At 72.0% G+C, this 114146-nt stretch carries 98 protein-coding genes, 1 pseudogene and 2 riboswitches (1 of these 101 running past the window's edge); of the genes and pseudogenes, 35 read left to right on the plus strand and 64 right to left on the minus strand.

Features of this window, described 5'->3' with window-relative positions:
• Positions 1–89: 89 nt before the first annotated feature.
• Genes AB0D44_RS04010 through ureA form a run of 4 tightly spaced genes read right to left on the minus strand, consistent with a single transcriptional unit; the run spans position 90 to position 4359 of the window.
• Positions 90–710, minus strand: a complete 621-nt coding sequence (locus AB0D44_RS04010) for a TetR/AcrR family transcriptional regulator (RefSeq protein ID WP_362583976.1) — start codon at positions 708–710, stop codon at positions 90–92.
• A 44-nt stretch (positions 711–754) separates the two neighbouring features.
• Positions 755–1792: an agmatine deiminase family protein gene (locus AB0D44_RS04015; protein WP_362583979.1), complete on the minus strand. Its 1038-nt coding sequence runs from the start codon at positions 1790–1792 to the stop codon at positions 755–757.
• 18 nt (positions 1793–1810) lie between these two features.
• On the minus strand, positions 1811–3493 hold the full coding sequence (locus tag AB0D44_RS04020) for an urease subunit alpha (RefSeq protein WP_362584428.1): 1683 nt from the start codon (positions 3491–3493) through the stop codon (positions 1811–1813).
• Positions 3494–3549: 56 nt separating this feature from the next.
• Positions 3550–4359, minus strand: coding sequence for an urease subunit gamma (gene ureA / locus AB0D44_RS04025; protein ID WP_362583981.1), 810 nt, complete (start codon positions 4357–4359; stop codon positions 3550–3552).
• A 156-nt stretch (positions 4360–4515) separates the two neighbouring features.
• Here ureA and AB0D44_RS04030 point away from each other — a divergent pair, with 156 nt between their 5' ends.
• A complete protein-coding gene (locus AB0D44_RS04030) occupies positions 4516–5943 on the plus strand; it encodes a cytosine permease (RefSeq protein ID WP_362583984.1) in 1428 nt (475 codons plus the stop codon).
• A 22-nt stretch (positions 5944–5965) separates the two neighbouring features.
• Here the strand turns inward: AB0D44_RS04030 and AB0D44_RS04035 are convergent, their stop codons facing one another.
• Complete coding sequence (locus AB0D44_RS04035; protein ID WP_362583987.1) at positions 5966–6280, minus strand: antibiotic biosynthesis monooxygenase family protein; 315 nt, start codon at positions 6278–6280, stop codon at positions 5966–5968.
• A 142-nt stretch (positions 6281–6422) separates the two neighbouring features.
• Here AB0D44_RS04035 and AB0D44_RS04040 point away from each other — a divergent pair, with 142 nt between their 5' ends.
• A complete protein-coding gene (locus AB0D44_RS04040) occupies positions 6423–6575 on the plus strand; it encodes a hypothetical protein (protein WP_362583990.1) in 153 nt (50 codons plus the stop codon).
• A gap of 94 nt (positions 6576–6669) precedes the next feature.
• Here AB0D44_RS04040 and AB0D44_RS04045 read toward each other — a convergent pair whose 3' ends face one another.
• From AB0D44_RS04045 to AB0D44_RS04060, 4 genes are all read right to left on the minus strand, one after another.
• Complete coding sequence (locus AB0D44_RS04045) at positions 6670–7755, minus strand: branched-chain amino acid aminotransferase (protein ID WP_362583993.1); 1086 nt, start codon at positions 7753–7755, stop codon at positions 6670–6672.
• 226 nt (positions 7756–7981) lie between these two features.
• Positions 7982–9022, minus strand: coding sequence for a 3-isopropylmalate dehydrogenase (locus tag AB0D44_RS04050; RefSeq protein WP_362583996.1), 1041 nt, complete (start codon positions 9020–9022; stop codon positions 7982–7984).
• Between the two features lie 114 nt (positions 9023–9136).
• Complete coding sequence (locus AB0D44_RS04055; RefSeq protein WP_362583999.1) at positions 9137–9268, minus strand: hypothetical protein; 132 nt, start codon at positions 9266–9268, stop codon at positions 9137–9139.
• Between the two features lie 260 nt (positions 9269–9528).
• The gene (locus AB0D44_RS04060) at positions 9529–10413 is read right to left on the minus strand and encodes a LysR family transcriptional regulator (RefSeq protein WP_362584002.1); all 885 of its coding nucleotides are present in this window, start codon (positions 10411–10413) and stop codon (positions 9529–9531) included.
• Between the two features lie 99 nt (positions 10414–10512).
• Here AB0D44_RS04060 and AB0D44_RS04065 point away from each other — a divergent pair, with 99 nt between their 5' ends.
• Complete coding sequence (locus AB0D44_RS04065; RefSeq protein ID WP_362584004.1) at positions 10513–11526, plus strand: NADP-dependent oxidoreductase; 1014 nt, start codon at positions 10513–10515, stop codon at positions 11524–11526.
• A gap of 119 nt (positions 11527–11645) precedes the next feature.
• A complete protein-coding gene (locus tag AB0D44_RS04070; protein WP_362584007.1) occupies positions 11646–13676 on the plus strand; it encodes a phosphocholine-specific phospholipase C in 2031 nt (676 codons plus the stop codon).
• A 10-nt stretch (positions 13677–13686) separates the two neighbouring features.
• Here the strand turns inward: AB0D44_RS04070 and AB0D44_RS04075 are convergent, their stop codons facing one another.
• Positions 13687–14232: a GNAT family N-acetyltransferase gene (locus AB0D44_RS04075; RefSeq protein ID WP_362584010.1), complete on the minus strand. Its 546-nt coding sequence runs from the start codon at positions 14230–14232 to the stop codon at positions 13687–13689.
• Positions 14233–14308: 76 nt separating this feature from the next.
• Between AB0D44_RS04075 and AB0D44_RS04080 the strand changes: the two genes are divergently transcribed.
• Positions 14309–15010: a nitroreductase family protein gene (locus AB0D44_RS04080; RefSeq protein ID WP_362584013.1), complete on the plus strand. Its 702-nt coding sequence runs from the start codon at positions 14309–14311 to the stop codon at positions 15008–15010.
• Positions 15011–15095: 85 nt separating this feature from the next.
• Here the strand turns inward: AB0D44_RS04080 and pruA are convergent, their stop codons facing one another.
• Both pruA and AB0D44_RS04090 read right to left on the minus strand, forming a co-directional pair.
• Positions 15096–16727 carry an L-glutamate gamma-semialdehyde dehydrogenase gene (gene pruA, locus AB0D44_RS04085; protein ID WP_362584016.1) on the minus strand — a complete coding sequence of 544 codons (1632 nt, stop codon included), beginning with the start codon at positions 16725–16727 and terminating at the stop codon, positions 15096–15098.
• A gap of 31 nt (positions 16728–16758) precedes the next feature.
• Positions 16759–17685, minus strand: coding sequence for a proline dehydrogenase family protein (locus tag AB0D44_RS04090; protein ID WP_362584019.1), 927 nt, complete (start codon positions 17683–17685; stop codon positions 16759–16761).
• A gap of 160 nt (positions 17686–17845) precedes the next feature.
• Here AB0D44_RS04090 and AB0D44_RS04095 point away from each other — a divergent pair, with 160 nt between their 5' ends.
• Positions 17846–19054, plus strand: a complete 1209-nt coding sequence (locus AB0D44_RS04095) for a helix-turn-helix domain-containing protein (RefSeq protein WP_362584022.1) — start codon at positions 17846–17848, stop codon at positions 19052–19054.
• Between the two features lie 152 nt (positions 19055–19206).
• Here the strand turns inward: AB0D44_RS04095 and AB0D44_RS04100 are convergent, their stop codons facing one another.
• A complete protein-coding gene (locus AB0D44_RS04100; RefSeq protein ID WP_362584025.1) occupies positions 19207–19794 on the minus strand; it encodes a TetR/AcrR family transcriptional regulator in 588 nt (195 codons plus the stop codon).
• Positions 19795–19896: 102 nt separating this feature from the next.
• On the opposite strand from AB0D44_RS04100, the gene AB0D44_RS04105 reads away from it, so the two are divergent.
• Complete coding sequence (locus AB0D44_RS04105; protein WP_362584027.1) at positions 19897–21453, plus strand: MFS transporter; 1557 nt, start codon at positions 19897–19899, stop codon at positions 21451–21453.
• A gap of 73 nt (positions 21454–21526) precedes the next feature.
• Here the strand turns inward: AB0D44_RS04105 and serA are convergent, their stop codons facing one another.
• The 6 genes from serA to AB0D44_RS04135 all read right to left on the minus strand — a co-directional run bounded on the left by serA (position 21527) and on the right by AB0D44_RS04135 (position 31331).
• Positions 21527–23116: a phosphoglycerate dehydrogenase gene (gene serA, locus AB0D44_RS04110; protein ID WP_362584030.1), complete on the minus strand. Its 1590-nt coding sequence runs from the start codon at positions 23114–23116 to the stop codon at positions 21527–21529.
• Between the two features lie 263 nt (positions 23117–23379).
• The gene (ilvC, locus tag AB0D44_RS04115; protein WP_362584033.1) at positions 23380–24381 is read right to left on the minus strand and encodes a ketol-acid reductoisomerase; all 1002 of its coding nucleotides are present in this window, start codon (positions 24379–24381) and stop codon (positions 23380–23382) included.
• Between the two features lie 172 nt (positions 24382–24553).
• Positions 24554–25078, minus strand: a complete 525-nt coding sequence (ilvN, locus tag AB0D44_RS04120; RefSeq protein ID WP_030027475.1) for an acetolactate synthase small subunit — start codon at positions 25076–25078, stop codon at positions 24554–24556.
• A 31-nt stretch (positions 25079–25109) separates the two neighbouring features.
• Positions 25110–26996, minus strand: a complete 1887-nt coding sequence (locus AB0D44_RS04125) for an acetolactate synthase large subunit (RefSeq protein ID WP_362584036.1) — start codon at positions 26994–26996, stop codon at positions 25110–25112.
• A gap of 204 nt (positions 26997–27200) precedes the next feature.
• A complete protein-coding gene (locus AB0D44_RS04130; protein ID WP_362584431.1) occupies positions 27201–30035 on the minus strand; it encodes an EAL domain-containing protein in 2835 nt (944 codons plus the stop codon).
• A gap of 348 nt (positions 30036–30383) precedes the next feature.
• On the minus strand, positions 30384–31331 hold the full coding sequence (locus AB0D44_RS04135; RefSeq protein WP_362584039.1) for a 2-hydroxyacid dehydrogenase: 948 nt from the start codon (positions 31329–31331) through the stop codon (positions 30384–30386).
• Between the two features lie 76 nt (positions 31332–31407).
• On the opposite strand from AB0D44_RS04135, the gene AB0D44_RS04140 reads away from it, so the two are divergent.
• From AB0D44_RS04140 to AB0D44_RS04150, 3 genes are all read left to right on the plus strand, one after another.
• Positions 31408–32415 carry an aldo/keto reductase gene (locus AB0D44_RS04140; protein WP_362584433.1) on the plus strand — a complete coding sequence of 336 codons (1008 nt, stop codon included), beginning with the start codon at positions 31408–31410 and terminating at the stop codon, positions 32413–32415.
• Between the two features lie 117 nt (positions 32416–32532).
• Positions 32533–33780, plus strand: a complete 1248-nt coding sequence (locus AB0D44_RS04145) for a PQQ-dependent sugar dehydrogenase (protein ID WP_362584042.1) — start codon at positions 32533–32535, stop codon at positions 33778–33780.
• A gap of 42 nt (positions 33781–33822) precedes the next feature.
• Complete coding sequence (locus AB0D44_RS04150; protein WP_362584436.1) at positions 33823–34002, plus strand: DUF6191 domain-containing protein; 180 nt, start codon at positions 33823–33825, stop codon at positions 34000–34002.
• Here AB0D44_RS04150 and AB0D44_RS04155 read toward each other — a convergent pair.
• The 6 genes and pseudogenes from AB0D44_RS04155 to AB0D44_RS04180 all read right to left on the minus strand — a co-directional run bounded on the left by AB0D44_RS04155 (position 33965) and on the right by AB0D44_RS04180 (position 41538).
• Positions 33965–37014, minus strand: a pseudogene (locus tag AB0D44_RS04155) (AAA family ATPase). The gene AB0D44_RS04150 and the pseudogene AB0D44_RS04155 sit on opposite strands and share 38 nt — an antisense overlap.
• A gap of 80 nt (positions 37015–37094) precedes the next feature.
• Entirely contained in the window at positions 37095–37262 is a 168-nt protein-coding gene (locus tag AB0D44_RS04160) for a hypothetical protein (protein WP_362584045.1), read from the minus strand.
• A 175-nt stretch (positions 37263–37437) separates the two neighbouring features.
• Complete coding sequence (locus AB0D44_RS04165) at positions 37438–38007, minus strand: hypothetical protein (RefSeq protein WP_362584048.1); 570 nt, start codon at positions 38005–38007, stop codon at positions 37438–37440.
• 79 nt (positions 38008–38086) lie between these two features.
• On the minus strand, positions 38087–38641 hold the full coding sequence (locus AB0D44_RS04170) for a GNAT family protein (protein ID WP_362584051.1): 555 nt from the start codon (positions 38639–38641) through the stop codon (positions 38087–38089).
• Positions 38642–38662: 21 nt separating this feature from the next.
• Positions 38663–40903: an MMPL family transporter gene (locus AB0D44_RS04175; RefSeq protein WP_362584055.1), complete on the minus strand. Its 2241-nt coding sequence runs from the start codon at positions 40901–40903 to the stop codon at positions 38663–38665.
• Positions 40904–41109: 206 nt separating this feature from the next.
• A complete protein-coding gene (locus AB0D44_RS04180; RefSeq protein ID WP_362584058.1) occupies positions 41110–41538 on the minus strand; it encodes a signal peptidase I in 429 nt (142 codons plus the stop codon).
• A 61-nt stretch (positions 41539–41599) separates the two neighbouring features.
• Between AB0D44_RS04180 and AB0D44_RS04185 the strand changes: the two genes are divergently transcribed.
• From AB0D44_RS04185 to AB0D44_RS04200, 4 genes are all read left to right on the plus strand, one after another.
• Positions 41600–42394: a GNAT family N-acetyltransferase gene (locus tag AB0D44_RS04185; RefSeq protein ID WP_362584439.1), complete on the plus strand. Its 795-nt coding sequence runs from the start codon at positions 41600–41602 to the stop codon at positions 42392–42394.
• 45 nt (positions 42395–42439) lie between these two features.
• Positions 42440–43066 carry a DinB family protein gene (locus AB0D44_RS04190; protein ID WP_362584061.1) on the plus strand — a complete coding sequence of 209 codons (627 nt, stop codon included), beginning with the start codon at positions 42440–42442 and terminating at the stop codon, positions 43064–43066.
• Between the two features lie 61 nt (positions 43067–43127).
• Complete coding sequence (locus tag AB0D44_RS04195) at positions 43128–45278, plus strand: penicillin acylase family protein (RefSeq protein WP_362584063.1); 2151 nt, start codon at positions 43128–43130, stop codon at positions 45276–45278.
• The gene (locus tag AB0D44_RS04200) at positions 45275–45877 is read left to right on the plus strand and encodes a GNAT family N-acetyltransferase (RefSeq protein ID WP_362584066.1); all 603 of its coding nucleotides are present in this window, start codon (positions 45275–45277) and stop codon (positions 45875–45877) included. Before AB0D44_RS04195 ends, AB0D44_RS04200 begins: the two co-directional genes overlap by 4 nt.
• A gap of 131 nt (positions 45878–46008) precedes the next feature.
• Here AB0D44_RS04200 and gatB read toward each other — a convergent pair whose 3' ends face one another.
• From gatB to AB0D44_RS04245, 9 genes are all read right to left on the minus strand, one after another.
• Positions 46009–47520 carry an Asp-tRNA(Asn)/Glu-tRNA(Gln) amidotransferase subunit GatB gene (gatB, locus tag AB0D44_RS04205; RefSeq protein WP_362584067.1) on the minus strand — a complete coding sequence of 504 codons (1512 nt, stop codon included), beginning with the start codon at positions 47518–47520 and terminating at the stop codon, positions 46009–46011.
• A 16-nt stretch (positions 47521–47536) separates the two neighbouring features.
• The gene (locus tag AB0D44_RS04210) at positions 47537–47782 is read right to left on the minus strand and encodes a hypothetical protein (protein ID WP_362584070.1); all 246 of its coding nucleotides are present in this window, start codon (positions 47780–47782) and stop codon (positions 47537–47539) included.
• A complete protein-coding gene (gene gatA / locus AB0D44_RS04215; RefSeq protein ID WP_362584072.1) occupies positions 47779–49272 on the minus strand; it encodes an Asp-tRNA(Asn)/Glu-tRNA(Gln) amidotransferase subunit GatA in 1494 nt (497 codons plus the stop codon). Before gatA ends, AB0D44_RS04210 begins: the two co-directional genes overlap by 4 nt.
• A 5-nt stretch (positions 49273–49277) precedes the next feature.
• Positions 49278–49574: an Asp-tRNA(Asn)/Glu-tRNA(Gln) amidotransferase subunit GatC gene (gatC, locus tag AB0D44_RS04220; RefSeq protein WP_030010586.1), complete on the minus strand. Its 297-nt coding sequence runs from the start codon at positions 49572–49574 to the stop codon at positions 49278–49280.
• A gap of 278 nt (positions 49575–49852) precedes the next feature.
• Entirely contained in the window at positions 49853–52033 is a 2181-nt protein-coding gene (locus AB0D44_RS04225) for a bifunctional diguanylate cyclase/phosphodiesterase (RefSeq protein ID WP_362584075.1), read from the minus strand.
• 408 nt (positions 52034–52441) lie between these two features.
• The gene (gene ligA, locus AB0D44_RS04230) at positions 52442–54643 is read right to left on the minus strand and encodes an NAD-dependent DNA ligase LigA (RefSeq protein WP_362584078.1); all 2202 of its coding nucleotides are present in this window, start codon (positions 54641–54643) and stop codon (positions 52442–52444) included.
• A gap of 32 nt (positions 54644–54675) precedes the next feature.
• On the minus strand, positions 54676–55659 hold the full coding sequence (locus tag AB0D44_RS04235; protein ID WP_362584081.1) for a methionine synthase: 984 nt from the start codon (positions 55657–55659) through the stop codon (positions 54676–54678).
• Positions 55656–56345 (minus strand): SDR family oxidoreductase, encoded by a 690-nt coding sequence (locus AB0D44_RS04240; RefSeq protein ID WP_362584084.1) that lies wholly within the window; start codon positions 56343–56345, stop codon positions 55656–55658. Before AB0D44_RS04240 ends, AB0D44_RS04235 begins: the two co-directional genes overlap by 4 nt.
• A 59-nt stretch (positions 56346–56404) precedes the next feature.
• The gene (locus tag AB0D44_RS04245) at positions 56405–57430 is read right to left on the minus strand and encodes a helix-turn-helix domain-containing protein (RefSeq protein WP_362584087.1); all 1026 of its coding nucleotides are present in this window, start codon (positions 57428–57430) and stop codon (positions 56405–56407) included.
• Between the two features lie 129 nt (positions 57431–57559).
• Here AB0D44_RS04245 and AB0D44_RS04250 point away from each other — a divergent pair, with 129 nt between their 5' ends.
• Complete coding sequence (locus AB0D44_RS04250) at positions 57560–58492, plus strand: NADP-dependent oxidoreductase (protein WP_362584442.1); 933 nt, start codon at positions 57560–57562, stop codon at positions 58490–58492.
• 27 nt (positions 58493–58519) lie between these two features.
• On the opposite strand, the gene mnmA is transcribed toward AB0D44_RS04250, so the two are convergent.
• A complete protein-coding gene (gene mnmA / locus AB0D44_RS04255; RefSeq protein ID WP_362584090.1) occupies positions 58520–59650 on the minus strand; it encodes a tRNA 2-thiouridine(34) synthase MnmA in 1131 nt (376 codons plus the stop codon).
• A gap of 69 nt (positions 59651–59719) precedes the next feature.
• Here mnmA and AB0D44_RS04260 point away from each other — a divergent pair, with 69 nt between their 5' ends.
• The gene (locus AB0D44_RS04260) at positions 59720–60379 is read left to right on the plus strand and encodes an N-acetylmuramoyl-L-alanine amidase (protein WP_362584093.1); all 660 of its coding nucleotides are present in this window, start codon (positions 59720–59722) and stop codon (positions 60377–60379) included.
• On the opposite strand, the gene AB0D44_RS04265 is transcribed toward AB0D44_RS04260, so the two are convergent.
• The 11 genes from AB0D44_RS04265 to AB0D44_RS04315 all read right to left on the minus strand — a co-directional run bounded on the left by AB0D44_RS04265 (position 60376) and on the right by AB0D44_RS04315 (position 72391).
• On the minus strand, positions 60376–61539 hold the full coding sequence (locus AB0D44_RS04265; RefSeq protein ID WP_362584096.1) for a cysteine desulfurase family protein: 1164 nt from the start codon (positions 61537–61539) through the stop codon (positions 60376–60378). The genes AB0D44_RS04260 and AB0D44_RS04265 overlap by 4 nt on opposite strands.
• 147 nt (positions 61540–61686) lie before the next feature.
• Positions 61687–62547 (minus strand): thioesterase family protein, encoded by an 861-nt coding sequence (locus AB0D44_RS04270; protein ID WP_362584099.1) that lies wholly within the window; start codon positions 62545–62547, stop codon positions 61687–61689.
• A 47-nt stretch (positions 62548–62594) separates the two neighbouring features.
• Positions 62595–63251, minus strand: a complete 657-nt coding sequence (locus AB0D44_RS04275) for a trimeric intracellular cation channel family protein (protein WP_362584102.1) — start codon at positions 63249–63251, stop codon at positions 62595–62597.
• 255 nt (positions 63252–63506) lie between these two features.
• Positions 63507–64547: a dipeptide ABC transporter ATP-binding protein gene (locus AB0D44_RS04280; protein WP_362584445.1), complete on the minus strand. Its 1041-nt coding sequence runs from the start codon at positions 64545–64547 to the stop codon at positions 63507–63509.
• A 92-nt stretch (positions 64548–64639) separates the two neighbouring features.
• Positions 64640–65737 carry an ABC transporter ATP-binding protein gene (locus AB0D44_RS04285; protein ID WP_362584104.1) on the minus strand — a complete coding sequence of 366 codons (1098 nt, stop codon included), beginning with the start codon at positions 65735–65737 and terminating at the stop codon, positions 64640–64642.
• Positions 65734–66732, minus strand: a complete 999-nt coding sequence (locus AB0D44_RS04290; RefSeq protein ID WP_362584107.1) for an ABC transporter permease — start codon at positions 66730–66732, stop codon at positions 65734–65736. Before AB0D44_RS04290 ends, AB0D44_RS04285 begins: the two co-directional genes overlap by 4 nt.
• A gap of 152 nt (positions 66733–66884) precedes the next feature.
• Positions 66885–68660, minus strand: a complete 1776-nt coding sequence (locus AB0D44_RS04295; RefSeq protein ID WP_362584110.1) for an ABC transporter substrate-binding protein — start codon at positions 68658–68660, stop codon at positions 66885–66887.
• A gap of 74 nt (positions 68661–68734) precedes the next feature.
• Positions 68735–69730 carry an ABC transporter permease gene (locus AB0D44_RS04300; RefSeq protein WP_362584113.1) on the minus strand — a complete coding sequence of 332 codons (996 nt, stop codon included), beginning with the start codon at positions 69728–69730 and terminating at the stop codon, positions 68735–68737.
• Between the two features lie 451 nt (positions 69731–70181).
• A complete protein-coding gene (locus AB0D44_RS04305; RefSeq protein ID WP_362584116.1) occupies positions 70182–70922 on the minus strand; it encodes an enhanced serine sensitivity protein SseB C-terminal domain-containing protein in 741 nt (246 codons plus the stop codon).
• A 54-nt stretch (positions 70923–70976) separates the two neighbouring features.
• Complete coding sequence (locus tag AB0D44_RS04310; RefSeq protein ID WP_362584119.1) at positions 70977–71720, minus strand: enhanced serine sensitivity protein SseB; 744 nt, start codon at positions 71718–71720, stop codon at positions 70977–70979.
• Positions 71721–71800: 80 nt separating this feature from the next.
• Complete coding sequence (locus tag AB0D44_RS04315; protein WP_362584448.1) at positions 71801–72391, minus strand: AAA family ATPase; 591 nt, start codon at positions 72389–72391, stop codon at positions 71801–71803.
• A 355-nt stretch (positions 72392–72746) separates the two neighbouring features.
• Positions 72747–72850: riboswitch (glycine riboswitch) on the plus strand.
• Between the two features lie 161 nt (positions 72851–73011).
• On the opposite strand from AB0D44_RS04315, the gene gcvT reads away from it, so the two are divergent.
• The 4 genes from gcvT to AB0D44_RS04335 all read left to right on the plus strand — a co-directional run bounded on the left by gcvT (position 73012) and on the right by AB0D44_RS04335 (position 77510).
• Complete coding sequence (gene gcvT / locus AB0D44_RS04320) at positions 73012–74127, plus strand: glycine cleavage system aminomethyltransferase GcvT (RefSeq protein ID WP_362584120.1); 1116 nt, start codon at positions 73012–73014, stop codon at positions 74125–74127.
• An 88-nt stretch (positions 74128–74215) separates the two neighbouring features.
• Positions 74216–74596, plus strand: coding sequence for a glycine cleavage system protein GcvH (gcvH, locus tag AB0D44_RS04325; protein ID WP_362584123.1), 381 nt, complete (start codon positions 74216–74218; stop codon positions 74594–74596).
• 14 nt (positions 74597–74610) lie between these two features.
• Positions 74611–75867 carry a serine hydroxymethyltransferase gene (gene glyA, locus AB0D44_RS04330; protein ID WP_362584125.1) on the plus strand — a complete coding sequence of 419 codons (1257 nt, stop codon included), beginning with the start codon at positions 74611–74613 and terminating at the stop codon, positions 75865–75867.
• Positions 75868–76127: 260 nt separating this feature from the next.
• Positions 76128–77510 carry an L-serine ammonia-lyase gene (locus tag AB0D44_RS04335; RefSeq protein ID WP_362584128.1) on the plus strand — a complete coding sequence of 461 codons (1383 nt, stop codon included), beginning with the start codon at positions 76128–76130 and terminating at the stop codon, positions 77508–77510.
• 146 nt (positions 77511–77656) lie between these two features.
• Here AB0D44_RS04335 and AB0D44_RS04340 read toward each other — a convergent pair whose 3' ends face one another.
• Positions 77657–78370, minus strand: a complete 714-nt coding sequence (locus AB0D44_RS04340) for a flavodoxin family protein (RefSeq protein ID WP_362584130.1) — start codon at positions 78368–78370, stop codon at positions 77657–77659.
• 219 nt (positions 78371–78589) lie between these two features.
• Positions 78590–78818, plus strand: a riboswitch (cobalamin riboswitch).
• A gap of 28 nt (positions 78819–78846) precedes the next feature.
• Here AB0D44_RS04340 and AB0D44_RS04345 point away from each other — a divergent pair.
• From AB0D44_RS04345 to AB0D44_RS04365, 5 genes are read left to right on the plus strand one after another with little or no spacing between them, the layout of a single operon-like run.
• Positions 78847–79542 (plus strand): energy-coupling factor ABC transporter permease, encoded by a 696-nt coding sequence (locus tag AB0D44_RS04345; RefSeq protein WP_362584133.1) that lies wholly within the window; start codon positions 78847–78849, stop codon positions 79540–79542.
• Complete coding sequence (locus AB0D44_RS04350; protein ID WP_362584135.1) at positions 79542–79898, plus strand: energy-coupling factor ABC transporter substrate-binding protein; 357 nt, start codon at positions 79542–79544, stop codon at positions 79896–79898. The genes AB0D44_RS04345 and AB0D44_RS04350 overlap by 1 nt, the downstream gene beginning before the upstream one ends.
• Before the next feature lie 3 nt (positions 79899–79901).
• Positions 79902–80651, plus strand: coding sequence for a cobalt ECF transporter T component CbiQ (cbiQ, locus tag AB0D44_RS04355; protein ID WP_362584138.1), 750 nt, complete (start codon positions 79902–79904; stop codon positions 80649–80651).
• Positions 80648–81469 carry an ATP-binding cassette domain-containing protein gene (locus tag AB0D44_RS04360; protein ID WP_362584141.1) on the plus strand — a complete coding sequence of 274 codons (822 nt, stop codon included), beginning with the start codon at positions 80648–80650 and terminating at the stop codon, positions 81467–81469. The genes cbiQ and AB0D44_RS04360 overlap by 4 nt, the downstream gene beginning before the upstream one ends.
• A 38-nt stretch (positions 81470–81507) precedes the next feature.
• Complete coding sequence (locus tag AB0D44_RS04365; protein WP_362584144.1) at positions 81508–82104, plus strand: PadR family transcriptional regulator; 597 nt, start codon at positions 81508–81510, stop codon at positions 82102–82104.
• A gap of 46 nt (positions 82105–82150) precedes the next feature.
• Here AB0D44_RS04365 and AB0D44_RS04370 read toward each other — a convergent pair whose 3' ends face one another.
• From AB0D44_RS04370 to AB0D44_RS04400, 7 genes are all read right to left on the minus strand, one after another.
• Complete coding sequence (locus AB0D44_RS04370; protein WP_362584147.1) at positions 82151–82363, minus strand: EF-hand domain-containing protein; 213 nt, start codon at positions 82361–82363, stop codon at positions 82151–82153.
• A 226-nt stretch (positions 82364–82589) separates the two neighbouring features.
• Positions 82590–83777, minus strand: coding sequence for a YncE family protein (locus AB0D44_RS04375; RefSeq protein WP_362584150.1), 1188 nt, complete (start codon positions 83775–83777; stop codon positions 82590–82592).
• Positions 83774–84571: a polysaccharide deacetylase family protein gene (locus AB0D44_RS04380; protein ID WP_362584153.1), complete on the minus strand. Its 798-nt coding sequence runs from the start codon at positions 84569–84571 to the stop codon at positions 83774–83776. The genes AB0D44_RS04375 and AB0D44_RS04380 overlap by 4 nt, the downstream gene beginning before the upstream one ends.
• 363 nt (positions 84572–84934) lie before the next feature.
• Positions 84935–85447 (minus strand): ATP-binding protein, encoded by a 513-nt coding sequence (locus AB0D44_RS04385; protein WP_362584156.1) that lies wholly within the window; start codon positions 85445–85447, stop codon positions 84935–84937.
• Positions 85448–85672: 225 nt separating this feature from the next.
• Positions 85673–86440, minus strand: coding sequence for an enoyl-CoA hydratase-related protein (locus tag AB0D44_RS04390; RefSeq protein WP_362584159.1), 768 nt, complete (start codon positions 86438–86440; stop codon positions 85673–85675).
• An 85-nt stretch (positions 86441–86525) separates the two neighbouring features.
• The gene (locus AB0D44_RS04395; protein ID WP_362584451.1) at positions 86526–87749 is read right to left on the minus strand and encodes an Ig-like domain-containing protein; all 1224 of its coding nucleotides are present in this window, start codon (positions 87747–87749) and stop codon (positions 86526–86528) included.
• Positions 87750–87873: 124 nt separating this feature from the next.
• Positions 87874–89094: an Ig-like domain-containing protein gene (locus tag AB0D44_RS04400; RefSeq protein ID WP_362584454.1), complete on the minus strand. Its 1221-nt coding sequence runs from the start codon at positions 89092–89094 to the stop codon at positions 87874–87876.
• 354 nt (positions 89095–89448) lie between these two features.
• Here AB0D44_RS04400 and glgX point away from each other — a divergent pair, with 354 nt between their 5' ends.
• Positions 89449–91629 (plus strand): glycogen debranching protein GlgX, encoded by a 2181-nt coding sequence (glgX, locus tag AB0D44_RS04405; RefSeq protein ID WP_362584457.1) that lies wholly within the window; start codon positions 89449–89451, stop codon positions 91627–91629.
• Here glgX and AB0D44_RS04410 read toward each other — a convergent pair.
• Entirely contained in the window at positions 91626–92135 is a 510-nt protein-coding gene (locus tag AB0D44_RS04410; RefSeq protein ID WP_362584162.1) for a MarR family transcriptional regulator, read from the minus strand. The two genes, glgX and AB0D44_RS04410, sit on opposite strands and share 4 nt — an antisense overlap.
• Positions 92136–92206: 71 nt before the next feature.
• On the opposite strand from AB0D44_RS04410, the gene AB0D44_RS04415 reads away from it, so the two are divergent.
• Entirely contained in the window at positions 92207–93406 is a 1200-nt protein-coding gene (locus tag AB0D44_RS04415; protein WP_362584164.1) for an MFS transporter, read from the plus strand.
• Positions 93407–93439: 33 nt separating this feature from the next.
• A complete protein-coding gene (locus AB0D44_RS04420; RefSeq protein WP_362584167.1) occupies positions 93440–94162 on the plus strand; it encodes a CDP-alcohol phosphatidyltransferase family protein in 723 nt (240 codons plus the stop codon).
• Here AB0D44_RS04420 and AB0D44_RS04425 read toward each other — a convergent pair.
• On the minus strand, positions 94143–94631 hold the full coding sequence (locus AB0D44_RS04425; protein ID WP_362584170.1) for an adenylyltransferase/cytidyltransferase family protein: 489 nt from the start codon (positions 94629–94631) through the stop codon (positions 94143–94145). The two genes, AB0D44_RS04420 and AB0D44_RS04425, sit on opposite strands and share 20 nt — an antisense overlap.
• 172 nt (positions 94632–94803) lie before the next feature.
• On the opposite strand from AB0D44_RS04425, the gene AB0D44_RS04430 reads away from it, so the two are divergent.
• Genes AB0D44_RS04430 through AB0D44_RS04440 form a run of 3 tightly spaced genes read left to right on the plus strand, consistent with a single transcriptional unit; the run spans position 94804 to position 98974 of the window.
• Positions 94804–96012 carry a glycosyltransferase family 4 protein gene (locus AB0D44_RS04430; protein ID WP_362584459.1) on the plus strand — a complete coding sequence of 403 codons (1209 nt, stop codon included), beginning with the start codon at positions 94804–94806 and terminating at the stop codon, positions 96010–96012.
• Entirely contained in the window at positions 96009–97748 is a 1740-nt protein-coding gene (locus AB0D44_RS04435; RefSeq protein ID WP_362584172.1) for a lipopolysaccharide biosynthesis protein, read from the plus strand. Before AB0D44_RS04430 ends, AB0D44_RS04435 begins: the two co-directional genes overlap by 4 nt.
• Complete coding sequence (locus AB0D44_RS04440; RefSeq protein WP_362584175.1) at positions 97745–98974, plus strand: hypothetical protein; 1230 nt, start codon at positions 97745–97747, stop codon at positions 98972–98974. Before AB0D44_RS04435 ends, AB0D44_RS04440 begins: the two co-directional genes overlap by 4 nt.
• A 111-nt stretch (positions 98975–99085) precedes the next feature.
• Here the strand turns inward: AB0D44_RS04440 and AB0D44_RS04445 are convergent, their stop codons facing one another.
• The gene (locus tag AB0D44_RS04445; RefSeq protein WP_362584177.1) at positions 99086–100597 is read right to left on the minus strand and encodes a hypothetical protein; all 1512 of its coding nucleotides are present in this window, start codon (positions 100595–100597) and stop codon (positions 99086–99088) included.
• 96 nt (positions 100598–100693) lie between these two features.
• Between AB0D44_RS04445 and AB0D44_RS04450 the strand changes: the two genes are divergently transcribed.
• A complete protein-coding gene (locus AB0D44_RS04450) occupies positions 100694–101233 on the plus strand; it encodes a WcaF family extracellular polysaccharide biosynthesis acetyltransferase (protein WP_362584179.1) in 540 nt (179 codons plus the stop codon).
• Positions 101230–102351 carry a glycosyltransferase gene (locus tag AB0D44_RS04455; RefSeq protein ID WP_362584181.1) on the plus strand — a complete coding sequence of 374 codons (1122 nt, stop codon included), beginning with the start codon at positions 101230–101232 and terminating at the stop codon, positions 102349–102351. The genes AB0D44_RS04450 and AB0D44_RS04455 overlap by 4 nt, the downstream gene beginning before the upstream one ends.
• Positions 102352–102380: 29 nt before the next feature.
• On the opposite strand, the gene AB0D44_RS04460 is transcribed toward AB0D44_RS04455, so the two are convergent.
• The 4 genes from AB0D44_RS04460 to gmd all read right to left on the minus strand — a co-directional run bounded on the left by AB0D44_RS04460 (position 102381) and on the right by gmd (position 107524).
• Positions 102381–102593: a hypothetical protein gene (locus tag AB0D44_RS04460; protein WP_362584183.1), complete on the minus strand. Its 213-nt coding sequence runs from the start codon at positions 102591–102593 to the stop codon at positions 102381–102383.
• A 131-nt stretch (positions 102594–102724) separates the two neighbouring features.
• The gene (locus AB0D44_RS04465) at positions 102725–103405 is read right to left on the minus strand and encodes a hypothetical protein (protein WP_362584185.1); all 681 of its coding nucleotides are present in this window, start codon (positions 103403–103405) and stop codon (positions 102725–102727) included.
• Between the two features lie 86 nt (positions 103406–103491).
• The gene (locus tag AB0D44_RS04470; RefSeq protein WP_362584187.1) at positions 103492–106266 is read right to left on the minus strand and encodes a LamG-like jellyroll fold domain-containing protein; all 2775 of its coding nucleotides are present in this window, start codon (positions 106264–106266) and stop codon (positions 103492–103494) included.
• Positions 106267–106510: 244 nt separating this feature from the next.
• Positions 106511–107524 (minus strand): GDP-mannose 4,6-dehydratase, encoded by a 1014-nt coding sequence (gene gmd, locus AB0D44_RS04475; RefSeq protein ID WP_362584190.1) that lies wholly within the window; start codon positions 107522–107524, stop codon positions 106511–106513.
• A gap of 191 nt (positions 107525–107715) precedes the next feature.
• Here gmd and AB0D44_RS04480 point away from each other — a divergent pair, with 191 nt between their 5' ends.
• The gene (locus tag AB0D44_RS04480; protein WP_362584193.1) at positions 107716–108669 is read left to right on the plus strand and encodes a GDP-L-fucose synthase; all 954 of its coding nucleotides are present in this window, start codon (positions 107716–107718) and stop codon (positions 108667–108669) included.
• A 16-nt stretch (positions 108670–108685) separates the two neighbouring features.
• Here the strand turns inward: AB0D44_RS04480 and AB0D44_RS04485 are convergent, their stop codons facing one another.
• Positions 108686–110161: a sugar transferase gene (locus AB0D44_RS04485; RefSeq protein ID WP_362584196.1), complete on the minus strand. Its 1476-nt coding sequence runs from the start codon at positions 110159–110161 to the stop codon at positions 108686–108688.
• A 381-nt stretch (positions 110162–110542) separates the two neighbouring features.
• On the opposite strand from AB0D44_RS04485, the gene AB0D44_RS04490 reads away from it, so the two are divergent.
• Positions 110543–112810, plus strand: a complete 2268-nt coding sequence (locus AB0D44_RS04490; RefSeq protein WP_362584199.1) for a M4 family metallopeptidase — start codon at positions 110543–110545, stop codon at positions 112808–112810.
• 245 nt (positions 112811–113055) lie between these two features.
• On the opposite strand, the gene AB0D44_RS04495 is transcribed toward AB0D44_RS04490, so the two are convergent.
• A complete protein-coding gene (locus AB0D44_RS04495; protein WP_362584202.1) occupies positions 113056–113799 on the minus strand; it encodes a hypothetical protein in 744 nt (247 codons plus the stop codon).
• Positions 113800–113999: 200 nt separating this feature from the next.
• A protein-coding gene (glgP, locus tag AB0D44_RS04500) for an alpha-glucan family phosphorylase (protein ID WP_362584205.1) crosses the window boundary here: on the minus strand, positions 114000–114146 show its 3' portion. 2490 nt of this gene lie beyond the right edge of the window; the window shows 147 of its 2637 coding nt (coding positions 2491–2637); its start codon lies beyond the right edge, outside the window — the gene reads right to left on this strand; it ends in the stop codon at positions 114000–114002.

The following is a 114146-nucleotide window of genomic DNA, read 5'->3' on the forward strand; positions in this document are numbered from 1 at the left end:
CCCCGTACTGGACGTACTTGGGCTTTCGGCCGGTGCGGCGAGAGTGCGTGCCGGGCACCGCGACGCCGCGGACCTCCGTCAGACACCCCCTAGGCGTCCGGGGTGAGGGCCTCCGCGAGGAACTCCCGGACGTGGTCCAGGATCTCCTCCCGGTCCACCGTCGGCAGACCGACCGCCAGCTGGATGCTGAATCCGTCCAGCAGGGCCCGGATGCGGGCCGCCACGCGGTCGGGGTCCACCCGGCGGAACTCGCCGCGCGAGATGCCCTCCGCGAGCAGCGCCACCAGGTCGCGGTGCCAGGCCCCCTCGATGGCGGCCTGGCGGTCGCGTTCCTGGGGGCCGGCGTTCTGGGAGCGGTTCCAGACCTCCAGCCACAGCGTCCAGTGGGGGTCGCGGGCCTGGGTGGGCACGTAGAGGTCGACGTACGCCCGCAGGCGGTCGGCCACCGGGCCGCGGCGCGAGAGCAGCGCCCGCCGCGCGGTGCCCAGTTCCGCCTCGCTCCACTCCAGGGTCTGCAGCAGGAGCTCGTCCTTGCTGCGGAAGTAGTAGAGGAGGTGGCCGCTGCTCATGCCGACCTCGCGGCCCAGTCCGGCCATGGTCAGGCCCTCGAGGCCGCGCTCGGCGATCGTGGCCATGGCGGCGACGAGTACGTCCTCGCGCGGGGGCGCGTTCTTGCGCGCCGCCCGTACCGGTACTCCACCCGCCGTCATGGCCCGCTCCTTTTCGCTCCGCTGCCGGTCCCGGTCGCCGGACCTCAGACCTTCGGCTGCTGCTGGGTGATGCAGTGGATTCCGCCACCCCCGGCGAAAATCGTACGTGCGTCAACGAGCGTCACGGTCCGCTCGGGGAACAGTCCGCGGAAGATCTCCGCGGCCTCCTCGTCGCGCGGGTCGTCGAAGGAGCACAGCACGACACCGCCGTTGCACAGGTAGTGGTTGATGTAGGAGTAGTCCACCCACTCCCCGTCCTCCTCCAGCACGGTCGGCGCCGGGACCTCCACGACCTGGAGCCGTCGGCCCTGCGCGTCGGTCGACGCCCGCAGGATGGCGGCGATGGTCTTGCAGCGCTCGTGGTCCGGGTGGGCCGGGTCGGGCTGGGTGTGCACCATGACCACGCCGGGGCGCGCGAAGGCGGCGACGATGTCCACGTGGCCCTGGGTGCCGTAGGTGCCGTAGTCGCCGGCCAGACCGTACGGGAGCCAGATCGCCTTGGTGGTGCCCAGGTGGGCGTGGACCTCGGCCTCGACCTGCTGGCGGGACCAGCCGGGGTTGCGGCCCTCGCCGAGCTGCACGGTGTCGGTGAGGAGCACGGTGCCCTCGCCGTCGACGTGGATGGCGCCGCCCTCGTTGACGAGCGGGGTGCTGTACGTACGGGTGCCGACCACGTCCGAGACGTGCCGGGCGATCTTCGCGTCGTGCTCCCAGCGGGCCCATTCCTGGGCGCCCCAGCCGTTGAAGGTCCAGTCGACGGCAGCCAGCTCGCCGGCGTCGCTGACGACGAAGGTCGGGCCGATGTCGCGCATCCAGGCGTCGTCGAGCTCGCGCTCGACCAGCTCGATGTCGTCCCCGACGATGGCGCGGGCGCCCTCGGCATCACCGGGCGAGACCACGAGGGTCACGGGCTCGTACGTGCGCACCGCGCGGGCGACGGCGCCCCAGGCCTGGCGGGCCTCGGCGAGCTCCTGCTCGTTGGTGAAGGTCGGGTTGGGGCTGGGCCAGGCCATCCAGGTGCGCTCGTGGGGCGTCCACTCGGCGGGCATCCGGAATCCGTCGTTCACGGGCTGTGCAGTCATAACAGGGTCCTTACGGGCTTACAGGAAGTACAGGCGGTTGAGGGAGACCGAGTCGGCCGCTTCGGAGCGCAGCGGCTCCCCGTCGAGGGACACGAGGCCGCTGCGCGCGTCGACATCGACCGCGCCCACCCGGGAGTTCAGGAGCAGGTCCGCCGGACCGATGCCGCGGGTGCCGCGGACGGCGACCCTGCGCCGGCGGGTCGGCATGGCGTCGCTGCCGAGGGCCGCCGCTGCCGCCGAGACGAAGGCGACGGAGATGTCGGCGGCCGTGGCTCCGTACGAACCGAACTGCGGGCCGAGGACCAGCGGTTCGCAGGTGTCGGTGGCCGCGTTGGGGTCGCCGGTGACCCCGTACGCCGGGAAGCCGGACTTGAGCACCAGCTGCGGCTTGGCCCCGAAGAACTGCGGGCGCCACAGCACGATGTCGGCGAGCTTGCCGACCTCGATGGAGCCGATCTCGTGGGCCAGGCCGTGGGCGATGGCGGGGTTGATGGTGAGCTTGGCCATGTAGCGCAGGACGCGGGCGTTGTCGTCGCCCTCGCCGTCGCCGGCCAGCGGCCCCAGTTCGCCCTTCATCTTGGCGGCCATGGCGAAGGTGCGGCGGATGGTCTCGCCGGCCCGGCCCATGCCCTGGGCGTCGGAGGAGGTGATGCCGATCGCGCCCAGGTCGTGCAGGACGTCCTCGGCCCCCATGGTGCCCGCGCGGATCCGGTCGCGGGCCATGGCGGCGTCGCCCGGCAGGTCCGGCTTGAGGTCGTGGACGGAGACGATCATCCCGTAGTGCTCGGCGACCGCGTCCCGGCCGAAGGGCAGGGTGGGGTTGGTGGAGGAACCGATGACGTTCGGCACGCCCGCCATCTTGAGCACGTTGGGGACGTGTCCGCCGCCGCAGCCCTCGATGTGGAAGGCGTGGATGGTCCGGCCGTCCAGCACCCGCAGGGTGTCCTCGACGGAGAGGCACTCGTTGAGGCCGTCGCTGTGCAGGGCGACCTGTACGTCGTGCTCCTCAGCGACCCGCAGGGCGGTGTCCAGGGCGCGGGTGTGGGCGCCCATGTCCTCGTGGACCTTGAAGCCGGAGGCGCCGCCCTCGGCCAGGGCCTCGACCAGCGGCGCGGAGTCCGAGGAGGAGCCGCGGGCGAGGAAGCCGATGTTGACGGGCCAGGCGTCGAAGGCGTTGAAGGCGTGCTTCAGCGCCCACGGCGAGTTGACGCCGACGCCCCAGACCGGGCCGAACTCCTGGCCGATGACCGTGGTGACGCCCGCGGCGAGCGACGCTTCCATGATCCGCGGGGAGAGCAGGTGGACGTGGGTGTCGACGGCTCCGGCAGTGGCGATCAAGCCCTCGCCGGAGACGATCGAGGTACCCGTGCCGACGACCACGTCGACCCCGTCGAGCGTGTCGGGGTTGCCGGCCCGGCCGATCGCGTGGATGCGGCCCTCGCGGATGCCGATGGAGACCTTGCGGATGCCGAGGACGGCGTCGATCACCAGGACGTTGCTGATCACGACGTCGCAGGTGTCGCGGACGGCGGCGGCCTTCAGGTGCAGGCCGTCGCGGGCGGTCTTGCCGAAGCCCGCCAGGAACTCGTCCCCGGGCTTCTGGGCGTCGGACTCGACGCGGACGGTGAGCCCGGAGTCGCCGAGCCGCACCCGGTCCCCGGCGCGGGGACCGAAGACGGAGGCGTACTCGTGGGGGTCGATGTGCCGGCTGCCCGGCGCGCAGTGTGCGCTGTGGTCGCTGTGCGGGGTCTGCCTGCTCACGCCTGCTCTCCGTCTGCCGGCTCGGTGCCGTCGGCCGGTGCGGCCGGTGCGGCGTGGGGGGTGGGGGAAGCCGGGTCCGTGCCCGGGGCGGGCGCGTCCTCGGCGGAGACGGCCGGGCTCTCGGCGGACGCACCCAGGTAGCCGCACGCCTCGGCCCGGGCCAGCGCGAGCGCCTTGGCGCCGGGGGCGTCGAGCGGGCCGTCGACCAGGCCCGCGAAGCCGACGGCGATGCGGTCGCCGCCGATCGGGACGAGTCCGACCTCGCCCTCGCCGTAGGGGTCGAACCGTACGGACGAGCCCGCCGGCACGCACAGGCGCATCCCGTAGGCCGCGGCACGGTCGAAGTCGAGGCGGGGGTTGGCCTCGAAGAAGTGGAAGTGGGAGGTGACGCTCACCGGCACGGCGGCGGTGTTGCGCACCCGCAGGTGCAGCACCGGCTCGGGCTGGGGGGCGCCGGGGCCGGGGACGACGGCTCCGGGGGCGTCGTCCCCGAGCGGCACCGCGCCCCGGATGGGGGACGAGACCACCGCGAGCCGGGATCCGTCGTCGAAGACGGCCTCCACGTGCACCTCGGTGACCACGTCGGCCACGCCCGGCAGGACGTCGTCGGGGCCCAGCACGCCGGCGGCCTCCTCGATGGCCTCCGCGAGCCGCTTGCCGTCGCGCGCGGCCTCGCAGACCGTGTCCGCGATCAGCGCGGTGGCCTCCGGGACGTTGAGTTTGAGACCGCGGGCCCGTCGGGCCCTGGCCAGTTCCGCAGCGCTGCGGAGCAGCAGCCGGTCGCGCTCCGTAGGGGTCAGCCGCACGCCGATCCACCACCTCTTGAGTCGATGGGTTAGAGCATCACTCTAACTCTTCATTTCCCATCCACGAAGCATTGACCTGAGACCAGGCCTTAGGTCACATTGAGTGTCGCTCAAAGAAAAGCGGCACCACCCCCCGCCCTGCCTAGGGAGTCCCCCATGCCCATCGAACAGCGCGGAGTCGACACCATCCCCGAGGAGGAGCGGACGAGCGGTCCACGTGACCTGATCTCGATCCTGCTCGGCTCCAACCTCTGCCTCGGCGTGATCGTGTTCGGCTGGCTTCCCCCGTCCTTCGGGCTGGGCCTGTGGCCCTCCGTCACCGCCATCGTGACCGGCACCCTGGTCGGCATCGCCTTCACCGCGCCGCTGGCTCTGGTCTCCCTGCGGACCGCCACCAACCTGTCGACGTCCAGCGGAGCCCAGTTCGGCGTCCGCGGCCGGCTCGTCGGGTCGGTGGTCGGCCTGCTGCTCTCGCTCGGGTACACCGCGCTCACGCTGTGGATCGGCGGCGACGTGATGGTCGGCGTGCTGGCGCGGCTCACCGGTCTGCCGGACACCGGTGCCTCGCGGGCCGTGATGTACGGCGTACTGGCCGCCTGTACCGTCGTCGCCGCCGTCTTCGGCTACCGGCTGCTGCTGCGGATGAGCAAGCTCCTGTCCATCGGCATGGTGCTCCTGCTGGCCGTCGGCGTCGTCGCCTACGCCCCGGAATTCACCACCCTCGCGCCCCCGGACACCGCCTACCTGCTGGGTTCGTTCTGGCCGACCTGGCTGCTCGCCGCCGTCGCGGCCGGGCTCAGCGGTCCCGTCGCCTTCATCACCCTCCTGGGCGACTACACGCGCTACATCTCCCCGCGCAGGCACGGCTCCCGCAAGGTCCTGTGGGCCACCGGCCTCGGCCTGCTCGTCGGCCTGCTGGTCCCGCAGCTCTTCGGCACCTACACCGCGCTCGCCGCCCGGGCGGGAGCCGACTACGCCGGGCCGCTGGTCGAGGCGGCGCCGTTCTGGTACCTGGTCCCGCTGCTCGCCGCGGCTGCCGCCGGTTCGGTGGGCAACGCCGGGCTGATGCTCTACTCCATGGGCCTGGACCTCGACGCGATCGTCCCCAGGGCCACCCGCACCACCGCCACCGTGATCGCCGCGGCCGTCGCCACCGCCTTCGTCTTCGTCGGCTCCTTCGAATGGGACGTGCAGGCGGCGATGACCTCCTTCGTCCTGCTGCTGACCGCGATCGGCACGCCGTGGGCCGTGATCACCCTCATCGGCTACGTGCGCTGCCGGGGCCGGTACGACGCCGACGCCCTCCAGGTGTTCAACCGCCGCTCGGTGGGCGGGATCTACTGGTACCGCGGCGGCTGGAACGTGGCCGCCACCGCCTCCTGGGCCGTCGGCGCGGGTGTCGGGCTGCTCGCCGTGACCACCCCCTTCTACGAGGGCCCGCTGCTCGCCCTCACCGGCGGCGTGGACTGCTCCTTCGTCCTCTCCGGCCTGGCCGGCGGCGTCCTCTACACGGCGCTGACCGCGCGCACCGCCCCGGCCTCCGTCGCCGCGGAGGAGCCGGAGCCCGCGACTGCGGCAGCCTGAGCGGGGCCTTCGTACGTACGACCTACGCGTCCACCGCCCGCGCCAGCGCGAAGCCGCCGCCCTGCATGTCCTCGCACAGGGCGCGGCAGCCGCCGAAGTACTCCTCGAACTCGGGCCTGTCCTGCCAGGCCTTCATCGCGTCCACGTCACGCCAGGAGGCGAAGGACACGTAGTGGCCCGGGTTGCCCAGATCGCGGATCAGGCGGGCGAAGAGGAAGCCCTCGTTCGCTTCCTTGGTCCACGTCAGGAAGGCCGTCCAGCGATCGACGAACTCGTCCTCCTTGCCCTCGGAGACCTTCCAGTTTCCGGAAGCCCAGTAGTTGCTCGCCTCGGACATCGCACACCACCTCGGTACGGCTCCCCCACTCCAGGTTCCCCGGCTCGACCTCGGCGTTCAACCTTCGGGCCCGCGGCGGCGTCTACCGGTACGGCGGCGGCCGAACAGGACAGGGCCGCCACGAACGACACGGGGAGACGTCGTGGAAGAACTGGCATACGTGGCGGGCAAGATCGTCAAGGGCGTCGCGGGCGTGGCCTACGCCTTCGGCGACGTCCTGGTGGGCCTCGGCCCGGACGGGACGGAGCAGGAGCGCAAGAAGAAGCGCGAGGGCGAGGCGGACGAGGAGCGCTGACCAAGCCCCTTCCCTGCGGCCCGCCCTCCGCCCCTGACGACCGAAGGCCCCCCGTGCGTCGCGCGGGGGGCCTTCGGGCCGGTTCGGGGCGGGACTAGCCCAGCGGGTGCATCCAGCCGTGGGTGTCGGCCGCGTGGCCGGTCTGGAGTTCCAGGAGGGCCTTGCGCAGGCGCATGGTGACGGGGCCGGGCTGTCCGTCGCCCTGGGTCCAGTCCGCGCGCTCGGACTTGACCGAGCCGACCGGGGTGATGACGGCGGCGGTGCCGCAGGCGAACACCTCCGTGAGGGTGCCGTTGGCGTTGTCGCGCTGCCAGTCCTCGGTGGTGATCCGGCCCTCCTCGGCGGTGTAGCCGAGGTCGCGGGCGATGGTGAGGAGGGAGTCGCGGGTGATGCCGGGCAGGAGGGAGCCCGTCAGCTCGGGGGTGACGATGCGGTCGCCGTACACGAAGTACAGGTTCATCCCGCCCATCTCCTCGATCCAGCGGTGCTCGACGGCGTCGAGCCAGACCACCTGGTCGCAGCCGTGCGAGGCGGCCTGGGCCTGGGCGACGAGCGAAGCCGCGTAGTTTCCGCCGGTCTTGGCCGCGCCCGTGCCGCCCTTGACGGCGCGGACGTACTCCTCGGAGAGCCAGACGGAGACGGGCTTGACGCCGCCGGGGAAGTACGCGCCGGCCGGCGAGGCGATGACGATGAACAGGAACTCGTTCGCCGGGCGGACGCCCAGGCCGACCTCGGAGGCGAACATGAACGGCCGCAGGTACAGGGAGGCCTCGCCGGAGTCCGGAACCCAGGCGCGGTCCTGCTGGATCAGGGCGTCGCAGGCCTCGATGAACAGTTCGGTCGGCAGTTCCGGCATGGCCATGCGGCGGGCGGAGGACTGGAAGCGCTCGGCGTTGGCCTGCGGGCGGAAGGTGGCGACGGTGCCGTCGGGCTGGCGGTAGGCCTTGAGGCCCTCGAAGATCGTCTGCGCGTAGTGCAGCGTCATGTTCGCCGGGTCGATCGACAGGGGCGCGTACGGGACCAGCTCGGCGTCGTGCCAGCCGCGGCCCTCGGTCCACTTGATCGTCACCATGTGGTCGGTGAAGTGGCGGCCGAAGCCGGGGCTGGCCAGGATCGCCTCGCGCTCCGCGTCGGACAGCGGGTTCGAGGAGGGCTTGAGCTCGATCGTGGGCGTCGTCATGAGTGCTTGTCCTTCACCGGTTGTGTATGGCGGACCGCGCTCACGGCGTACTAGGACGTCCGAGCTTCCCCGCATTCCGCGGCCTCGCGTTCGATTATCGCGCGCACGAGGACTTCGGAGAAGCGGGGGTAGCGGCCCAGGGGAGATGGTGGCACCCGGGGCCGCACAGGAAAAGCCGCCGGGTCCCCTATATGACCCGACGGCTTCCTGGAGTGGTGCTGCCGGGTCAGCCGGCTACGCGCGCGGCCAGGGCGTCGCCGATCGCGTCGGTGGAGCGGAAGGTGCCGTCGCGCTCCGCGAGGTCGGCGGAGACCGCGTCCTCGATCCGGAGGGCCTGGGCCTCGTAGCCCAGGTGGCGCAGCAGGAGGGCGACCGAGAGGATCGTCGCGGTCGGGTCGGCCTTGCCGGTGCCGGCGATGTCCGGGGCCGAGCCGTGGACGGGCTCGAACATGGACGGGAAGGCGCCGGTCGGGTTGATGTTCCCGGAGGCGGCCAGGCCGATCCCGCCGGTCACGGCGGCGGCCAGGTCGGTGAGGATGTCACCGAAGAGGTTGTCCGTGACGATGACGTCGAAGCGCTCGGGCTGTGTGACGAAGAAGATCGTCGCGGCGTCGACGTGCAGGTAGTCGGTGGTGACCTCGGGGTACTCCTGGCCGACCTTGTCGAAGATGTTCTTCCACATGTGGCCCGCGTACACGAGGACGTTGTTCTTGTGCACCAGCGTCAGCTTCTTGCGGGGGCGGGCGTTGGCCCGCTCGTACGCGTCGCGGACGACGCGCTCCACGCCGTACGCGGTGTTGATGCTGACCTCGGTGGCCACCTCGGCGGGGGTACCGGTGCGCAGGCTGCCGCCGTTGCCGGTGTACGGGCCTTCGGTGCCCTCGCGGACCACGACGAAGTCGATCTCCGGACGGCCGGCCAGCGGGGTGGCGGTGTTCGGGAACAGCTTCGACGGCCGCAGGTTGATGAAGTGGTCGAAGGCGAAGCGGAGCTTGAGGAGCAGCCCGCGCTCGAGTACGCCGGACGGGACCGAGGGGTCGCCGATGGCGCCCAGCAGGATCGCGTCGTGGTGCCTCAGGGCCTCGAGCTCCGCGTCCGGGAGGGTCTCACCGGTGCGGTGCCAGCGCTGGGCGCCGAGGTCGTATTGCTTGGTCTCCAGCTTCACATCCTGGGGCAGGACCGCGGTAAGGACCTTGAGGCCCTGAGCCACGACTTCCTGGCCGATGCCATCACCGGGGATCACTGCGAGATTGATGCTGGTCGACATGGCGAAACCGTACTCCGTGTCCCAGCCCTCAGACATATTGCGTCCAGCATCTGGACTAATGGGGACGCAACATGTCCGGGGCCCGTGCGGGCCGGACGGGTGTCCGGCCGTACGTCAGTGGCCGGTCGAGCCGCCGTTGTCCCGGCGGTCGAGGGCCCGCTGGAGCGCTGCGGCGGCGTTGCGGCGGTCGGCGTCGGCGGTGGAGGAGTGGCGGACGCGGCGGACCGCGGCGGTGGTGGGGGTCATGTGGATCGACTCCTTGAGATCACGGCGTGGCGAGGCCACGGATGAGGGGTTCCTTCAAGGCGCCGGAAGAGGCGGGGAGCAGTGCGCCGCAGGGGTTGCCTGCCGGGGGCGCGCGCTCTCGACCACCATTCGCCTGATCGGCGAGACGTTCGGCTCCTACAAAGCTAGGGCAGGTCCCGCTGTATGTCTCCGCAATTACTCGGACTTCCTACTATCTGAGACGCGGAACCCCTCGGAAGGACCCTTTCCGGGGCTCCGGTTCAGCCCTTCTCGGAGCGAAGTTCCCTGATCAGAGCCCGGACGGTGAGAGTGGCAGCGGCTTCCGGCGTGGTGACGTATCCCACCTGCCTCACGGGCCCCCGGGGCCCCAAATCGGTGATCTGCACCGTCTCGCCGGCCTCGCGGAGCGACAGCTCCGGCAGGATCGCCATGCCGAGCCCCCGGCCGACCATCGTCAGCACCATCCCGTCGTCCTCCGCCTTGACGGTGGCCCGCGGGATCCAGTCCTGCTCCCGCCACCAGGCCCGGGTGTAGGAGCCGCAGTTCTCGTCCCAGTCGAGCAGGGGCAGCGTCTTGGGGTCCGGGTGTCCGGCCGGGTGGACGAGCGCGTACGTCTCCTGCGCGAGCACCCCGCTCAGCAGCCCGGGCGGCATCCCGTCCGAGCCGCCCAGGGTGGCGATCCCCAGGTCGGCGCGCCCCGCGGCCACCTCCCCGGCCGTGCCCGCGCCCAGTTCGCGCACCACCCGGACCTCGGGGCGGATCCCGGGATGCCGGGCCGTCAGCCGCTCCAGGGCGGGTGGCAGCAGGTGCAGGGCCGCGCTGCGGAACGCGGCGATCCGCAGCACGCCCGAGAGTCCGCCGCCGTCCGGCCCCGCCCGGCCCGCGTCGCGCACCTCCGCGCCCATGACCTCGTACAGCCGCAGGATCCGGCGCGCGTGGCCGACGGCCCGCTCTCCCGCCGGGGTGGGCGAGGCCCCGCTCCGGCCGCGCTCGAAGAGCACCGCGCCGATCTTGGCCTCGCTGCCGCGCACGGAGTGCGATACCGCCGACTGGGTGAGTCCGAGCGCGGCGGCCGCGGCCGAGAACCCGCCGGACTCGGCGACGGCGACCAGGACCCGCAGTTCCTGCGGGAGGAGCTCGGACACCGGCCCCCACCTCGTTCCATGAGCGTCATTCATGCATGTGCGTCTTCCATGAGCCCAACCCCCTGCCCGCCCGCGGGATTCCTTCCTAGCGTCGACGCCATGACCACGAACACCGCTTGGGCCGTCCACCAGATCGCCCGCCCCACCGGCTTTCCCACCGCAGCCGATTTCACCTACGCCGCCTCCCCCGTCCCGCAACCGCAGCCCGGGACCGCCCTGGTGGAGAACCTCCTGCTCTCGGTGGACCCGTACCACCGCGGGCTGATGGACGGCGGCGCGGACGGCTTCGAGCTGAACGCCCCTCTCGAGGGCCGCTCGGTCGGCCGCGTGATCGCCTCCCGCGACCCGGGCCTGGCCGAGGGCGACCTGGTCTTCCACCGCGAGGGCTGGCGCACGCACGCCCTCGTCACCCTGGGCGCGGCCGGAACCCGCAAGCTGCGGGGCCACGAGGGGATCCCGCTCGAGGCGTACCTGTCCATCCTCGGCGGCACCGGCCTCACCGCGTACGCCGCCCTGACCCGCACCGCCGCCCTGCGGGAGGGCGAGGACCTGTTCGTCTCCGCCGCGGCGGGCGGGGTCGGCACCGCCACCGGCCGCATCGCCCGGCTGCTCGGCGCCCGCCGGATCATCGGCAGCGCCGGCTCGGCGGCCAAGGTCCGCCACCTCACCGGCCATCTCGGCTTCGACGCGGCCTTCGACTACCACGACGGCCCGGTCGGCGAGCAGCTCGCGAAGGCGGCGCCCGGCGGTATCGACGTGTACGTGGACAACGTGGGCGGCGGCCATCTGGAGGGCGCCCTCGACGTGCTGCGCGAGTACGGCCGGATCGCCTGGGTCGGAGCCATCTCGACGTACAACGGCGACCGCTCCCCCGCCGCGCCCCGCAACCTCTTCGAGGTCGTCCACAAATCGCTGCGCCTGGAAGGGGTATTGGTTCGCAACCACACCAATCTGCAGGAAGAGCTGGAGGACTTCCTCGTCCCGCATCTGCGCAGTGGCGGGATCGGTACCGATACCACCGTTGTGCAGGGGTTCGACCGCACGGTGGAGGCTTTCCTGGGCATGCTTCGCGGGGACAACCTGGGCAAGATGCTCGTCCGCCTCGACGGCTGATTCCAGCCACCCGGATGTTCACCGATTTCTTACTGCACGGACGTGGACCTTTGGGCCGCGGCCCGTCACCCTTGCCGTCAATGTGCCAGCGGGGCACTGGAGTTGGAGGCGAGCAGGCAGTGACACCGATCAGCCGCAGAGGGTTCGTGGGAATCGGCGCCGGGCTGATGGCCGGTGCCGCCCTGCCGGCGCTCGCGCCGACATCGGCGGCCGCGGCCGCCGCGAACGGCACGATCACCGATGTGAAGCACGTGGTGATCCTGATGCAGGAGAACCGCAGCTTCGACCACTACTTCGGAAGGCTGAAGGGCGTGCGCGGCTTCGGCGACCGCGCCGCCGGAAACATCCCGGGCGGCTGGGGCACGTTCAACCAGCCGAACTGGGGCGGCCGCCAGTACCCGTGGAAGCTGAGCGCGACCCCGCCCGCCGGCGGGGTCGACGGCGAGACGCTGGCCCAGTGCAACGGCGACCTGCCGCACAGCTGGACCTCGCAGCACGCCGCCTGGAACAAGGGCCGGATGGACAACTGGGTCACGGGCGTCGGCAACACCCGTACCCTCGGCTATCTGGACCGGGGCGACATCCCCTTCCACTACGGTCTCGCCGACCACTACACGGTCTGCGACGCGTACTTCTGCTCCACGCTCAGCGCGACCGGCCCCAACCGCACCTTCCTGTGGAGCGGCAGGATCGACGCCTCCAGCAAGGACGGCGGCGACGAGTCCGGGCTGACCTGGGAGACGTACGCGGAGGCCCTCCAGCGCGCCGGCATGAGCTGGAAGGTCTACCAGAACGCCCAGGACAACTACGGCGACAACGGGCTCGCCTACTTCAAGAAGTTCACCGACGCCCGGCCCGGCGACCCGCTGTGGGACCGGGGCATGGGCTCGGTCCCGAAGGTCACCGGATCCACCCCCGACGACATCGCGGCCGCCATCCGCGCCGACGTCGTCGCGGGCACCCTCCCCCAGGTCTCCTGGGTCGTGGCGAACGAGGCCTTCTCCGAACACCCCTACGCCCCGCCGGGCGACGGCGCGCACTTCGTCGACCTCGTCTACCGGGCGCTCGCCGCGAACCCCGAGGTCTTCGACTCCACCGTCCTCTTCCTCAACTACGACGAGAACGACGGCTTCTTCGACCACGTACCGCCGCCGATCGCCCCGCCCGGCACCCCCGGCGAGTACCTGGACGGCGTACCGATCGGGCTGGGCTTCCGCGTCCCGATGATCGTGATGTCCCCGTGGACGCGGGGCGGCTGGGTGAGCTCCGAGGTCTTCGACCACACCTCGGTGCTGCGGTTCATGGAGACGTGGACGGCCGCCCTGGGGACCCCCGCCGCCTGCCCGAACATCAGCGCCTGGCGCCGCAAGGTGACCGGTGACCTGACCGGCGTCTTCGACTTCGCGCACCCGGTCTACGGGGTCCCCGCGGGCCTGCCCTCCACCGCCAAGGTGATCGGCCAGGCAACCTGCGCCCCGCTGCCCAACCCGGTGCCGCAGGACAACGCCCTGCCGCCGCAGGAGCCCGGGACGCGCCCGGCGCGGGCGCTCCCGTACCAGGTCAACGGCAACCTGGACCGGTTCGAGTTCGGCGCGGCCGGCAAGATCCTGGCCTGGTTCTCGATGACCAACCAGGGCGCGGAGGCGCAGCGGGCGGCGCACTTCTCGATCCACCCGCACCAGTACCGGGACACGGCCGCCTGGCAGTACACGGTGGACGCGGGCGGCTCGGCATCCGACTACTTCAACATCGGCCTCGGGCACGGCTCGGGCAAGTACGACATCTCGATGTACGGCCCGAACCGCTTCCTGCGGCGCTTCCTCGGCGACGCCACGAAGCCCGGCAAGGACCTGGAGGTGGCGGCGCGGTTCGCGGTCGAACCGGGCACGGGCAAGACCGCGATCCACTTCAAGATGACCAACGCGTCGGCCGCCGCGGTCACCTTCACCATCCGCTCCAACGCCTACCGCACGGACGGCCCGTGGACGTACACGGTCCCGGCCCGCTCCTCGCGCGAGGACTACTTCAACGCGGTGGCGTACCACAACGGCTGGTACGACTTCACGGTCCTGACCGCCTCCGACGGCACCTGGTCGCGCCGCTACACGGGCCACATCGAGTCGGGCGCCCCGAGCATCTCGGGCTCCTGACCCCCGGCCCCTACAGCACGTCCCCGTCCCGCCAGTCGAAGTCGAGCCGCCCGGCGGGGTCCAGCGCGGCCCCGCCGGGCGGCACCCACACGTAGGTGGACCCCTCCTCGTCGGGCAGGCGGACGGGCCCGTCGGGCGAGAGCGCCCCGACCCGCCCGGGCCACACCGACCAGCCGCGGGTCCCGTAGAGGGCGGCCCCTGCGTCGGACGCGGAGAGCGCCCCGAGCACGTACGCGCGCCCGATCACGGCCTCCAGCCCGGCCATCACGGCAGCGCCGAACCCGCACCGCCTGCGGTCGGCCCGTACGGCGACGGCCTCCACGTACCCGGTGCGCAGGGCCGCACCCCCGTGCACGACCCGGCGCTGCACGACGCTGCCGTGCGCGACGAGTTCCCCGCCCTCGTGGACCAGGACGTGCATCCCGCCGAGCGCGTGCTCGAAGTCCGCGTCGCAGAAGTCCCCCTCGAAGGCGGCGTCGAGCAGCGCCCTGACCTTCCCGAGTTCACCGGCGCCGAGCTGGGAGGTGTGCGCGAGGCGTGTCCGCGTATCGGTCATGGAACCAGTGTCTCCCGCCACGGAACGACCGGCGGGGTCCTATCGGTCTGGACCATTGGCCCGGCAGACTCCCCGCATGTCGCCCGATACCCAGCAGTGGACCCCGATCCACGGCCAGCCGTACCGTCCCGCCCCCTACCGGCCCGAGCGGATGCCGAGAGGGGAATCCCTCGCGCGGGCCGCCGAGTTGCGCGTGCGGATGGACGAGCGGCGGACCGTGCGCCACTTCTCCCCCGACCCCGTGCCCGAGCAGGTCGTCCGGGACGCCATCGCGTGCGCCGCGACCGCCCCCTCCGGGGCGCACCAGCAGCCCTGGACCTTCGTCCTCGTCAAGGACCCGGCGGTGCGGCGGCAGATCCGGGCCGCCGCCGAGCAGGAGGAGGAGCTCTCGTACGACGGCCGGCTGGGCGACGAGTGGCTCGCGGCCCTGCGCCCCCTCGGCACGGATGCGGTCAAGACCCATCTCACGGACGCCCCGGTTCTGATCGTGGTCTTCCAGCAGCGCTACTGGCTCGGCCCGGACGGCACGAAGCGCAAGCACTACTACGTCGACGAGTCGGTCGGCATCGCGGTCGGCATGCTCCTGTCCGCGCTCCACCTGTCCGGCCTGGCGGCCCTGGTCCACACGCCGAGCCCGATGCGCTTCCTCTCGCACGTCCTGGACCGCCCGGAGAACGAGAAGGCCTTCGCGGTCATCCCCGTCGGCTACCCGGCGGACGACTGCGAGGTCCCGGACCTGGTCCGCAAGTCCCTCGACCAGGTCGTCGTCGAGGTCTAGCCGGGTCCGGCCCGCGAACTGGGACCGCCCCCGCTCCGGACTTGGGGGTACCGGAGCGGGGGCGGGGTTCAGCGGGGCGGGGAGGTCAGCCCATGTGGGGGTAGCCGTACTCGGTCGGCGCGACCAGGGTCTCCTTGATGGACCGGGTCGAGGTCCAGCGCTGCAGGTTGGTCGCGGCGCCCGCCTTGTCGTTCGTGCCCGAGGCGCGGCCGCCGCCGAAGGGCTGCTGGCCGACGACGGCGCCGGTGGACTTGTCGTTGATGTAGAAGTTGCCCGCCGCGAAGCGGAGCTTCTCCATCGCGTCCGCCGCCGCGTAGCGGTCCGCCGCGATGATCGAGCCGGTCAGGGCGTACGCCGAGACGGACTCCATCTGGGCCAGCATCGCGTCGTAGTCCGCGTCGTCGTAGACGTGGACCGCGAGGATCGGGCCGAAGTACTCGGTCGTGAAGACCTCGTTCTCCGGGTCGGTGCAGGCGATGACGGTCGGGCGGACGAAGTAGCCCTCCGAGTCGTCGTACGTGCCGCCCGCGACGATCTCGCAGGTCGGGTCGGCGATGGCACGGTCGATCGCGGCCTTGTTCTTGGCGAAGGACCGCGCGTCGATGACGGCGCCGATGAAGTTGGTCAGGTCGCGGACGTCACCCATGGCGATGCCGTCGACCTCGGCCGCGAAGGCCTCCTTGAAGCCGTCGTTCCAGATCGAGGCCGGGACGTAGGCGCGCGAGGACGCCGAGCACTTCTGGCCCTGGAACTCGAAGGAGCCGCGGGTCAGCGCGGTCTTCAGGACGGCACGGTCCGCGGAGGGGTGCGCGACCACGAAGTCCTTGCCGCCGGTCTCGCCGACCAGGCGCGGGTAGGACTTGTACTTCTCGATGTTGTTGCCGACCGTCTTCCACAGGTACTGGAAGGTCTTGGTCGAGCCGGTGAAGTGGATGCCGGCCAGCTCGGGGTGGTTCAGGGCCACCTCGGACACGGCGATGCCGTCGCCCGTCACCAGGTTGATGACGCCCTTGGGCAGGCCGGCCTCCTCCAGCAGCTCCATGAGGAGGACCGCGGAGTGGGTCTGCGTGGGGGACGGCTTCCACAGGACCACGTTGCCCATCAGGGCGGGGGCGGTCGGCAGGTTGCCCGCGATGGCCGTGAAGTTGAACGGCGTGATCGCGTACACGAAGCCCTCGAGCGGGCGGTGGTCGCTGCGGTTCCACACGCCGGCGGAGTTCGCGACCGGCTGCTCGGCCAGGATCTGGCGGGCGAAGTGGACGTTGAAGCGCCAGAAGTCGACGAGCTCGCACGGGGTGTCGATCTCGGCCTGCTGGGCGGTCTTCGACTGGCCCAGCATGGTCGAGGCGGCGAGCTTCTCGCGCCACGGGCCGGACAGCAGCTCGGCGGCGCGCAGGATGATCGCGGCGCGGTCGTCGAAGGACATCGAGCGCCAGGCCGGGGCGGCGGCGAGGGCGGCGTCGATGGCCTCCTGCGCGTCGGCCTGCGTGGCGTTGGCGTAGGTGCCGAGCACCGACTTGTGGTCGTGCGGCTGGACCACGTCGAAGCGCTCGCCGCCGCCCATCCGCTTGACGCCGTTGATCGTCATCGGGAGGTCGATCGGGTTCTCGGACAGCTGCTTGAGCTGCTCTTCGAGCCGCGTGCGCTCCGGGGTGCCGGGGGCGTACGAGTGGACCGGCTCGTTGACCGGAGCGGGGACCTGGGTCACAGCATCCATGGGGCTGGTAACTCCTTGACCTAGTTCTTGGCTAGTTCTTGGTGATCATCGAGCGGAGGAAGAACAGCAGGTTGGCCGGCTTCTCCGCGAGGCGGCGCATGAAGTAGCCGTACCAGTCCGTGCCGTATGCGGTGTAGACCCGCATCCGGTGGCCTTCGGCGGCGAGCCGCAGGTGCTCTTCGCTGCGGATGCCGTAGAGCATCTGGAACTCGTACTCGTCCAGTTTGCGCCCGGCCTGGCGGGCGAGCTCCTGCCCGATGGCGATGAGCCGCGGGTCGTGGGACCCGATCATCGGGTAGCCCTCGCCCTCCATCAGGATCTTCATGATCCGGACGTACGCCTTGTCGATCTCCGCCTTGTCCTGGTAGGCGACCTCGGCGGGCTCCTTGTAGGCGCCCTTCACGATCCGGACGCGGCTGCCGGCGGCGGCCAGGCGGCGGGCGTCGGCCTCCGTGCGGAAGAGGTAGGCCTGGATGACGCAGCCGGTCTGCGGGAAGTCCTTCCGCAGCTCCTCGTGGATGGCGAACATCGAGTCGAGGGTGGTGTGGTCCTCGGCGTCGAGCGTCACGGTGGTGCCGATGGCTGCGGCGGCCTCGACGACCGGGCGGACGTTGGCCAGCGCGAGCTCGTGGCCGCCCTCGAGGGCCTGGCCGAACATCGACAGCTTGACGGACATCTCGACGGTCTCGCCGAGGCCGAGCTCGGCGAGGCGCTCGATGAGCTGGAGGTAGGCGTCGCGGGCGGCGTGCGACTGCGCCACCTCGGTGATGTCCTCGCCGACGACGTCGAGGGTGACCTCCAGGCCCTTGTGCGTGAGGTCCTCGACGATCGGGATCACCTGGTCGACCGTCTCACCGGGGATGAAGCGGTTCACCACGGGCTTGGTCACCGGGGCGGCGGAGACGATACGACGCATTTTTTCGCTGCGCGAAGCGGCGAGGATCACGGGACCCAGCACGGGTGCACCTCCAACGGGTGGCAGAAGAAAAGCGCAAGTAAAACCACCGTGAAACCTAAGGACCGGTTTGATCCTCTGCCATCGACAGACGTCACGCATCCGTGTCCCCGATCTCATACATCTGTCTGAAGCGAGGGGGGCGGGGTGGGAGAATGTCCGGGTGAAGGGCGATTACCAGGACCTGGTGGACGAGATCTCGGCGCTGCTGGGCGCGCCCGCGACGCTGGAGAACCGGGATTTCCGGCTGATCGCCTTCGGCGCGCACGACAGCGACGACGACCAGGCCATGGACCCGGTCCGCACCCGCTCGATCCTGACCCGGCAGTCGACGGCGGCCGTCCGCTCCTGGTTCGAGGGCTTCGGCATCGCCCGCGCCACCGGGCCGGTGCACATCCCGGCGGCGCCCGAGGCCGGGGTCTTCCGCGGGCGGATCTGCCTGCCGGTGCGGTGCCGTGGCATCGTCCAGGGCTACGTGTGGCTCCTCGACCAGGACCCCGGCCCGGGTCCGGCGGAGCTGGCCGCGGCCATGGAGGTGGCCCAGCGCATCGGGATCCTGCTCGACCAGGAGGCGAAGGCGGGGGCGGACCTGTCGCGGGAGTTCCTGGCGGTGCTCACCGCCGGACGGGGCTGGCAGCAGGACATGGCGGTGGCCGCGCTCCGGGTGGCCCTGGGAGCGGCCGGGGAGGGCCTGCACGCGGCGGTGTGCGTGACGCCGTGGACCGGGGAGGCACCGGCCTCGGTGCCGGGCGCGGCGGCGGTGTGCGTGGTCCCGGGCGGGACCGGGCCGGACGGCGCGGACCGCTCCGGCGGTGCGGGCGGCGACCGTACGCCGTCCGGCCGGGCCCCGGCCCTGGCCGTCCTGCTGAGGCTCCGCTCGACCGACGCCGCCGCCGCGGCCGTGACCGCGGTGGAGCGGCTGCTCCCGCGGGCCGGCGCGCAGGGCGCGGGCCCGCGGCCGGTGACGGCCGGAGTGGCCGACCCGGTCCGGGCGCTCGCGGAGCTGCCCGCGGCCTGGGGGCAGGCCGTCGCCGCGGCCCGGGCGGCCGTCGCGCAGCCCCGCCTCGGCCCCGTCGCGCTCTGGTCGGCGATCGGGGCGTACCGGCTGCTGGCGGCCGTGGCCGCCGAGCCGGTGGACGACCCGGCGACGCGCGCCCTGCTGGGCCCGGCCCACCGCGAACTCGCCCGCACTGCCGAGGTGTTCCTGGACTGCGCCGGGCAGGCGGGCCGGGCGGCGGCGGCCCTGGGCATCCACCGGCAGACGCTGTACTACCGGCTCGCCAGGGTGGAGGAGCTGACCGGGCTCGACCTGGACGAGGGCGAGGACCGGCTGCTGCTGCACATGGCACTCAAGGCCGCCCGCCTGGGCTGACGCCCCTGCGCCAGGCCCGTTGCCCCTGGCGCGCGCGAAGGCCGTCGCCGGGTGTGACGGCCGGCCCGCCGCCCGCCCGCCCGTCCCCCGGCTTCGCTCGCGGAGCCCGCGGCCTGCTCCGACTGCGGCTACGGCTGCGGCTCTGGCTACGGCTACGGCTGCGCCTGGGGGCGGCCCAGCGCCGCCGCGGCGGCCGTCCGCATGCCCTCGGTGAGCTCCTCCGCGCTCGCCGCCGACTTCGGGTCGAACAGCCACTGGATCATCAGGCCGTTCAGCAGCGCCTGGTAGAAGGCGCCCAGCGTCCGCTCCTCCCGTTCGGTGATCTCCTCCTCCGGGGTCCCGGTGAGCATCGCGATCAGGCCGCGCCGCCCCTCGGCCTGCGAGGCCGCGAGCATCGCCCGCAGATCGGGCATCCGGTCGCGGGCCAGGGCGACCTCCAGGCTGGCCGCCCAGACCGGACCCGCGTCGTCCCGGTGGGCGAGGAACCCCTCCCAGACCGCGCGGAACCGTTCCAGCGAGCCCCCCTCGCCCTCCACTCCGTCCTGGAATACCGCGCCCAGCTCCTGCATCAGGGCGATGAACGCCTCGGTCAGCAGGGCGTCCTTCGAGCCGTAGTGGTAGCCGATGGAGGCCAGGTTCGCGCCCGAGGCCTTCACGACGTCTCGCGCCGTCGTGCGCACGAAACCCTTCTCGACCAGGCACTTCTTGGCACCTTCGAGCAGATCTTCACGATGTCCCATGCCGTCACGGTAGCAAGACGACCGTCACAGACGGAAGTTCCAGACGCATGTTCCATACGTTCGTCATAGACAAACGTTTATGACGTCTGTACATTGCTTCTCATGACGAACCCCGCTGCCACAGCGCGCCTCGCCGGCCGCCGCGAATGGACCGCCTTCACCGTCCTCGTGCTGCCGCTGCTCCTGGTCTCGATGGACGTTTCCGTCCTCTACTTCGCCATCCCCGCCATCACCCGCGAGCTGGACCCCAGCGCCACCCAGCAGCTCTGGATCTTCGACAGTTACGCCTTCGCCCTCTCCGGGCTGCTGATGACGATGGGTTCGCTGGGCGACCGCATCGGCCGCCGCCGGCTGCTCCTGATCGGCGCGACCGCCTTCGGCCTCGCCTCGGTCACCGCCGCCTACGCCACCAGCGCGGAGATGCTCATCGCGGCCCGGGTCCTGCTCGGCATCGGCGGGGCCACCCTGATGCCCTCCACGCTGGCGCTCGTACGCAACCTCTTCCAGGACGCCAAGCAGCGCGGCCAGGCCATCGCGATCTGGTCCGGGGTCATGACCGGCGGCATCGCGCTGGGTTCGGTCCTCAGCGGTGTGATGCTGAACCACTTCTGGTGGGGTTCGATCTTCCTGATCAACGTCCCGGCGATGGTGCTCCTGCTGGTCCTGGTCCCGGTGCTGGTCCCGGAGTTCAAGGACCCGGCCCCCGGCCGCTTCGACCTGCCGAGCGTGCCGCTGTCCATGGCGGCGGTGCTGCCCGTCGTCTACGGGCTGAAGGAGATCGCCGCCGAGGGCTTCGAGCCGCTCTACCTGGGCAGCGTGGCCGTGGGCCTGGCCTTCGGGTACGTCTTCGTCCGCCGTCAGCGCACCCGTGACGACGCGATGGTCAGCCGTGCGCTGTTCCAGGGCCGCGGCTTCGGGGCGGGCGTCGCTCTCAACACCATCGCCGCCTTCGCCATGATGGGCTCGGCCTACTTCACCACCCAGTACCTCCAGTCGGTGCTGGGCATGGGCACCCTCGAGGCCGCCCTGTGGAGCCTCGCCCCCTCGGTCGTCATCGGCGCCGCCGCCCCGGTCTCCGCGGCCCTGGCCCAGAAGACGGATCCGGCCTACGTCATCGCCGGCGGATTCGTCCTCGCCGCGGCCGGATTCGCCCTGATCGGCCTGGTCGGCCAGGACTCGCTGTGGCTGCTGCTGGCGGGCGCCGGGGTCCTCGCCTCCGGCCTCGTCACCGTGATGTCGCTGGTCTCGGCCATGGCGCTGGGTTCCGCCCCCGCCGAGAAGGCCGGCTCCGCCGCCTCGCTGCTGGAGACCGGCCAGGAGTTCGGCGGCGCCCTCGGCATGGCCCTCCTGGGCAGCTTGGCCACCGCGGTCTACCGCAGCGACCTCGTGGACTCCGAGCCCGCCGTCCGCGAGACCCTGGGCGGCGCGGTGGCCACCGCCCAGCAGCTCGGCGGCGCCGCGGGCGAGCAGGTGCTGGACCTGGCCCGCGGGGCCTTCGTCCACGGCATGCAGTACGCGGCCTGGGGCGGTACGGCGCTGCTGCTCGCGGCGGCGCTGCTCGCCGCGGCTGTGATGCGCGGGATCGCAGCCCCCGCCCCGGCCGCGGCGGAGCAGGCCGCGGCTGCCGGAGACGGCGTGCAGGAGCCGACGTACCACTGATCGGGCGCGGGAGCCGTACGACGCGAAAGGGCCCGGGGGATGCCCCCGGGCCCTTCCTCGCGGTTCCTGCCGGTCAGCCGAGGCTGACCGTGCGCGCCGAGACGGCGCCGATCTCGGCGGCGATGTCGGCGAGGACGTTCGCCGGGACCTCCGCGTCGACGGTCAGCACGGCCAGGGCCTCTCCGTGCTCCTCCGCGCGGGCGACCTGCATGCCCGCGATGTTCAGACCGGCCTCGCCGAGCACGCGGCCGACGGTGCCGACCACGCCCGGGCGGTCGGTGTAGCGCAGCACGACCATGTAGTCGGCGAGCGCCAGGTCCACGTCGTACTCGCCGATGCCGACGATCTTCTGCAGGTGCTTCGGGCCCGCGAGCGTGCCGGAGACCGAGACCTCCTGGCCGTCGGAGAGGGTGCCGCGGACGGTCACCACGTTGCGGTGGTCCGGGGACTCCGAGCTGGTGGTCAGGCGCACTTCGACACCGCGCTCCTGCGCGAACAGCGGGGCGTTGACGTAGGAGACCGTCTCGTCGACGACGTCCTCGAAGACACCCTTGAGCGCGGAGAGTTCGAGCACCTTGACGTCGTGCTGGGTGATCTCGCCGCAGACCTCGACGTCGAGGCGGACCGCGACCTCGCCCGCGAGGGCGGTGAAGATACGGCCGAGCTTCTCGGCGAGCGGCAGGCCCGGACGGACGTCCTCGGCGATGACGCCGCCCTGGACGTTGACCGCGTCCGGCACGAGCTCGCCGGCGAGGGCCAGGCGCACCGACCTGGCGACCGCGATACCGGCCTTCTCCTGGGCCTCGTCCGTGGAAGCGCCGAGGTGCGGGGTGCAGACGACCTGGTCGAGCTCGAAGAGCGGGGAGTCCGTGCAGGGCTCCTTCGCGTACACGTCGAGGCCGGCGCCGGCGACGCGGCCCTCCTTGATGGCCGAGTACAGCGCGGCCTCGTCCACGATCCCGCCGCGGGCGGCGTTGACGATGCGGACGGACGGCTTCACCTTGTGCAGGGCCTCGTTCCCGATGAGACCGAGGGTCTCGGGGGTCTTGGGCAGGTGCACGGTGATGAAGTCCGCGACCTCGAGGAGCTCGTCCAGCGTCAGCATCTTGACGCCCATCTGGGCGGCGCGCGCGGGCTGGACGTAGGGGTCGTAGGCGACGATCTTCATCCCGAAGGCGGACATGCGCTGCGCGACCAGGACGCCGATGCGGCCGAGGCCGACGACGCCGAGGGTCTTCTCGCTGAGCTCGACACCCGTGTACTTGTTCCGCTTCCACTCGCCGTTCTTCAGGGCGGTGTTGGCCTGCGGAATGTTTCGGGCGGTGGCGACGAGCAGGCCGCAGGCGAGCTCGGCGGCGGTCACGATGTTGGAGGTCGGCGCGTTGACGACCATCACGCCGGCCTTGGTGGCGGCGGAGACGTCGACGTTGTCCAGACCCACGCCGGCGCGGGCGACGACCCGCAGCTTCTTGGCGGCGGCGATGGCCTCGGCGTCGACCTTGGTCGCGGAGCGGACGAGGATCGCGTCGACGTCGACGATCGCGGGCAGCAGCTCGGCGCGGTCGGCGCCGTTGCAGTGCCGGATCTCGAAGTCCGGGCCGAGCGCCTCCACGGTGGCGGGCGACAGCTCTTCGGCGATGAGTACGACAGGTTTCGAGCTCACGTGGGTCCTCACAGGTCCAGTGCGGACGGCCGTCCCGACGGCCGCAGGCGGTGGAGGGGGTAGCCGCGTGGAAGACGCACGACACTGTGGGCCTGACGCGTTGTGTTGAGCAGTGTAGTGGCGGTGGCGGGCCGGATTTCCGCCTGTACGGAAGGATCACCCGTCCGTGGTTGGCCGCCTTGGACAAGCCGGGGTGTCCCGCGGCCGTCCGGCCGAGCTCGGCGGGGCCGGGACGCACCGTCCCGGCCCTGCCGTTCACACGATCAGCTCTCGCTGCTGTCGACCCAGCTCATCAGCTTGCGCAGCTTCTTGCCGGTGGTCTCGAGCAGGTGCGCCTCGTCGGCCTTCTTGTACTCGTTGTACTTCGGCAGACCGGCCTTGTACTCGGCCATCCAGGTGTTGGCGAACTCGCCGCTCTGGATCTCCGCCAGAACCTTCTTCATCTCGGCCTTGGTGGCGTCGGTGATGATCCGCGGGCCGGTGATGTAGTCGCCCCACTCGGCGGTCTCGGAGACCGACCAGCGCATCTTCTCCAGGCCGCCCTCGTACATGAGGTCCACGATGAGCTTCAGCTCGTGCAGGCACTCGAAGTACGCGATCTCCGGCTGGTAGCCGGCCTCGGTCAGGGTCTCGAAACCGGCCTTGACCAGCGCGGAGGCACCACCGCAGAGGACGGCCTGCTCACCGAACAGGTCGGTCTCGGTCTCCTCGGTGAAGGTGGTCTTGATGACGCCGGCGCGGGTGCCGCCGATGCCGGCCGCGTAGGAGAGCGCGAGGGCGAAGGCGTTGCCCGAGTGGTCCTGCTCGACGGCCGCGATGCACGGAACGCCGCGGCCCTCCTCGTACTGCCGGCGGACGAGGTGGCCCGGGCCCTTCGGCGCGACCAGGGCGACGTCCACGTTGGCCGGGGGCTTGATGAACCCGTAGCGGACGTTGAAGCCGTGGCCGAAGAAGAGCGCGTCGCCCTCCTTGAGGTGGTCCTTGACGGACTCCTCGTAGATCTCGGCCTGGAGCGGGTCCGGCGTCAGGATCATGATGACGTTCGCCCACTCGGCGGCCTCGGCCACCGGGAGGACCTTCAGACCCTGCTCCTCGGCCTTGGCCTTGGACTTCGAGCCCTCCTTCAGGCCGACGACGACGTCGACGCCGGAGTCACGGAGCGACAGCGCGTGGGCGTGGCCCTGGCTGCCGTAACCGATGACCGCGACCTTGCGGCCCTGGATGATGGACAGGTCGGCGTCGTTCTCGTAGAACAGCTCGGCCACTGGGATATCTCCTTGGTGCGCTGGTGTTGCTCCCACCGTACGGCGGGGAACGGAATCTGAGTTTCTCGGTCTCGCTATGCGAACGTGAGCGTGTCCGACGCGTCTTGCGTGTCCGTTGTACCGGCCGCGTCGCGGACGCGGGGCACGTCGGGCGCCCCGGGCACTCGGCCCGTCAGGCGCTGCGGTCGAGCGCGCGCAGGCTGCGGTCCGTGATGGACCGTCCGCCACGCCCTATGGCGATGGTGCCGGACTGCACGAGCTCCTTGATGCCGAAGGGCTCCAGCATCTTGAGCATCGCGCCGAGCTTGTCGCTGCCGCCGGTGGCCTCGATGGTGACGGCCTCCGGGGAGACGTCGACGGTCTTGGCGCGGAACAGCTGGACGATCTCGACGATCTGCGAGCGGGTCTCGTTGTCGGCGCGGACCTTCACCAGGACGAGTTCGCGCTCGATCGCGTTGTGCGGCTCCAGCTCGACGATCTTGAGCACGTTGACCAGCTTGTTGAGCTGCTTGGTCACCTGCTCGAGCGGGAGGTCCTCGACGTTCACGACGATGGTGATGCGGGAGATGTCGGGGTGCTCGGTGACACCGACCGCGAGGGAGTCGATGTTGAACCCGCGGCGGGAGAACAGCGCGGCGATCCGGGCGAGGATGCCGGGCGTGTTCTCGACCAGGACGGAGAGCGTGTGCTTGGACATGTGAGGCGTTCTCTCTCTCGGCTCTCTCGGCTCAGTCGTCTTCGTTGTCGCCGAAGTCGGGACGGACGCCCCGGGCTGCCATGACCTCGTCGTTGGAGGTGCCGGCGGCGACCATCGGCCACACCATGGCGTCCTCGTGGACGATGAAGTCGATGACGACCGTACGGTCGTTGATCGCATTGGCCTCGGCGATGACCTTGTCGAGGTCGGCCGGGTCCTCGCAGCGCAGCGCGACGCAGCCCATGGCCTCGGACAGCTTGACGAAGTCCGGGACGCGGGTGCCCTTGCGGGGGGCGATCGACTCGCCGAGCTGGGAGCCGACGGTGTCGTGGCCGGTCTCGTCGGCGTGGAGCACGGTGTTCGAGTAGCGCTGGTTGTAGAACAGCGTCTGCCACTGGCGGACCATGCCCAGCGCACCGTTGTTGATGATCGCGACCTTGATCGGGATGTTGTTCAGCGCGCAGGTGACCAGTTCCTGATTGGTCATCTGGAAGCAGCCGTCGCCGTCGATCGCCCAGACCGTGCGCTCGGGCATGCCGACCTTGGCGCCCATCGCGGCCGGGACCGCGTAGCCCATGGTTCCGGCGCCGCCGGAGTTCAGCCAGGTGCGGGGCTCCTCGTACTTGACGAAGTGCGAGGCCCACATCTGGTGCTGGCCGACACCGGCCGCGAAGATCGTGCTCTTCGGCGCGAGCGCGCCGATCCGCTCGATGACCTGCTGCGGCGAGAGGCTGCCGTCCTCGGGCAGGTCGTAGCCCAGCGGGTACGTGTCGCGCCAGCGGGTGAGGTCCCTCCACCAGGCGGTGTAGTCGCCCGCGTTGCCCTCGGTGTGCTCGGCCTGGACGGCCTGGATCAGGTCGGCGATGACCTCGCGGGCGTCACCGACGATCGGGACGTCGACCGCGCGGTTCTTGCCGATCTCGGCCGGGTCGATGTCCGCGTGGATGATCTTGGCGAACGGGGCGAAGCTGTCCAGCTTGCCGGTGACGCGGTCGTCGAAGCGGGTGCCGAGCGCGATCAGCAGGTCCGACTTCTGCAGCGCGGTGACGGCGGTGACCGCGCCGTGCATGCCGGGCATGCCGACGTGCAGCGGGTGGCTGTCGGGGAAGGAGCCGAGCGCCATCAGCGTGGTGCAGACCGGGAGCCCGGTCAGCTCGGCGAGGACCTTCAGCTCGGCGGTCGCGCCGGACTTCATGACGCCGCCGCCGACGTACAGCACCGGGCGCTTGGCCTGGCAGATGAGCTTGGCGGCCTCGCGGATCTGCTTGGCGTGCGGCTTGGTGACCGGCCGGTAACCGGGGAGGTCCTGGGCCGGCGGCCAGGTGAAGGTGGTCTTCGCCTGGAGGGCGTCCTTGGCGATGTCCACCAGGACCGGGCCCGGACGGCCGGTGGAGGCGATGTGGAAGGCCTCGGCGATCGTCCGCGGGATGTCCTCGGCCCTGGTGACCAGGAAGTTGTGCTTGGTGATCGGCATGGTGATGCCGACGATGTCCGCCTCCTGGAAGGCGTCGGTGCCGATCGCCTTGGAGGAGACCTGGCCGGTGATGGCGACGAGCGGGACCGAGTCCATGTGCGCGTCGGCGATCGGGGTGACCAGGTTGGTGGCACCCGGGCCGGAGGTGGCCATACAGACGCCGACCTTGCCGGTGGCCTGCGCGTAGCCGGTGGCGGCGTGGCCGGCCCCCTGCTCGTGGCGGACCAGGATGTGACGGACCTTCTTGGAGTCCATCATCGGGTCGTACGCGGGGAGGATGGCGCCGCCCGGAATGCCGAAGACGGTGTCGCAACCCACCTCTTCGAGAGAGCGGATGAGGGACTGCGCACCCGTGACGTGCTCAACTGCGGCGGACTGCTGTCCGCCGGAACGGGGCCGCGGCTGCGGATGGTGGGCCCCGGTGGCCTGCTCGGTCATCGGCATTCTCTTCTCGAAGCTGAGGGTTTTACGAGGATTCGACTCTGTGCCAGTGCAACAAAAAACCCCTCGTGCCGGGAGGCAAGCGAGGGGAGCGCGTCGGGTGTGTTGAGCGGGGACATGCTGGCCCCAGCTTCAGCCGACGCGCTTTCCAAGTACGAGAATTCGGGTGCGCATGACACTGACCCTCCCTCCGGCGGGAGGGTGATGTCAAGTAGGTGGGACGGGCGTCTCATTATGTGAGCCTCTGCGGATGGCCATCGAGCCCCCGGGGGAACCGCCGGCCAGAGCCGGCTGGGCCGTTCCGCCCGGTACGGGGAACGTACCGCGCACCAGCGCGCGCCGCAGCCTGTACTCGTCGAGCGGTCCGGAAAACGCCATTCCCTGGCCGTGGGTGCAACCCATGGCACGCAATGCCGTCACCTGCTCGGGCAGGTCCACCCCGTCGGCCACCGATTGCATGCCCAGGTCGTTTGCGATCCGCAACAATCCTGCGGTGATCTTGTGGAGGCGGGCGGATTCCACGACGCCCTCCACCAGGCCGCGATCCAGCTTCAGCATGTCCACCGGGAGGCGGCGCAGGGCGCTGATGGCCGCGTAACCGCTGCCGAAGCCGTCCAGCGCGATACCCACCCCGAGCCGGTGCAGGGCCGTGAGGCGGCGCTCCAGATCGTCGAAGGGGACTCTGGGGTCGGATACGGCGAGCTCCAGGACCAGGGCCCCGGAGGGCAGCCCGTGCCGCGTCAGCAGCGCCTCCACGGAGCCCAGGGGCACGGCGCGGTCGAGCAGCCGCTGGGCGGTCATGCGGACGGCCACGGGTACGTCGTGCCCTGCCCGGTGCCGGTCGGCGGCCTGCTCCACGGCCTGCTCCAGCAGCCAGCGCCCCAGCTCGGCGCCCCGGGTGCTGCTCCCCGCGGCGAATCCGGGCGGGGTCTGCGGCCCCGTGGCGGCGCCCTCGCTGTACTCGGCCACCCGGAGGAACTCCGCCGGGGTGAAGAGGATCCCCTGGGCCGAGCGCCAGCGGGCCTGTGCGGCCACGGCGGAGACCTCTCCGGTGGCCAGCGAGACGACCGGCTGGTGCAGCAGGGCGAACTCACCCTCGTGGAGCGCGGTCCGCAGCCGACCCGCGAGCTCGGCCTTGCGTACGACTTCGGCCTGCATCTGGGGGGCGTACAGCTCGACGCGGTCCTTGCCGGCCGCCTTCGCCCGGTACATCGCGAGATCCGCGTTGCGCATCAGGTCCGAAGGGGTGATGCCGGGGTCGGCGAAGGCCACACCGATGCTGGCGGCCACCCGGACCTCGCTGCCGGCGATCCGGTACGGCTGGGAGAGCGTGGTGCGCAGCCGGTCGGCGATCTCGTGCACCTGGTACTCGCGGGCGCTGCGGTCGCGGCTCCCGTCGCCCAGGATCAGCGCGGCGAACTCGTCGCCGCCGAGGCGGGCCGCGGTGTCCCCGGCGCGGACCGAGTCCTGGAGCCTGCGGGCGGCCTCGACGAGCAGCTCGTCGCCGGCCTGGTGGCCGATGGTGTCGTTGACCGCCTTGAAGCCGTCGAGGTCGATGAAGAGCACGGCGGAGCTGTGATCGCCGGCGCGCCGCCCGGTCAGGGCCTGGCGGACGCGGCGGGTGAACAGGGCCCGGTTGGGCAGGTCGGTCAGCGGGTCGTGTTCGGCGCTGTGCTGGAGCTGTGCCTGGAGGCGGACCCGTTCGGTGACGTCCCGGCTGTTGAGGATGAGCCCGCCCTGATGGCGGTTGACGGTGGACTCCACGTTGAGCCACTCGCCGCCGCCCGATTTGAAGCGGCATTCGATGCGGGTGGTGGGCTCCTCGGCCGGCGCAGCGGCGAGGAAGCGGCGTACCTCGTGGACCACTCTGCCGAGGTCGTCGGGGTGGATCAGGGTGGCGAGCTCGGTGCCGACCAGCTCCTCCGCCTCGCGGCCGTAGACCCCGGCGGCGGCGGGGCTCACGTACCGCAGGGTGCCGGTGGGTGCGGCGATCATGATGACGTCGCTGGAGCCCTGGACCAGGGAGCGGAAGTGGTTCTCCTTCTGGGCCAGTTCCTGGGTCAGCGCGATGTTGTCGAGGAGCATGATGCCCTGGCGGATGACGAGGGCGAGCACGACGGTGCAGCCGGTGAAGACGACCACCCGGTCGACCTTCCGGCCGTCCACGACGTTGTAGAGGATGCCCAGGGTGCACACGGCGGCCGCGAGGTACGGCGTGAGGGCGGGGAGCGACCCGGTGATGGGGCGGCTGTGCGGCCTCTCGACGCGCCGGGGGCCGGCCGGTTCCGGTGCGGGGTGGTGGCGCCGGGCACCCCAGGGCGCGTACGCGAGGAGCAGCGAGCCCGCGAACCAGCCGGCGTCGAGCAGCTGGCCGGACTGGTACTCGGCGCTCAGCAGCGGCGAGGTGAACAGGGCGTCGCTGAGCACGGTCAGGGCGAGTGCGGCGATGGCGGTGTTGACGGCGGAGCGGTTGGTCTCGGACCGCCGGAAGTGCAGCACCAGGACCATCGAGACCAGCGCGATGTCCAGGAGCGGATAGGCCAGGGAGAGGGCGGCGCGCGGGACGCTGCCGGGGGCGCCCGACTGCGCGGTCCGCGCCGCATGGGCCAGTGCCAGGCTCCAGGACAGCGTGAGCAGGGAACCGCCGATGAGCCAGGAGTCGAGCCCGAGGCAGACCCACCCGGCGCGGGTGACCGGGCGTTTGGCGAGGACGAGCAGCCCCACGATGGCGGGCGGGGCGAAGCACAGGAAGGCGAAGTCGGCCAGCGAGGGCTTCGGCACGGCCTGGCCGAGGACCACCTCGTACCAGCCCCAGACCGCGTTGCCGGAGGCGCCCATGAGGGAGGAGAAGGCGAAGAGCAGCCAGGCGGGGCGCTCGCGGCTGTCGATCGCCCGGGCGTAGGAGTAGCAGGAGACCGCGGCGAGCAACCCGGCCGCGCTGAGCCCGAAGTCACCCATGATCTCGGCGACTTCCTCCGAGCCCCAGTTGAGGGCGGCGCCTACGGCGTATCCCCCGCTGACCAGTGCGAGGAGCAGCTGCATGGCCAGGCACCTGCCTCCGCCCGAGAGGGACGGGCGGTTCAGCAGCGCCGCCCCCTGGGCGCTCACCGGTCCCCCTCGCCGGCTGGTTCCGGCGCAGTCCACTCTCGGCACCGTCGCCTCCGGCGGCTCTGCCGCATCGGATCCTTCGTCCATTGGCCGTGCATCGCCCGTCGCCCCCCAAAGTGTCCGATCACTCCCCAGCGCCAGACGTTCGTGGCGCAGCCCCTTGTTCCGGACGATACACCACTTTCGTCACTCAGGGACATAGTTTCTCTACGCTCCGTTACCAAGCGGGGAGTTGTGTCCACTGTGCGCATTCGGGTGACTGCGGAGCGTGTGCGCGGCGTGTCAGGTGGTGATCAGTACCGTGTGCTCCACGGGCTCTCCGGCGGCGAACCGGGTGAGCTGGCGCGCCAGCATGCGCTTGGCCCGTGGCTCGAAAGCCGTGCTGCTGCCGCCGACATGAGGGGTGATCAGGACGTTCGGAGCATGCCAGAGCGGGTGACCGGCGGGCAGCGGTTCCGGGTCGGTCACGTCGAGCGCCGCGCGCAGCCGGCCCGACTCGACCTCGGCCAGCAGGGCCTCGGTGTCGACGACGGGGCCGCGGGCGACGTTGACCAGCAGGGCGCCGTCCTTCATGCGGCCCAGGAACTCGGCCCCGGCCAGCCCGCGGGTGGTGTCGGTCAGCGGGGTGGTGAGGATCACCACGTCGGTGTCCGGGAGGAGTTCGGGCAGATCGGCCAGGGCGCGGACGGGGCCGCGCGGGGCGGTGCGCGCCGCCCGGGCGACGCGGGTGATGCGCGCGCACTCGAAGGGCACGAGCCGGTCCTCGACGGCCGAGCCGATCGACCCGTAGCCGATGATCAGTACGGACTTGTCCGCGAGGGCGTCGTAGACGCCGAACCGCCATTCCTCGCGGTCCTGGCCGCGGACCATGCCCGGGATGCCGCGCAGGGAGGCCAGGGTCAGGGCGAGGGCGAGTTCGGCGGTGCTGGCCGTGTGGACCCCGGCCGCGTTGCACAGCCGGACACCGGGGCGCAGGTGGCCGAGGCCGCCGAGGATGTGGTCCGTGCCGGCGGTGAGGGTCTGGACGACCCGGAGGGCGGGCATGGCGGCCAGCGGACGCACCGTGACCGCCGGGGACTTCATGTACGGGGTGACGTAGAAGACGCAGTCGGCCGGATCGGCCGGGAAATCGTCCTCCCCGTCCCAGTGGCGGTAGGTGAAGGTGTCGGGCAGGCCCTCGATCTCCTCGGCGGGGAACGGGAGCCAGACGTCCGGGGTCTTTACAGTCATGATCACGAGGCTATGCCAAGCGTTCGGATCGAGCCGTTGGCTAGGTTGTGTGCCGGACCGGGAGGGGGACGCACGGGTGGAGCGCAGGTCGATCGGGGCGGGGGCGCTGGCGGTGGGCGCCGTCGGCCTCGGCTGTATGCCGATGAGCTGGGCGTACGCGCCTTCGCGGCGGCGGGGGCAGGAGTCGCTGGCGGCGGTGCACACGGCGCTGGACCTGGGGTCGAACCTGCTGGACACGGCCGATGTGTACGGGCCGTTCACCAATGAGCTGCTGCTGGGCCGGGTGCTGGCGCAGCGGCGGTCGGAGGCGTTCGTCTCGGCCAAGGTCGGGCTGCGGGCGGGCGACCAGCACGTGGTGGCCGACGGGCGGCCGGGTTACCTGCGACGGGCCTGCGACGCCACGCTGCGGCGGCTGCGGACCGACGTCATAGACCTCTACCAGTTGCACCGGGTGGATCCGGACGTGCCGGTGGAGGAGACCTGGGGCGCGATGGCGGAGCTGGTGGGTGCGGGCAAGGTGCGGGCGCTCGGGTTCTGCGCGCTGGGCGCCGGGGCCGGGCCGGGGGCCGGGCGGCGCGGGGACCGGGCGTACGGGACGACCCTGCGGCACCTGGAGCGGGCGCAGCAGGTGTTCCCCGTGAGCGCGGTGCAGGCGGAGCTGTCGGTGTGGTCGCCGGAGGCGGCGTGGCAGCTCCTGCCGTGGTGCGCGGCGCGCGGCGTGGGGTTCCTGGCGGCGATGCCGCTGGGCAGCGGGTTCCTGACCGGGACGCTCACTCCGGGCGAGGGCTTCGAGTCGCAGGACGTGCGGGCCCGGCATCCGCGGTTCACGGCGCACGCGATGGCCTCGAACCAGGAGCTGGTGGCCGGGTTGCGGCGGGTGGCCGGGCGGCACGGGCCCGGTGTCACGGCCGCGCAGGTGGCGCTGGCGTGGGTGCTGGCGCAGGGGCCGCAGGTGGTTCCGGTGCCGGGGGCCGACCGGGCGCGGTGGGCGGCGGAGAACGCGCGGGCTGCGGAGGTCCGGCTGACGGCCGGGGATCTGGACGAGATCGCGGCCCTGCCGGTCGCGGTGGGAGCCTGGGACTGAGGGGGGCCGGACCCACAACCACTCGATCGGGTGTACGAGTGGTGGAACTTCGGGAACCTCCGCGGCTGTTGAGTCTGAGGGAAGGGCAGGATCGGACGACCGGAAGGGAGCGGGACGATGCGATACGGAAGTGCTCGCGGGCGGCAGTTGGGGTACGGGGCTCGGGGGGCGCGGCGCCGGAGCGTGCTGGCGGCCGTGGCGGTGGCCGGGTGCGGCGCCCTGCTGGCGGCGGGATGTTCGCCGTCGGGCGGCCCGGGCGCGGGGCACAGAGCGGAGCCGGGGGGTTCTCCACCGGGCACGGCACAGGGTTCGGGGTCGCCCGGCCCGTCGGGCAGCGCGTCCGCCTCGCCGCAGTCGTCCGGGCCGCCGGCGAAGGGCATGGTGTCGGTGACCGGCGAGGTCGCCAAGGGCCTGGAGTCCCCGTGGGGCGTGGGCGTGCTGCCCGGCGGGGACCTGCTGGTGGCCTCGCGGGACAAGGGGACGATCAGCAGGGTCGCGGTGGGCTCGGGGGCGGTGACGCAGATCGGCAAGGTGCCGGGGGTGGATCCGGGCGGGGAGGGCGGCCTGCTGGGGCTCGCACTGTCGCCCTCCTTCGCCTCGGACCGGCTGGTGTACGTGTACTTCACGACGGAGTCCGACAACCGCATCGCCCGGATGCGCTATGACGAGCAGCGGCCGCCCGGGCAGCAACTGGGCGCTCCGGACACGGTGTTCCGGGGCATTCCCAAGGGCCTGATCCACAACGGCGGCCGGATCGCCTTCGGCCCGGACAAGATGCTCTACGCGGGGACGGGCGAGACCGGTGAGAGCGGGCTCGCGCAGGACAAGAAGTCGCTGGGCGGCAAGATCCTGCGGATGACCCCGGACGGCGATCCGGTGCACGGCAATCCGGAGGCGGATTCGGTCGTCTACTCCTACGGGCACCGCAATGTGCAGGGGCTCGCGTGGGACAAGGACAAACGGCTGTGGGCGGCGGAGTTCGGCCAGAAGGCCTGGGACGAGCTGAACCTGATCGAGCCCGGGGCGAACTACGGCTGGCCGGAGGCAGAGGGGAAGGCCGGCAGACCGGGCTTGCGGGACCCGGTGGCCGTGTGGAGGACCGATGAGGCCTCACCGAGCGGGATCGCGTGGGCCGAGGGGTCGGTGTGGATGGCCGGGCTGAAGGGGAACCGGCTGTGGCGGATCCCGCTGGCCGGGGCGGAGCCGGTGGCCGAGCCGGAGGCCTTCCTGGAGGGGAAGTACGGGCGGCTGCGCTCGGTGGTGCCCCTGGGCGGGGACCGCTTGCTGTTGGTGACGAGCGAGACGGACGGGCGCGGGTCGCCGGAGGCCGGCGACGACAGGATCCTGACCCTGACCGTGCGGTGACCGGCATGGCCCCGCCGGGGGCCGAGAGGTGTGGTGAACGCGGTGTTCAACATGATCGAGGAGCTCTTCAACCCGGGACGCAAGCACACGGACGAGGAGAAGAAGCGGCTGGAGCTGTCCCGGGTCGACGTCAATGACGGAGACCCGGGACGGGGGCCGATAGACCTGGACTCCGGCCAGGTGCTCATACGCCCCGGTGAGCGGCCTTCGGACGGGGGCTGACCGGCCCGGCGGGGGCGAAGAGCCGCAGCCGGTGGGCGAGGGCGGCCGCCTCGCCGCGGCCGGTGACCCCCAGCTTGGCCAGGATGTTCGAGACGTGGACGCTCGCCGTCTTCGGGGAGATGAACAGCTCCTCGGCGATCTTCCGATTGGTACTGCCGGCCGCCACCAGGCGCAGGACGTCGCGCTCGCGGCTGGTCAGGCCGAGCGCCTCCACCGGGTCGGCTTCCGGGTCCGCCGCGGCCGGGGCCGGGTCGGCGCAGGTCAGCGGGAGCCGGGCGCGCTGGGCGAGCAGGGCCAGGTCCTCACGCAGCCTGCGTGAGCCGAGCCGGTCGGCGGTGGCGTGGGCGTCGCGGAGCAGGGCGGCTGCGGAGTCCCGGTCGCCGCCGGCGGCCAGCAGGGCCTCGGCGAGCCGGTGGCGGGCCCGGGCCAGCAGGTACGGGCGCTCCAGTGGCCGGACCGCCGCTTCCACGTCGGTCCAGTCGGCGACGGTGTCGCGGTCCTGCGCGCGCAGCAGCTCGGCGCGCAGGTACCCGGCGTGGGCAGCCCAGACCGGGACCGGGGTGGCGAGCGTGCGCGCCGCCGTGCGCAGCACGTCCAGGGCGGCGTCGCGCCCGGCGTCGGCGGCGGGCAGGCCCCGGCAGTCTGCCTCGGCCGTGGCGGCCAGGCGTACCGGTGCTGCCCGAGCGGGAAGCCGTACTCGACGGCGGCGGCCACCTCGGAGCGGACGTCGGCGATCCGGCCCTCGCCCGCGGCGATGCCGACCGCGAGGCGGTAGAGCGGTATCCGGTGCTGGGGCTGGGTGTCGTGGGTCCCGAAGTGGGTGTGGGCGGCGGCCAGCTGATGGGCCGCCTCGGTCAGCTCGCCCCGGGCCAGGGCGAGGTAGGCCAGCCGTGCGGAGGCGGAGCCGCGCGGGGCGGCGCTCTGGCCGACGAGCAGGGTGCGCCGGGCGGCGGCGGTCGCCTCGTCCCAGCGGCCGAGGCTGTAGAGGCTCTCCGCCATGTTGCCCCGCACCCATGCCTCGGTGTCCAGCAGCCGTGATCTGCCGACGAGTTCCGCTCCCTCTTCGGCGAGCTCCACCGCTTCCCGTGAGCGTCCCATGCTTTCCAGCTGAGAGGTGAGGTTGATATGCGCACGTCCCGCGAGCATCGTGAGCCCGAGTTCGGTGGCCCGGTCCTTGACCGCGTGCAGTTCGGTGATGCCGGCTTCGCCGGTGCCGACGTCGGTCAGGAGGCAGCCGACCGTGATCCGGGCGTTGAGCTCCACCTCCTCGGCGCCGACCATCCGCGCGTAGGCGACGGCGCGTTGGGCGGCGTCGAGGTTGCCGGGGCCCGGGTTGTGGAGCATGCCCCAGCCGGCGGCCCGGACGAGCACCTCGGCGTGCACCTGGGACGGGGGCAGCCCCTGGACGAGCTCCTGGGCCTTGGCGATCTCCTCCCAGCCGTCGCTGCGGCCGAGGGCGGCGACCAGCCGGGAGCGCTCGGTCCAGAACCAGGCGGCCCGCAGGGGGTCGTGGCCGTCCTCCAGCGTCCGCAGGGCGGTCTTGGTGATCTTCAGGGCGCGTTCCCGCTCCCCGCCGTAGCGGGCGGCGACGGTCGCTTCCGCCAGCAGGTCGAGCCGCTGCAGCGGGGTGGTGGCCGGGTCGCAGCCGCACGGCGGGTACACGTCGGTGTCGTCCGCCGGGCGCAGCGCCTCGCGGACCTCCTCCGGGGTGCTGTCCCACAGGTCCATGGCCCGTTCCAGCAGGCGCAGCTGTTCGGAGTAGGCGTGCCGGCGGCGCGCGGCCACGGAGGCGGCGAGCACGGCGGGCAGTGCCTTGGCCGGGTCGTTCGCCTGGTACCAGTAGCTCGCCAGCCGGATGACCCGCTCCTCGGCGCGGATCAGGGACTCGTCGGCCTCCAGCGCCTCGGCGTAGTGGCGGTTGAGGCGGGAGCGCTCGCCGGGCAGCAGGTCGTCGCTCACGGCCTCGCGGACCAGCGAGTGGCGGAAGCGGTACCCGTCGCCGTCGGCGGTGGCGAGGAGGATGTTGGCGCCCACCGCGGCCCGCAGGGCTTCGATGAGCTCGTCCTCGCCGAGCCCGGCGACGGCGCGCAGGAGCGGGTACTCGACGGTGGAGCCGCCTTCGGCGACGATGCGCACCACGCGCTGGGCCTCGTCCGGGAGGACCTCGACGCGGACGAGGAGCAGGTCCCGCAGGGATTCGGTGAGTCCGGCCCGGCAGCCGCTCGCCTTGGAGGCGACGAGTTCCTCGACGAAGAAGGCGTTGCCGTCGGAGCGCTCGAAGACCGAGTCCACGAAGCTCTCTTCGGGCTGCGAGGCGAGGATCCCGGCGAGCTGGCGGCGTACCTCGGCCCGGTTGAAGCGGGGCAGCTCGATGCGCTGGACGGTGCGGAGCCGGTCCAGTTCGGCGAGGAGCGGGCGCAAGGGGTGGCGGCGGTGGACGTCGTCCGCGCGGTAGGTGGCGACGACGACGAGGCGGCCGCTGCCGAGGGTGCGGAACAGGTAGGAGAGCAGGTGCCGGGTACTGGTGTCCGCCCAGTGCAGGTCCTCCAGGACGAGGACGACGAGGCGTTCGGCGGCGAGCCGCTCCAGCATCCGGGCCGTCAGTTCGAAGAGCCGGGCGGTGCTCTCCTCGTCGTGGGGGCCGCGGGGGGTGTCGCCGAGTTCGGGGAGGATGCGGGCCAGCTCGCCCTCCTGGCCGGCGGCAGCGGCAGCGAGCTCCTCGGGGAGCAGGCGGTGCAGGGTGCGCAGGGCGGTCGAAAACGGGGCGAAGGGAAGTCCCTCCGCCCCGATCTCCACACAGCCTCCGACGGCGACCACGGCGCCGCGGCGGGCCGCTTCGCCGAGGAACTCCTCGGTGAGGCGGGTCTTGCCGACTCCGGCCTCTCCCCCGATCAGCATCGCCTGGGGCTCGCGGCCGGCGGCGCGGGTCAGTGCGTCGGTGAGCAGGGCCAGTTCGTCGGCTCGGCCGACGAACACCGGGCTGACAGATCTGGTCTCCACGTCGCCGAGCATCGCACAGACGTCCTGCTCAGCGGCACTCGTTATCGGTGCGCTTCTCATCACGCGTCAGTTCGCGCGGGTCGCGGCGCGGGTTACGCGGCGCGGGTGAACCGGCCGCGGTGTCCTCTCACCGCCGCTTCGGGTTCCTGGCTCCGCGCGGAGGCACGGCGGGCCTTCTTGGCCTCCCGCACCAGGCGGTACGCGTCGGCCTCGCGGATGAGGTCGGCGCGGCGGGCGGCTGCGATCTCGTACTCGAACATCTCGTACTCCCTGGTTGCGTTGCTCGGGCACCTCGTTCGGTGTGATCCGAGCTTCGCGTCCCAGGGGGTACCGGCACATCGGTCGCATGCCGCATCTGCCGGGGGCAGGGGGCCTTAGCCGGGGGCGGCAGGCGTCCCGGGCGGGCTGGGAAGACCTAAGGCAGTGCCCAGTGCACTAGCCGGCTGCCTGCGGGACGGCGAGGAGGAGGTCGAAGTACATGAGGACGAAGAGCAGGATGCCCAGGGCGCCGAGGGCGATGCCCGCCCAGGAGACGGACCGCACCCAGGTGGGGAGGGTGCGCTCGGGGGTGCCGAAGGCGGGCAGGGCCAGCACGAAGACGGCGATGATCAGGGCGAGGGTGGAGAAGATGCCGTTCACCAGGGCGGTGGTGTGCCACGGGCCGACGAACTGGGCGGCGATCTGCGCATTGGCGTCGGCGGCCTGGGAGAGCTCGAGGCGGCCGGTGATGCTCTTGCGCTCGGACACGATGCCGGCGACCCAGCTGCCGCTGAGGGCGACGACGGACAGACCCGCGGCGACGATCGCGGAGGCGGCGGCTGCGACGTGGCTCGGCTGCTCCTCCTCGGCGTGGTCCTCGTCGAAGGCGTCGTCGTCCAGGTCCCCGTCGGTGAGCGCGGTGTCGGCCTCGGTCCCGGCGGGCTGAGGGGTCTGGTCCTTCTCGAGGTCGACCGGGGTGGCGTCCGCCTCGGAGGCGTTCGGGGCGGGGGTCTTGGTGGTGTCCATGCGGGGCACCGTAGGCGGCCTGTCTGAGAGTCTCATGAGAAATGCGGCGGGCCCCGCCGCAGCGGGGCCCGGGCAGGGCTCAGGCGGGGCGGGCCGCGGACCACTCGTGCGCGAGGACGGCCCAGATCTCGGTGCTCTGGAGCACGCCCCGGTGCAGGTGGTTCTCGCGCATGACGCCTTCGCGGGTCAGGCCGAGGCGCTCGGCGACCGCGATGCTCTTCTTGTTCCCGGTGGCGACGTGCCACTCCACGCGGTGCATGCCGCGCCCGTGGAACGCCCAGTCGATGAGCACCCGGCAGGCGGCGGTGACCAGGCCGCGTCCGGCGGCGGCGGGCTCGAGCCAGCAGCCGACCTCGCAATTGCCGGTGGCGGCGTCGAAGGCGGGGTAGAGCACTCCGCCGACGAGCGTGCCGTCGACCCAGATGCCGAAGAAGCGGGTGCCGTCGTTCGCGGCCTTCTCGGCGGTGGTGCGCAGGAGCTCGCGCGCCGAGTCCAGGTCGGTGGCCCGGTCGGGGAAACCGACGAACTGGCCGATGAACTCGCGGCCCCGGTCCATGTGGGCGAGGAACTCCTCGGCGTGCCACACCTCCAGCGGCTTGAGCTGGGCGTCTTCGGCCAGGTCTATCGCGAACATGCGGGGGGTCCTTACGGCTCGTCAGCGGGACACGGGTACGGAGTCAGCCGGCTCCGCGCCGTCCTCGCTCGGCCGCTGTGCGGGAAGTTTCGCATGCGGGCCGCGGTCCGGGGGCTCGATGCTGATCCGGGGCAGCCGCCGGTCGAGCCAGGCGGGCAGCCACCAGTTGGCGCCGCCGAGCATGTGCATGAGGGCCGGGACGAGCAGGGTGCGCAGGACGAAGGCGTCCAGGGCGACGGCCGCGGCGAGCGCGATGCCGAACATCGCGATGATCCGGTCGCCGCTGAGGACGAAGGCCAGGAAGACGGAGATCATGATGACGGCGGCCGAGTTGATGACCCGGCTGGTCTCGGCGAGGCCCACGCGGACGGCCCGCCGGTTGTCGCCGGTCTCCAGCCACTCCTCGTACATCCGGCTGACGAGGAAGACCTGGTAGTCCATCGACAGTCCGAACAGGACGGACACCATGATCACGGGCAGGAAGGGTTCGATGGGCCCCGCACTGCCCAGGCCCAGCAGCTCGCTGCCCCAGCCCCATTGGAAGATCGCCACCACGACGCCGAAGGAGGAGGCGACGGCGGCGACGTTCATGGCCGCCGCCTTGAGGGGGATGCCGACGGACCGGAAGGCCAGCAGCAGGAGCACGCAGCCCAGGGCGATGATCACGGTGACGAAGAGGGGGAGCTTGCCGATGATGACCTCGGCGAAGTCGTCGTACCCGGCCGTCACTCCGCCGACGTGGACCTCCATGGAGGTGCCGTGGCCGGCGCGCGGGACGACCTCCTCGCGGAGGGTGTCGACGAGGTCGCTCGTGGCCCGGGACTGCGGAGCGGATGCGGGTACGACGGTGAGGACGGCGGTGTCCCCGCTCCGGTTGAGGACCGCCGGGCCGGCGGAGGCGACGCCCTCGGTCGTGCGAAGCGCCTCTGCCAGCCGGTCCACGGCGAGCCGGTCGCCGGCTCCCTCCAGGCGGGCGACGACGGTGAGCGGGCCGTTCGTGCCGGGCCCGAACCCTTCCGCCAGCAGGTCATAGGCCTGGCGGGTGGTGGAGGCGGCCGGGTTGTTGCCCTGGTCGGAGGTGCCCAGGTGGAGGGAGAGCGTGGGCAGGGCCAGCACCAGCATCACCGCCGTGGCGACGAGGCCCAGCAGCTTGGGGTGGCGTTCGACGAAGGCCGACCAGCGGGCGGCGAAGCCGGTGGTGTGTTCGGGGCGCGGGCCCTCGGCGGCGAGTCTGCGGCGCTCGCGGCGCGAGAGGGCGCGCATGCCGATGAAGGAGAGGAGGGCGGGCAGCAGCGTGACCGAGGCGGCGACGGTGAGGATCACCGTCACGGAGGCCGCTACGGCGACGCCGTTGAGGAAGTTCAGCCGCAGGACCAGCATGCCGAGCAGTGCGATGCAGACGGTGGCTCCGGCGAAGACGACGGCCCGGCCGGTGGTGGCGACGGCGTTCTCGGCGGCCTCCTCGACGGGGAGTCCGCGGGCCAGGCCCTTGCGGTGCCGGGTGACGATGAACAGCGCGTAGTCGATGCCGACGCCGAGGCCGACCAGGGTGCCGAGCATCGGGGCGAAGTCGGCGACGGGCATCGCGTGGCCGAGCAGGGTGATGCCGCAATAGGCGGTTCCCACGCTGACCAGGGCGGTCGCGATGGGGAGCAGGCTCGCGGCGAGCGAGCCGAAGGCCAGGAAGAGGACGAGGGCCGCGACGGCGACGCCGATGACCTCGGCGAGGTGGGCGGTGGGGGCCTCGGTCAGGGCAATGGCGCGGCCGCCGAGTTCGACCCGGAGGCCGTCGGTCTCGGTGTCCGCGTTCTTCGCCGCGTGGACCACGGCCTTGGCCTGGGCCTTGGGCACGGCGTCGGCCGGGCGGTCGAAGGTCACCACGGCATAGGCGGTGCGGCCGTCGGCACTGATCCGGGCGGCGTTCTCGGGCCCCGGGCCGTAGGGGCCGGCGACCGATCCGACGCCCGGGAGCGCGGCGACGGCGTCGAGTGCGCGGGTCATGCGCTGCTCGACGCCGGGGGTGCGGACGCTCTGGTGCTCGGGGGCCCGCCACACGATGGTGTCGGTGTCTCCGCCTTGGCCGTGGAAGCCCTCGCGGAGCAGGTCGTGCGCCTTGCCGGACTCGGTGCCGGGGACCTCGTAATCGTTGGAGAACGCCGCTCCGGCGGTCGCGGCGGCGGCCGCGGTCCCCCCGAGGGCGAGCAGCCAGATCAGGACGGCGAGGAGGCGGTGCCGCATGCACCACCGTGCGATCGCTGCCAACGGACGTGCTCCCTGATGGTTCGGATCTTTACCGGGAGACGGCCCGTCGCAAAGAAACGCGTGAACTTGTGCGGCCCGGCCGGAGGTCCGGAGGATCGCCCCGGGTCCGGCCAAGATGGTCTACACCTCAACGATCGCAGCGTTTCGTGATCGTTGGCCCCTTTGGTGTGCATTGTCACAGGGGTCCGGGAGGTGCGGGACCCCGGTCACCGTGAGGTCGGGACGGAGGGCTCGCGGTCGTCGTGCCGATGGTCCCGGTCGTCGGGCTCGTCGACCCGGTAGCCCGGGATCGAGGGCCATCTGACGGTGAGGACGACGGCGTCCTCCTCCGCGTACCAGGAGTGGTCGACGCCCCGCCCCCACAGGACGTAGTCGCCCTGCTCGCCGAGGACGACGGTCCGCCCGGGGAACTCCAGCCGGAAGCGGCCGCTGATCAGCACCAGCAGGGCGGTGCGCTTTTCGGCGGTGGCCCAGCGCTCCCGCTGGTCGCCCTTCGGGTGGACGCCCCACTTGATCTCCACGTCCTCGCTGTGGCGGGGGTCGGAGGGGTCCTTGAAGTGGCCGAGGAGCCAGCCGCGGTCGGCCGCCGCGTCGGGGGTGGCCTTGCCGGTGTAGATGGTGGAGTCGTCGTTCACGGGGGTGAGGCTAATGCAGTTGTGCGGCCCGGTCCGACACTGGTCAGCTGGGGGGATGACCATGGATCACGAGGAACTCCTGAAGGTACGGGCCGAGTACGACGCCCGGATGCGCCGCGACGCCCAGCCCGACGCGGCGGCGGCCCGCGTGGAACGGGTGGGCGGGGTCGTCCGCCAGACCGTCCCCGGCCTCGGCTGGAACGGGGTGCTCTGGTCGGACCTCGACGAACGCACCGCGGACGCCCGGATCGCGGCCCAGATCGCGCACTTCGCGGGGCTGGGGACGGCGGAGTTCGAGTGGAAGCTCTACGACCACGACCGGCCCGCGGACCTGGGGGCACGCCTGCGGTCGGCGGGCTTCGTACCCGAGCCGCCCGAGACGCTGATGGTGGGCAGGACGGCTGATCTCGCCGCCCTGCCGGTGGAGCCGCCGGAGGGGATCACCCTGCGGGTGGTGACCGACGAGGCGGGCGTGGACCTGATGATGGACGTGCACGCGCGGGCCTTCGGCACCGAGCGACCCCGGATCCGGGAGCAGCTGCTGAGCCGGCTGCGGGAGGAGCCCGACACCATCGCGGCCGTCGTGGCGATGGCGGGCGACACCCCGGTCAGCGCGGCCCGGATGGAGATGCGGCCCGGCACCCCGTTCGCCGGGCTCTGGGGCGGGGGCACGGACCCTCGGTGGCGCGGCCGCGGCATCTACCGCCTGCTGGTGGCCCACCGGGCCCGCCGGGCAGCGGAGCTGGGCATCCCGTACCTCCAGGTGGACGCGTCGGCGGACAGCCGCCCGATCCTGGAGCGGCTCGGCTTCGGTGTGCTGGGGGTGACGACGCCGTACGTGTGGACGGCCGGGTGATCCAACGGCTTCCGCCGCACGGGAGCACGGGGCAGGATCACAACCATGGAACGCACGGAACGCACGGAACGCACGGAACGCACGGAGCGCACGGAGCGCACGGGACAAGCGGAACACGCGGGCCGCACGGAACGCACGGGACAAGCGGAACACACGGGCCGCACCGAACGCACGGAGCGGACGGGACCGCCCCTGACCGGCAACGAGCGTGACACGCTGCGCGCCTACCTCGACTACCACCGGGCCACCCTCGCCTGGAAGTGCGACGGCCTGACCGACGAGGAACTGCGCCGGCCTTCGACGCCGCCGTCCGCCCTCACCCTCCTGGGCCTGGTGCGGCACATGGCCGAGGTCGAGCGCCACTGGTTCCGCCGCACCCTGAACGGCGAGCAGCTGCCCCACCTCTGGTCCGACACCCACGACTTCCAGGCCGCCTACGACGCCACCGGGGCCACCCGCCAGGAGGCGTTCACGGCCTGGGAGGCCGAGGTCGCGCACGCCCGCCGGATCGAGGCCGCCGCCGAGTCCCTCGACGTGACGGCCTTCGTGGCCAGTTGGAAGGAGGAGGCCTCGCTGCGGCTGGTCATGCTCCACCTGATCCACGAGTACGCCCGGCACAACGGCCACGCCGACCTTCTGCGCGAGGCCATCGACGGCGCCACCGGGGCGTGACGGGGACCAGCCCTCGCCCTCTATAGTTAGGGAAGCCTAACCTAATGACTGGGGGACGAGTGTGAGCCTTGTGACCGACCCGGACGCCTGTGCCTTCGAGCTCTACCGGGACAACTGGGGCATCCCCCACCTCCGTGCCGACGACGCCCTCGCCCTCGCCTACGCCCAGGGCCGCGTGACCGCCCTCGACCGCGCCTGGCAGTTGGAGGTCGAACGCCACCGCGCCCAGGGCTCCAGCGCCTCCTTCCTCGGCGCGGACTGCGTGCCCTGGGACCGGTTCGCCCGCCAGAGCCGCATCGGCGACACGGCCCGCCGCTGCTACGAGGCCCTGGACGCCGACGATCCGGAGACGGCCGCCTGGGTCCGCGCGTACGTCCGCGGCGTCAACGACGGACTCGCCGCAGGCGCCGCCCGCGACGCACGCTTCGCGCGCACCGGCCTGACCCCCGCCCCCTGGGAGCCCTGGATCCCGCTGGCGATCTGGACCGCCACGCACATCCTGTTCGCCGGCTTCGCCACCAAGCTGTGGCGCGAGCGCGTGGCCCGAGCCCTCGGCGAGGACGCCGTCACCCTCTTCGCCACCGACGGCCCCGGCACCGCCGGCAGCAACGGCTGGCTGGTGCCGGGCGACCGCACCACCAGCGGCGCGGCGATCATCGCGGGCGACCCGCACCGGTTCATCGAGGATCCGGGCGTCTACCAGCAGATACGCCTTTCCTGCCCGGAGTACGACGTCCTCGGACTCGCCGTGCCCGGCGTCCCCGGCCTCGCCCACTTCGGGCACACCGGCACCGCCGCCTGGGCCATCACCAACGCGATGGCCGACTACCAGGACCTCTACACCGAGCAGCTGCGCGGCGAGGGCCCCGGCCTGGAGGCGCTGGGCCCGGACGGCGTCTGGGAAGCGGTCGCCCGGCACACGGAGATCATCACCGTGGCGGGCCGCGCGGGCGGCGAGGGCAGCGTGGGCTCCCCGGATGCCGCCGGCGCCCGCGACGTCGAGGTCGCGGTCGAGCTCGAGGCCGAGGTCGAGGTCGAGGTCCTGGAGACCGCCCGCGGCCCGGTGATCGTCAACGAAGGCGGCCGGACCCTTTCGCTGCGCTACCCGCCCCGCGTCCGGCGCGACCTCGGCTTCGCCGCCCTCCCCGCACTGCTGCGCGCCCGCACCGTCGCCGACATCGACCGTGCCCTCGACCACTGGGCGGAGCCCGTCAACGTCGTCCACGCCGCCGACTCCTCGGGCGGCCTGCTGCACCGCGTCGCGGGCGCCGTGCCGCTGCGCGACAACGCCAACCGGCTGCGCCCCGTACCCGCCTGGGACCGGCGCCACGCCTGGCAGGGCTGGGCCGAGACCCCCGCCGAGCCCGTGCAGGGCTTCGCCGTCATGGCGAACGCCCGCGGCATCGCCTCCCCGCTCGGCGTGGAGTTCGCGCCGCCGCACCGCGCCAACCGCATCCGCGAGCTGCTCAGCGGCTCCGCCGACTGGTCGCCGAAGGCGATGGCCGCCGTACACGGGGACACGTACCTGGCCTCCGCCGGCCCGCTGCTCGCCCTGCTGCCCGCGCCGGACGGGCTGTCCCCCGCAGCGGCGGCCCTGCGCGCCCGGCTGCTGGCCTGGGACCGGCACATGGCGGCGGACAGCACCGACGCCACCGTCTTCTCGGCCTTCCGGACCGCGACCGTACGCCGCCTCGCCGCCGATCCCGTCTTCGCGGACCTGGCCGGCGCCCCGACCGGCCCGGAGGTGTTCCACCCCTGGCTGTACCTGGTGCCCCGGATCGGCTACGCCCTCGAAGGCCTGCTCACCACCTCCCTCCTCCCCGGCCTCGACCGCGCCGCGCACGTCAGGGCCGCACTCGAGGAGACGGCGGCGGCCGGCGCCCCCGACACTCCCTGGGCCCAGGTCCACCGCCTCGCCCCCTGGTCGGCGCTGCCGGACCCGGAGGCCGAGTGGCCCGGCCTGGGCGGCGACCACGACTGCGTGAACGCCACCTCGTGCGTCCCCGGGTTCACCGACCTCGCCGCCCGCGCGTCGGCGGCCCGTTACGTCTGGGACCTCGCCCGCCGCGAGGACAGCCTCTGGGCGGTCCCGCTCGGCGCGGACGGCGTCCCCGGCGCACCCCACCACCGCGACCAGCTGCCCCTCTGGGCGCGCTGTGACCTCGTCCCCGTCGTCACCGACTGGGCCCGCCTCACCAAGGAACCCGCATGATCTCCACCCGGCAGCCCGTATACAGCCAGCTCGTGGAGGGCTTCGGCACGGTCACGATCACCCCCGTCGACCCCGCCGCCGACTCGGCGCTGATCCACAGCTGGGTCACCGAGGAGCGGGCGCGCTTCTGGGGGATGGGCGGGGCCGGCCGCGAACTCGTCCAGGAGATCTACGAGGACGTCGACCGCCGCACGACGCACCACGCGTTCATGGCGGCCCGCGACGGGGAGCGGGTCGCGCTCTTCCAGACGTACGACTGCGCCGAGGACCGGGTCGGCGAGTGCTACGAGGTCCAGCCCGGGGACGTCGGCGTACACCTGCTGATCGGCCCGAGCCGGGGAGCGGCCGAGCGCGGTTTCACGGGCGCGCTGGTGGGGACGTTCATCGCGCACCTGTTCTCCGATCCCGCCACCCGCCGGATCGTCGCCGAGCCGGACGCCCGCAACACCAAGGCCATCGCCCTGCTGGAACGGTCCGGTTTCACGCTCGGCCCGGAGGTGGAACTCCCGGAGATCGACCTGCCCGAGGTCCACCTCCCGGCCAAGCCGGCCCGCCTCGCCTTCCTCACCGCACCCGAGCCCCGCCCGGCGAACCGCTGACGGCCCGGCAAACCGCTGACCGGCCCGGCGGACCGCGGACGACGGCCACGGCCCCGAACCCGACGTCCGCTCGACGGCGGCGGCCCCGCACCGGAGTCCGGTGCGGGGCCGCCGCCGTACGTACGGAGCGCCTACTGCGAGACGCCCAGGCGCTCCAGGATGAGCTCCTTGACGCGCGCCGCGTCGGCCTGGCCGCGGGTGGTCTTCATGACCGCGCCGACCAGGGCGCCGACGGCGGCGACCTTGCCGCCGCGGATCTTGTCGGCGATGGCCGCGTTGCCCGCGATGGCCTCGTCCACGGCCGCGCCGAGCGCGCCCTCGTCCGAGACGACCTTCAGGCCGCGCTTCTCGACGACCTCGTCCGGGGTGCCCTCGCCGGCGAGGACGCCTTCGAGGACCTGGCGGGCCAGCTTGTCGTTCAGCTCGCCCGCGGCGACCAGCGCCGCGACCCGGGCGACCTGCGCAGGGGTGATCGGCAGCTCGTCGACGACGACACCCTGCTCGTTGGCGTTGCGGGCCAGCTCGCCCATCCACCACTTGCGCGCGGCGGCCGAGTCGGCACCCGCCTCGATCGTGGCGACGATGGAGTCCACGGCGCCCGCGTTGAGGATCGACTGCATGTCGTGCTCGCTGACGCCCCACTCCTCGCGGAGCCGGTTGCGGCGCACGCGCGGCATCTCGGGCAGACCGGCGCGCAGCTCCTCGACCCACTCGCGGGCCGGGGCCACGGGGACCAGGTCGGGCTCCGGGAAGTACCGGTAGTCCTCGGCGTTGTCCTTGATGCGGCCGGCCGTCGTGGAGCCGTCCTCCTCGTGGAAGTGCCGGGTCTCCTGCACGATCGAGCCACCGCTGCTCAGGACGGCCGCGTGGCGCTGGATCTCGAAGCGGGCCGCGCGCTCGACGGAGCGCAGCGAGTTGACGTTCTTCGTCTCGCTGCGGGTGCCGTAGGGCGCGTCGGGGCCGGGGCGCAGCGACAGGTTCACGTCGCAGCGCATCTGGCCCTTGTCCATGCGGGCCTCCGAGACGCCGAGCGCCTTGATGACCTCGCGCAGCTCGGCGACGTACGCCTTGGCGACCTCGGGGGCCCGTACGCCCGCGCCCTCGATCGGCTTGGTGACGATCTCGATGAGCGGGATGCCGGCGCGGTTGTAGTCCAGCAGGGAGTGGGACGCGCCGTGGATACGGCCGGTGGCACCGCCGACGTGCAGCGACTTGCCGGTGTCCTCCTCCATGTGGGCGCGCTCGATCTCCACGCGGAAGATCTCGCCGTCCTCCAGCTGGACGTCCAGGTAGCCGTTGTAGGCGATGGGCTCGTCGTACTGGGAGGTCTGGAAGTTCTTCGGCATGTCCGGATAGAAGTAGTTCTTCCGGGCGAAGCGGCACCACTCGGCGATCTCGCAGTTCAGCGCGAGACCGATCTTGATGGCGGACTCGACGCCGATCGCGTTGACGACCGGCAGGGAGCCGGGCAGACCGAGGCAGGTGGGGCAGGTCTGCGAGTTGGGCTCGGCGCCCAGCTCGGTGGAACAGCCGCAGAACATCTTGGTCTTGGTGCCGAGCTCGACATGGACCTCGAGGCCCATGACGGGGTCGTACGACGCGAGGGCGTCTTCGTACGACAGAAGTTCGGTGAAGGTGGTCACGGTGAAACTTTCCCTCTCAGCCCAGCAGGACGTCGTCGTCGCCCAGGCGCTTCAGCTCGCGGTACAGGATCGCGAGACCGGTGACGATGGCGGCGGCGGACACGACGGCGTCGACCAGCTTCAGCATGTCCTGCTCGGTGCGGGCCTTGCGGGCCTGCTTGATCACGCTGATGGCACCGAACGCGGTGGTGCCGATCGACAGGTAGGTCCCGGACTTGGACTTCTTGAAGCCCTTGGCCTTGGACAGTGCGCTTCCACTCACAGCGACGGTGCCTCCTCGAGCAGCGGGTGACCCCAGCGGGCGACGAAGGCGGCCTCGACGGCGGCACCGACCTTGTAGAGCCGGTCGTCCTTCATGGCGGGGGCGATGATCTGCAGTCCGACCGGGAGGCCGTCCTCCGGTGCCAGGCCGCAGGGGAGCGACATGGCGGAGTTGCCGGCCAGGTTGGTCGGGATGGTGCACAGGTCCGCGAGGTACATGGCGAGCGGGTCGTCGGTGCGCTCGCCGATGGGGAAGGCCGTGGTGGGGGTCGTCGGGGAGACGATCACGTCGACCTGCTCGAAGGACTTCTCGAAGTCCTTCGTGATGAGCGTGCGGACCTTCTGGGCGGAGCCGTAGTACGCGTCGTAGTAGCCGGAGCTGAGCGCGTACGTGCCGAGGATGACGCGGCGCTTGACCTCGTCGCCGAAGCCGGCCTCGCGGGTCAGGGCGGTGACGTCCTCCGCGGACTTGGTGCCGTCGTCGCCGACGCGCAGGCCGTAGCGCATGGCGTCGAAGCGGGCCAGGTTCGAGGAGCACTCGGACGGCGCGATCAGGTAGTACGCGGCCATCGCGAGGTCGAAGGACGGGCAGTCCAGCTCGACGATCTCGGCGCCGAGCTCCTTGAGGAGCTCCACCGACTCGTTGAAGCGCTGGACGACGCCGGCCTGGTAGCCCTCGCCGGCGAACTGCTTGACCACGCCGACGCGCATGCCGGCGACGGAGCCGTTGCGGGCGGCCTCGACGACCGGCGGGACCGGTGCGTCGATGGAGGTGGAGTCGAGCGGGTCGTGGCCGGCGATGACCTCGTGGAGCAGCGCGGCGTCCAGGACCGTGCGGGCACAGGGGCCGCCCTGGTCCAGGGAGGAGGAGAAGGCCACCATGCCGTAGCGGGAGACGCCGCCGTAGGTCGGCTTCACGCCGACCGTGCCGGTGACGGCGGCGGGCTGGCGGATGGAGCCGCCGGTGTCCGTGCCGATGGCGAGGGGCGCCTGGTACGCGGCGAGCGCGGCCGCGGAGCCGCCGCCGGAGCCGCCGGGGATCCGGGTGAGGTCCCACGGGTTGCCGGTCGGGCCGTACGCGCTGTTCTCCGTCGAGGACCCCATGGCGAACTCGTCCATGTTGGTCTTGCCGAGGATCACGACGTCGGCTTCCTTCAGCTTGCGCGTCAGGGTGGCGTCGTAGGGCGGGATCCAGCCTTCGAGGATCTTCGAACCGACGGTGGTCGGGACCCCGACGGTGGTGAAGATGTCCTTGAGGGCGAGCGGTACGCCGGCCAGCGGGCCGAGCTTCTCGCCGGCCGCGCGCTTGGCGTCGACGGCGCGGGCCTGGGCGAGGGCGCCTTCGCGGTCGACGTGCAGGAAGGCGTGGACCTTCTCGTCGGTCGCGTCGATGCGGGCCAGGTGGGCCTCGGTGACCTCGACGGCCGTGAGCTCGCCGGAGGCGATCTTCTCGGCGGTCTGGGCTGCCGTGAGCTTGATGATGTCCGTCATGGCTGTTAGTCCTCCCCCAGGATCTGCGGCACCTTGAATCGCTGCTGCTCCTGGGCGGGAGCGCCGGAGAGCGCCTGCTCGGGGGTGAGCGAGGGACGGACCTCGTCCGCGCGCATGACGTTCGTCAGGGGCAGCGGGTGGGAGGTCGGCGGGACGTCTTGGTCGGCGACCTCGGAGACGCGGGCGACCGCGCCGATGATGTCGCCGAGCTGTCCGGCGAAGTGATCCAGCTCGTTGCTGGACAGCTCAAGGCGCGCCAGCCGAGCGAGGTGGACGACCTCCTCGCGCGTAATGCCAGGCATGCAGCGATCCTCTGGGGGTGGGTGGATGTTCCGTTTCGGGCTCAATCCTATGGGGCCCACCCCCGGACCCACGAAACGGTTTGCCCTCGCCCTGCCCGGAGCGCCCGTACGGAGTCCCGCCCGACCCCGCGCCTCAAACGCCGGCGGGGCTGATTGGTGCGGCACCGTCGAGCGCAGCACAGCCAAAATCCAGCCCCTCCGGCGTTTGAGGAGCGGGGTCTGGGGCGGAGCCCCAGCAGCGGCGCCGCACGCGGCGCGGCCCCGCACACCCGACGGAGTCAGACCGCGTCGGCCTCGGCCGCGGCCAGTTCCGCCGAGATGTCGGCCGGGCGGCGCCAGCCGCGTTCGCCTCGGGCGAGGAGCCAGGCGGTGGCTTCCTGCGGAGGCATCGCGGCGGCGACCAGCCATCCCTGCACCGCGTCGCAGCCCAGGTCCCGAAGCCGCTCCCACGTCTCGTCGTCCTCCACGCCCTCCGCGACCACGAGCAGGCCCAGCGAGTGGGCGAGGTCGACCGTGCAGCGGACGATCTCGGCGTCCTGCGCGTCGACGGCGAGCCGGCCCACGAACGAGCGGTCGATCTTCAGCTCGCTGACCGGCAGCCGGCGCAGGTGGACCAGCGAGGAGTACCCGGTGCCGAAGTCGTCCAGGGACATCTTCACGCCGTGGCCGGTCAGCCCGGCCATGGTGTCCGCCGCCCGCTGCGGGTCCTCGAGCAGTACGTGCTCCGTTATCTCCAGCTGAAGGCCGCTCGCCGGAACCCCGTGCCGGGCCAGCCGCGCGGCCACGGCCCCCGCGAAGCCGGGGGTGTGGACGTCGCGCGGCGAGACGTTGACGGCCACCGGCACCTTCAGGCCCTGCGCACGCCACCGCGCGACCTGTGCGAGGGCCGTCTCCAGGACGTACTCCGTCAGGTGCGGCATCAGCCCGGAGGTCTCGGCGATCGCGATGAACTCGTCCGGGGGCACCCGGCCGCGTTCCGGATGGACCCACCTCACCAGGGCCTCGAGCCCGGCCACCTGCCCGTCGAAGCGGACCTTCGGCTGGTAGTGGAGCTCGACTTCACCGGCGTCCAGGGCCCGGCGGAGATCGCCGAGGAGTCCGAGCCGGTCGGGGGTGTTGCTGTCCCGCTTGGACTCGTACACCTCCACGCCGGTGCGGTCGCGCTTGGCCTGGTACATCGCGACGTCGGCGCGGCGCAGCAGCCCTTCGGCGTCCAGGGCGTGGTCGGGGAAGACGGCGAGGCCGGCGCTGGCCTCCAGGACGAGCGTGAGGCCGTCCAGGTCCAGCGGGGAGCTGAGCTCCGCGACCAGGTGGCGGGCGATGCGCTGGGCGCTGGTGGTGGAGTCGGCGACGGGCAGCAGGACCGCGAACTCGTCTCCGCCGAGCCGGGCCGCCTCGGCGTCCTCGGGGAGTGCCTGGCGCAGCCGGTCGGCGATCTGCAGGAGCAGCCGGTCGCCCGCCAGATGGCCCAGGGTGTCGTTGACCGCCCGGAAGCGGTCCAGGTCGATCAGCACGAGAGCTGCCCGGGTGCCCAAACGTTCAGCCTCGTCCAGGGCGGTCCAGGCCCGCTCGAGCAGCCACTGCCGGTTCGGCAGCCCGGTGAGCGGGTCCCGCAGCTGTTCCTCGGCGCGCGCCCGGGCGATCCACAGGGTGGAGTCCAGCGCGATCAGCGGCACGGCGAACAGCGGCAGCAGGACCGGCTTCGTGACCGCGACGACGCAGATCAGCGGGGCGATCCCGAGCAGCGCGACCGCGACTAAGGCCTGGCGGAGCAGGGCCGTACGGGCGACGGTGGGCAGGCCGCCGCCGCGCGGGGCCAGCGCGATCCACAGCAGGAACCGGGTGGCGAGCAGGTACGCGACCGCCACGAGGACGATCTCGGGTACGGCGTCGAGCTCCCAGGTGGTGGGCCGCCACGGGTTCTCCACGGTCGGCGCCTCGCCGAAGGCGGCCAGTACGAGGGCTGCCGCGCCGATGCCGAGGATGTCCGCGGAGCCGTGCAGCAGCCCCTGCCGCCAGCGGTGCCGGCGCGCAGCCCCGACCAGGGAGACCACCGCGAGCGAGACGAGTCCCGCGGGCACCCACCCGTAGAGGATGAGCACGCCGAGGGTGAGGGCCGCGCCCGAGCCGGTGCCGCCCCACCAGCGGTCCCGGCCCAGGGCGACGAGGTGGCCGACGATGATGCCGGTGAGCAGGGCGAGAGCCCAGCCCACCGCGCCACCGGGGAACAGTGCTTGACGGTCGCTCAGGGCGGAGGCGACGCCCGCGCCGAGCACCACGACGGCCAGGCCCACGACGGCGAGGGAGAGCACGCCGCGCCGCGCCGGTCCGTCCGCACCGGTGCCGAGGTCCCGGCCCTGCGGCGCCCTGGCCCCCAGGACACCCGTCCGGCCCGCCCGCATGGACGGGATGTCCCCGCCGAATTCAGGTGACGGGTCGGCGCTTTCGGTGGGTTTCATGCCCGTCCCTCTCACAGCCGGCGATGCCGATGTCACGCGATGGCCCCGATGTCATGCCATCACGGCTGGAATTGCATCCGGCAGCCGTGCACGACAGGCGCACCCCTCAACAGTAGGACGCGGGAGGGTCCCAGGGGCAGCGGTCGGCGGTGGTTGCCCGAATGCGACCCAGCCATCCTCATCAGTACGGTATCCGCCGAACGGGTGAGTTTGGACCAGGACCCCCCGGTCACCCGTCCGATGATCCGACAGCTCACCGCCCTACGACCAGCCTTGTACCAGCCGTTTACCACCGTCCGCCGCGCCCGGCGTGCGCCCGCCCGTACGGCCGCACGCCATGCAACGGTTCGCCTTCGCCGTTCCCCCGCAGATCTGTCCGGGTGATTGCCTTCCGGCTGTTGCTGCCGCTTACTGCGCTCCGCCGCCGCCGTCCACCGGGAGCGCCGCCTCGCGCGCCGCCTCCGGGCCCTGCTCCAGGAGGACCTCGAACCCGGCGTCGTCGAGGATGGCGAGCTTCAACTGCACGGCCTTGTCGTACTTCGAGCCCGGGTTGTCGCCGACCACGACGAAGGAGGTCTTCTTCGACACCGAGCCGGTGACCTTGGCCCCGCGGCTCTGCAGGGCCTCCTTCGCGCCGTCCCGGGTGTGGCTCTGCAGCGTGCCGGTGACGACGACGGTCAGCCCCTCCAGCGGGCGCGGCCCCTCCTCCTCGGCGGAACCTTCCTCCTCCATCCGGACCCCGGCCTCCCGCCACTTGCGCAGGATCTCCTGGTGCCAGTCGACGGCGAACCATTCCTTGAGGGAGGCCGCGATGATCGCACCGACGCCGTCGGTGGCCGTCAGCTCCTCCTCCGTGGCCTGTTCGATGCGCTCGATCGACCGGAACTCGCGGGCGAGGGCCTCCGCGGCGACCGGGCCGACATGACGGATCGACAGGCCGTTGATGATGCGGGCGAGCGGGCGGTCCTTGGCGGCCGCGATGTTCTCCAGCATCGCGAGGGCGTTCTTCTTCGGCTCGCCCTTCTGGTTGGCGAAGACCGTGACGATCTTCTCCTCGCCCGTCTTCGGGTCCCGCTTGGGCAGGCCGCTGTCCGGGTCCAGGACGTACGCCTTGATGGGCAGCAGGTCCTCGATGGTGAGTCCGAAGAGGTCGCCCTCGTCCAGCAGGGGCGGCTGCGCCGGTTCCAGCGGGCCGGTCAGCGCGGCCGCCGCGACCATGCCGAAGTTCTCGATGTCGAGGGACTGGCGGCCGGCCAGGTAGAACAGCCGCTCGCGCAGCTGGGCGGGGCAGGTCTGCGCGTTGGGGCACCGGACATCGATGTCCCCCTCCTTCATCGGCCGCAGCTCCGTCCCGCACGCGGGGCACTCGGCGGGCATCACGAACTCCCGCTCGCTGCCGTCCCGCAGGTCCACCACCGGCCCGAGGATCTCGGGGATGACATCGCCCGCCTTGCGCAGCACGACGGTGTCCCCGATCAGCACGCCCTTGGCCTTGACGACCTCCTGGTTGTGCAGGGTCGCGAACTCGACCTCGGAGCCCGCCACCGTCACCGGCTCCACCTGCGCGTACGGGGTCACGCGGCCGGTGCGGCCGACCCCGACCTTGATGTCGACGAGCTTGGTGTTGACCTCCTCGGGCGCGTACTTCCAGGCGATCGCCCAGCGCGGGGCGCGGGCCGTCGAGCCGAGCCGCCCCTGGAGGGCGATCTCGTCGAGCTTGACGACGACGCCGTCGATCTCGTGCTCCACCGAGTGCCGGTTCTCGCCGAAGTACGCGATGAACTCCCGGACCTCGGCGAGCGAGGAGACCACCTTGTTGTGCCGGGCGGTCGGCAGGCCCCACTCGCGCAGCAGCTCGTAGGCCTGCGACTGGTGCTCGATCTCGAAGCCCTCGCGGGCCCCGATGCCGTGCACGACCATGTGGAGCGGGCGGCTCGCCGTGACCTTCGGGTCCTTCTGGCGCAGCGAACCGGCCGCCGCGTTGCGCGGGTTGGCGAAGGGCTTGCCCTCCGCCTCCACGAGCCGGGCGTTGAGCTCCTCGAACTTCTCCATCGGGAAGTAGACCTCGCCGCGGATCTCGACGAGGGCCGGGATCCGCTCGCCCTTGAGCCGGTCCGGGATCTCGGCGATGGTGCGGACGTTGGGCGTGATGTCCTCACCGGTGCGGCCGTCGCCGCGGGTGGCGGCGCGGGTGAGGCGGCCGTTCTCGTAGGTGAGGTTGACGGCGAGGCCGTCCACCTTCAGCTCGCACAGGTAGTGGTAGTCCGAGGTGTTCACGTCCCGGGCCACCCGCTCGGCCCAGGCGGTCAGTTCCTCCTCGTCGAAGGCGTTGTCGAGGGAGAGCATGCGCTCGCGGTGCACCACGGAGGCGAAGTCCGTCTCGTAGGCCCCGGCCACCTTCTGGGTGGGCGAGTCGGGCGTGCGCAGCTCCGGGTACTGCTCCTCCAGCGCCTCGAGCGAGCGCAGCAGCTTGTCGAACTCGGCGTCGCTGACGACCGGCTGGTCGTTCACGTAGTACCGGAAGCGGTGCTCCTCGATCTGTTCGGCCAGCAGCGCGTGCTGCTCACGCACCGCCGCCGGTACTGCCGTGTCCTGCTGTTCGGCTGCCATGCCGTGTCCTCCCGTGGCCCGTCTCTCGACCGTCACTCAGGGTTGTCGGCGAGCGACCTCGCCGCCCTGACGCAGTGCGCCTGCACCGCGCGGGCGTAGGCGGGCGAAGCGCCCGCCAGACCGCACGACGGGGTGACCACGACGGACTCCGCCAGAGTCCCCGGGGCCAGCCCCAGCCTGCGCCAAAGCTTCCTGACACCCATGACGCTACCGGCAGGGTCCGACAACGGGCCGTCGGTGCCCGGCACCACTCCGGCGAAGAGTTTGGTACCCGCTTCGACGGCCTCGCCGATGGCGTCGTCCTCGCGCTCCGTGAGCAACGAGAAATCGAACGACACGCCCGCGGCCCCGGCCCGCCGCAGCAGCCCGAAGGGAACCTCGGGGGCGCAGGAGTGCACGATCACCTCGCCGTCGTGCACCGCGAACAGGTCGCGCAGGGTGCCCTCGACGACCTGCCGGTCGACGGCGCGGTAGGTCCGGTACCCGCTCGCGGACCGGACCCTCCCGAGCAGCACTGCGGTCAGCGACGGCTCGTCGAACTGCAGCACGACCTCGGCGCCGGGGATCCGCTTGCGTACGTCGGCCAGGTGCTCGCGCAGGCCCTCCGCGAGCGATCCGGCCAGGTCCCGGCAGGCGCCCGCGTCCTGGAGCATGGCCTCGCCGCCGTGCAGCTCCAGGGCGGCGGCCAGGCTCCACGGCCCGACGGCCTGGATCTTGAGCTTGCCGGTGTAGCCCTGGGTGAACTCCTCCAGGGCGTCGAGGTCCTCGCCGAGCCAGGAACGGGCGCGCTTGCTGTCGCGGCCGGGGCGGTCGCTCACGCGCCAGCCGCTGGGCTCGACGTGCGCGTACATGTCGACCAGCAGCCCCAGCGAGCGGCCGATCATGTCGGCGCCGGCGCCCCGGGCGGGGAGCTCGGGGAGGTACGGGAACTCCTCGAACGAGCCGGTCACCGTCTTGGCGGCCTCGCGGGCGTCCCCGCCGGGCAGCGAGCCGATCCCGGTGGCGCTCGCGCTCATCGGCCCGGCCTGACGGACAGGTCGTTGACCTCGGCGTCGCGCGGCAGGTCGACGGCCATGACGACGGTGGTCGCCACGGACTCGGGATCGATCCAGGCGGTGGGGTCGTACTCCTTGCCCTCCTGGGAGTGCACCTTGGCCTGCATGGGGCTGGCGGTGCGGCCGGGGTACACGGAGGTGACCCGGATCCCGTTCGCCTTCTCCTCCTCGCGCAGCGAGTCGGCCAGCGCCTTGAGCCCGTGCTTGGAGGCGGCGTAGGCGCTCCAGTCGGCGTGGGCGTGCAGCCCGGCGCCGGAGTTCACGAAGACGACGGTGGCCTTGGAGGCCCGCAGGGTGGGCAGCAGCAGCCGGGTGACCTCGGCGGGGGCGATCAGGTTGACGTTGAGCTGCTGGTGCCAGGTCTTGGGCCGCAGGTCCCCCACCGGTCCGAGGTCCACGATCCCCGCGATGTGCAGGAGCGAGTCGATCCGCTCGGGGACCGGCTGCTTGGAGAAGGCCCACGAGAGCCGGTCGGGGTCGGCGAGGTCGCCCACGAGCGCCCGCGCGCCCGGGTAGCGCTCGACGAGCTGCTTGGCCCGGGCGGCGTCCCGGGCGAGGAGGACGAGGTCGTCGCCGCGGGCGTGCAGCCGGGCGGCGACGGCGGCGCCGATGCCGGATCCGGCACCGGTGATCAGGTGAGTAGCCATACCGCCCATGCTCGCACCCCCGGCCGGTGACCCGTGGCCAGAGGCCCGCGGCCGGGAGGTCATGCCGGGGCGGGCTGGAAGGTGCGCCGGTAGGCGATCGGGGAGACGCCGAGGGAGCTGCGCATGTGCTGGCGCAGGGAATTGGCGGATCCGAAGCCGGCCCGGTGGGCGACCAGGTCGACGGGCAGGTCGGTGGACTCCAGCAAGTGGCGGGCGATCTCGAGGCGTTGGGTGGTGAGCCATTGGACCGGGGTCATGCCGACCTCGTCGCGGAAGCGCCGGGTGAAGGTGCGCAGGCTCATCCGGGCGTGGGCGGCGAGTTCGGCGAGGCTGACCGGTTCGGCGAGGCGTTCCAGGGCCCAGGCGCGGGTGGCGGTGGTGGTGGCGACGGTGGGCTCGGGGACCGGGCGGTCGATGAACTGGGCCTGTCCGCCGTCGCGCCAGGGCGGAACGACGCACATGCGGGCCGCGCGGTTGGTGACGGCGGCCCCGTGGTCGCGCCGGATCAGGTGCAGGCACAGGTCCACGCCGGCGGAGACCCCGGCGGAGGTCAGGACGTCACCGTCGTCGACGAAGAGGACGTCCTCGTCGATGCGGACGCGGGGGTAGGCGCGGCGGAACTCGTCGGCGAGGTTCCAGTGCGTGGTCGCGGGGCGGTCGTCGAGCAGCCCGGCGGCGGCGAGGACGTAGGAGCCGGAGCAGATCGACACGAGCCGGGTGCCGGGGCGGATGCCGGCGATGGCCTCGGCGACGGCGGGCGGCAGCGGTCCGCCGTCGGCCAGCTCGGGCATGGCGTGCGTGGGCGGGACGATCACGGTGTCGGCGGCGGCGAGGGCCTCGGGTCCGGCGGCGGGCTGGAGGGTGAAGCCGGAGTCGCTGGGCACGGGGGCGCCGTCGGCGGTGCAGACGACCACCTCGTAGAGCTCCTCGCCGTCCTCGTCCACGGCGCTGCCGAAGACGCGGGAGGGGATGCCCAGCTCGAACGGGGGGAATCCGGGCAGGGCCAGCACCGCCACCAGGTGCCGGCCGTCCGCGCCGTTCCCGCGGGGGGCCGCTCCCCGGGTGTGCTCCTGGTTTCCATCCATGGCCAGATCCTGTCACATAGTGGCCAAACGGCCAATACCACGGGGGTGCGCGGTGCCCGAATCTGGAACACGTCGCCGGGGGAACGGCCCGGCACCTGACGTCAATGGATGGAAATGAGGCGGACTGAGATGCGCGCGATCGTCGTCAACGAGTGGGGCGGCCCGGAGAACCTGGTCGAGCGGGAGATCGAGCGGCCCGAGCCGGGTCTGGGCGAGGTTCTCGTCCGGGTCCACGCGGCGGGCGTCAACCCGGTCGACTGGAAGACCCGGGCCAGCGGGGCCCTGATCGCGTGGGGCGAGGTCCCGATCGTCGGCTGGGACGTCGCCGGCACCGTCGAGGCGGTCGGCCCCGGCGTGACCCTCTACGCCCCGGGCGACGAGGTGTACGGCATGCCGCACTTCCCGCGCCAGGCGGGCGGCTACGCCGAGTACGTCGCGGCCCCGGCCCGGCACTTCGCCCCCAAGCCCGCCTCGCTGGACCACGTGCAGGCGGCCGCGCTGCCGCTGGCGGCGCTGACCGCCTGGCAGGCGCTGGTGGACACCGCCGGGGTCTCGGCCGGGCAGCGCGTCCTGGTGCACGCCGCGGCCGGCGGGGTCGGGCACCTGGCCGTCCAGATCGCCAAGGCCCGGGGCGCCTATGTGATCGGCACCGCGAGCGCCGCCAAGCACGATCTGCTGCGCGAGCTGGGCGCCGACGAGGTGGTCGACTACCGGACCACGGACTTCGAGGAGGTCGTCGCCGACATGGACGTCGTGATCGACGCCTTCGGCGGGGACTACGGGCAGCGCTCGCTGGGCGTGCTCAAGCCGGGCGGCCACCTGGTGACCCTGCCCGGTCCCGACGGCATCCCGGCCGACACCCGGGGCGTACGGGCCTCCTGGGTGCTCGTGGAGCCGGACCTGAAGGGCCTGCAGGAGATCGCGGCCCTGGTCGAGCAGGGCCTGCTGAAGCCGCTGGTCGACACCGTGCTGCCGCTGGAGCAGGCCGCGCAGGCCCACGAGATCGGCGAGCGGGGCCGCACCACCGGCAAGATCGTCCTGACGGTCGGCCGGACGGCCTAGGGTCCGGGCCCCTCCTGCGGATCCGGCTCAGAGCGCGGCCGTGGCCCGGGTGGTCGTGGCGATGGTGGCGGAGCCGACCACCCGGGTGCCGTCGTAGAGCACGATCGCCTGGCCGGGGGCCACGCCGCGGACCGGCTCCGTGAAGGAGACGCGCAGCTCGCCGTCCACGAGCTCGGCGAAGACCTCGGTCTCGCCGCCGTGGGCGCGCAGCTGGGCGGTGTAGGTGCCCGGGGCGGCGGCCGTGGAGCCGCACCAGCGGGGGCGGATCGCGGTGAGGGCGGTGACGTCGAGGGCCTCGACCGGGCCGACGGTGACGGTGTTGTTCACCGGCGAGATGTCGAGGACGTAGCGCGGCTTGCCGTCGGCGGCGGGGTGGCCGATGCGCAGGCCCTTGCGCTGGCCGATGGTGAAGCCGAAGGCGCCCTCGTGGGTGCCGACCTTCTCCCCGGACTCGTCGACGATGTCGCCCTCGGCCTTGCCGAGGCGGTTCGCGAGGAAGCCCTGGGTGTCGCCGTCGGCGATGAAGCAGATGTCGTGGCTGTCGGGCTTCTTGGCCACGGCCAGGCCGCGGCGCTCGGCCTCGGCGCGGATCTCGTCCTTGGTGGTGAGGGTGTCACCGAGCGGGAAGAGGGCGTGGGCGAGCTGCTTCTCGTCGAGGACGCCGAGGACGTACGACTGGTCCTTGGCCATGTCGGAGGCGCGGTGCAGCTCGCGGGAGCCGTCCTCGTTCTCGACGACGGTGGCGTAGTGGCCGGTGCAGACGGCGTCGAAGCCGAGGGCGAGGGCCTTGTCGAGCAGCGCCGCGAACTTGATCTTCTCGTTGCAGCGCAGGCAGGGGTTCGGGGTGCGCCCGGCCTCGTACTCGGAGATGAAGTCCTCGACCACGTCCTCGCGGAAGCGCTCGGCGAGGTCCCAGACGTAGAAGGGGATGCCGATGACGTCCGCGGCGCGGCGGGCGTCGCGGGAGTCCTCGATGGTGCAGCAGCCGCGGGCGCCGGTCCGGAAGGACTGCGGGTTCGCGGAGAGCGCGAGGTGGACGCCGGTCACGTCGTGCCCGGCTTCGACCGCGCGGGCGGCGGCGACGGCGGAGTCCACGCCGCCGGACATGGCGGCCAGGACGCGAAGGGGGCGGGCGGTGCGCGGCAGGTTCTCAGTCATAGCACCGTCCAGGGTACGGGGAACCGTGCGGGGTCAGGGCGCGTTATCGGCTGTGGGGGGGTGGATCACATGGTGGAACAGGGGAAGAAGGGGCCGAAGGCACCGGGCAGGACCCGCAGGGCGGTGCTCTTCGGCGGGCTCGGGGTCCTCACGGTCGCGGCGATCGCCGGGCGGGAGGAGATCGGGCGGGCCTGGTGGCTGGTGCCGGGGGTGAGCAAGCCGCGCAAGGAGGGCGAGCTGGACCACGCCGGCGCGAGCTGGACGGCGGCCTCGCCGGCGAACTGGCGGCTGGCGGACCGGCCGGACGACTACCGGGTCGACCGGATCGTCGTCCATGTCACACAGGGTGGCTTCGCGTCCTCCGTGGACGCCTTCAAGAACCCCTGGCACAAGGCGTCCGCCCACTACATCGTGCGCGGTGACGGCCACATAGAGCAGATGGTGCGCGAGCTGGACGTCGCGTTCCACTCCGGGAGCCGCTCGATGAACGAGCGCAGCGTCGGGATCGAGCACGTCGGCTTCGTCGACCGGCCGCAGGACTTCACGGACGCGATGTACGCGGCTTCGGCCCGGCTGGCGGCCGATGTCTGCCGGAGGTACGGCATACCGGCGGACCGCAAGCACATCGTCGGCCACTCGGAGGTCCCGGGCGCCGACCACACGGACCCGGGCCGCCACTGGGACTGGGACCGGTACCTCCGCATGGTCGGCGAAGCCCTGTCGGTCTAGCTGAGGCCTGCCGTGCGGGCGCGTTCCACGGCGGGGCCGATCGCCGCGGCCAGGGCGGCGACGTCGTCCTTGGTGGAGGTGTGGCCCAGCGAGAAGCGCAGGGTGCCGCGGGCCAGCTGCGGATCGGTGCCGGCGGCCAGCAGGACGTGGCTCGGCTGCGCCACGCCGGCGGTGCAGGCCGAGCCCGTGGAGCACTCGATGCCCTGGGCGTCGAGCAGCAGCAGGAGGGAGTCGCCCTCGCAGCCGGGGAAGCTGAAGTGGGCGTTGGCCGGGAGCCGGTCGTCGGGGTCCCCGCCGAGGACGGCGTCCGGGACGGCCGCGCGCACGGCGGCGACCAGCTCGTCGCGCAGGTCCCCGATCTCGGTGGCGAAGCGTTCGCGCCGCTCGGCGGCGAGGACGGCGGCGACCGCGAAGGAGGCGACGGCCGGCACGTCGAGGGTGCCGGAGCGGACGTGGCGCTCCTGGCCGCCGCCGTGCAGTACGGGGACGGGGCTCTGGTCGCGGCCCAGCAGCAGGGCGCCGATGCCGTAGGGGCCGCCGATCTTGTGACCGCTGATGGTCATGGCGGCGAGGCCGCTGTCGGCGAAGGAGACGTCGAGCTGTCCGAAGGCCTGGACGGCGTCGGAGTGCAGGGGGATGCCGTGTTCGCGGGCGATCGCCGCCAGTTCGCGCACCGGCATCACGGTGCCGATCTCGTTGTTCGCCCACATGACGGTGGCCAGGGCCACGTCGTCGGGGTTGCGCTCGACCGCCTCCCGGAAGGCGTCCGCGTGCACCCGCCCGTAGCGGTCCACCGGCAGGTACTCGACCTGGGCGCCCTCGTGGTCGGCGAGCCAGTGGACGGCGTCGAGCACGGCGTGGTGCTCCACGGGGCTGGCCAGGATCCGGTTCCTGGCCGGGTCGGCGTCCCGGCGGGCCCAGTACAGGCCCTTGACGGCGAGGTTGTCGGCCTCCGTGCCGCCGGCGGTGAAGACCACCTCGCTGGGGCGGGCGCCGATGGCGTCGGCGAGGGCCTCGCGGGCCTCCTCGACGGTGCGCCGCGCCCGGCGGCCGGCGGCGTGCAGGGAGGACGCGTTCCCCGTGGCGGCGAACTGCGCGGTCATCGCCGCGGCGGCCTCCGGCAGCATCGGGGTGGTGGCGGCGTGGTCGAGGTAGGCCATGATCCCCCGATTCTACGAGTCCTCACCGGTGCGGTCCGACCTCACCGCCCGGCACGGGGTTGGGGCCGGGCCCAGGCGGGCCCGCCCCTTCCCCGGCTCACGGCCGCGCGGGTGGCCCCGCCCGGCCGTCGCCTGACGCGGTCCGCGTCAGGAAACGGGCCGCGGAGCGCGGGCGAGCTGGCGGGACTGGGCGACCAGGTGCCCGGCCGAGTCCCAGACCTCCGCGTCCTCCTCGAGGAAGCCGCCGGCCAGGTTGCGGGTGGTGATGGAGATCCGCAGCGGGCCGGGGGCCGGGCGGCGCCGGACGTGGGTGGTGAGCTCCACGGTCGGGGTCCAGCCCATCAGGCCGAGGTCGAAGGAGGTCGGGGGCAGCGCGTCGACCGCCAGGAGCATGGACAGCGGGTCGGCGTCGCGGCCGTCGGCCAGCTCGAACCAGGCCCGCATCTCGCCCTTGCCCGAGGGCGCTCCGAGGGCCCAGCCAGCGGTTGCCGGGTCGAGCCGCAGGCGCAGCCGGTCGACGATCGCGGAGCTGCCGGGGATCGGCGCCGGACCGGCCTCGGGGCCGATGCAGTCCTCGTAGGAGGGCATGACGGGGGGCGTCGCCGTCGTGCGGACGTCGTCGGGCAGGGCCGAGAGGTCGCCGTAGGAGGCGAGGACGCGGATGCGCTCGACCTCGGCGCCGCTCTCGTCGAACTGGAACAGCGAGGCCTGTCCGGTGGAGAGGGTCCGGCCGACCCGTACGACCTGGGTGCGGATCACGGCGGGGCCGGGCACGGAGGAGGTCAGGTAGTGCGCGGAGACGGTGAAGGGGTCCGGGTGCGGCAGGGCCGCGGACAGGGCCCGGCCCACCAGGGCCAGCAGGTATCCGCCGTTGACGGCGGTGATGATCGTCCAGCCGGCGGAGAGCTCAGCGTCGTACACCCCGGGCTCGTCCGCGCGCGCGGTAACGGTGGTGTCGCGGTCGAACTCGCTGTCGCCGATGGTTGCCTGGGCAGCTGCGTGTGACATGAAACCGACGGTACACCCGGTTGCTACTAAGCGGTAGCTTTCTTTTGTTACGGCTCTTCGGACACCGACGAACGGCGGTTCCAGGCCAAGGGCGCGCGCCAGTGGTAGCGCATGGCGAGCAGCCGCAGTACGAACGTGGTGACGATGGCGAGACCGGTGGTCACCGCGTTGAGGACGTCGAAGCCGATGAAGACGGCGACCATCGAGGCGCCGACGACGGCGGGCACGGCGTACATCTCGCGGTCGCGCAGCAGCGAGGGCACTTCGTTGACGAGGACGTCGCGCAGCACGCCGCCGCCGACGGCGGTGGCCAGTCCGAGAGCGGCCGACGCGGTGAGGCCGAGGCCGTACTCGTAGGCCTTGGTCGTGCCCGTCACGCAGAACAGCCCGAGGCCGGCCGCGTCGAAGACGTTGATGGCGCGGTTGATGCGCTGGACCTCGGGGTGCAGGAAGAAGACGATCGCGGCGGCGATCAGCGGAGTGAGGAAGAAGCTGAGCTCGCCGAAGGCGGCCGGGGGGACCGCGCCGATCACGAGGTCGCGGAAGAGGCCGCCGCCGAGGGCGGTGACCAGGGCGAGGACGGCGATGCCAAAGACGTCGAAGTTCTTGCGGACGGCGAGCAGGGCGCCGGCGGTGGCGAAGACGAAGATGCCGGCGAGGTCCAGGGCATGCTGAATCCCCGGTGGGAAGAGATCGTGGAGCACCGGGCCATTGTCGCCTGTGGCGGGGGCCCGCCCTGCCGGGGCTCGGGCCGCCGGGCCGGGGCGGGGGTGCGTGGCGGGGCCTGGGGTACGGAGGACCGGCCTGCTGCTTGGTGCCGGTGTGCGGACGGTACAGGTTCAAGATCCGGGGCTCCGCCCCGGACCCCGCGCCTCAAACGCCGGCGGGGCTGGGTGTGCCGCGGGGCTGGATGTGCCGGCGGGGCTGGAGAGGTCCAGCCCCGCCCGCGGTTTCGGCCGCTACTCCGAAACCGTGACCACCGCGTCCGCCGCGCCCGGCAGGGGCTGGTCGCCCGGCGCCTGGTCGGGGGCGTTCTCCGGGTGGTGGCAGGCCACCTGGTGGCCGGTCTTCAGGGCCAGCAGCGGCGGTTCCTGCGTCGTGCAGATCTGCGTCGCCTTCCAGCACCGCGTGTGGAAGCGGCAGCCGGTCGGCGGCGAGATCGGCGACGGCACGTCGCCCTTGAGCAGGATGCGGCCGCTCTTGGCGCCGCGCCGCCTCGGGTCCGGCACCGGCACCGCCGACATCAGCGCCGTCGTGTAGGGGTGCATCGGCGCCTCGTACAGCGACTTGTTGTCCGCCAGCTCGACGATCTTGCCGAGGTACATCACCGCGATGCGGTCCGACACGTGCCGGATGACCGAGAGGTCGTGCGCGATGATCACGTACGTGAGGCCGAGCTCCTGCTGGAGGTCGTCCAGCAGGTTGACCACCTGCGCCTGGATGGAGACGTCGAGCGCCGAGACGGGCTCGTCGGCCACGACCAGCTTCGGCTTCAGCGCCAGGGCCCGCGCGATGCCGATGCGCTGGCGCTGGCCGCCCGAGAACTCGTGCGGGTAGCGGTTGTAGTGCTCGGGGTTGAGGCCGACGAGGGACAGCAGCCGCTGCACCTCCGCCTTGAGGCCGCCCTCCGGCTCCACGCCCTGCAGCTTGAAGGGCGCGCTGACGATGGTGCCCACCGTGTGGCGGGGGTTCAGCGAGCCGTACGGGTCCTGGAAGATCATCTGGATGTCGCGTCGCATCGGCCGCATCCCGGCGACGCCGAGGTGCGTGATGTCCCTGCCCTCGAACTCGACGGTGCCGCCCGTCGGTTCGAGCAGCCGCGTGATCAGCCGGCCCATGGTCGACTTGCCGCAGCCGGACTCGCCGACGACGCCGAGGGTCTCACCGCGCCGGACGTCGAAGTCGATGCCGTCGACGGCCTTGACCGCGCCCGCCTGGCGCCGCAGCAGCCCCTTGGTGATGGGGAAGTGCTTGGTCAGACCGGTGACCTTGAGCAGCACCTCGGCAGCAGGAGCAGGCGCGGGCGCGGAAGCGTCGGGGGAGTCCGTGGCCTGCTCGGGAAGGGCGGCCGGATCCGTCTTCTTGATGTCGGTCACAGCTTCGGCGCAATCTCTTCGGTCCAGATCCGGGTCCGCTCCTCCTGCGACATGTGGCAGGCGGACCAGTGGCGGGTGCCGTCTTCCTCGACCAGCTCCGGCCGCACCGTGCGGGTCACGTTGCCCTTGGGTACGTCGGCGTACGGGCAGCGCGGGTTGAAGGCACAGCCGCTCGGGATGTTGATCAGGCTGGGCGGCGATCCCTTGACGGGGATCAGGCGCTCGGTCTGCTCCCGGTCGATGCGCGGCATCGAGCCCAGCAGGCCCCAGGTGTACGGGTGCCGGGGCTCGTAGAAGACCTTCTCCGCCGTGCCCCGCTCGACGCACCGGCCGCCGTACATCACGAGGAGTTCGTCGGCCATCTCAGCGACCACGCCCAGGTCGTGCGTGATCATGATGACCGCCGAACCGAACTCCTGCTGGAGGTCCCGGATGAGGTCGAGGATCTGCGCCTGGACGGTGACGTCCAGGGCGGTCGTCGGCTCGTCCGCGATGAGCAGCTCGGGGTTGTTCACCAGCGCCATCGCGATCATGGCGCGCTGGCGCATGCCGCCGGAGAACTCGTGCGGGTAGCTGTCGACCCGCTTGTGCGGCTCGGGGATGCCCACGCGGTCCAGCAGCTCGACGGCCCGCGTGCGCGCGACCTTCTTGTCGACCTTGTGGTGGACCCGGTAGGCCTCGGCGATCTGCTTGCCGATGGTGAAGTACGGGTGCATCGCGGACAGCGGGTCCTGGAAGATCATCGCGATCTCCCGGCCGCGCAGCCTGCGCACCTCGTCCTCGTCGGCGGAGAGCAGCTCCTTGCCATTGAGCCAGATCTCGCCGGAGATCTGCGCCCGCTGGCGGCCGTACTGGCCCACGCGGTGCAGGCCCATGATGCCGAGCGAGGTGACCGACTTGCCGGAGCCGGACTCGCCCACGATGCCGAGGGTCTTGCCCTTCTCCAGGGTGAAGGAGAGTCCGTCGACCGACTTGACCAGTCCGTCCTCGGTCGGGAAGTGCACCTTGAGGTCGCGGACCTCGAGGAAGGCGGTGGAGGGCCGCGTGCCGTCGACGGGCTCGTTGAGAGCTCCGGTCTTGGTGAGATCGGTCATGACAGCCTCACTCGGGGGTCGATCACCGCGTACAGCAGGTCAACGATGAGGTTCGCGGCGACGACGAAGAACGCGGAGATCAGGGTGATGCCCAGGATGACCGGCAGGTCGTGGTCGCTGATGGCGCGGACCGCGCTGTAGCCGAGGCCGTGCAGCGAGAAGGTGGACTCGGTCAGCACCGCGCCGCCCATCAGGGCGCCGAGGTCCAGGCCGAGGACGGTCAGGATCGGTGTCATCGTGGAGCGCATGGCGTGCTTGCCGATGACGACGGGCTCCGTCAGGCCCTTGGCGCGGGCGGTGCGGATGTAGTCCTCGTTGAGGACTTCGAGCATGGTCGCGCGGGTGAGCCGCGCGTACATCGCCGCGTAGAGGAAGGCGAGCGAGACCCACGGCAGGATCATGCCGTTGAACCACTTGCCCGGGTCGTCCGCGAACGTCGCCTCGGGACGTCCGAACCAGCCGAGCTGGTCGGAGAAGAAGGCGATGAAGAGCATGCCCGTGAAGTAGATGGGGAGGGAGACGCCGGCGAGGGCGACGCCCATGGCCGAACGGTCGAGGACCGTACCGCGCTTGAGGGCGGAGACGACGCCGGTGGCGACACCGCCGATGACCCAGAGCACGACGGCGCCGGCGGCGAGCGACAGGGTGACCGGCAGCCAGTCCAGCAGCAGCGGCCACACCTCCTGCTCGGTCTTGAAGGAGTAGCCGAAGCAGGGCGCGGCGCATTGCGTGACGTCGGAGCCGTTGGCGTACGTACGACCCGCCACCAGCCCGACGACGAACTTGCCGAACTGGACGAGGATCGGGTCGTCGAGACCCATCTTCTGCCGGATGCCCTCGATGGCGGCGGGGTCGGACTGCTTCCCGACGAAGTACAGCGCCGGATCCGTCCCGATCAGCTTCGGGAAGAGGAAGAAGATTCCGAAGGTCACCAGCGAGATGACCAACAGCATGACGATGACGGCGAAGATCCGTCGGATGAGATATGCAAGCACTGCGCTCGGCCTGGCTGCGGCCCGGGGGCGCCCCCTTCTGGAGAGCGCCCCCAAGCCGAAACCGCGGCCATCACCTGCCCTTCGTGCCTAGCGGGTGTGGCACTGGAACACTGGAACTGGGACTGCCTGGCTACTGCCGGACGGACGAACCGTTACTTCATGACACCGAGCGACGCGTAGTCGTACCGGCCGTTGTAGGCGTCGGAGGTGTACGCGTTCGTCAGGCGGCTGCTGCGCCAGGTGATCGTCTTGTCGTAGACGAAGGGCAGGTAGACCGCGGCCTCGGAGACCTTCTGGTTCATCGCCTTGTAGATCTCGCCGGCCTTGTTCGGGTCGGTCTCCGCGATGGCGTCGTCGAACAGCTTGTTGATCGCCGGGTCGTTCAGCTCGGAGAAGTTGTTGTTGCCGCTCTGCAGGATGAAGCGGCCGTCGACCAGCGGCTGGGAGAAGCCCTGCCCGGTCGGGAAGTCGGCGCCCCAGCCCATGATGATGATGCCGTAGCCCTTCTCCTTGACGACCTTCGGCGAACCGATGATGCCGGAGGTCTGGGCGCCGTCGAACTGGTCGACGTCGGCCTCGATGCCGACCTGCTTCAGGGCGTTCTGCAGGGAGACGGCCGTGGCGACCTCGACCGGCTTGTTGTTGCGGACCGCGATGGTGGTCTTGAAGCCGGACTCCTTGCCGCAGGCCTTGAGGGCTTCCTTGGCCTTCTCGAGGTTCGGCTTGCCGTCGTTCTTCAGGACCTCGTACGGGTCGTACTTGCCGTCGGAGCCCTTGATGCCCAGCGGGAGCATGTTGGGGGCGATGTCGCCACCGGCCTGCGGGCCGCCGCGGGCGGTCTGCAGGGACTTCTTGTCGGCCGCGTAGATGACGGCCTTGCGGCACTCGATGTTGTCGAACGGCGCGACGGTCTGCGGCATGACGGCGTAGCGGATGAAGCCGGTCTGGCCGTTGTCCAGGTTGTCCTTGTGGTCCTTCAGCGCGGTGGCGCGGGCCGCCTGGCCGATGCCGGTCGCGTTGATGTCCAGGTCGAACTCGCCGTTCATCAGACGCTTGTCCATGTCGTCCGCGTTCGCCATGAACGTGACCGAGATGGAGTCCGGGAGCGCCTTGCGGATGCTGTCCGACTCGGGCTTCCAGTTCTCGTTGCGCGAGAGCTTCATGCTCTTGTTGGGCTCGTACGAGTCGATCTTGTACGGGCCGCTCGAGAAGGGCTTCAGGCCGTACTTGGCCGCGGTGTCCTTCTCCTGCTTGACCGGGCTCGCCGCCGGCATGGCCAGCATCTGCTCGAAGTCACCGTTGGGCGCCGGGAGCTTGAAGATGATGGTCTTGGCGTCCGGGGTCTCGATCGCCTTGAGGCCGAGCTTGTCCGGAGCGGTGTCCTTGTACGGGCCCGGGTACTCGGTCTTCGGGTCGAGGACCTGCATCAGGTAGACCGGGCCGCCGGAGATGACGTCCTGGGCCCAGGTGCGCTCGATGCCGTACTTGATGTCCTGGGCGGTGACGGGCGTGCCGTCCTCCCAGGTCACGTTGTCCTTGAGGGTGTACTTGTAGGTCTTGCCGCCGTCGCTGATCTCGGCCTTGGCGGTGGCGAGGTCGGGGACGAGCTCGGTGCTCTGCTCGCCCGGGGCCGGCTTGTAGCTGACCAGCTGACGGGTGTAGTAGCGGGAGAAGTCCCACATGAAGCCGTAGTAACCGCGCTGCGGGTCCCACGAGTCGGCTTCCTGGGTACCGACGAACTTGAGCTCGCCGCCCTTCTTGTCCGACGCGTTGGCGATCTTGCCGATGCCGGCGTTGAAGCCGCCGGCGGACGCCGCCTTGTCTTCCTTCTTGTCGTCTCCGCCACAGGCGGTCGCGGTCAGCATGACCGCGAGCACGACGGCTGTGCCAGCGGCAAGCCTGCGCTTCGACGTGCGATGGGTAGTCACGATGCTCGCAACCCTCCGTTGTAGTTACGGTGTACGTACGGCTCGGAGCCGGTTCCTGGTGTGCCCTGCGATGGCTAGCGGGAGCCCTTCGGGTCGAGGGCGTCACGGACGCCGTCGCCGAAGAGGTTGAAGGCCAGCACGGTGATGAAGATCGCTACGCCGGGGAAGATCATGAAGAGCGGATCGTCCTCGTAGGTCCGCACGGCCGTGGAGAGGGTTTCTCCCCAGGACGGCGTGGGCGGCTTGACGCCGACTCCGAGGAAGCTCAGGGCGGCCTCGGTCAGCACGTTGGTGGGGATCATCAGCGTCGAGTAGACGGTGATGGGGGCCACCAGGTTGGGGAGCAGTTCGCGGAAGAGGATGTACATGCGGCCCGCGCCGAGGCTGCGCGCGGCTTCCACGTACTCGCGCTCGCGCAGCGACAGGGTCTGCCCGCGCACGATGCGGCCGATGTAGGGCCATCCGAAGAAGCCGATGACCAGCACCAGGACGGCGATCCGCAGGCCCGACCCCTCGAAGCCCCAGAGCTTGCTGGGGATGACGGAGATCAGCGCGATGATGAAGAGCAGTTGCGGGAAGGCCAGCAGCAGGTCCATCACGCGGCTGATCGCCGCGTCGATCCAGCCGCCGAAGTAGCCCGCGATGATGCCGAAGAAGGTGCCGAGCGAAACCGCCACGAAGGCGGACAGGAAGGCCACCAGGAGCGAGATCCGGGCGCCGTAGACGATCCGGCTGAACACGTCGCGGCCGTTGACCGGTTCGACGCCCAGCAGGAAGTCGCCGCTGATACCGCCCCAGTCGCCGGCCGGCAGGCCGAGCAGCGGGTCCAGCAGGTCCTCGTGCAGCTCCTCCGGCGGGTGGCCGAAGGCCTTGACGATCAGCGGCGCGAAGATCGCGACGAGGATCAGCAGGAGCACGATGACACCGCCGGCCAGGGCGACCTTGTCGCGCTTGAGGCGCAGCCAGGCGATCTTCCAGGGCGAACGTCCCTCGATCGCCTTCTGGGGGATTCCGGGGGCGTCCACGGCTGCGGGCTCGGCCGCGCTGGTGTCGTGCAGTGGTGCCGTCATCGTGGTGGGGACCCCTCTCGGCCGACGGTGGCCGGCCCATGCCCGCCGCTGTGGCGGCTTGTTTCTTTCGGCGTCGCTTGATGGTGCGAGTGGCGCGAAATGCGCCTGAAGTGCACGTGAAGGGCTGGCGATTGTCTGGTTGACCGGCCTTCGGTGGGGGGAGTCTTCAACGGCCTCTCAATCGGCCGCCAGACCTGCCGGGGATGTGATGCGCAACCGTGATCTGCACCGCCACCTTCCGTTATCCGAACCGCGCGCTCTGTTGAGCGGTGAAACACCGCCCCTTCGACGCGGAACGGACATCCGGCCCAACTGCCCTTTCGGACTTGGATCTTGGGCACTATCGGTGGATATGCCGAAGGCCGCACCGATGGGTCCGGTGCGGCCTTCGAGATGGTCGTCTCGTTATGCGGATGTCTGGATCTGCGGGCGGCGAGGGGGCCGGAGCGGCTCAGTACGCGGGCGCCTGGCCCTCGCGGTCGTAGAAGGGCCGGGTCTGCGCGCGCAGCCACATCGCGACGGGGTCGTGCTCGTCCGCCAGCGCGACCGTGCACACCGGGACGCCCTCGGGGACCACGCCGACCGACTGGCGCATCATCTCCCGTACGGATTCCAGCGCGGGCGCGGAGGCGTCGTACAGGTCGAGCCCCACGGCGAGGTACGGAGACCCGAGCGCGGGCTGCACCCAGGCGCGGCGCAGCGACCGGACGGCCGGGGTGCGGTGCGCGTGCTGGGTCAGCAGGCCGTAGAACTGCGGGAGCTCGAGGGAGGGCTCGGACAGCCGCAGCGGCCCGGCCGGCATCCGGTCCAGGCCGGTCGCGATCCGGCGCAGGTCGGCCCACGGGACGCCGAGCCCGCCGCCCTGGGCGTGCGGGTTGAGCCACAGGCCCCAGCGGTCCGGGTAGAGCGCGCGGGCGATGTCCCGCCCGGTGACCACCTCGTAGCCCCGGTTCCAGCCGCTGGCGGCCAGCTCCTGGGGGGAGGTGACGCAGGGCGCGTAGCCCAGGCTCTCGACCTCCATGCCGCCGTACTGGGCGTCGGGGGAACCCGGCTGCCCCTGCCAGAGCAGCATCCACAGCCGGCCCTCGCAGAGGGCATGCAGGAGCGACTCGTAGCTCTCATAGCGCCCCGGAGTCACCTGGCGCAGCATGTGCTCGACCTGCCCGGCCGCGGCCGTGCCTGACGCACTCACCCGGTACCCCTCTTCGTCCGCCCGTCGTCCACGCGTACCCCAGCTTAAGCGGCGCTACGGGAGGTAGAAGGGGCGTACGCGCTCACGAATCCAGTCCGTGACCGGGTCCTGCACGGCGTCGAGGAGGATCAACTGCACGGGCCAGGGCGGCGGGACCCGGGTCAGGGCCCGGCCGAGGGCCTCCATCGGCGCGCTGCGCATCTCGGGCTCCCATCCCACCAGGCGGACACCGACGAACAGTTCCGGCTCCCCGCCCTCGACGCTGGCGAGGCAGCGGTGCGCGGCGGCGACCACGCCGGTGGCCCGGAACTCCTCGGCGGCGGCGGCCAGGAAGTCCACCGGGTCCTCCTGCCAGTCCGGCTCGTAGAGCCGGACCCGACCGCCGGTGGACGGCCCGTCCAGCGGGGTCCGGCCGGTGCGGCACAGCTCCGCCACGGCGGGCGGGGGCAGCGGCACGCCGACGGCGCCCTCGGGGTTGAGCGCGATGCCGAGCTGCGGGGGCAGGCCGCGGGCGAACTCGACGGCGGGGGCCACGGCGAAGTCCATGCCGGGGCCGACGCAGAAGCGGAACTGGGCCTCGGAACTGTAGACCGGGACGTACGCCGCCCCGCCGATGTCCATGGTGGGCAGGTCGAGGCCGGCGGAGTCCTGGGCGCCGCCGCCGGGCAGGGGCACCCAGACGGGGCTGCGCCCGAGCACCTCGAGGATCCGGCCTCCGGCATCCGGCTGGCCGAGCGCCGCCCCGAGCACCTGCTCCAGCTCATTCGCGGGCCAGCCGCCGTTGCCGTTGCCTTGCATGCCCCTTGCCTCCGTTGGTTCCGCAGATGTCGTGCCGAGGTTAGCGGTGCGGGTCCGCTGCCGGGGCTCCGCCCCGGAGGTCAGGGGTGGAAGTCGATCCCGGTCGTCGCGGCTGCCGAGCGGCGGTCCAGGAGCGTGACCGAGGCGCAGCCGGCCGGGGGGCGGCCGGCCTCGGCCTCGCGGAGCAGCCGCGCCACCGCGCCCCGGTGGCGGGCGAAGGCGTACGCCGAGACCCGGCGCCCCCGCGCCGCCTGGCCGGACAGCGCCTCCTGCGGGCTGCTGTCCAGGAGCAGCAGGTGCAGCGCCCGGCCCCGGCGGCGGGCGACCGCCGCGAGCAGGCCCCGCACCCAGGCCTGGGTTCCGCAGTCGTGGACGACCACCGAGGCTCCGGAGCGCAGGGTCCGCCACAGCCCCCAGTAGTGCGCGACGCGCACCAGCGGCCGGTACACCGCGTAGGGCAGCCCCGCCGGCATCCGCCGCTCCCAGCGCTCGCGCGTGTCCTGGGAGTCGATCGCGCCGCCCTGCGCGGCCGCCCTCTTGATCAACGTGCTCTTGCCCCCGCCCGGCAGGCCGGACACCACCACGATGTCGCCCCCGGCGAAGCCGAGCCGGCGCGCCCCCCGCGCCCCGGGCCCGCGCAGGTCCCGCACCGCGCCGGTGCCGACGGTCATCCCGCTGCCGGCGCCGGTGCCAGCGTCGGCGTCGATGTCCGTACCGGCGCCGATGCCCGTACCCGTGCCCGCGCACGCCGTGCCGCTGCCGCCGCCGGCCCCGCGCTGCACCGGTACCGGCCCCCCGTCCACGGTCCCCGCGGCCGCCCCCGCTCCGAATCTCCGCACAGTGTTCGCCTCCCCCGAATCGGGTCACCAGGACCCTTGCCCACTGAGTGTAAAGAGACGGTAATCCGGCAGCACCGGTTCCGTTCCGGCTTCCCGGCAGCCGTACGGACTTTCGGGGCCGCACGCCCGATCACCACGGTGGCGTGCAATGATGTGCGCCATCTGGACCAACTGCATACCGGCCGCTTGAATCCGCGCGGGAGAGTCCCGGCACGCCGCGAGGCCGTGCACGGGCGCCGAAGGAGCAAGAACCTCCCTTGAATCTCTCAGGCCCCGTACCGCGTGGATGAGGCAGATCTGAAAAGCGAGCCGTCCCACGGACGGCTCCACCCAAGGTGCAAGCCGACGGTTCCCGGCGACGGGGGCACTTTCGGCGAACCTCTCAGGTTCCGATGACAGATGGGGAGGACCCTCCTCGTCATGTCATGCCCTGGGACTCGGGAGCCACACCCATGAGCACTGCCCCCCGTCTGACCGCCCTCGATGCGCTGCACCGCTCGCTCGGTGCGACCATGACCGACTTCGCGGGCTGGGACATGCCCCTGCGGTACGGCAGCGAGCGCGACGAGCACAACGCCGTGCGCACCAAGGCCGGCCTCTTCGACCTGTCCCACATGGGCGAGATCACCCTGACCGGCCCGGAGGCCGTGAAGGCCCTGGACTACGCGCTGGTCGGCAACATCTCCACCGTCGGCGTCGGCCGCGCCCGCTACACGCACATCTGCCAGGAGGACGGCGGGATCCTCGACGACCTGATCGTCTACCGCCTCGGCGAGACCGAGTTCATGGTCGTCGCCAATGCCTCCAACGCCCAGGTCGTGCTGGACGCGCTGACCGAGCGCGCCGCCGGCTTCGACACCGAGGTCCGCGACGACCGCGACGCGTACGCGCTGATCGCCGTCCAGGGCCCGGAGTCCCCCGGCATCCTCGCCTCGCTCACCGACGCCGACCTGGACGGGCTCAAGTACTACGCCGGGCTGCCCGGCACGGTGGCCGGGGTGCCCGCGCTGATCGCCCGTACGGGCTACACCGGCGAGGACGGCTTCGAGCTGTTCGTCGCCCCCGAGCACGCCGTGGAGCTGTGGCAGGCGCTGACCAAGGCGGGCGAGGGCGCCGGGCTGGTCCCGGCCGGCCTGTCCTGCCGCGACACCCTGCGCCTGGAGGCGGGCATGCCGCTGTACGGGCACGAGCTGACCACCTCGCTGACCCCGTTCGACGCGGGGCTGGGGCGGGTCGTGAAGTTCGAGAAGGAGGGGGACTTCGTCGGCCGCGCCGCGCTGGAGGGCGCCGCCGAGCGCGCCGCCACGAACCCCCCGCGCAAGCTGGTCGGCCTGATCGCCGAGGGCCGCCGCGTCCCGCGCGCCGGCTTCGCCGTCGTGGCCGACGGCCAGGTCATCGGCGAGGTCACCTCGGGCGCCCCGTCCCCGACGCTGGGCAAGCCGATCGCGATGGCGTACGTCGACGCGGCGCACGCCGCGCCCGGCACCTCCGGCGTCGGCGTGGACATTCGCGGTACCCATGAGCCGTACGAGGTCGTGGCCCTGCCGTTCTACAAGCGGCAGAAGTAGCCCCGTACGTCGTCTGCGCAGTACCGGCCGTCTCAGTACCCAAGACCGCTGTTCGTATCCACTCCCCCGCATCCAGGAGAATCAGGTCATGAGCAACCCCCAGCAGCTGCGTTACAGCAAGGAGCACGAGTGGCTGTCGGACGCCGAGGGCGGCGTCGCGACGGTCGGCATCACGGAGTTCGCGGCCAACGCGCTCGGTGACGTCGTCTACGCCCAGCTTCCCGAGGTGGGCGACACGGTGACCGCGGGCGAGACCTGCGGCGAACTGGAGTCGACCAAGTCGGTCAGCGACCTGTACTCCCCCGTCTCCGGCGAGGTCGTCGAGTCCAACCAGGACGTCGTCGACAACCCGGCGCTCGTGAACACGGACCCGTTCGAGGGCGGCTGGCTGTTCAAGGTGCGCGTCGCGGAGGAGCCGGACGACCTGCTCTCCGCCGACGAGTACGCCAAGCTCACCGCCGGTAACTGACCCAGGGGATCCTGATGTCCGTACTGAACACCCCTCTCCACGAACTCGACCCCGACGTCGCCGCCGCCGTCGACGCCGAGCTCGTGCGCCAGCAGTCGACCCTGGAAATGATCGCGTCGGAGAACTTCGCTCCGGTCGCCGTCATGGAGGCCCAGGGCTCGGTCCTGACCAACAAGTACGCCGAGGGCTACCCCGGCCGCCGCTACTACGGCGGCTGCGAGCACGTCGACGTGGTCGAGCAGATCGCGATCGACCGCATCAAGGCGCTCTTCGGCGCCGAGGCCGCGAACGTCCAGCCGCACTCGGGTGCGCAGGCCAACGCCGCCGCGATGTTCGCGCTGCTGAAGCCGGGCGACACGATCATGGGCCTGAACCTGGCCCACGGCGGTCACCTGACCCACGGCATGAAGATCAACTTCTCCGGCAAGCTCTACAACGTGGTGCCGTACCACGTCGACGAGACCGGCCAGGTCGACATGGCCGAGGTCGAGCGCCTCGCCAAGGAGTCCAAGCCGCAGCTGATCGTCGCGGGCTGGTCCGCCTACCCGCGCCAGCTGGACTTCGCCGCGTTCCGCCGCATCGCGGACGAGGTCGGCGCGTACCTGATGGTCGACATGGCGCACTTCGCCGGCCTGGTCGCCGCGGGTCTGCACCCGAACCCGGTGCCGCACGCCCACGTCGTCACCACCACCACGCACAAGACCCTCGGCGGCCCGCGCGGCGGTGTCATCCTGTCGACGCAGGAGCTGGCCAAGAAGATCAACTCGGCGGTCTTCCCCGGCCAGCAGGGCGGCCCGCTGGAGCACGTGATCGCCGCCAAGGCGGTCTCCTTCAAGGTCGCGGCCTCGGAGGAGTTCAAGGAGCGCCAGGTGCGCACCCTCGAGGGCGCGAAGATCATCGCCGAGCGCCTGGTGCAGCCGGACGTCACCGAGGTCGGCGTGTCCGTCCTCTCCGGCGGTACGGACGTCCACCTGGTCCTGGTCGACCTGCGCAACTCCGAGCTGGACGGCCAGCAGGCGGAGGACCGGCTCCACGAGATCGGCATCACGGTCAACCGGAACGCCATCCCGAACGACCCGCGTCCGCCGATGGTCACCTCGGGTCTGCGCATCGGTACGCCGGCGCTCGCCACCCGCGGCTTCGGCGCCGAGGAGTTCACCGAGGTCGCGGAGATCATCGCGGCCGCGCTGAAGCCTGCGTACGACAGCGAGTCGCTGGGGGCCCGCGTCTCCGCGCTCGCCGCGAAGTTCCCGCTGTACCCGTCGCTCTAGTCACGGGCTGGAAAGGGCCCGGCCTTGTTTCGCACAGGGCCGGGCCCTTGGTCATCCTCGCCGCAGGGGCAGGGGCAGGGGCTGGGGCAGGGCTGCGGAGCGTGAGCCGGCACCCGCCCGACCCGTCCGCGTCATCCTCACCACGCTCCGGGGCAGCCGAACCGTTCATTTCGCCGCGATAAGCTCGTCTGCCGGACAAAATCCGAAAATCCACCTCTCCTGCCCCCTCCCACCCCACGAGCAGACAAGGGAGTCCGCCAGTGGCCATCTCCGTCTTCGACCTCTTCTCCATCGGCATCGGCCCCTCCTCCTCCCACACGGTCGGTCCCATGCGGGCTGCGCGCATGTTCGTGATGCGGCTGAAGAAGGACGGTGTGCTCGCCCAGACCGCGTCCGTGCGCGCCGAGCTCTTCGGCTCCCTCGGCGCGACCGGCCACGGCCACGGCACCCCCAAGGCGGTCCTGCTGGGTCTGGAGGGCCACTCCCCCCGCACCGTGGACGTGGAGACGGCGGACGACGAGGTGGAGCGCATCCGCAAGAGCGGCCGCCTGCGGCTGCTCGGAGCGGAGATAGGCGACGGGCACGAGATCGCCTTCGACGAGCCGAACCAGCTGATCCTGCACCGCCGGCGTTCGCTGCCCTACCACGCGAACGGCATGACGCTCTTCGCGTACGACGCCGCCGGCACCCCGCTGCTGGAGAAGACGTACTACTCGGTCGGCGGCGGCTTCGTCGTGGACGAGGACGCGGTCGGCGAGGACCGGATCAAGCTCGACGACACGGTGCTGAAGTACCCCTTCCGCTCCGGCGACGAGATGCTGCGCCTGGCGAACGAGACGGGCCTGTCGATCTCCTCCCTGATGCTGGAGAACGAGAAGGCCTGGCGCACCGAGGACGAGATCCGCGAGGGCCTGCTGGAGATCTGGCGCGTCATGCAGTCCTGCGTCGCGCGCGGCATGTCCCGCGAGGGCATCCTCCCGGGCGGCCTGCGGGTCAAGCGCCGGGCCGCCTCCACGGCCCGCCAGCTGCGCACCGAGGGCGACCCGATGATGCACCGCAGCGAGTGGACGACCATCTACGCGATGGCGGTCAACGAGGAGAACGCGGCGGGTGGCCGGGTCGTCACCGCCCCGACCAACGGCGCGGCGGGTGTCCTGCCGGCCGTCCTGCACTACTACACGAACTTCGTGCCGGGCGCGGATGAGGACGGCGTGGTCCGCTTCCTCCTCGCGGCGGGTGCGATCGGCATGCTGTTCAAGGAGAACGCCTCGATCTCCGGCGCCGAGGTCGGCTGCCAGGGCGAGGTCGGCTCGGCCTGCTCGATGGCGGCCGGCGCCCTCGCCGAGGTGCTGGGCGGCACCCCGGAGCAGGTCGAGAACGCGGCCGAGATCGGCATGGAGCACAACCTGGGCCTGACCTGTGACCCCGTCGGCGGCCTGGTCCAGATCCCGTGCATCGAGCGCAACGGCATGGCGGCGGTCAAGGCGGTCACGGCGGCCAAGATGGCCATGCGCGGCGACGGCAGCCACAAGGTCTCCCTCGACAAGGTCATCAAGACCATGAAGGAGACCGGCGCGGACATGAAGGTCAAGTACAAGGAGACGGCCCGCGGCGGCCTCGCGGTCAACGTCATCGAGTGCTGACCGTCCCCTGCACGGCAGGAGGCCCCGGAGATCATCGGTCTCCGGGGCCTCTCCCTTTGGCCGGCCGCTGCACCTTTCGGCCCCGCCGCCCGGCGCATGACGGACCGGCGACCGGGGGGCAGCGCACCGTGGCCTCCTGCGGCCCCCTACCGGTGCTCGGGGTTCGGGAAGTCGAAGCGGCAGCCCGCGTCCCACAGCGAGCGCTGGTTCCCGTGGGCCGGGATGCCGCCCGAGCGCTTGAGCAGGGCGGCCAGGTGCATCAGGTTCCACGACATGAAGGCGGTGTTGCGGTTGGTGAAGTCGTTGTCGGGCCCACCCGAGCCCGGGTCGAGGTAGGAGGGCCCCGGCCCGGCCTCGCCGATCCAGCCGGCGTCGGCCTGCGGCGGGATCGCGTACCCGAGGTGCTGGAGGCTGTAGAGGACGTTCATGGCGCAGTGTTTGACGCCGTCCTCGTTGCCGGTGATCAGCGCGCCGCCGACGCGCCCGTAGTAGGCGTACTGACCGTGTTCGTTCAGCAGGGACGAGCAGGCGTAGAGCCGCTCGATGACCTGTTTCATCACGGAGCTGTTGTCGCCGAGCCAGATCGGCCCGCACAGGACCAGGATGTCGGCGTCCATGATCTGGCTGTAGAGGACCGGCCACTGGTCGCTCTCCCAGCCGTGCTCGGTCATGTCCGGCCAGACGCCCGTCGCGATGTCGTGGTCGACGGCGCGGATCAGCGAGGTCCGGGCGCCCGCCGCCGCCATGACCGCGCGGCTCTTGTCGATCAGGCCCTCGGTGTTGCTGGTCTCGGGCGAGCGCTTGAGCGTGCAGTTCACGTAGACGGCGGTCAGGTCCGAGTAGTCGTAGTCGTCGGCCACGGTCCCAGCCTGTGCGGGGCCGGCCGCTGCCGCCACCGGGCCGCGCCCGTACGGGGGCCCCGATCGCCCGTCCGGAACCGCGCGGCAGGGCGGGCGGCTCGTATCCGGCCGTGGCCGGGAACGGGAACTCCCGTGCCGGACGGGGCCTTTGGTGCGGGAGGCGCCGCAGTGGTCGCACCGGGTGGGCGGCAAGCGGAATCCGGTCGGCTCGTGGCCGGTTCGAGGCGGGTTGTTACCGGTCCGCGCATCCGACTAGGGTCAGCGGGCCTTGGTGTTCGGGAAACCGGTGGGAAACCGGTGCGGCCCTCGCCACTGTGATCGGGAAGTCCGGCTCTACTCCTACGGGAAGCCACTGGGACCGCGCGGGACACCGCACGGCCCCGGGAAGGCGGAGCCCGGGCATCAGCACCCGTGAGCCAGGAGACCGGCCGGGGCGCGTTGTCCATCCACGAGGTGCTGGAGAGGTCTCCCCACTCATGCATATAGCCGAGGGGTTCCTACCCCCGTTGCACGCGGTCGCCTGGGGCGCCGCGTCCGCTCCCTTCGTCGTCCACGGCGTGCGGGCCCTCACCCGCGAGGTGAAGGCCCATCCCGAGAGCACGCTCCTGCTCGGCGCGTCGGGGGCGTTCACGTTCGTGCTGTCCGCCCTGAAGATCCCCTCGGTGACGGGAAGTTGCTCCCACCCCACCGGCACCGGGCTCGGCGCCATCCTCTTCAGGCCGCCGATCATGGCGGTGCTCGGCACGATCACCCTGCTCTTCCAGGCGCTGCTGCTGGCGCACGGCGGGCTCACCACCCTCGGCGCCAACGTCTTCTCGATGGCGATCGCCGGGCCCTGGGCGGGCTACGGCGTCTACCGGCTGCTGCGCACGTTCGACCTGCCGCTGATGGCGGCGGTGTTCTTCGGGGCGTTCTTCGCCGACCTCGTCACCTACTGCGTGACCTCCGTCCAGCTGGCACTGGCCTTCCCCGACGCGGCGACCGGGTTCACCGGAGCGCTGGTGAAGTTCGCGGAGATCTTCGCGCTCACCCAGATCCCGCTCGCGGTGAGCGAGGGCCTGCTGACCGTGCTCGTGATGCGCCTGCTCATGCAGTCCAGCAAGTCGGACCTGGTCCGGCTCGGCGTCGCGAAGCTCACCGGGTCCGAGAAGCAGCGGGAGGCCACGGCCTGATGTCCAGGAACGCGAAGATCAACTCCCTGCTGCTGCTCCTGGTCGCGGCGCTGGCCGTCCTCCCGCTCGCGCTGGGCCTGGGGGACGGCAAGGAAGAGCCGTTCACCGGCGCAGACGGGCAGGCCGAGGCGGCCATCACCGAGCTGGAGCCCGGCTACGAGCCGTGGTTCTCGCCGCTGTACGAACCCCCCTCCGGGGAGATCGAGTCGGCGCTGTTCTCCCTCCAGGCTGCGCTGGGCGCGGGCGTGCTCGCGTACTACTTCGGTGTGCGCAGGGGCCGCCGCCAGGGCGCTGCCGCCGCAGCGGCCGCCGCGGGAGCCCCGGCGCCGTCCGAGGCTCCCGCCACGGAGTCGTAGGCGGTGCTGCCGATCGACGCGGCGGCGCACAGCAGCCGCTGGCGCCACCGCCATCCGCTGGAGAAGGCGCTGCTGGGGATCGGGCTGACGGTCACCGCGGTGTGCCTGCCGCCCTGGCCCGGCGGACCGCTGGTCGCCGCGGCCACCCTGGGTGTGCTCCTCGGCCCCGCGGGGGTGGCCGGGAGGCAGCTGTGGCGGGCCTTCCGGATCCCGCTCGGTTTCTGCTTCACCGGGGCGCTGCCGCTGCTGGTCGCGGTGGGCGGGCCGGCCGGGTTCGTCGCGCTGGCCCCGGACGGCCCCCGGCAGGCCGTCGAGCTGCTGCTGCGCACCTCGGCGGCCTCGCTCGGCGTGCTGCTGTTCGCGTTCACCACCCCCGTCTCCGACGTGCTGCCGCGGCTGGTGCGGGCGGGGGTCCCGGCCCCCGTGGTGGACGTGGCCCTGGTCATGTACCGGATCGGGTTCCTGCTGCTCGATTCCCTCGCCCGGGTCCGCCAGGCCCAGGCGGCCCGGCTCGGCACCACCGGCCGGGCGGCGGCGTGGCGTTCGGTGGCCGGCCTCGCCGCGACCTCGTTCGTACGGGCCTTCGACCGCGCGGCCCGGCTCCAGTCGGGCCTCGCCGGGCGGGGCTACGACGGCGCGCTGCGGGTGCTGGTCCCCGAGTCCTCGCTGTCCTGGCGGTTCCTGTGCTGGTCCGGCGCGCTGCTGGCCGGGCTGGTCGCCGTCACCCTCGTGCTGAAGGAGCTGTACCTGTGAGGCCGTTGGTGGAACTGGTGGGCGCGGGCTACGCGTACGAGGACGGGCCCCCCGTGCTCCGCGGGGTGGACTTCGGGATCACCGCGGGCCGGGCGCTGGTCCTGCTCGGCCGCAACGGCAGCGGCAAGACGACGCTGATGCGGCTGCTGAGCGGCGGCCTCAAGCCGGGCTCGGGCGCGCTGCACCTCGACGGCACGAAGGTCACGTACGACCGGGCCGGCCTGACCCGGCTGCGGACGGCGGTGCAGCTGGTCGTGCAGGACCCGGACGACCAGCTGTTCGCGGCCTCGGTGGAACAGGACGTCTCCTTCGGCCCGATGAACCTCGGCCTGGAGGTCGCGGAGGTCCGCAAGCGGGTCGACTCCGCCCTCGCCGCGCTGGACATCTCGGCGCTGCGGGACCGGCCGACCCACCTCCTCTCGTACGGCCAGCGCAAGCGCGCGGCGATCGCGGGGGCGGTGGCGATGGCTCCGCGGGTGCTGATCCTGGACGAGCCGACGGCCGGTCTGGACCCGGACGGGCAGGAGCGGCTGCTGGAGGTCCTGGCGGGGCTGCGCGCCTCGGGGACCACGGTGGTGATGGCCACCCACGACGTGGACCTGGCCGTGCGGTGGGCCGACGACGCCGCGGTCCTGACCCCGTCGGGCATCCGCGTGGGTCCGGCCCCGCTGCTCCTGTCGGATCCGGAGCTGCTGGCCGGGGCGGGCCTGCGCCAGGCCTGGTCCCCGGCGGTGACGGCCCTGCTGCGCGCCCACGGCCTGCTGGCGGCCGGTCTCCCGGGCCCGCGCACCCCGGAGGCGCTGTCCGAGTGGCGGTAGGCGCCGGAGGAGGCGGGGCGCGTCCCTAGGATGGCGTCATGTCGCTCCCCCACGCCATCCTCACCGCCCTGCTCGAGAAGCCCTCGTCCGGGCTGGAGCTGACCCGGCGGTTCGACAAGTCGATCGGGTACTTCTGGTCGGCGACGCACCAGCAGATCTACCGCGAGCTCGGCAGGCTGGAGGAGTCGGGGCTGATCCGGGAGCTGCCGAGCGAGGTGCCGGTGCGGGGGCAGAAGAAGGAGTACGAGGTCCTGGCGGCGGGCAGCGCGGAACTGGCCCGGTGGGTCGGCGAGAGCCAGGACCCCAAGCCGATGCGCGATCCCCTGCTGCTGCGCATCCGCGCGGCGGGCGTGGTCGGGCCGCACGGCTTGGGCCCCGAGCTGCGGCGCCACCTGGAGCTGCACCGGCGGCAGCTGGCGCAGTACGAGGCGATCGAGGAGAAGGACTTCCCGCCGGAGCGCGACGCCGTGGAGGACCGCCTGCGCCGCCTGGTCCTGCACGGCGGGATCGCCCTGGAGACCTTCTGGCTGCACTGGCTGGAGGAGGCCCTGGGCGAGGTCGAGGACATGACGGCCGAGGGAGCCGACCCCGCCTCCGGCCCTGGCACCGGCACCGACACCGGCACCCGGGTATGACCGCGCCCCCGTCCCGGCAGGCGGTACGGGGGCGGCGGGGCGGGACCTACTTGTTCAGGGCGGCCCAGAACTCGTCGAAGCTCAGCAGGCCGTCGCCGTTGGCGTCCTTGGCGGCCAGCACCGCGTCCGCGACCGCGCCGGTGACGTAGGCGTCACCCATGGCCTTCATGGCCGCGCTGTACTCGTCGGCCGTGACGAATCCGTCACCGTTCACGTCGAACTTGTCGAACGTCGCCCGTGCGCTCTCGATGTCCGCCACTGGGTCCACCCCTTCTTGGTGCTTGTTGACCGGCTCAGGGTAGCCGCCGCGTCCACCGGCCCCCGCTCCGGGTTCCACGTTCCGCCCGTCACCGGCACCTGCCGCCCCGTCCGGCCGGGAGCGGCCGCATCCCACCGGGGTTCTCTCGAGCGGTCCGTCCGCGGTCGTCTGCAACGGCACGGGCCGGGACCCCCGCGGGGGTCCCGGCCCCGTCGGACCTCCTCGTCTAGCGGAAGATGCCGGTGTGGCCGAGCGAGTAGCGGCCGGGCTGCGGGTACACGGCCAGGCCGTGCGGGCCGCCGCCGACCGGGATGCGGGCGAGCTGCTTCCCGCTCGTGGTGTCGATCGCGTAGACCTCGGAGTTGTAGCGGCCGGAGAGCCACAGCACCTTGCCGTCGGCGGAGACGCCGCCCATGTCGGGGCTGCCGCCGTCGGGCAGCGTCCACTTCTTGGTGAGCTTGTTCTGCGGGAAGTCGAAGACCGAGATGGTGCCTTCGCCCCGGTTGGAGACGTACATCTCCTTGGAGTCGCGGCTCACGTACAGGCCGTGGCAGCCCTTCCCGGTCGGCAGCAGCTTCGGGACCTCGAAGGTGTCGCCGCTGAGCACCCACATGCCGTGCGCCATCATGTCCGCCACGTAGAAGGTCCTTCCGTCCGGGGAGACCTTGACGTCCTGGGGCATGGCGCCCTCGAACGGCAGCTTCTGCTGGCCGATGACCTCCATCTTCTCGGTGTCGACCTTGAGGAGCTCGCCGGAGAACTCACAGCTCACGATGAAGTAGCGGCCGTCGGCGGAGAAGTCGGCGTGGTTGACGCCGTAACAGGTCACGGGGACGGTCTTCACCCGGTCCATCGTGTGCGGATCGCGGAACACGAGCTCCTTGTCCATCGAGGCCATGACGATCGCGTACTTGCCGTTCGGCGTGAAGTACAGGTTGTACGGGTCGTGCACCTCGACGGGCTTTCCGGCCTCCCCGGTGGCCGGGTTGATCGGGGTGAGCGTGTGGCCGCGGTTGTTGTTGACCCACAGGGTCTTCATGTCCCAGGAAGGCACCACGTGCTGGGGCTGGACGCCGACCGGGATGGTGTCGATGACCCGGTACGTGGCCGGGTCGATGACGGACACCGTGTTGGAGTTGGTGTTCGGTACGTAGACGCGGGACGGGAAGTCCTTGACCACCGGGGAGAGTTTGTTCGGCCGGTCCGCCGCGTACACGTCCTTCGGGTCGAGGACCGGGGGCATTCCGGGCAGCCCCGGCGGGGCGGCGGGGACGGCCTTGGGGGGCTTGGCCGGGCCCTTGGTGCCGAGCGCCTCGGCGGGTCCCTTGTCGGCCGATCCGCAGCCGGCCAGGGCGGCGAGGACCAGACCGGCCAGCAGCACGGCGGCCTTCCGGGGAAGGCGGGTGGTCTTCATGGCGTCAGCAGCTCCGTGGTGGTCACCGCGCGCAGCTTGCGGCGCGCGAGTTCTTCGAGGAGGGGTGGCATCGCGTCGACCGTGTCCGCGTAGCCGAAGTGCAGGCTCACCACCGATCCGGGTCGGATCGTCCCGGTGACGGTGCGGATGACGGCCGCGGCACCGGGCGAGGTGAAGTCGAGGGAGTCCACGTCGTACGACAGGACGTGCGGATAGCCGGCCCGCTGGGCCAGCTGCTGGACGAGCGGGGTGGCGTGCTGGGTTTGGGAGGGCCGGAACCAGGTGCCGATGGAGCCGGTGAGCCGCTTGAGCCGCTGGGCGCAGCCGGTGATCTCGGCGTAGGCCTGCGCCTCGGGCAGGTCGTTGATCGCGAGGTGGCGCTGGGTGTGGTTGCCGAGTTCGTGGCCGCCGTCGAGGATCCGGCGGGCCAGGTCCGGGTGGGCGTCGAGCCAGCTGCCGATCGCCAGAACGGTGATCCGCGCGCCGGCCTTCTCGGCCGCGGCCAGTACCGCCCGGGCGGTGGCGGGGTCCCCGTTCCCGTGGAAGGTCAGGGCGACCCGGGGGCGGTCGCGCGGGCCGTGGGCGATCTCGACGGGCTGCCCGGCGTAGCGGCGCGGGTGGGCGGGGGCCGGTCCGGCCGGCCTGGCCGGGCGGGCGGGGCCGGGGGGCGGGGCGGTGGGCGCGGCGGCGGGGCGGCCCGATCCGCAGGCGGCGGTGAGGCCGGCCACGGCGACGGCGGCCGTGGCGTGACCGCCCGCGCGCAGGACCGCGCGGCGGCCTGGATGTGAGAGCACCTGCCCATTTAAGGGGTGGAAGGCCCGGAAGGTAATGATTGACCCAATTCAGGACGTTCGCCGAAGTCGGTCGACCAGGGGCCTGTTCGCTATGTGATCAACGATTTACACCGAGCATTCGATAGTTATTCATCGAATACGAGGCGAGTGGCTCAACTCACCTAAGATTTAGCTAGAAACTCTCACTATTTGCACACTTTTGTCCGAGTTGGGACTTTTGGCGTTCGGGGCCGCGTCTGCCATAGTCGGAACCACGACTTCCCCTTGACCCGAGCGAAGTCCCCACGCCGAGAATCACACCCCATCGATTCTCGGCGCACCCATGAAGCCCCCGCACCGCCCCACACCGGCGACCAGGGGGCTTCAGGCGTTCTGGCGGTCGGCCACGCGCATCTCGAACCAGGTGATCTTTCCGCGCGGCAGCAGGTCGGCGCCCCAGCGGTCGGAGAGTTTGTCGACGAGGAAGAGCCCCCGCCCGGTGGTGTCCAGCTCGTGGACCGGCATCAGGCAGGGCAGCCCGCGCGAGGGGTCGCGCACCTCCACCCGGATCCAGCCGCGCCGCCGGAGCATGCGTAAGCCGAAGGAGCGGGCCCCCGTGTGCCGGACCGCGTTGCCGACGAGTTCCGAGACGAGCAGGACCGCGTGCTCGGAGATCTGGGGGGAAAGTCCCCACAGCCGTATCACCACGCACTGGGTGAGCCTGCGCGCGGTGCCGGCCGATTCCGGCATGGACGGCAGGATCACTTCCGCCTCGGCCGGGTTCCCGTACAACTCCATTGCCTTGAGGCCCTGTTCGTCCTCAAGTGCCGCCGTGAGCCGTACGGCCGAAGCGCTGCTGCGCTGCCGCGGCTGTTCCACACCCTCCAGGCCCGCCATGCACCCATCATGGAGGGCCGAACTCCCCCTCCGGGCCGTTCCACGGGAAAAGCCCCTGCGGAATCAACCATTCCGCAGGGGCCTCCTGTCATATGCGAACGGCAAGGCGAGGTCGGACGTACCGCTGTGACCAGCAGTGACGCAGCGCTGGGAACCGATCACGGTGAGTGGATCACCGAATCTGCTTAAGGCTGCCTTAAGGCCTGGCTAATCCACCCGCAGGGGTCACACGAACTTGGCCTTGCCGGGACCCTCTTCGACGAAGCTGCGCATGCCGCGCTCACGGTCCTCGGTGGCGAACAGGCCCGCGAACCAGTTGCGTTCGATGGTGAGCCCGGTGTCGATGTCGGCCTCCAGCCCCGCGTCCACGCACTCCTTGGCGGCGCGCAGCGCGATCGCCGGGCCCTGGGCCAGCTTGGCGGCCCAGGCGTGCGCCTGCTCGTACACCTCGGCCGCGGGGACCACCCGGTCCACCAGGCCCAGTGCGAGCGCCTCTTCGGCCTTGACCATGCGCCCGGTGAAGATGAGGTCCTTGGCGCGGGAGGGGCCGATCAGGCGGGACAGTCGCTGGGTGCCTCCGGCGCCCGGGATCAGGCCGAGCAGGATCTCGGGCTGGCCGAGCTTCGCGTTGTCGGCGGCGATCCGGTAGTCGGCGCAGAGCGCGAGCTCGCAACCGCCGCCCAGCGCGTAGCCGGTGACGGCGGCGACGACGGGCTTGGGGATGCGGGCCACGGCGGTGAAGGCGTCCTGCAGCGCGCGGGACCGGGCGACCATCGCCGCGTGGTCCATCGCCTGCATCTCCTTGATGTCCGCGCCCGCCGCGAACACCTTCTCGCCGCCGTAGATGATCACCGCGCGGACGTCGGCCCGGTCGGTCGCCTCCACCGCGAGCTCGCGCAGCCGGTCCTGGGTGGCGATGTCCAGGGCGTTCATGGGCGGCCGGTCCAGGCGGAGGGTGCCGACGCCTTCGGAGACTTCGAGAGAGATGGTCATACGGGGAAGGTTAGCGCCGGTTAACAGGAAGCGGCCCGGTGCTGTGGGTCACAGCACCGGGCCGCCCGGGACTACGGACGGGGGACTATTTGATCCACTCCGCCCAGTCCATGTTCCAGCCGTTGAGGCCGTTGTCCGGGGCGATCTGCTTGTCCTTGGAGTTCTTCACGATGACCACGTCGCCGATCAGCGACTCGTTGAAGAACCAGGCGGCGGGCTGGTTGTTGTCACCGGCGCCGCGGACGTCCTTGAGGCCGACGCAGCCGTGGCTGACGTTCTCCGAGCCGAAGGTGCCCGAGGAGGCCCAGTAGTTGCCGTGCACGAAGGTGCCCGAGTTCGACAGGCGCATCGCGTGCGGCACGTCGGAGATGTCGTACTCCCCGCCGAAGCCGACCGTCGCGCCGTTCATCCGCGTGACCTTGTACTTCTCGCTGATGACCATCTGCCCGTTGTACGTGGTCGTCGACGGGGCGCCCGCGGTGATCGGGATGTTCTTGAGCACCTGGCCGTCGCGGACGACCTGCATCTGCTTCTCGCTCGCGTCGACCGTCGAGATCTGCGAGCGGCCGATGGTGAAGGTGACCGTGCGCGTCTGCTTGCCGTAGACGCCGGGGCGGCCTTCGACTCCGTCGAGGGCGAGCTTCACGGTGACCTTGGTGCCCGCGGCCCAGTACTTCTCGGGGCGGAAGTCGAGGCGGTCGTTGCCGAACCAGTGGCCCTCGATCGGCACGGCCGGCTCGGCCGTCACGGTGATGGCCTTCTCGACGGCCTCGGGGTTGGTGATGCCGCGGGTGAAGTTGATCGACACCGGCATGCCCACGCCGACGGTGGAGCCGTCCTCGGGCGTGTAGTGCCCGATGAAGGTGTTCGTCGGGGTCAGCGTGGTGAAGGTGGTGTCCTTGGCGGACTCCCGGCCGGCCTCGTCCTTGGCGACCGCGTGCACCTTGTACTCGGTGGCGGAGGCCAGGTGGCGGGAGGGCTCCCAGCTCGCGCCGTCGTCGGCCAGCTTGCCCTCGACCGCGTTGCCCTTGGTGTCGGCGACGGTCACCGTGGTGAGCTTGCCGCCGGTGCTGGTTATCTTCAGGACGCCGCTGGTGGCGACCTCCTTGGCGCCGTCGTCCGGCTTGACGTTGACCACGGCCTTGGACGCCTCGGTGCCGGTCTTGCCACCGCCCCCGGCGTTGTCGCTACCGCTGCCGCTGCCGTTGTTGCCTCCGCCGCCGCCGCTGCACGCGGTGGTCAGCAGCAGGGCGGCCCCCAGCAGAAGGGCCGGCAGGCCGGTGCGGACGCGGCCGCGTATCGGCTGCAGGTTCACTCGTGTTCTCCCCATGTCCCCCGCGCGCGGGCAGTCGCGCGCTTGTCGACAGGAAATCACATGGGGAGAACACGAAAAGCCACGGTCATGTCACCGTTCCGTCCCAAGTGGCGGGGGGTCAGGCCAGGGCGGAACCCGCGACCCAGTCCGCCCAGGACATGTTCCAGCCACCCAGGCCGTTGTTCGGGGCCACCGTCTTGTCCTGCGAGTTGACGACCTCCACCACGTCACCGACCAGGGTCCGGTCGAAGAACCAGCCGGCCGGGGTGTCGGACCCACCGCCCTTGTCGTCGCGCAGGCCCACGCAGCCGTGGCTCACGTTGGCGGAGCCGAAGGTGTCGGGGCTGGCCCAGTAGTTGCCGTGCAGGAAGGTCCCGGACGAGGTCAGCCGCATGGCGTGCGGGACGTCGGGGATGTCGTACTCCCCGCCGAAACCGACGGTCTGACCGTTCATGCGGGTGACGTCGAAGAGCTCCATCACCACCATCTTCCCGTTGTAGGTGGTGCTCTTGGGCGCTCCCGCGGTGATCGGCAGGGTCTGCAGCAGCTCACCGTCCCGGCGGACCTCCATGGTGTGCGCGGCCGCGTCCACGGTGGAGATCTGGGAGCGGCCGACGGTGAAGGTGACCGTCTTGTCCTGGATCCCGTACGAGCCGGGCGCGCCCTCGACGTCGCGCAGGTTCAGCCTCACCGTGACCTCGGTGCCGGCCTTCCAGTACGTCTTGGGCCGGAAGTCGAGCCGCTCCTTGCCGAACCAGTGGCCCACGACCTCGACCGGCGGCTTCGAGGTGACGGTGATGGCCCGCTCCACATCGGCGCGTCGCGCGATGGCCCGGCTGAAGTTGAAGGAGACGATCATGCCGGTGCCGACGGTGGAGCGGTTCTCCGGCTTGAAGTAGCCGATGAAGCGCTCCTCGGGAACGTAGGTGGTGAAGGTGGTGTGGCGGGCCTGGCGGCGGTCGTGTCCGTCGAGTGCGACGACGTCCACGGTGTACTTGGCGGCGAGCGAAAGCCGAGCGGCCTGCGGCTCGGGACTCCAGCTGAGCCCGTCCTCGGCGATCGCGCCCGGCACCCGCTCCTCCTGCGCGTCCTCCACCTTGGTGACCACCACCCGCTCCAGCCGGCCCTCGGGGACGGTGACGCCGAGGCGGGCGTCGGCGGGCACGCCCTTGGCGTTGTCGTCGGGGGTGATCCGGATGGCCTCGTCCGGCGAGCGGGGTTTGCCGGGCAGCGCGATCTCGACCGGGGAGCGGCCGTCCTCGGTGCATCCGGCCAGGCCGCCGAGCAGGCCCGCCCATGCCGCCACGGCGGCCAAGCCCGCCCCTGCCCGCCTCGTCAGAAGTGTCACGTTCCCTCCAACGACCGGGCCCCTCCGGGGGAAACGTGAGCGGCGCGCACGTTCCGGGCGGAACTGTCCGGGCAGAACAGTGGGAAGGACCAGGCGGAGACCGCTTGGACGGGGGCGGGCCCAGGCCGGGACGCCGGGGCCGCACCCCCCTCCCCCGCAGGTACCCAGGAGCCGTGGAGGCGGGCAGTGTCGAGCGCAGCCGAGCAGGAAGAGGCGGTGGAAGCCGTCGGCAACGTGGTGGACGCCGCGAACGCGGTGGACGCCGGGAGCGCGGTGGACGCCGGGAGGGCGGTCCGGGACGCCGGCCGTACCGCGCCCGCGCCCCACGGCCAGGTCAGGGGCCAGGTGTCGCGGGTGTCCGGGCGCCCGGGGCCACCGGTGTGGCCCGGGTCCTCGCATCCCCTGGGGGCCCGGTTCCACCACGGGCCGGACGGGACGGCGGGCACCAACTTCGCGCTGTGGGCGCAGGGCGCGGAGGCGGTGGAGGTGTGCCTGTTCGACGAGGTCGGGGCCGAGACCCGCTGCGCCCTGACCGAGCTCACGCACGAGATCTGGCACGGCTTCGTGCCCGGGGTCCGTCCCGGGCAGCGGTACGGATTTCGGGTGCACGGGCGCTGGGATCCCTGGACGGGGGCCCGGTACAACCCGTCGAAGCTGCTCCTGGACCCGTACGCCCGTGCCGTGGACGGCGAGTTCAGCCTGCCGCCGGAGGTGTACGGGCACGTCCGCGACTGGCCTCAGCAGTACATCGCCGACACCGTGCGCGACGACCGGGACTCGGCGCCGTTCGTCCCCAAGGGGGTCGTGGTCCACGATGACGACGACTGGGCGGACGACGTACGGCCGAAGACCCCCTGGGCCGATTCGGTGATCTACGAGCTGCACGTGCGCGGCTTCACGATGCGACACCCGGGGATTCCGGCCCACCTGCGCGGCACGTACGCGGGGCTGGCCCATCCGGCGGCGGTGGAGCACCTGGTGACCCTGGGCGTGACGGCGGTCGAACTGCTGCCGGTGCACCAGTTCGCGCACGAGGACCACCTGCTGCGCCGGGGGCTGCGCAACTACTGGGGCTACAACTCGGTCGGCTACTTCGCCCCGCACGCGGGCTACTCCTCGAGCGGGACGGCGGGCCAGCAGGTCGGGGAGTTCAAGCGGATGGTGCGGGCCCTCCACGCGGCGGGGATCGAGGTCATCCTCGACGTGGTCTACAACCACACGGCGGAAGCGGGCGAGCTCGGTCCGACGCTGTCCCTGCGCGGGATCGACAACCGGGGCTACTACCGGCTGCAGTCCGACCAGCGGCGGTACGCCGACTACACCGGCTGCGGGAACACCCTGCACGCGGGGCGCCCGCACGTGCTGCGCCTGATCACGGACTCCCTGCGGTACTGGGTGACGGAGATGGGGGTGGACGGCTTCCGCTTCGACCTGGCGGCGGCGCTGGCCCGCTCGATGCACGACGTGGACATGCTGTCGCCGTTCCTGGCGGTGATCGCCCAGGACCCGGTGCTGCGCCGGGTCAAGCTGATCGCGGAGCCCTGGGACGTGGGCTCCGGCGGCTACCAGGTGGGCGCCTTCCCCCCGCTGTGGACGGAGTGGAACGACCGCTACCGGGATGCCGTACGGGACTTCTGGCGGGGCGCGCTGCCCGACGTGCGGGACCTCGGGTACCGGCTGTCGGGGTCGAGCGACCTGTACGCGTGGGGCGGGCGGCGGCCGTACGCCTCGGTGAACTTCGTGACCGCGCACGACGGTTTCACCTTGCGCGACCTGGTGTCCTACGAGCGCAAGCACAACGACGCGAACGGGGAGGCGGGCCGGGACGGGACGAACGACAACCGGTCGTGGAACTGCGGGGTGGAGGGCGATCCGCCCGAGGGCACGGACCCGCGGATCGCCGCGCTGCGCCGCCGGCAGCTGCGCAACCTCCTCACCACCCTGCTGCTGTCGACGGGGGTGCCCATGCTCGTCGCGGGGGACGAGTTCGGGCGCACCCAGGGCGGCAACAACAACGCGTACTGCCAGGACAACGAGACGGGGTGGGTCGACTGGTCGCTGCTGGAGGATCCGGCGTGGCGGGAGCTGTTCGCGCTGACCGCGCGGCTGATCTCGCTGCGCCAGGCCCATCCGGTGCTGCGGCGGCGGGCGTTCTTCTCCGGCCGTCCACAGGGGGTGGACGGGCTGCGGGACCTGGCCTGGTTCACCCCGGCGGGGGCGGAGATGACGGAGCGGGACTGGTACGCGCCGGCGGCGGCGCTGGGGATGTACCTGTCGGGGCGGGACATCCCGGGCCGTGACGAGCGGGGCCGGCAGGTGACGGACGACAGCTTCCTGGCCCTGCTGCACACCGGGGACCGGCCGGTGGCGTGGGTCCTGCCGGGGCCGCCGTGGGCGGAGGCGTACGAGCTGGTCCTGGACACCTCGCGCGAGGACCAGTCCGAGGCCCCGCTCACCCGCCACCGCGGCGGCGGGACCCTGACGGTCCCGGCCCGTTCGGTGCTGCTGCTGCGGGTGGCGGGCTAGCTGGACCAGGGGGCCCCGGTCTCGACGTGGAGCAGCATCCGTTTGAGGAGGGCGGAGAGGGCCGCCTGTTCGGCGGGGGCGAAGGGTGCGAGCATCGCCTGCTCGGCGACCCCGCGCAGCCGCATGGCCGCGGCCCAGCGGCTGCGGCCCTCTTCGGTGAGCTCGACGTCGACGCGGCGGCGGTCCCCGGCCACGCGCAGGCGGCGGATCAGGCCGGACTTCTCCAGGGTGTCCAGGCGGCCTGTCATTCCGGCGGGCGAGAGGAGGAGTTCGGCGGCGAGTTCGGAGGGGGTGGCCCGGGCGTCGGCGCCGCGGGAGGCGAGGCGGTGCAGGGTCTCGAACTCGAAGGCCTGCAGCCCGGTCTCGGCCAGCGCCCGGTCCTTGGCGTGGCCCACGTGCTTGGCGAGGAGCTGGATGCGGGTGATGACCTCTTCGGTGCCCACGTCGAAGGGGACGATGCCGCTCCAGCGGGCGATGTGCCGGTCGACCGAGTCCTCTGCGTCCATGGGCGCAGTATCGCACCGGGCCGACCGTATTTCGTTGACGAATAATTCGCTGACGAAATACATTGCCCGTCATGACCCCGACCATCCGGCGGCTGGTGGCCGGCCGCACCTTCGCGGCCTTCGCCACGGCCCTCATCCCCACCACCCTGACACTGGCGCTCGTGCGCACCGGTTCCGCCGGGGACCTGGGACTCGTGCTCGCCTGCGAGTTGCTGCCGATGCTGCTCCTGCTGCCCGTCGCCGGGGTGGCGGCCGACCGGTTCCCCGCCCGGCGGGTGGTGCTCGTGGCCGACCTCGTACGGGCGGCCGCCCAGCTGGCGACCGCAGCCGTGCTGATGGCCGGTCCCGCGGACGTCCCCCGGCTGGCCGTGCTCGCGGCCGCGACCGGGGCCGCCGTGGCCTTCGGCACTCCCTCCGCGCGCACGCTCGTCGCCGCCGCGGTCCCCGAGGACCGGCGGCTGCGCGTCAACACCCGGCTCGGGGTGGCCACCGGGCTCGCGCAGATCGCGGCGCCGGCGGCCGCCGGGGTGCTGATGCTGGCCATCGGGGCGGGGTGGTCCTCCCTGCTGACCGGCGCGCTCTTCCTGCTCTCCGCGCTGACCCTGGGCGGCCTGCCCGTGGCCCCGGGCCCGTGCGGCACGCCGCGCGCCGCCTTCACCGCCGAACTGCGCGGGGGCTGGGCCGAGACCCGGCGCCACCCGTGGTTCCTGGCCAACGTGCTGGCCCACGGGGTCTGGCACCTGGCCGCCGGACTGCTGCTCACCCTCGGCCCGCTGATCGCCGTGGAGAGCCTGGGCGGTCAGGGCTCCTGGGTGGTCATCGCCCAGACCGGCACGGTCGGGATGCTGATCGGGGTCTGGGCGGCCGGGCGGCTGCCCGTCCGCCGGCCGCTGCACGCGGTGGCCTTCGGGGCCGCCGCCCAGGCCCTGCCGCTCACCGCCTTCGCCCTGCGGCTGCCGCTCCCGGTGACCGCGACCGCGTTCTTCTGCGCCATGTTCGGCCTGGGGGTGCTGAGCCCGCTGTGGGAGACGGAGATGCAGCGCCGCATCCCGCTGGAGACCCTGGGCCGGGTCGGGTCCTTCGACGCCCTGATCTCCTTCGCCGCGCGCCCGCTGGGCCTGGCGGCGGCCGCCCCGCTCGCCGCCGTCACGGGGACCGCGGCCCCGCTGCTGGCCGCCGCCGCGCTGACGGCCGCCGCGAACCTGTCCGTCCTGCTGCTCCCCGGCGTACGCGAACGCCCCGAGCAGGAACCCGCTTGCGCCCTGCGATGATGTGTTCGACATCGTCACTGAGGGGGGCCGTGCATGGGCAAAGTCGTATGGGCGCTGCGGGAGCTGCGCGGGGCGCAGAAGTCGGCGAAGGGGGTTTCGCTCTACTCGCGGTTCGTGAACCGGCCGACCGGGCGGTACCTGGCCGCCGGTTCGTACGCGCTCGGGCTCACCCCGAACCAGGTGACGCTGATCAGCGCCGCCTTCAGCCTCGGCGCCGCGGCGGCGGTCGCACTGAGCGCGCCCTCCTGGGGGCTGGGGATCGCCGTGTGGGCCGCGCTCGCCGTGGGGTTCGCCTTCGACTCCGCCGACGGCCAGCTGGCCCGGCTGCGCGGGGGCGGCAGCGCCGCGGGCGAGTGGCTGGACCACGTCGTGGACTGCGCCAAGCTGACCGCCCTGCACTCGTGCGCGCTGATCGCCTTCTACCGCTTCCCGGACGCCTACGGGACGGACGGGGACGGCTGGCTGCTGGTGCCCCTGGGCTTCCAGTTCGCCGCGATCGTGACCTTCTTCGGCGGACTGCTGACCGAGAAGCTCAAGCCCAGGCCGGCTCCCGAGAGCCCCGCCGCCGCACCGTCGACGGTCCGCGCGGTGGCGTTGCTGCCCGTGGACCACGGGGTGTTCTGCCTGGTGTTCCTGCTGCTCGGCGGGGGGAAGCTGTTCGCCTGCGCGTACGCGGCCCTCGGGGTCGTCGCCGGGCTGTTCCTGCTGGCGTTCCTCGTCAAGTGGTTCCGGGAGCTCAGCGCCGTTCCGCGGTGAACGGCTCCGCCTCCGCGAGGGGTTCGGCGAGCACGTCCAGTGCCCGGCGCAGCTGGGTGCTGGAGGTGTGGACGGTGTAGGGGAAGTAGACGACGTCGACGCCGAGGGCAGCGAAGTCCTTCTCCAGCTTGTCGCCCTTGGGGGTGCCCCGCCAGTCGTCGCCCTTGAAGATCACGTCGAAGCGGACCTGCCTCCAGGTCTCCACCTTGTCCGGGACCGTCTCGACGAAGGCGGAGTCCACGTACTTCACGCTCCGCACGATCTCCAGCCGCTCGAGGAGGGGGATCATCGGGCGGCGCCCCTTGGCGAGTTCGGCCATCTCGTCGGAGACGACCCCGGCCACCAGGTAGTCGCACTGACTGCGTGCGTGCCGAAGGATGTTGAGGTGTCCGATATGGAACAGATCGTACGCACCCGGCGCATAGCCCACTCGGTACGGCCCGCGCGTGGGCGCGCGACGCTCGGACATATCCCGCTCCATCATCTGTTACCCCCCAGCGGCCACACCCCCCGGTGTGGCGGATTAGCAGACAATAGCGTGCACGTTCCGCAGCACGCGGGTGAACGAATAGGGTGACGTGCGCATCATCCAGGGGAGAAGGGGACGCTCAGTGTCCAGATCCGGTCACCGGCGCCTGCTGCTGGTCTCCACCAACTACGCACCCGAGCACGCGGGAATCGGGCCCTACGCCACCCAGATCGCGGAGCACTGGGCGAACGATCTCGGCCACGAGACCCATGTCCTGGCGGGCATGCCGCACTATCCGGCGTGGTCGCTCGAGCCGGAGTACAAGGGGGCGCTGCGGCGCACGGAGCGGCGCGCGGGCGTCACCGTGCACCGGCGTGCGCACACCGTTCCGCAGCGCCAGACCGCCGTGAAGCGGGCCCTGTTCGAAGGATCGATTCTGCTGCACGGCGCCGCGGCCCCGCCGCGGATGCCGAAGCCGGACGCGGTCCTGGCCCAGATGCCCAGCCTGGCCGGCGGGGTGCTGGCCGCCCGGCTCGCGGCGCGGTGGAAGGTCCCGTACGTCCCGGTCGTCCAGGACCTGATGGGCGCCGCCGCCGCGCAGAGCGGGATCAGCGGCGGCGACAAGGCGGCCGCGATCGCGGGCCGCGCCGAGGCGTACGCCCTCAAGCGGGCCACGCTCGTCGGCGTCATCCACGAGACCTTCGTGGACCGGGTCGTCGGCATGGGCGTGGACCCGGCCAGGATCCGCCTCGTCCCCAACTGGTCCCACGTGGCCGTGCCCACCAGGCCGCGCGGCGAGACCCGCCGCCACCTCGGCTGGGCCCCGGACCAGACCGTCGTCCTGCATTCGGGGAACATGGGCCTCAAGCAGGGCCTGGAGGTCCTCGTGGCCGCCGCCCGGCTGGACCCGGGCGTCCGCTTCGTCCTGATGGGCGACGGCAGCCAGCGCTCCGCCCTCGCCGAGATGTCGGCCGACGTACCCAATCTGGACATCATCCCCCCTGCCGCTGACGGCGAGTTCCCCGATATCCTCGCCGCGGCGGACGTGCTCGCGGTCACGCAGCACGCCGCCGTACTGGACATGAGCGTTCCGTCGAAGCTCACCTCCTACTTCCAGGCCGGCCGGCCCGTCGTCGCCTCCGTGGCGGCGGAGGGCGGGACCGCCCAGGAGGTGGAGCGCTCGGGAGCAGGGGTGCTCGTGCAGCCGGAGGACCCCGAAGCCCTGCTGAAGGCCGTACGGGTCCTGGCCGAGGACCCCGAGGGCGCGGACGCACTGGGAGCGGCCGGGCCCCGCCACGTGGCGGCCCACCTGAGCCGCGAGGCGGGCCTGGCCCGCATCGACGCACTGATGGACGAAGCACTTGGGGGTCCCCGGCCGTGATCGAGACGAACCGCCCGGCAGCGGCACCGGCCGAGGACGAACCCGACCTCCTGCGGGACCAGTTCCGCCAGCTCCTGCGCTACCGCCGGCTCCTCGGGGCGGGCATCGGGATCGGCCTGCTGGGCGGCGTCTACCTCGGCGTCTCCACGGCCGACACCTACGTGGCGACCGCCGACGTCGTGCTGCGCGCCCCCACCGACGACCCGTTCAACCCGAGCCTGGCCCCCGACAAGGCGATCAACATCGGCTCGGAGCGCCAGGTCGCGCTCAGCTCCTCCATAGCCAACGAGGCGGCGAAGAAGCTCGGCGTCTCCGCCTCCGGCTTCGCGGCCCTGCGCAGCGGCCTCCAGGTGACCAACCCGCCGCAGACGATGGTGCTCCGCTTCACCTACACCGCGTCCTCCCCCAAGGAGGCCGCCAAGCGCGCCAACGCGATGACCGAGGCCTACCTGCTCAAGCGGCAGGAAGCCCTCGACGTCACCCGCGACAAGATGGTCAAGGGCTACCAGGACCAGCGCGACCCGGTGGCCAAGAACCTCGACGAGCTCGTCAAGCAGATCAACTCGATGCCGGCGGGTCCCGCGCGTGACGCGGCCTACTCCTCGAAGACCGACCTGCAGAGCAAGGTCAACACCCTCAACAGCAACATCGCCAAGCTCCAGGCCCTGGACATGACCCCGGGCCGGGTCACCAGCGCGGCGACCCCGCCTCCCGCACCCGACGGGCCCGGCCTGCCCATGTCGCTCGCGCTCGGCGCGGCCGTGGGCCTCGCGCTCGGTCTGCTCGCCGCCTGGGTCCGGCTCGTGTTCGACCCGGCCCCCCGGTCCGAGGGAGACGTGGCCCGCGCCCTGCGCGCGCCCGTCCTGGGCTACCTGCCCCGCGACCGCACGGGCGGCGGGCCGCTGCTCGCCGCCGGTGAGGCCGATCCTCGGCTCGCCGAGGAGTACCGCTCGGTGGCGTTCCGGCTCGCCTACGACTCCCGCTTCGCCGACCGGCGCCGCCTGCTCGTCGTCGCCCCGCGCGGCAGCAGCGAGACCGCGGCCGCGGTGGCCGTGAACCTCGGCGCCTCCTTCGCGGAGACCGGCAAGGACGTCCTGCTCATCGAGGCCGACCTGCGCACCCCGGTGCTGGCCAGCCAGCTGCCGACCGACGCGGGCGGCCGGCCGCGCTGGAGCCAGCAGCCGGGCGCCCCGGCCGCCACCGGACGCCACGCCGACTCCGAGTGGCCCGACGGGCGCCAGCTCGTCGTCGACGCCGGGGAGTCCGGTTCCTTCGACCTGATCCCGGGCGAACGCGCGCGCAACGTCCCGCGGGCGCTGACGTCCGCCCGCGCCACGCGGCTGATCTCCGAGGCCGACTCCCCCAACTCCACCGTCGTCGTGCTCGCGCCGCCCGTGCTCTCGTACGCCGACGCCCTCGCGCTCGTCGACCGCGTCGACGGCGTCCTGGTCGTCTGCGACCCGCGCGCCGTCCACCGCTCCGACCTGACCCGGATCCGCGAACTGATCAGCGGCGCCGGGGGCACGGTGCTCGGCGCGGTCCTGCACGCCCCGCTGCCCGGCGAGAAGCGCGGCCGGGGCAAGGGCGGCAAGGGGGCGGCGCCCGCTGCGGCCCCCGCCCCCTCCCCGCGCACGCCGCAGCCGCTGACGCGCGAGACGGCCGAGCCGGAGCAGCACATCCCGGGCGACGGCACCGACACGGTCGCGCTGCGCACCGTCCGCATGGGCCGGAGATGAGCCGGCGCGGACTCGCCGCCGTCTCCTCGGTCCTGGACCAGGCCGCCTCCAGCGCCACCAACATCGTGGTGCTGGTGCTGGCCGCCCGGCTGTCGTCGGCGTCCGGTTTCGCCGACTTCTCGATGGTGTACGTGACCTTCACCGTGCTCCTGGGCCTGAACATGGCCTACGTCGGCCAGAGTCTCGTCCTGGAGAAGGCCGGCGAGCGGCTGGGCTCGGCGTGCCGGTCGGCCGTGGGCTTCACCGGGGCCGCCTCGGGCGCCGTGGGCGCGGTGCTCGCGGTGGTGGGCCTGCTGCTCGGCGGGGCCGGCGGGCGGGCCTTCCTCGCGCTGGGCCTCGTACTGCCGTTGGTGCTGGTGCAGGACGGGCTGCGGTACTGCTTCTCCGTACTGCGCGCGCCCGAGCGGGCGCTGGCCGCCGACGCGCTGCGGCTGGTGTGCGTGGTCGCGGCGCTGGCGGTGCAGCCCGCGGGGGCTTCGGCGGCGCGGCTGGTGCTCGTGTGGGGGCTGTCCGCGCTGCCCGCGCTGGCGCTGGGGCTGTTGCTGCTGCGGCCGTACGTACGCGGTGCACGGGCGCAGCTGCGGCCGTACCTGCGGCGGGGGCACCTGGGGCAGCGGTTCGTGGTCGAGTTCGCGGTGGGCAACGGCTCGAGCCAGCTCGCCGTGCTCGGCCTCGGTGTCTTCGCGACGCCGCTGGCCGTGGGTGCGCTGCGGGGTGCGACGACTCTTTTCGGGCCGCTGAACGTGCTGTTCAACTCGGCGAACTCGTTCGGGCCGCCGGTGCTGTCGCGGCTCGGCGGGCGGCGGGCGGTGGTGCGGGCGACGCTGGCGCTGGGCGCGGTGCTGGCCGCGGTGGGTGCGGGCTGGGCGGTGGTCCTGTTCCTGCTGCCGGACCGGCTGGGCCGGGAACTGCTGGGCGACACCTGGGCGTCGGCGGCCGCGCTGCTGCCGGCGACGGGGGCGCAGTACGCGGTGATGGGGCTGGGCACGTGCGCGCTGCTGACGCTGAGGGTGCTGGCTCCGAAGTCCACGCTGTCCGTCCAGATCGCCTTCTCCGCCTTGTCGGTGGTGTTCCTGCTCGGCGGGTACGCGGTGTGGGGGCCGCTCGGTGCGGCCTGGGGGCTGGCGGCCGGCTCGGCCCTCAAGGCCGTGGCCGCGTGGGGGCGGGTGGCCCGCCTGCCGGTGTCCGCTCCGCGGGGCGACGAGGCCCAGCGGGTCCTGGCCTGACCCTGCGCGCGGCGCTCCCCCCACCCCGCCCGTCCCCGGAACCGGGCCCGGCCGACCCCGCGCCTCGCACGCCTGCGCGGCTCGAAACCCTGGGGCTCCGCCCCGCGGGGGCTAGCGCAGGGTGCTGGAGTGGTCCTGGCGGTACGTCGCCACCAGGGCCAGGCAGAGCGCCGCGATGGCCACCCGCCCCGAGGCCTGGAGCAGCGGTCCGCGCAGCAGGATGAAGGAGTAGCCCGCGACCAGCGGGACGACCACCGAGATCAGGCTGCCCGGCGGCGCCCTGCGCGTGGCCCGCTTCGCATAGCGGCGGTCGACGCGGGCCGACGCGTAGCCCATGCCCAGCAGCCCCGCGCCCATCCCCAGCGGCCCGAAGTCGAGCCACAGCTCGGCCCAGATCGGCGAGGACAGGTTGGTGTTGACCGTGCCCATCCACTGGCCGACCATCACGCCCGTGTCCCTCGGCTTCGCCGTCCACACCGACCTCGGCACCGCGAAGAGGACCGATCCGGCCAGCTGGCGCCCGTAGGAGTGGCCGGGGCCGGATTCCGAGAAGGTGATGGTGTTCGCGAACATGCCGATCTGGTCGTAGTCCTTGAGCGCCATCGGCTCCAGGAATGAGGTGGTCTCCACCGGCTTGTAGTTCTTCTCGTCGTACCGGAAGCGGTCCGCGAACGGGAAGACGAGGAGGGCGACGACCACGGCCATCGACAGGGCCACCCGGTACATCGCCGCGCTGACCGGGAAGACCGTGAACAGCAGCGCGAACATGACCGTCAGGAACCAGTAGCGCGGGTTCGAGATCGGGTTGTTGACCACCAGGTTCAGCAGGGCGAGCGCCGACCAGGTGACGATGATCGAGACCTTGCGACGGGCGTACTTCGAGGTGATGAGCCAGCGGGTGTAGAGCAGCAGCGCGAGCAGCGCCGGCACGGTGCCGAAGCCGCGCAGCAGGGCCTGGCCGGCCTGGCCGTCGCCGTTGGAGATGCCCGCTTCCTCGATGCCCGCGATGATCTCCTGGCGGCTGGAGAAGAACACCGCCGGGCCGCCCAGCTTCATCACGAACACCGCGCTGCACAGGAAGGACAGGCCGGTCAGCAGCTGGAGCCGGCGCCGGTGGGCCATGACCGGCCTCGCCTGCTTCCGGGAGCCGCCCGCACGGACCGCCGGCCGGTGCCGGGCGAGCAGGACGCCCACGTCGAAGGCGGTGCATCCGAGCAGCACCAGCCCGATGGCGGCGGTGAGGTCGGAGCGGGGGCCGACGACGGGGGTCGGGACCTGGCCGAGGACGGCCTGTGCGAGCGGGGCCACGCCCATGGCCATGTAGACGAACAGCCAGAAGGAGCCCTGGAGCAGCTTGCGGCGGCTGGTGAGCACCATCGCGGAGAGGCGGGCGCCCGCGTACATGGTGAGCAGCAGCTGGAGCCAGAAGGCGGCGTCGCGCTGGCCCGCACCCGACTGGACGGCGACGAACAGCGGCAGGAAGACGGAGAAGCCGAGGGCGAGCGGGACGGACAGCGCGCGCGAGAGCAGGGTGCGCGGGGTGGTGACCCGGCCCCAGAGGGACTCGTCCTCGAACGGGGACGGCACGGGCCTGACGGGGGGCTTGCGTATGTCCGTTGCCACTGCCGCCCCCACCCCATGTGCCTGATCCCGGCGCAGTCTAGTCTGAGCGGGCTGCGCCAGGGGAGGCGCGTTCGGGTGGACGATCGGGGCTTTGAGTTGCGTGACCTTCCTGCCTTCACGCTGGCCGGGTACGACAAGGGGCGCGGCCTGCTGGTGCAGGCGCTCTGGTTCGCCGTGATGAACACGCTGTTCATGAGCTGGTTCTGCCCCGCGCGGCTGCGCGTGGCGCTGCTGCGCGCCTTCGGGGCGCAGATCGGCGAGGGCGTGCTGATCCGGCACCGGGTGCGGGTGCTGTGGCCGTGGAAGCTCACCGTCGGGGACCACACCTGGATCGGCGAGGGCGTCTGGCTGCTGAACCTGGAGCCGGTGACGATCGGTTCGCACGTGTGCCTCTCGCAGGAGGCCATGCTGTGCACCGGCTCGCACGACCACCGCGCCGCCGACTTCCGCTACCGCAACGCCCCGGTCACCGTCGAGGACGGCGCCTGGGTGGCGGTACGGGCGACCGTGCTGGCCGGGGTGACCGTGGGCCGCTGCGCGGTCGCGGGCGCGGGTGCCGTCGTACACAAGGACCTGCCGGAGCTGACCCTGCAGACCCAGGACGGGCGGCGCCGCCCGGTGGAGGAGCCCAAGTGAGAGTCCTGCACGCCGTCACCCTGCACTCCCCCTCGCACGCGTTCGGCGGGCCGGTCCGGGTCGCGCTGAACCTGGCGAAGGGGCTGCGGTCCCGCGGTCACGAGGCGCGGCTGGTGGCGCTGGGCGAGGGGTTCGCCGACCCGTGGCCGACGGACGTCGAGGGGGTCCCGGCGAAGCTGTTCCCGGCGCGGCGGATCCTCCCCCTGGGCTTCAGCGGGATGACCTCGCCGGCGCTGCTGGCCTCGGCCGCGCGGCTGGTGCGGGACGCGGACGTGGTCCACGTGCACCTGGCACGCGACCTGGTGACCCTGCCCGTGGCCCTGGCGGCGCTGCGGGCCCGCAAACCGCTGGTGCTCCAGACCCACGGGATGGTGGACCCGAGCGGGAAGCTGCTGGCGAAGGTGCTGGACGCGGTGGCGGTGCGCCGGCTGCTGCGCGGCGCGGACGCGGTGCTGTACCTGACCCCGCACGAGCGGGCGGCCCTGGACGCGGTGGTCGGCGGCGCACCGCTGTCGCGTGCGGTCCGGCTGGTCAACGGCACCCCGGCGCAGGAGGAGCGGCCCGTCCCGAGCGGGCCCCCGCGCATCCTGTACTCGGCACGCCTGCAGGCCCGCAAGCGGCCGGTGGACTTCGTGGACGCGGCCCCGGCGGTCCTGGCGGCGCACCCGGACGCGCAGTTCGTCGTGGCGGGGCCGGACGAGGGCGAACTGGCCGCCGTACGGGCCCGTGTGACCGCCCTGGGCCTCGGCGACCGGTTCGCGGTCCCGGGGGCCCTGTCCAGCACGGAGGTGCTGGCGGAGCTGCGCCGGGCCCACGTGTACGTCCTGCCCTCGGTGGACGAGCCGTTCCCGATGTCGGTGCTGGAGGCCCTCGCGGTGGGCGTCCCCGCGGTCGTGACCCACTCCAACGGGCTGGCCCGCGACATCGCCGCGGCGGGCGCGGGCCGCGCGGTCGACCCGGGACCGGCGGGCGTGGCCGCAGCGGTCCTGGCCCTGCTCGATCCCGCGGCGGGCGCCGCCGCCTCGTCGGCGGCCCGCACGCTGGCCGCGGAGTCCTTCTCCATGGACGCGGTCCTGGACACCCTGCTGCCGGTGTACGCACAGGCCGTACGGGGCTGAGCGCGGGCGCTGAGCGCGGGCACCGCGGCTCAGATGTCGCGGCGCTGCTCCACGACGGGCAGGGCGCCCATGGCGCGGCGGCGCTTGAGGACGCTGGTGTAGACGGCGAGGCCGATGAGGCCCACCGCCATCATGATCAGCCCGACCAGGTCGAGGTTGACGCTCTCCATCTCCCAGTCGGTGGCGAAAGTAAGGATGGCTCCCACCACTATCAGACCGATGCAGCCACCCAGGCCGGTCATAGGACTCGCCTCCGAAAAAGGGTCGGTGTCTCGTGCTCGGGTCCCGCGGATACCCCCGCCCGGCGCACGAAAACGCCCCCTGCAGCCGGTGGTTCGGCCGCAGGGGGCGTTTTCGTGCGTGGCGGGTCGCGTTACGCGGGGATCCAGGCGTAGCAGCCCGAGGAGGTGAACTCGGCGGTGCCCGGCGGGATCGTCGCCGTGATCTTGTCACCCGCGTTGGGCTGGGTCTCGGGTCCGGACGCGAGGATCGAGCCGTCCTTGCCCTTCGCCTCCCACGTGCAGGTGGAGGCCTGCGTCAGCGCCCGGTAGGTGCCGGCCGCGGGGGAGGTGCGGGGGCCTTCGGGGAAGCCCTTCTCCGCCGCCGCGAGGATCGGCTTCTGCTCCGGGCACAGGTGGGTGATCGCGTCCTTCGCGCCCGGGATCTCCCCGGTGATGACGGCCCCGGTGGCCGCGTCCTTGTCGCGCTTGGCCGTGCGCTCCACGCGCTGGCAGGCCTCCTGGCCGGTCTGCAGGACGGCCGCCGGGTCCGTCTTGTCCGGGACCCGCCCGCTCAGGTACTTCTTCTCCTGCGCGGTGAAGCTGCCCGTCTTCGGGGTGAGCTTGGCGTCGGGCACCACGGGGCCCGTCGGCTTCGCGTCGGCGGCGGGCGCCGAGGGCGCCGCGCTGTCCGCGGGGTCGGGGACCGCGGAGGAGGCCGGGGGCTTCGCCTTCGCCTCCGCGCCGGAGTCGGCCTTGCCGCCGCCGGAACTGCAGGCGGTCAGCGTCAGGGCGGCGGTCAGCAGGACAGCGGCCGCTGCGGAGCGTCGGTACATCGGATGGCTCCCGTACTTACTGGGTGGGACAGGGGTGCGGGGCCCGGCCCCGTGGTGCCGGCCGGGCCCCGCTGCGCGCTCGTCGCCTACTTCGCGCCGAAGGTGAGGACCAGCTGGGGGACGCCGTCGGCGGCCGTGGCCTCCGCGGACCAGATCCACAGCGGGTCGGTGCCCGTGCTCGTCAGGCCCAGGCTGTAGCTGCTGCCCAGGACCGCGGAGAGCGCCGTGGTGTCCAGCGGCACGGAGTGGATCGCCGAGCCGTCCGGCACGCCCGCGATGGTGCCGAGCGGGGTGGTGCCGAGGGCGGGCTTGGTGGCGAAGGTGGTGCCCGCGCCGCTCCAGGTACCGGTGACCGGGACCACGGACACGGTGTCGGCGGTGCCGGCGCCCGTCTGCGTGTTGGTCTTGAACTGCAGGGAGGCGGCCTTCAGGACCTGCCCGGCCGGGGCGGCCGGGACATCGAAGCGCAGGTACGTCTCGTACGCCGAGGTGCCGCGCACCGCGAGCGAGGTGGACGTGCCGTACGCGGTGCCCGGGGCGCCCTGGTTGACGTAGGTGTCCTCGGTCGCGTTGACCTTGGAGACCGAGTCGGTGGGCGCCTTGGCCAGGGTGAAGTGGTTCTTGACCTGGGCCTCGGTGAGCGCCGTCGGGTAGACGGCGGTCTCGTCGAGCTGCCCGGCGAAGAAGTTGCTCGTCGGGCGGTTCGGCCAGCCGGTGAGGTTGTCGCCGCCGACGTGCCAGTAGCCCGCGTAGGTCTGGGTACCGGTCCGGTTCAGCGAGCCCTTGTTCTGGCCGTCCACGTACAGGGTGATGCCGCCGGGGCCCTGGGTGCCGACCACGTGGTGCCACTTGTTGTCGTTGTACGTGTCCAACAGGCCGGTGGAGACGGTCTGGGCGGAGCCGTTGGAGACTCCGAAGACCAGCCGGCCGCTGTTGGTCATGTACAGGTGCTTGTCGTACGAGCCGCTGCTGCGGTCGGTGTTGCTGCCGAAGCCGACCAACTTGCCGCCGCGCGTGGTGCCCGTCTTGAACCAGGTCTCGATGGTGAACGTGCTGCCGACGGTCTGGCGGTGGTCGCCGTAGACCTGCTGGCTGGTGCCGTTGAAGCCCATCGCGGTGCTGGTGCCGGTGATCGCGCCGGGGCTCTGGCGCAGGGCCGGGGCGTTCAGCTGGACACCGCCGGTGTTGCCGCTGACCGAGGAGTCGGCCACGTACGGGCTCACGGTGTCGTCGAAGCGCCAGTACAGGTTGGCGCCGTCGGCGCGGACCTGGTTCGGGTACGACTGGACCGCGGTCGGGACCGTCACGGAGACGGCGGCCGACAGGGCGCTGGTGTTGCCGGCCGCGTCGGTCGCGGTCACGCGGTAGCTGTAGGCCTGGCCGGCCTTGACCGTGGTGTCGGTCCAGGAGGCCTGCGGGCGCTGCCACTCGAGGGAGTCCGCGTTCACCGTGGCGGCGGGCGTGGCCGAGCCGTTGCGGTAGATGCGGTAGGTCAGCTTGCTGTCGTCCGCGTCGTAGCTGGTGCGCCAGCGGACCTGTACCTCGCCGGGCTTGACGCTGCCGACGCTGGCCACCGGAGTGGTCGGGGCGCCGACGTCGCCGGTGGAGGCGAAGCGGGTCAGGGCCTGCTGCGGCTTGCCGTTGATGAGGGTGAACTCACCGCCGACCCACATGTACTTGACGTCGCTCTTCTCCGCGACGGCCATGACGCGCGGACCGATGCCCTCGCCGAGGCCGTCGTTGGCGGTGGGGTGCCAGCCGAGCTTGCCCGGGCCGCGCACGAACCCGCCCACGGGCGCGGGGGCGGGGCCGGTGTGGTCGGTCGGCTGGGCCAGCAGGAAGTGGCGCTTGCCGTCGGGGAACTCCAGCTCGCTGGAGCAGTCGTGCGCGTGCGAGGAGCTGTAGAGCACCCCGTCGTAGGGCAGCACGTACTGGGTGGCGCCGAGGCAGCGGTCGCGCCACTTCTCGCTGAAGTCGGGGTTCAGGCCGATGCGGCCGTCGAAGACGCCGCCGCCGGAGCCCTCGTTGCCGGTGTAGTAGCCCGTCGCGTCGGCCGAGATGTCCTTGACCACGGAGTTGGACGGGATGCTGCTGTAGGTCTTGGCGACGGCGCCGGTGGTGGCGTTCACGACGGCCAGCGCGTGCGTGCTGGAGCCGTTGACCGAGAAGAAGTCGCCGCCCAGCAGGACGTTCTTGCCGTCGTTGCTCACCTCGATGGCGCGGCCGGGCTCGTCGGCGTTGGCCACGAAGGGCTTGAGCGCGCCGGAGGCGGCGTCGACCGCGGCGAACCGCTCGCGGGTCTGTCCGTCGACGGCGTTGAAGTCGCCGCCCACGTACAGGGTGTCGTCGGTGACGGCGAGCGCGCGCACGGTGGCGGGAACGCCGGGGTGGAACGCTGCCTTGGGGGTGCAGCTCGCGATGTCGATCGCGGCGAGGCTGGAGACCGGGGTCCCGTTGACGGCGCCGAAGTAGCCGCCCGCGTACAGGGTCTTCTGGTCCTTCGAGACGGCCAGCGCACGGACCGTCGCGGTGCCCTCGGAGACGGTGAAGGCGAGCTTGCAGGAAGTCGGGGTGCCCGTCGCGGCGTCGAGCGCGGCGAAGTTCACGGCGTCCTGTTCGGTGCCCGCGGCGCCGTCGGGCGGGCGGACGGCCGAGAACGTACCGCCGGCGAAGACGGTGCCGTTCGCCTGGGCCATCGCGAACACGATGCCGTTGGGCTGCCACGTCGGCAGGCTGTCGGCGGTGAAGGCCACCGGCGCCGTGATGGCGGACGCCTGCGGCATCAGCACCAGGCCTATACCGGTGCCGGCACCGGCCAGTGACAGGACGAGGGCAGCAGTCAGCCCTCTGGATCTACGCATGAGCCCCCCAGGGCATCGCCCGGTTTGATGGCTGGAACTATCCGAACAGCCATATGTACGGGGGCACACTAGGGCTCACGCGAGGGCCCGGCCACCTTGCTTGACCCATTGCATACCAACTTGGAACCAACAGGTACAGCAGGGAGGGTGCATCACGGACATATGGCAGGTTTGGCCCGGCCACACCCACCCAGACCTGTGGGTATGACCGTGACACGGCAAATCGTAGGGGAAATATAAGGCCTCAGCGGTCGATGCGGACCGTCGCGCCCGCCAGTTGGTCCTCCACCTGACGGATATCGGCGTCGACCATGATCTTGGCCAGTTCGGAGACGAGGACCGTCGGCTTCCAGCCGAGCAGGTCATGGGCCTTGGAGGCGTCGCCGATGAGGGCGTCGACCTCGCTGGGGCGCTCGTACTTGGGGTCGTAGCGCACGTGCTCGTTCCAGTCGAGGCCCGCGTGCGTGAAGGAGGCCTCGACGAACTCGCGGACCGTCGCGGCCACTCCGGTGGCGACGACGTAGTCGGTGGGCTCGTCCTGCTGGAGCATCCGCCACATGGCGTCCACGTACTCGGGGGCGTAGCCCCAGTCGCGGACCGCGTCGAGGTTGCCCAGGTAGAGGTGCTCCTGGAGGCCGGCCTTGATGCGGGCGACCGCGCGGGTGATCTTGCGGGTCACGAAGGTCTCGCCGCGGCGTGGGGACTCGTGGTTGAAGAGGATCCCGTTGACGGCGAACATGCCGTACGCCTCGCGGTAGTTCACGGTGGTCCAGTACGCGAACACCTTGGCGGCGCCGTACGGGCTGCGCGGGTGGAACGGGGTGCCCTCGTTCTGCGGGGGCGGGGTGGCGCCGAACATCTCGGAGGACGAGGCCTGGTAGATGCGGGTGTCGACACCGCTGGCCCGGATGGCCTCCAGCAGGCGCAGCGCGCCGAGGCCGGTCACGTCGCCGGTGTAGAGCGGCGCGTCGAAGGAGACGCGGACGTGGGACTGGGCGCCGAGGTTGTAGACCTCGTCGGGCCGTATCTCACGGAGCAGGTTGACGAGGGCCACGCCGTCGGAGAGGTCGGCGTGGTGCAGGACGAAGGACCGGTTGGCGGTCTGCGGGTCCTGGTAGACGTGGTCGATCCGCTCCGTGTTGAAGCTCGAGGACCGCCGCACCAGCCCGTGCACCGTGTAGCCCTTGGAGAGCAACAGCTCGGCGAGGTACGAGCCGTCCTGGCCGGTGACGCCGGTGATCAGTGCGGTCTTGCCCATGCGGTCCCCCTGGGGTGCGTTGTGGTTCGTTGTGCCGAGCGGGCTTCCCCTGCCCGCCCGATGCTGCCGGGTCCGGTGGTCCGGGGGCTGGATGCGTACCGTACACGCCGGGTCCGGCGCCGGCGGGGTCCGGGCCCGGAAGGCCCGGACTGCTGCCGGCCCCGCGGGCGGGGACTGGCATCATCGGCGGTATGACAAGTTCGCTGCCGCTCCTGCCCCCGCACGCCCGCGTCTTCGTCGCGGGCCACCGCGGCCTCGTGGGGTCCGCGGTCGCCCGCCGGCTGACCGCCGACGGGCACGAGGTGCTCACCCGGGGCCGTGCCGACCTCGACCTGCGGGACGCCGCCGCGACCGCCGCGTACCTGGCGGACGTCCGCCCGGACGCCGTGGTGCTGGCCGCCGCGAAGGTCGGCGGGATCATGGCCAACAGCACGTACCCGGTGCAGTTCCTCGAGGAGAACCTGCAGATCCAGCTCAGCGTGATCGGCGGCGCGCACGCCGCCGGCGTGGGCCGGCTGCTGTTCCTCGGATCCTCCTGCATCTACCCGAAGCTGGCTCCGCAGCCCATCCGCGAGGACGCCCTGCTGACCGGCCCGCTCGAGCCGACCAACGAGGCCTATGCCCTCGCGAAGATCGCCGGCATCGTCCAGGTGCAGTCGTACCGCAAGCAGTACGGGGCCTCGTACATCTCGGCCATGCCCACGAACCTCTACGGCCCCGGCGACAACTTCGACCTCGAGTCCTCGCACGTCCTGCCCGCCCTCATCCGGCGCTTCCACGAGGCCGCCGCCGAGGGCCGCGACGAGGTCACGCTGTGGGGCAGCGGCACGCCGCGCCGCGAGTTCCTGCACGTGGACGACCTCGCCGCCGCGTGTGCGGTGCTGCTGAACGGCTACGACGGCGACGAGCCCGTCAACATCGGCTGCGGCGAGGACCTGACGATCCGGGAACTGGCCGAGACCGTCGCCGAGGTGACCGGCTTCGAGGGCCGGCTCGCCTGGGACACGTCCAAGCCGGACGGGACCCCGCGCAAGCTGCTGGACGTCGGCCGGCTGACCTCGCTCGGCTGGAAGCCCGGCATCCCGCTGCGGGACGGCATCGCCGCCACGTACGCGTGGTGGCTGCGCGAGCAGCGCAACGGCTGATCCCACCCGGTGCCCCTCAGTACGCTCCGCGGCCGTCGACGACGGCGCGGAGCGTACGGCCCATCACGTCGACGTCACTGGTGAAGGACCAGTTGTCGACGTACTGCAGGTCCAGCTGGATCGTTTCGTCCCAGGACAGGTCCGACCGCCCGCTGATCTGCCACAGGCCGGTCATCCCGGGCCGCACGGTGAGCCGGCGCAGCTCGACCTCGTCGTACTTCGCCACCTCCTCCGGCAGCGGCGGGCGCGGGCCGACCAGCGACATGTGTCCGGTCAGGACGTTGACCAGCTGCGGCAGTTCGTCCATGGAGGTGCGGCGCAGCAGCCGGCCCACCCGGGTCACCCGGGGGTCGCGGCGCATCTTGAACATCAGGCCGTCGTTCTCGTTGTGCCCGGCCAGCTCCGCCTTGCGGGCGTCGGCGTCCACCACCATGGTGCGGAACTTCCACATCACGAACGGGACCCCGTCGCGGCCGATGCGCTGCTGCCGGTAGAAGGCCGGGCCGCGCGAGCCGAAACGTATCGCCAGGACGATCCCGAGGAAGAGCGGGGAGAGCAGCAGCAGCCCTACGGCGGCCCCCACCCGGTCGAGCACCGACTTGAGCAGGGTCTGCACGCCGCGGCTGACCGGCGGGGCGACCCGCAGCACGGCGAGGCCTCCCGCCGACAGGGTCTCCAGCCGCTTGACGGAGACCTCCACCAGTCCGGGGAAGACGGCGAGTTCCAGATGGGCGTCGTGCAGGGCCCAGGCGATCCGGCGCAGCCGCTCCCCCGCGATGCGTGCACCGGGAGCCACCAGCACCAGGTCGGCGTTGTGGCTGCGGACGGCGTCGAGCACGGGCGCGGAGTCGCCGTTCGGCGCCTGCGGCATGTCCGCACCGAGGCGGCCCGCGACCGGTACCCCGCTGGCGAGGGGCCCGGCGCCCACCGGGACCACGCCGACGACCACGTAGGGGTGGTCGGTGCGCGCGGCCAGGTGCGCGATGACGTCCTCGGCGGCGTCGGGCTCTCCCACCACCAGGACCCGGCTGACGGCCTGGGCCTCGCGGCGGGCCGCCGAGAGGTGGCGGTAGGTCAGTTTGTGGCAGGCTACGGTGATCAGCAGGGCGGGCAGCAGGGCCCCGAGGGCGGACAGCCGGGGCGTGTCCTCCTCGGTCACCACGCGGGCCACGGCGAGCACGCCGATCAGAATCAGCCAGTCGTGCACCACGGGCAGCACCCCGCGGGACTCCCCGAGCGCCCGGACCGCGTACCGCCGGCGCAGTGCCTGCACCCCGGTCCACGCCAGCGCGGCCGCCAGTGCGCAGTACAGGGGCCGGACCTGCTGCGCTGCGGCGAAGACGAGTCCGACGGGCACGGCCGCGCCGAGGAAGTCGGCGCCGACGGCGGCGGGCAGGTACCAACGGGCCTTGTCACCGAGGCGCCGTGCGGGCAGGGCGGAGCCACGGGCCGCCGCGGCCACGCTTTGCGCCGGAAAATGGACATGCCTCATGGGCCCCCCTGGCACGTGGTCTATGACAGTGGCGAGCGTCCATGGCTTCCCCGGGCAACGGACGTGTGTCGCACCGGGAAACAGTACGACAAACACCCGTACGGTAAATGCGGATTGGGCCAACCCAACCTCTTGTTGCTCAAGTGTTAGCAACCGGTACCAGCTGTTCCGAATATCGGGACCCTCTCTCGCACGCAAAGGTGAAGGGTTCGGATACCGGATACGTCTCTTCGGAGAACGAACCGTTTCCGGCCAACCTTTTGACGCGCTCCTGACATTGTGGCGGGCAACTGGCACTCTTCGACCGTTCATCGCACCAGCCCTGTTCTGCCCGGCGGCCCACCCAGCCGTCCGGAACCCCCCTTGCAGAAGGAGTCTGCGTTGAGGTCCACCCCCCAGAGGCGAGCCACCGCGGCCGGCGCGCTCGTAGCCGCGGCAGCCATGCTCGCCGTCGGCATACAGACCGGTACCGCCACCGCCGACGCCACCGCGTCGCAGGCCCGCACGGCTGCCCAGCCCAACCCGGGCGCGGCCAACCGCGTACTCAGCGCTTCGGAGCGTGCGACGCTCCTTGCCGAGGCTAACTCGACCACCGCGCAGGCGGCCAAGGCCCTCGGCCTCGGCAGCGGCGAGAAGCTGGTCGTCCGCGACGTCGTCCAGGACGCGGACGGCACCACGCACACCACCTACGAGCGGACCTACGACGGTCTGCCCGTGCTCGGCGGCGACCTGACGGTCCACGCCAAGGACGGCGCGACGAAGAGCGTCACCAAGGCCACCCAGCACGAGATCAAGGTCGCCGACACCACCGCCTCGGTGACCCCGGCCGCCGCGGAGAGCCAGGCCGTCTCCGCCGCGAACGCCGAGGGTTCCAAGGAGGCCAAGCCCTCCAAGAGCGCCCGCAAGGTGATCTGGGCGGCCGAGGGTGCCCCGGTCCTCGCGTTCGAGACCGTCGTCGGCGGCCTCCAGCACGACGGCACGCCGAACGAGCTGCACGTGGTGACCAACGCCAAGACCGGCGCCAAGATATCCGAGTGGCAGGCCATCGAGACCGGCACCGGCAACACCATGTACAGCGGCCAGGTGACCCTCGGGACCACGCAGTCGGGCAGCACGTACAACCTGACCGACGCCGCCCGCGGCAGCCACAAGACGTACAACCTCAACCGCGGCACCTCCGGCACCGGCACGCTGTTCTCCGGCCCGGACGACATCTGGGGCAACAACCTGCCGTCGAACCTGGAGACGGCCGGCGCGGACGCGCACTACGGCGCCGCGGTCACGTGGGACTACTACAAGAACGTGCACGGCCGCAACGGCCTGCGCAACGACGGCGTGGCCCCGTACAGCCGGGTCCACTACGGCAACAACTACGTGAACGCGTTCTGGAGCGACTCCTGCTTCTGCATGACCTACGGCGACGGTGACGGCAACGCCAAGCCGCTCACCTCCACCGACGTGGCCGCGCACGAGATGACCCACGGCCTCACCTCGGTCACCGGCAACATGACCTACAGCGGTGAGCCCGGCGGTCTGAACGAGGCGACCTCCGACATCATGGCGGCGGCCGTCGAGTTCTACGCCAACAACCCGCAGGACGTCGGCGACTACCTGGTCGGCGAGAAGATCGACATCCGCGGCAACGGCACCCCGCTGCGCTACATGGACAAGCCCAGCAAGGACGGCTCGTCCAAGGACAGCTGGTACTCGGGCATCGGCTCCATCGACGTCCACTACTCCTCGGGCCCGGCCAACCACTGGTACTACCTGGCCTCCGAGGGCTCGGGCGCCAAGGTCGTCAACGGCGTGAGCTACGACTCGCCGACCGCGGACGGCCTGCCCGTCACCGCCATCGGCCGCGACGCCGCCTCGAAGATCTGGTTCCGCGCGCTGACGGTCGGCTACTTCAAGTCGACCACCAACTACGCCGACGCCCGCGTGCAGACGCTGAAGGCCGCCGCCGACCTCTACGGCCAGGGCTCGACGATCTACAACAACGTGGCCAACGCGTGGGCCGGCGTCGCCGTCGGGTCCCGCATCTCCAACGGTGTGACGGTCTCCCCGATCGCCAACCAGAACACGCAGGTCAACACCGCCGTCAGCCTGCAGGTCCAGGCCACCAGCACGAACCCGGGTGCGCTGAGCTACGCGGCGACCGGCCTGCCGGCCGGGCTGTCGATCAACTCCTCCACCGGCCTGATCTCGGGCACGGCCACCACGCAGGGCACGTCCAACGTGACCGTGACGGTGACCGACGCGCAGAACCAGACCGGTACGGCGTCCTTCACCTGGACGGTCGGCACCAGCCAGCAGAACGTGTTCGAGAACCTGAACGACTACCAGATCGCGGACAACTCCACGGTCGAGTCGCCGATCACGGTGACCCGCACGGGCAACGCCCCGAGCACCCTCAAGGTGGACGTCAACATCGTCCACACCTACGTCGGTGACCTGAAGGTCGACCTCGTCGCCCCGGACGGCACCCTCTACAACCTGCGCAACCGCAGCGGCGGCAGCGCGGACAACATCGTCCAGTCCTTCACCGTGAACGCCTCCTCCGAGGTCGCCCAGGGTGTGTGGAAGCTGCGGGTCGCCGACCTGGCCAGCCTGGACACCGGCTACATCAACAGCTGGAAGCTCACCTTCTGACCCCTGCCGGGGTGAGGACAGCGCCTGCTGACACCGCATGACCACGGGGCCGCCCGGGAGAAGACCTCCCCGGGCGGCCCTGTTCCATGGGGCCGCCCGTCCCGGGCCGTCCCGAGGACCGTTCCCTGCCGGCGCCCGCCCCGGACGCCGGGCCCTGCGCGACGGCGGACGCGGTGCGGTGGCCGGGCCCCGCTCGGCCCCCGGGGCCGGCCCGGCGGCACGGGGCTGCGGCACGGGCCGCGCGCTCAGCCGATCGTGCGGAAGATGCCAGTGAAGAGGTCCTGTCGGCGCTCCGCGGCCGCCGCCGCGGGGTCGGCGGCGCCGTCCCCGCGGCGGCTCTCGCCGCCCTGGTCCCAGGTGCCCCCGCCGCCCTCACCGGCCTGGTCGCCGCGACCTTGGTCCCCGCGGCCGCCGCCCTCACCGCGGCCATCGCCACCGCCGCCGGCCCAGCCGTCGCCGCCATCGCCACCGCCGCCGGCCCAGCCGTCGCCGCCGTCACCACCGCCGCCACCCCAGCCGTCGCCGCCGTGGCCGCCGCCGCCGTTGCCGCCGTCACCCCAGCCGTCGCCGCCGTCACCACCGCCGCCGTTACCGCCGTCACCGTGGCCGTCGCCGCCTTCGCCCCGGCCGTCGGCCGGCCGGAAGAAGGCCGCGACGACCTCGACGTTCCGCGCCCGCTCGCCCGGCTCCAGGACCCGGTCCGCCCTGCCGGAGCAGCCCCGGTCGTCGTAGAGGAACGCCCGCGACCTCGTGTTGTTGACCACGTCGATGGCGGGCTCGTTGCTGGAGGTGCCGGTCAGCAGGTAGCAGGTGTCGTTGTCCGCGGGACGGATCTGCGCGCGGCGCTCGCCCCCTGCCTCGTCGATGAACCGGTAGTGCAGCGTGCCCAGGCCGCGGCCGCCGTCGTCATCTGCGAGCGCCGGGCCGGCGGGGGGCAGGACGAGGGCCAGGGCGCCGGCGAACACGGCGGCGGTGGTGCGAAGACGCATGGGGGAAGTCCGTTCCTCGGGTCTGCGGATGCAGGGTCCGGTGGTATCCGGTGCCATCCGCGGGCAGCGTAGGAGCGGAGAGGGGCGCAGAAACGATTCGGCATGCCGATCGCGCCGGAGGTTCACCCGGGAGGCCCGCTGCACTTGCGCAGGCGGGCGGCCGATGGATCCGCCGCCCGCCCCGGACCTCGCGGCCCGCGTCACCGCAGGAGCACGCCGCCCCCCGCGTCCGTGTCCGCCGGGGCCGCGACCAGCCCCAGCTCGGCCGGACTCGCCAGCAGCGGGTGCGCCGGCAGGATGCGCACCGTGTAACCGAAGGGGCCCGTGCGGTCGAGGGCGAGCGGGCC

The sequence above is a fragment of the Streptomyces sp. NPDC048349 genome, assembly GCF_040651925.1.
Classification (GTDB): Bacteria; Actinomycetota; Actinomycetes; order Streptomycetales; family Streptomycetaceae; genus Streptomyces.

What these genes read in the sequence shown, in the direction of transcription:
- AB0D44_RS04465 (WP_362584185.1), bottom strand. Translation starts at nt 103,405, where the DNA reads ATGTACCGACGCTCCGCAGCGGCCGCTGTCCTGCTGACCGCCGCCCTG.
- AB0D44_RS04170 (WP_362584051.1), bottom strand. Translation starts at nt 38,641, where the DNA reads ATGTTCGCGATAGACCTGGCCGAAGACGCCCAGCTCAAGCCGCTGGAG.
- ilvN (WP_030027475.1), bottom strand. Translation starts at nt 25,078, where the DNA reads ATGTCCAAGCACACGCTCTCCGTCCTGGTCGAGAACACGCCCGGCATC.
- AB0D44_RS04485 (WP_362584196.1), bottom strand. Translation starts at nt 110,161, where the DNA reads ATGAGGCATGTCCATTTTCCGGCGCAAAGCGTGGCCGCGGCGGCCCGT.
- AB0D44_RS04245 (WP_362584087.1), bottom strand. Translation starts at nt 57,430, where the DNA reads ATGGATGGAAACCAGGAGCACACCCGGGGAGCGGCCCCCCGCGGGAAC.
- AB0D44_RS04495 (WP_362584202.1), bottom strand. Translation starts at nt 113,799, where the DNA reads ATGCGTCTTCGCACCACCGCCGCCGTGTTCGCCGGCGCCCTGGCCCTC.
- AB0D44_RS04045 (WP_362583993.1), bottom strand. Translation starts at nt 7,755, where the DNA reads ATGACGACGCCCACGATCGAGCTCAAGCCCTCCTCGAACCCGCTGTCC.
- AB0D44_RS04190 (WP_362584061.1), top strand. Translation starts at nt 42,440, where the DNA reads ATGGAACGCACGGAACGCACGGAACGCACGGAACGCACGGAGCGCACG.
- AB0D44_RS04160 (WP_362584045.1), bottom strand. Translation starts at nt 37,262, where the DNA reads ATGTTCGAGTACGAGATCGCAGCCGCCCGCCGCGCCGACCTCATCCGC.
- ligA (WP_362584078.1), bottom strand. Translation starts at nt 54,643, where the DNA reads ATGGCAGCCGAACAGCAGGACACGGCAGTACCGGCGGCGGTGCGTGAG.
- AB0D44_RS04410 (WP_362584162.1), bottom strand. Translation starts at nt 92,135, where the DNA reads ATGGACGCAGAGGACTCGGTCGACCGGCACATCGCCCGCTGGAGCGGC.
- AB0D44_RS04365 (WP_362584144.1), top strand. Translation starts at nt 81,508, where the DNA reads ATGTCGCTCCCCCACGCCATCCTCACCGCCCTGCTCGAGAAGCCCTCG.
- AB0D44_RS04240 (WP_362584084.1), bottom strand. Translation starts at nt 56,345, where the DNA reads ATGGCTACTCACCTGATCACCGGTGCCGGATCCGGCATCGGCGCCGCC.
- AB0D44_RS04135 (WP_362584039.1), bottom strand. Translation starts at nt 31,331, where the DNA reads ATGACTGTAAAGACCCCGGACGTCTGGCTCCCGTTCCCCGCCGAGGAG.
- AB0D44_RS04250 (WP_362584442.1), top strand. Translation starts at nt 57,560, where the DNA reads ATGCGCGCGATCGTCGTCAACGAGTGGGGCGGCCCGGAGAACCTGGTC.
- AB0D44_RS04460 (WP_362584183.1), bottom strand. Translation starts at nt 102,593, where the DNA reads ATGACCGGCCTGGGTGGCTGCATCGGTCTGATAGTGGTGGGAGCCATC.
- AB0D44_RS04260 (WP_362584093.1), top strand. Translation starts at nt 59,720, where the DNA reads ATGGTGGAACAGGGGAAGAAGGGGCCGAAGGCACCGGGCAGGACCCGC.
- AB0D44_RS04035 (WP_362583987.1), bottom strand. Translation starts at nt 6,280, where the DNA reads ATGTCCGAGGCGAGCAACTACTGGGCTTCCGGAAACTGGAAGGTCTCC.
- AB0D44_RS04080 (WP_362584013.1), top strand. Translation starts at nt 14,309, where the DNA reads ATGTCGCCCGATACCCAGCAGTGGACCCCGATCCACGGCCAGCCGTAC.
- AB0D44_RS04480 (WP_362584193.1), top strand. Translation starts at nt 107,716, where the DNA reads ATGACAAGTTCGCTGCCGCTCCTGCCCCCGCACGCCCGCGTCTTCGTC.
- AB0D44_RS04440 (WP_362584175.1), top strand. Translation starts at nt 97,745, where the DNA reads ATGAGCCGGCGCGGACTCGCCGCCGTCTCCTCGGTCCTGGACCAGGCC.
- AB0D44_RS04010 (WP_362583976.1), bottom strand. Translation starts at nt 710, where the DNA reads ATGACGGCGGGTGGAGTACCGGTACGGGCGGCGCGCAAGAACGCGCCC.
- gmd (WP_362584190.1), bottom strand. Translation starts at nt 107,524, where the DNA reads ATGGGCAAGACCGCACTGATCACCGGCGTCACCGGCCAGGACGGCTCG.
- gcvH (WP_362584123.1), top strand. Translation starts at nt 74,216, where the DNA reads ATGAGCAACCCCCAGCAGCTGCGTTACAGCAAGGAGCACGAGTGGCTG.
- AB0D44_RS04420 (WP_362584167.1), top strand. Translation starts at nt 93,440, where the DNA reads ATGGGCAAAGTCGTATGGGCGCTGCGGGAGCTGCGCGGGGCGCAGAAG.
- AB0D44_RS04015 (WP_362583979.1), bottom strand. Translation starts at nt 1,792, where the DNA reads ATGACTGCACAGCCCGTGAACGACGGATTCCGGATGCCCGCCGAGTGG.
- AB0D44_RS04390 (WP_362584159.1), bottom strand. Translation starts at nt 86,440, where the DNA reads ATGACCATCTCTCTCGAAGTCTCCGAAGGCGTCGGCACCCTCCGCCTG.
- AB0D44_RS04030 (WP_362583984.1), top strand. Translation starts at nt 4,516, where the DNA reads ATGCCCATCGAACAGCGCGGAGTCGACACCATCCCCGAGGAGGAGCGG.
- AB0D44_RS04125 (WP_362584036.1), bottom strand. Translation starts at nt 26,996, where the DNA reads ATGCCGATGACCGAGCAGGCCACCGGGGCCCACCATCCGCAGCCGCGG.
- AB0D44_RS04315 (WP_362584448.1), bottom strand. Translation starts at nt 72,391, where the DNA reads ATGACCGTCGGCACCGGCGCGGTGCGGGACCTGCGCGGGCCCGGGGCG.
- AB0D44_RS04050 (WP_362583996.1), bottom strand. Translation starts at nt 9,022, where the DNA reads ATGTCGACCAGCATCAATCTCGCAGTGATCCCCGGTGATGGCATCGGC.
- AB0D44_RS04075 (WP_362584010.1), bottom strand. Translation starts at nt 14,232, where the DNA reads ATGACCGATACGCGGACACGCCTCGCGCACACCTCCCAGCTCGGCGCC.
- AB0D44_RS04065 (WP_362584004.1), top strand. Translation starts at nt 10,513, where the DNA reads ATGACCACGAACACCGCTTGGGCCGTCCACCAGATCGCCCGCCCCACC.
- AB0D44_RS04345 (WP_362584133.1), top strand. Translation starts at nt 78,847, where the DNA reads ATGCATATAGCCGAGGGGTTCCTACCCCCGTTGCACGCGGTCGCCTGG.
- AB0D44_RS04285 (WP_362584104.1), bottom strand. Translation starts at nt 65,737, where the DNA reads ATGACCGATCTCACCAAGACCGGAGCTCTCAACGAGCCCGTCGACGGC.
- AB0D44_RS04235 (WP_362584081.1), bottom strand. Translation starts at nt 55,659, where the DNA reads ATGAGCGCGAGCGCCACCGGGATCGGCTCGCTGCCCGGCGGGGACGCC.
- AB0D44_RS04470 (WP_362584187.1), bottom strand. Translation starts at nt 106,266, where the DNA reads ATGCGTAGATCCAGAGGGCTGACTGCTGCCCTCGTCCTGTCACTGGCC.
- AB0D44_RS04225 (WP_362584075.1), bottom strand. Translation starts at nt 52,033, where the DNA reads ATGAAACCCACCGAAAGCGCCGACCCGTCACCTGAATTCGGCGGGGAC.
- AB0D44_RS04415 (WP_362584164.1), top strand. Translation starts at nt 92,207, where the DNA reads ATGACCCCGACCATCCGGCGGCTGGTGGCCGGCCGCACCTTCGCGGCC.
- AB0D44_RS04100 (WP_362584025.1), bottom strand. Translation starts at nt 19,794, where the DNA reads ATGGGACATCGTGAAGATCTGCTCGAAGGTGCCAAGAAGTGCCTGGTC.
- AB0D44_RS04055 (WP_362583999.1), bottom strand. Translation starts at nt 9,268, where the DNA reads ATGACCCCCACCACCGCCGCGGTCCGCCGCGTCCGCCACTCCTCCACC.
- AB0D44_RS04375 (WP_362584150.1), bottom strand. Translation starts at nt 83,777, where the DNA reads ATGAAGACCACCCGCCTTCCCCGGAAGGCCGCCGTGCTGCTGGCCGGT.
- gatA (WP_362584072.1), bottom strand. Translation starts at nt 49,272, where the DNA reads ATGACGGACATCATCAAGCTCACGGCAGCCCAGACCGCCGAGAAGATC.
- gcvT (WP_362584120.1), top strand. Translation starts at nt 73,012, where the DNA reads ATGAGCACTGCCCCCCGTCTGACCGCCCTCGATGCGCTGCACCGCTCG.
- AB0D44_RS04165 (WP_362584048.1), bottom strand. Translation starts at nt 38,007, where the DNA reads ATGGACACCACCAAGACCCCCGCCCCGAACGCCTCCGAGGCGGACGCC.
- AB0D44_RS04425 (WP_362584170.1), bottom strand. Translation starts at nt 94,631, where the DNA reads ATGTCCGAGCGTCGCGCGCCCACGCGCGGGCCGTACCGAGTGGGCTAT.
- AB0D44_RS04265 (WP_362584096.1), bottom strand. Translation starts at nt 61,539, where the DNA reads ATGGCCTACCTCGACCACGCCGCCACCACCCCGATGCTGCCGGAGGCC.
- AB0D44_RS04145 (WP_362584042.1), top strand. Translation starts at nt 32,533, where the DNA reads ATGCGATACGGAAGTGCTCGCGGGCGGCAGTTGGGGTACGGGGCTCGG.
- AB0D44_RS04130 (WP_362584431.1), bottom strand. Translation starts at nt 30,035, where the DNA reads ATGCAGCTGCTCCTCGCACTGGTCAGCGGGGGATACGCCGTAGGCGCC.
- AB0D44_RS04310 (WP_362584119.1), bottom strand. Translation starts at nt 71,720, where the DNA reads ATGCAAGGCAACGGCAACGGCGGCTGGCCCGCGAATGAGCTGGAGCAG.
- AB0D44_RS04185 (WP_362584439.1), top strand. Translation starts at nt 41,600, where the DNA reads ATGGATCACGAGGAACTCCTGAAGGTACGGGCCGAGTACGACGCCCGG.
- AB0D44_RS04300 (WP_362584113.1), bottom strand. Translation starts at nt 69,730, where the DNA reads ATGACGGCACCACTGCACGACACCAGCGCGGCCGAGCCCGCAGCCGTG.
- mnmA (WP_362584090.1), bottom strand. Translation starts at nt 59,650, where the DNA reads ATGACTGAGAACCTGCCGCGCACCGCCCGCCCCCTTCGCGTCCTGGCC.
- AB0D44_RS04350 (WP_362584135.1), top strand. Translation starts at nt 79,542, where the DNA reads ATGTCCAGGAACGCGAAGATCAACTCCCTGCTGCTGCTCCTGGTCGCG.
- AB0D44_RS04200 (WP_362584066.1), top strand. Translation starts at nt 45,275, where the DNA reads ATGATCTCCACCCGGCAGCCCGTATACAGCCAGCTCGTGGAGGGCTTC.
- AB0D44_RS04105 (WP_362584027.1), top strand. Translation starts at nt 19,897, where the DNA reads ATGACGAACCCCGCTGCCACAGCGCGCCTCGCCGGCCGCCGCGAATGG.
- glyA (WP_362584125.1), top strand. Translation starts at nt 74,611, where the DNA reads ATGTCCGTACTGAACACCCCTCTCCACGAACTCGACCCCGACGTCGCC.
- gatC (WP_030010586.1), bottom strand. Translation starts at nt 49,574, where the DNA reads ATGCCTGGCATTACGCGCGAGGAGGTCGTCCACCTCGCTCGGCTGGCG.
- AB0D44_RS04385 (WP_362584156.1), bottom strand. Translation starts at nt 85,447, where the DNA reads ATGGCGGGCCTGGAGGGTGTGGAACAGCCGCGGCAGCGCAGCAGCGCT.
- pruA (WP_362584016.1), bottom strand. Translation starts at nt 16,727, where the DNA reads ATGGATGCTGTGACCCAGGTCCCCGCTCCGGTCAACGAGCCGGTCCAC.
- AB0D44_RS04270 (WP_362584099.1), bottom strand. Translation starts at nt 62,547, where the DNA reads ATGTCACACGCAGCTGCCCAGGCAACCATCGGCGACAGCGAGTTCGAC.